This window comes from Lacibacter sp. (assembly GCF_035299325.1).
In the GTDB taxonomy this organism is placed as follows: Bacteria; Bacteroidota; Bacteroidia; order Chitinophagales; family Chitinophagaceae; genus Lacibacter.
The window spans coordinates 1-107,885 of the sequence record NZ_DATGWT010000016.1 but is presented as its reverse complement, the minus strand read 5'-3'; the positions used below and the strand labels follow the sequence as shown (position 1 = coordinate 107,885).

General features: G+C 40.1%; 83 protein-coding genes. 41 read left to right on the top strand and 42 right to left on the bottom strand.

What is annotated here, in order from left to right; translation table 11 throughout:
- Positions 1-284: 284 nt before the first annotated feature.
- The 7 genes from VK159_RS10420 (at position 285) to VK159_RS10390 (ending at position 22,729) form a co-directional block, all read left to right on the top strand.
- Positions 285-7,988, top strand: coding sequence for a SpvB/TcaC N-terminal domain-containing protein (locus tag VK159_RS10420; RefSeq protein WP_324230076.1), 7,704 nt, complete (start codon positions 285-287; stop codon positions 7,986-7,988).
- 37 nt (positions 7,989-8,025) lie between these two features.
- Entirely contained in the window at positions 8,026-17,649 is a 9,624-nt protein-coding gene (locus VK159_RS10415) for a neuraminidase-like domain-containing protein (RefSeq protein ID WP_324230075.1), read from the top strand.
- 412 nt (positions 17,650-18,061) lie between these two features.
- Positions 18,062-19,039, top strand: coding sequence for a YHS domain-containing (seleno)protein (locus tag VK159_RS10410; RefSeq protein WP_324230074.1), 978 nt, complete (start codon positions 18,062-18,064; stop codon positions 19,037-19,039).
- Between the two features lie 23 nt (positions 19,040-19,062).
- Positions 19,063-19,530 carry a heme-binding protein gene (locus tag VK159_RS10405; RefSeq protein WP_324230073.1) on the top strand — a complete coding sequence of 156 codons (468 nt, stop codon included), beginning with the start codon at positions 19,063-19,065 and terminating at the stop codon, positions 19,528-19,530.
- Between the two features lie 10 nt (positions 19,531-19,540).
- Positions 19,541-21,202, top strand: coding sequence for an SMP-30/gluconolactonase/LRE family protein (locus VK159_RS10400; protein WP_324230072.1), 1,662 nt, complete (start codon positions 19,541-19,543; stop codon positions 21,200-21,202).
- 63 nt (positions 21,203-21,265) lie between these two features.
- Positions 21,266-21,955, top strand: coding sequence for an SDR family NAD(P)-dependent oxidoreductase (locus VK159_RS10395; protein WP_324230071.1), 690 nt, complete (start codon positions 21,266-21,268; stop codon positions 21,953-21,955).
- A gap of 93 nt (positions 21,956-22,048) precedes the next feature.
- Entirely contained in the window at positions 22,049-22,729 is a 681-nt protein-coding gene (locus VK159_RS10390) for a phosphopantothenoylcysteine decarboxylase (RefSeq protein WP_324230070.1), read from the top strand.
- A gap of 10 nt (positions 22,730-22,739) precedes the next feature.
- Here VK159_RS10390 and VK159_RS10385 read toward each other — a convergent pair whose 3' ends face one another.
- From VK159_RS10385 to VK159_RS10325, 13 genes are all read right to left on the bottom strand, one after another.
- Positions 22,740-23,579, bottom strand: coding sequence for a hypothetical protein (locus tag VK159_RS10385; protein WP_324230069.1), 840 nt, complete (start codon positions 23,577-23,579; stop codon positions 22,740-22,742).
- A gap of 17 nt (positions 23,580-23,596) precedes the next feature.
- Positions 23,597-24,628 (bottom strand): Rieske 2Fe-2S domain-containing protein, encoded by a 1,032-nt coding sequence (locus VK159_RS10380; protein WP_324230068.1) that lies wholly within the window; start codon positions 24,626-24,628, stop codon positions 23,597-23,599.
- Complete coding sequence (locus VK159_RS10375) at positions 24,625-25,059, bottom strand: hypothetical protein (protein ID WP_324230067.1); 435 nt, start codon at positions 25,057-25,059, stop codon at positions 24,625-24,627. The genes VK159_RS10380 and VK159_RS10375 overlap by 4 nt, the downstream gene beginning before the upstream one ends.
- The gene (locus VK159_RS10370; RefSeq protein ID WP_324230066.1) at positions 25,052-25,270 is read right to left on the bottom strand and encodes a hypothetical protein; all 219 of its coding nucleotides are present in this window, start codon (positions 25,268-25,270) and stop codon (positions 25,052-25,054) included. Before VK159_RS10370 ends, VK159_RS10375 begins: the two co-directional genes overlap by 8 nt.
- Positions 25,271-25,347: 77 nt before the next feature.
- Positions 25,348-26,994 carry a S8 family serine peptidase gene (locus VK159_RS10365; protein WP_324230065.1) on the bottom strand — a complete coding sequence of 549 codons (1,647 nt, stop codon included), beginning with the start codon at positions 26,992-26,994 and terminating at the stop codon, positions 25,348-25,350.
- A 17-nt stretch (positions 26,995-27,011) separates the two neighbouring features.
- The gene (locus VK159_RS10360; protein WP_324230064.1) at positions 27,012-28,025 is read right to left on the bottom strand and encodes a VOC family protein; all 1,014 of its coding nucleotides are present in this window, start codon (positions 28,023-28,025) and stop codon (positions 27,012-27,014) included.
- Positions 28,026-28,043: 18 nt separating this feature from the next.
- Positions 28,044-28,820 (bottom strand): aquaporin, encoded by a 777-nt coding sequence (locus VK159_RS10355; protein WP_324230063.1) that lies wholly within the window; start codon positions 28,818-28,820, stop codon positions 28,044-28,046.
- Positions 28,821-28,871: 51 nt separating this feature from the next.
- On the bottom strand, positions 28,872-29,393 hold the full coding sequence (locus VK159_RS10350) for a hypothetical protein (protein ID WP_324230062.1): 522 nt from the start codon (positions 29,391-29,393) through the stop codon (positions 28,872-28,874).
- The gene (locus VK159_RS10345) at positions 29,380-29,709 is read right to left on the bottom strand and encodes a DUF1622 domain-containing protein (protein ID WP_324230061.1); all 330 of its coding nucleotides are present in this window, start codon (positions 29,707-29,709) and stop codon (positions 29,380-29,382) included. The genes VK159_RS10350 and VK159_RS10345 overlap by 14 nt, the downstream gene beginning before the upstream one ends.
- A 62-nt stretch (positions 29,710-29,771) precedes the next feature.
- Positions 29,772-31,358 carry a GMC family oxidoreductase gene (locus VK159_RS10340; RefSeq protein ID WP_324230060.1) on the bottom strand — a complete coding sequence of 529 codons (1,587 nt, stop codon included), beginning with the start codon at positions 31,356-31,358 and terminating at the stop codon, positions 29,772-29,774.
- Between the two features lie 125 nt (positions 31,359-31,483).
- Positions 31,484-31,927 (bottom strand): DoxX family protein, encoded by a 444-nt coding sequence (locus VK159_RS10335; protein ID WP_324230059.1) that lies wholly within the window; start codon positions 31,925-31,927, stop codon positions 31,484-31,486.
- 14 nt (positions 31,928-31,941) lie between these two features.
- The gene (locus tag VK159_RS10330) at positions 31,942-32,295 is read right to left on the bottom strand and encodes a nuclear transport factor 2 family protein (protein ID WP_324230058.1); all 354 of its coding nucleotides are present in this window, start codon (positions 32,293-32,295) and stop codon (positions 31,942-31,944) included.
- An 82-nt stretch (positions 32,296-32,377) separates the two neighbouring features.
- Positions 32,378-32,962: a Crp/Fnr family transcriptional regulator gene (locus tag VK159_RS10325; protein WP_324230057.1), complete on the bottom strand. Its 585-nt coding sequence runs from the start codon at positions 32,960-32,962 to the stop codon at positions 32,378-32,380.
- A 154-nt stretch (positions 32,963-33,116) separates the two neighbouring features.
- Between VK159_RS10325 and VK159_RS10320 the strand changes: the two genes are divergently transcribed.
- Positions 33,117-34,097: an alpha/beta hydrolase gene (locus VK159_RS10320; protein ID WP_324230056.1), complete on the top strand. Its 981-nt coding sequence runs from the start codon at positions 33,117-33,119 to the stop codon at positions 34,095-34,097.
- Between the two features lies 1 nt (position 34,098).
- Positions 34,099-34,779: a hypothetical protein gene (locus VK159_RS10315; RefSeq protein WP_324230055.1), complete on the top strand. Its 681-nt coding sequence runs from the start codon at positions 34,099-34,101 to the stop codon at positions 34,777-34,779.
- A 35-nt stretch (positions 34,780-34,814) separates the two neighbouring features.
- Here the strand turns inward: VK159_RS10315 and VK159_RS10310 are convergent, their stop codons facing one another.
- The 7 genes from VK159_RS10310 to VK159_RS10280 form a co-directional block, all read right to left on the bottom strand.
- Positions 34,815-36,776, bottom strand: coding sequence for an amylo-alpha-1,6-glucosidase (locus VK159_RS10310; protein WP_324230054.1), 1,962 nt, complete (start codon positions 36,774-36,776; stop codon positions 34,815-34,817).
- Between the two features lie 20 nt (positions 36,777-36,796).
- Positions 36,797-39,451 carry an MGH1-like glycoside hydrolase domain-containing protein gene (locus VK159_RS10305; protein ID WP_324230053.1) on the bottom strand — a complete coding sequence of 885 codons (2,655 nt, stop codon included), beginning with the start codon at positions 39,449-39,451 and terminating at the stop codon, positions 36,797-36,799.
- A 67-nt stretch (positions 39,452-39,518) separates the two neighbouring features.
- Positions 39,519-40,325 (bottom strand): SDR family oxidoreductase, encoded by an 807-nt coding sequence (locus VK159_RS10300; protein WP_324230052.1) that lies wholly within the window; start codon positions 40,323-40,325, stop codon positions 39,519-39,521.
- A gap of 6 nt (positions 40,326-40,331) precedes the next feature.
- Positions 40,332-41,558 (bottom strand): glycoside hydrolase family 57 protein, encoded by a 1,227-nt coding sequence (locus tag VK159_RS10295; RefSeq protein WP_324230051.1) that lies wholly within the window; start codon positions 41,556-41,558, stop codon positions 40,332-40,334.
- 167 nt (positions 41,559-41,725) lie between these two features.
- Positions 41,726-42,409 carry a Crp/Fnr family transcriptional regulator gene (locus VK159_RS10290; protein ID WP_324230050.1) on the bottom strand — a complete coding sequence of 228 codons (684 nt, stop codon included), beginning with the start codon at positions 42,407-42,409 and terminating at the stop codon, positions 41,726-41,728.
- Positions 42,410-42,453: 44 nt separating this feature from the next.
- Entirely contained in the window at positions 42,454-42,675 is a 222-nt protein-coding gene (locus VK159_RS10285) for a hypothetical protein (protein WP_324230049.1), read from the bottom strand.
- Between the two features lie 12 nt (positions 42,676-42,687).
- Entirely contained in the window at positions 42,688-43,032 is a 345-nt protein-coding gene (locus tag VK159_RS10280; protein ID WP_324230048.1) for a thioredoxin family protein, read from the bottom strand.
- A gap of 17 nt (positions 43,033-43,049) precedes the next feature.
- Here VK159_RS10280 and VK159_RS10275 point away from each other — a divergent pair, with 17 nt between their 5' ends.
- Positions 43,050-43,292, top strand: a complete 243-nt coding sequence (locus tag VK159_RS10275) for a hypothetical protein (protein ID WP_324230047.1) — start codon at positions 43,050-43,052, stop codon at positions 43,290-43,292.
- Positions 43,293-43,299: 7 nt separating this feature from the next.
- Here VK159_RS10275 and VK159_RS10270 read toward each other — a convergent pair whose 3' ends face one another.
- On the bottom strand, positions 43,300-46,044 hold the full coding sequence (locus VK159_RS10270) for a sigma 54-interacting transcriptional regulator (protein ID WP_324230046.1): 2,745 nt from the start codon (positions 46,042-46,044) through the stop codon (positions 43,300-43,302).
- Positions 46,045-47,297: 1,253 nt separating this feature from the next.
- Between VK159_RS10270 and VK159_RS10265 the strand changes: the two genes are divergently transcribed.
- Entirely contained in the window at positions 47,298-47,654 is a 357-nt protein-coding gene (locus VK159_RS10265) for a VOC family protein (protein ID WP_324230045.1), read from the top strand.
- A 90-nt stretch (positions 47,655-47,744) separates the two neighbouring features.
- Here the strand turns inward: VK159_RS10265 and VK159_RS10260 are convergent, their stop codons facing one another.
- A complete protein-coding gene (locus VK159_RS10260; protein WP_324230044.1) occupies positions 47,745-48,485 on the bottom strand; it encodes a TonB family protein in 741 nt (246 codons plus the stop codon).
- A gap of 812 nt (positions 48,486-49,297) precedes the next feature.
- Here VK159_RS10260 and VK159_RS10255 point away from each other — a divergent pair.
- The 5 genes from VK159_RS10255 (at position 49,298) to VK159_RS10235 (ending at position 56,609) form a co-directional block, all read left to right on the top strand.
- On the top strand, positions 49,298-49,774 hold the full coding sequence (locus tag VK159_RS10255; RefSeq protein WP_324230043.1) for a lipocalin family protein: 477 nt from the start codon (positions 49,298-49,300) through the stop codon (positions 49,772-49,774).
- Between the two features lie 369 nt (positions 49,775-50,143).
- Positions 50,144-50,611 carry a GNAT family N-acetyltransferase gene (locus VK159_RS10250; RefSeq protein ID WP_324230042.1) on the top strand — a complete coding sequence of 156 codons (468 nt, stop codon included), beginning with the start codon at positions 50,144-50,146 and terminating at the stop codon, positions 50,609-50,611.
- Between the two features lie 537 nt (positions 50,612-51,148).
- A complete protein-coding gene (locus VK159_RS10245) occupies positions 51,149-51,877 on the top strand; it encodes an Error-prone repair protein ImuA (RefSeq protein WP_324230041.1) in 729 nt (242 codons plus the stop codon).
- A 1-nt stretch (position 51,878) separates the two neighbouring features.
- The gene (locus VK159_RS10240; RefSeq protein WP_324230040.1) at positions 51,879-53,378 is read left to right on the top strand and encodes a DNA polymerase Y family protein; all 1,500 of its coding nucleotides are present in this window, start codon (positions 51,879-51,881) and stop codon (positions 53,376-53,378) included.
- A 12-nt stretch (positions 53,379-53,390) separates the two neighbouring features.
- The gene (locus tag VK159_RS10235; protein WP_324230039.1) at positions 53,391-56,609 is read left to right on the top strand and encodes an error-prone DNA polymerase; all 3,219 of its coding nucleotides are present in this window, start codon (positions 53,391-53,393) and stop codon (positions 56,607-56,609) included.
- A 456-nt stretch (positions 56,610-57,065) separates the two neighbouring features.
- Here the strand turns inward: VK159_RS10235 and VK159_RS10230 are convergent, their stop codons facing one another.
- Both VK159_RS10230 and VK159_RS10225 read right to left on the bottom strand, forming a co-directional pair.
- Positions 57,066-57,458 carry a hypothetical protein gene (locus VK159_RS10230; protein WP_324230038.1) on the bottom strand — a complete coding sequence of 131 codons (393 nt, stop codon included), beginning with the start codon at positions 57,456-57,458 and terminating at the stop codon, positions 57,066-57,068.
- Positions 57,459-57,905: 447 nt separating this feature from the next.
- Positions 57,906-58,613, bottom strand: a complete 708-nt coding sequence (locus tag VK159_RS10225) for an NUDIX hydrolase (RefSeq protein WP_324230037.1) — start codon at positions 58,611-58,613, stop codon at positions 57,906-57,908.
- Between the two features lie 220 nt (positions 58,614-58,833).
- On the opposite strand from VK159_RS10225, the gene galK reads away from it, so the two are divergent.
- The 4 genes from galK to VK159_RS10205 all read left to right on the top strand — a co-directional run bounded on the left by galK (position 58,834) and on the right by VK159_RS10205 (position 64,443).
- A complete protein-coding gene (gene galK, locus VK159_RS10220) occupies positions 58,834-59,985 on the top strand; it encodes a galactokinase (protein WP_324230036.1) in 1,152 nt (383 codons plus the stop codon).
- Positions 59,986-59,987: 2 nt separating this feature from the next.
- A complete protein-coding gene (locus VK159_RS10215; protein ID WP_324230035.1) occupies positions 59,988-61,031 on the top strand; it encodes a UDP-glucose--hexose-1-phosphate uridylyltransferase in 1,044 nt (347 codons plus the stop codon).
- 178 nt (positions 61,032-61,209) lie between these two features.
- Complete coding sequence (gene nagB, locus VK159_RS10210) at positions 61,210-63,138, top strand: glucosamine-6-phosphate deaminase (RefSeq protein WP_324230034.1); 1,929 nt, start codon at positions 61,210-61,212, stop codon at positions 63,136-63,138.
- 192 nt (positions 63,139-63,330) lie between these two features.
- Positions 63,331-64,443 (top strand): hypothetical protein, encoded by a 1,113-nt coding sequence (locus VK159_RS10205; protein ID WP_324230033.1) that lies wholly within the window; start codon positions 63,331-63,333, stop codon positions 64,441-64,443.
- Between the two features lie 58 nt (positions 64,444-64,501).
- Here VK159_RS10205 and VK159_RS10200 read toward each other — a convergent pair whose 3' ends face one another.
- On the bottom strand, positions 64,502-65,422 hold the full coding sequence (locus VK159_RS10200) for a hypothetical protein (RefSeq protein ID WP_324230032.1): 921 nt from the start codon (positions 65,420-65,422) through the stop codon (positions 64,502-64,504).
- Positions 65,423-65,787: 365 nt separating this feature from the next.
- Between VK159_RS10200 and VK159_RS10195 the strand changes: the two genes are divergently transcribed.
- Positions 65,788-66,264 (top strand): hypothetical protein, encoded by a 477-nt coding sequence (locus VK159_RS10195; protein ID WP_324230031.1) that lies wholly within the window; start codon positions 65,788-65,790, stop codon positions 66,262-66,264.
- The gene (locus VK159_RS10190) at positions 66,254-66,454 is read left to right on the top strand and encodes a helix-turn-helix transcriptional regulator (protein WP_414672825.1); all 201 of its coding nucleotides are present in this window, start codon (positions 66,254-66,256) and stop codon (positions 66,452-66,454) included. Before VK159_RS10195 ends, VK159_RS10190 begins: the two co-directional genes overlap by 11 nt.
- A gap of 139 nt (positions 66,455-66,593) precedes the next feature.
- On the opposite strand, the gene VK159_RS10185 is transcribed toward VK159_RS10190, so the two are convergent.
- The gene (locus VK159_RS10185) at positions 66,594-68,426 is read right to left on the bottom strand and encodes a UbiD family decarboxylase (protein WP_324230030.1); all 1,833 of its coding nucleotides are present in this window, start codon (positions 68,424-68,426) and stop codon (positions 66,594-66,596) included.
- Between the two features lie 215 nt (positions 68,427-68,641).
- Here VK159_RS10185 and VK159_RS10180 point away from each other — a divergent pair, with 215 nt between their 5' ends.
- Both VK159_RS10180 and VK159_RS10175 read left to right on the top strand, forming a co-directional pair.
- A complete protein-coding gene (locus tag VK159_RS10180) occupies positions 68,642-69,430 on the top strand; it encodes a DUF2452 domain-containing protein (RefSeq protein WP_324230029.1) in 789 nt (262 codons plus the stop codon).
- Between the two features lie 187 nt (positions 69,431-69,617).
- Positions 69,618-70,025, top strand: a complete 408-nt coding sequence (locus tag VK159_RS10175) for an SET domain-containing protein (protein WP_324230028.1) — start codon at positions 69,618-69,620, stop codon at positions 70,023-70,025.
- Positions 70,026-70,097: 72 nt separating this feature from the next.
- Here VK159_RS10175 and VK159_RS23675 read toward each other — a convergent pair whose 3' ends face one another.
- Positions 70,098-70,313, bottom strand: coding sequence for a PLDc N-terminal domain-containing protein (locus VK159_RS23675; protein ID WP_414672824.1), 216 nt, complete (start codon positions 70,311-70,313; stop codon positions 70,098-70,100).
- Between the two features lie 127 nt (positions 70,314-70,440).
- Between VK159_RS23675 and VK159_RS10170 the strand changes: the two genes are divergently transcribed.
- Positions 70,441-71,163 (top strand): pyridoxine 5'-phosphate synthase, encoded by a 723-nt coding sequence (locus VK159_RS10170; RefSeq protein WP_324230027.1) that lies wholly within the window; start codon positions 70,441-70,443, stop codon positions 71,161-71,163.
- Between the two features lie 33 nt (positions 71,164-71,196).
- Here VK159_RS10170 and VK159_RS10165 read toward each other — a convergent pair whose 3' ends face one another.
- The gene (locus tag VK159_RS10165; RefSeq protein WP_324230026.1) at positions 71,197-71,319 is read right to left on the bottom strand and encodes a hypothetical protein; all 123 of its coding nucleotides are present in this window, start codon (positions 71,317-71,319) and stop codon (positions 71,197-71,199) included.
- Here VK159_RS10165 and VK159_RS10160 point away from each other — a divergent pair.
- From VK159_RS10160 to VK159_RS10140, 5 genes are all read left to right on the top strand, one after another.
- Positions 71,318-71,686, top strand: a complete 369-nt coding sequence (locus VK159_RS10160; RefSeq protein WP_324230025.1) for a hypothetical protein — start codon at positions 71,318-71,320, stop codon at positions 71,684-71,686. The genes VK159_RS10165 and VK159_RS10160 overlap by 2 nt on opposite strands.
- 99 nt (positions 71,687-71,785) lie before the next feature.
- Positions 71,786-72,667, top strand: coding sequence for a pirin family protein (locus tag VK159_RS10155; protein WP_324230024.1), 882 nt, complete (start codon positions 71,786-71,788; stop codon positions 72,665-72,667).
- Between the two features lie 160 nt (positions 72,668-72,827).
- Positions 72,828-73,382, top strand: a complete 555-nt coding sequence (locus VK159_RS10150) for a cupin domain-containing protein (protein WP_324230023.1) — start codon at positions 72,828-72,830, stop codon at positions 73,380-73,382.
- Between the two features lie 626 nt (positions 73,383-74,008).
- Positions 74,009-74,641, top strand: a complete 633-nt coding sequence (locus VK159_RS10145; RefSeq protein WP_324230022.1) for a hypothetical protein — start codon at positions 74,009-74,011, stop codon at positions 74,639-74,641.
- Positions 74,642-74,720: 79 nt separating this feature from the next.
- Entirely contained in the window at positions 74,721-75,362 is a 642-nt protein-coding gene (locus VK159_RS10140; protein ID WP_324230021.1) for a DUF2306 domain-containing protein, read from the top strand.
- A gap of 78 nt (positions 75,363-75,440) precedes the next feature.
- Here VK159_RS10140 and VK159_RS10135 read toward each other — a convergent pair whose 3' ends face one another.
- Positions 75,441-76,175: a hypothetical protein gene (locus VK159_RS10135; protein ID WP_324230020.1), complete on the bottom strand. Its 735-nt coding sequence runs from the start codon at positions 76,173-76,175 to the stop codon at positions 75,441-75,443.
- A gap of 38 nt (positions 76,176-76,213) precedes the next feature.
- Between VK159_RS10135 and VK159_RS10130 the strand changes: the two genes are divergently transcribed.
- The 5 genes from VK159_RS10130 to VK159_RS10110 all read left to right on the top strand — a co-directional run bounded on the left by VK159_RS10130 (position 76,214) and on the right by VK159_RS10110 (position 82,500).
- Positions 76,214-78,781, top strand: coding sequence for a VPS10 domain-containing protein (locus VK159_RS10130; protein WP_324230019.1), 2,568 nt, complete (start codon positions 76,214-76,216; stop codon positions 78,779-78,781).
- 82 nt (positions 78,782-78,863) lie between these two features.
- Complete coding sequence (locus VK159_RS10125; protein WP_324230018.1) at positions 78,864-79,370, top strand: DUF2911 domain-containing protein; 507 nt, start codon at positions 78,864-78,866, stop codon at positions 79,368-79,370.
- A 122-nt stretch (positions 79,371-79,492) separates the two neighbouring features.
- Entirely contained in the window at positions 79,493-80,353 is an 861-nt protein-coding gene (locus VK159_RS10120) for a hypothetical protein (RefSeq protein WP_324230017.1), read from the top strand.
- A 109-nt stretch (positions 80,354-80,462) separates the two neighbouring features.
- Positions 80,463-81,605, top strand: coding sequence for a hypothetical protein (locus tag VK159_RS10115; RefSeq protein ID WP_324230016.1), 1,143 nt, complete (start codon positions 80,463-80,465; stop codon positions 81,603-81,605).
- A gap of 202 nt (positions 81,606-81,807) precedes the next feature.
- Complete coding sequence (locus tag VK159_RS10110) at positions 81,808-82,500, top strand: porin family protein (RefSeq protein ID WP_324230015.1); 693 nt, start codon at positions 81,808-81,810, stop codon at positions 82,498-82,500.
- Between the two features lie 172 nt (positions 82,501-82,672).
- Here VK159_RS10110 and VK159_RS10105 read toward each other — a convergent pair whose 3' ends face one another.
- Positions 82,673-84,913 carry a Tex family protein gene (locus VK159_RS10105; protein WP_324230014.1) on the bottom strand — a complete coding sequence of 747 codons (2,241 nt, stop codon included), beginning with the start codon at positions 84,911-84,913 and terminating at the stop codon, positions 82,673-82,675.
- A 346-nt stretch (positions 84,914-85,259) separates the two neighbouring features.
- On the opposite strand from VK159_RS10105, the gene VK159_RS10100 reads away from it, so the two are divergent.
- Both VK159_RS10100 and VK159_RS10095 read left to right on the top strand, forming a co-directional pair.
- Positions 85,260-88,259, top strand: a complete 3,000-nt coding sequence (locus VK159_RS10100) for a TonB-dependent receptor (protein WP_324230013.1) — start codon at positions 85,260-85,262, stop codon at positions 88,257-88,259.
- Positions 88,260-88,278: 19 nt separating this feature from the next.
- Positions 88,279-89,718, top strand: coding sequence for a RagB/SusD family nutrient uptake outer membrane protein (locus tag VK159_RS10095; protein ID WP_324230012.1), 1,440 nt, complete (start codon positions 88,279-88,281; stop codon positions 89,716-89,718).
- Between the two features lie 57 nt (positions 89,719-89,775).
- Here VK159_RS10095 and VK159_RS10090 read toward each other — a convergent pair whose 3' ends face one another.
- The 6 genes from VK159_RS10090 to VK159_RS10065 all read right to left on the bottom strand — a co-directional run bounded on the left by VK159_RS10090 (position 89,776) and on the right by VK159_RS10065 (position 96,033).
- Positions 89,776-90,081 (bottom strand): hypothetical protein, encoded by a 306-nt coding sequence (locus VK159_RS10090; RefSeq protein WP_324230011.1) that lies wholly within the window; start codon positions 90,079-90,081, stop codon positions 89,776-89,778.
- A gap of 296 nt (positions 90,082-90,377) precedes the next feature.
- Positions 90,378-91,016: a peptidylprolyl isomerase gene (locus tag VK159_RS10085; RefSeq protein WP_324230010.1), complete on the bottom strand. Its 639-nt coding sequence runs from the start codon at positions 91,014-91,016 to the stop codon at positions 90,378-90,380.
- Between the two features lie 120 nt (positions 91,017-91,136).
- Positions 91,137-92,873, bottom strand: a complete 1,737-nt coding sequence (locus VK159_RS10080; RefSeq protein WP_324230009.1) for a M14 family metallopeptidase — start codon at positions 92,871-92,873, stop codon at positions 91,137-91,139.
- Positions 92,874-92,896: 23 nt separating this feature from the next.
- On the bottom strand, positions 92,897-94,534 hold the full coding sequence (locus VK159_RS10075) for a M14 family metallopeptidase (RefSeq protein WP_324230008.1): 1,638 nt from the start codon (positions 94,532-94,534) through the stop codon (positions 92,897-92,899).
- Positions 94,535-94,654: 120 nt separating this feature from the next.
- Positions 94,655-95,263 carry a hypothetical protein gene (locus tag VK159_RS10070; RefSeq protein ID WP_324230007.1) on the bottom strand — a complete coding sequence of 203 codons (609 nt, stop codon included), beginning with the start codon at positions 95,261-95,263 and terminating at the stop codon, positions 94,655-94,657.
- Positions 95,260-96,033 carry a hypothetical protein gene (locus tag VK159_RS10065; RefSeq protein ID WP_324230006.1) on the bottom strand — a complete coding sequence of 258 codons (774 nt, stop codon included), beginning with the start codon at positions 96,031-96,033 and terminating at the stop codon, positions 95,260-95,262. The genes VK159_RS10070 and VK159_RS10065 overlap by 4 nt, the downstream gene beginning before the upstream one ends.
- A 364-nt stretch (positions 96,034-96,397) precedes the next feature.
- Here VK159_RS10065 and VK159_RS10060 point away from each other — a divergent pair, with 364 nt between their 5' ends.
- Positions 96,398-97,102, top strand: coding sequence for a twin-arginine translocation signal domain-containing protein (locus tag VK159_RS10060; protein ID WP_324230005.1), 705 nt, complete (start codon positions 96,398-96,400; stop codon positions 97,100-97,102).
- 85 nt (positions 97,103-97,187) lie between these two features.
- Here the strand turns inward: VK159_RS10060 and VK159_RS10055 are convergent, their stop codons facing one another.
- A complete protein-coding gene (locus VK159_RS10055) occupies positions 97,188-97,571 on the bottom strand; it encodes a cupin domain-containing protein (protein ID WP_324230004.1) in 384 nt (127 codons plus the stop codon).
- A gap of 194 nt (positions 97,572-97,765) precedes the next feature.
- Positions 97,766-99,094, bottom strand: coding sequence for an adenosylhomocysteinase (gene ahcY / locus VK159_RS10050; protein WP_324230003.1), 1,329 nt, complete (start codon positions 99,092-99,094; stop codon positions 97,766-97,768).
- Between the two features lie 116 nt (positions 99,095-99,210).
- On the opposite strand from ahcY, the gene VK159_RS10045 reads away from it, so the two are divergent.
- Both VK159_RS10045 and VK159_RS10040 read left to right on the top strand, forming a co-directional pair.
- The gene (locus VK159_RS10045) at positions 99,211-99,708 is read left to right on the top strand and encodes an Lrp/AsnC family transcriptional regulator (RefSeq protein WP_324230002.1); all 498 of its coding nucleotides are present in this window, start codon (positions 99,211-99,213) and stop codon (positions 99,706-99,708) included.
- Between the two features lie 94 nt (positions 99,709-99,802).
- Positions 99,803-100,111, top strand: coding sequence for a hypothetical protein (locus VK159_RS10040; RefSeq protein ID WP_324230001.1), 309 nt, complete (start codon positions 99,803-99,805; stop codon positions 100,109-100,111).
- Between the two features lie 2 nt (positions 100,112-100,113).
- On the opposite strand, the gene VK159_RS10035 is transcribed toward VK159_RS10040, so the two are convergent.
- Both VK159_RS10035 and VK159_RS10030 read right to left on the bottom strand, forming a co-directional pair.
- A complete protein-coding gene (locus VK159_RS10035; protein ID WP_324230000.1) occupies positions 100,114-100,407 on the bottom strand; it encodes a hypothetical protein in 294 nt (97 codons plus the stop codon).
- A 9-nt stretch (positions 100,408-100,416) separates the two neighbouring features.
- Complete coding sequence (locus VK159_RS10030; protein ID WP_324229999.1) at positions 100,417-101,133, bottom strand: PrsW family intramembrane metalloprotease; 717 nt, start codon at positions 101,131-101,133, stop codon at positions 100,417-100,419.
- A gap of 69 nt (positions 101,134-101,202) precedes the next feature.
- Here VK159_RS10030 and VK159_RS10025 point away from each other — a divergent pair, with 69 nt between their 5' ends.
- Positions 101,203-104,028, top strand: coding sequence for a hypothetical protein (locus VK159_RS10025; protein ID WP_324229998.1), 2,826 nt, complete (start codon positions 101,203-101,205; stop codon positions 104,026-104,028).
- Positions 104,029-104,140: 112 nt separating this feature from the next.
- Here the strand turns inward: VK159_RS10025 and VK159_RS10020 are convergent, their stop codons facing one another.
- Together VK159_RS10020 and VK159_RS10015 are read right to left on the bottom strand one after the other, a co-directional pair.
- Entirely contained in the window at positions 104,141-104,611 is a 471-nt protein-coding gene (locus VK159_RS10020) for a hypothetical protein (protein ID WP_324229997.1), read from the bottom strand.
- 18 nt (positions 104,612-104,629) lie between these two features.
- Positions 104,630-107,260: a valine--tRNA ligase gene (locus tag VK159_RS10015; RefSeq protein ID WP_324229996.1), complete on the bottom strand. Its 2,631-nt coding sequence runs from the start codon at positions 107,258-107,260 to the stop codon at positions 104,630-104,632.
- Between the last annotated feature and the right edge of the window lie 625 nt (positions 107,261-107,885).

Below are 107,885 nucleotides of genomic sequence, written 5' to 3'. Positions count from 1 at the left end.
CAGAGTATCTCTCCTCCAGTTTTTGGAAGATTTTTTTAGGGGGTCAATTTAAAATGGCGGATGGGGGTCAGTTTGGGTGGTATTTACACTTAGTTTAATAAACTGGCATAATTCCTCCAAATCCTCGAGGGGGTTCGTTCTGGAATTTACGTTACTCTTTTTACCCCCCCCCACCTAAAAAGGGTATTGCTTTTCCTAGATATTAATAATATTTTTATTTGAGAGCCTCTATATACAGGGATTAAAGTTTTTCCACTTAACTACAGTTTAATTAAAATTATTTTATGAGATCTGATTCTGGCGATAAAGCTTCAAGCTATTCGATGAGTGAATCCAAATTTCTAAAGACGGACGGTGGGAAAACAAAATCGAACACTATTCAAATTCCCTTTATTTCTCTGCCAAAAGGCGGTGGGGCAATCAAATCAATTGATGAAAAGTTTTCTGTGAATGCGGTGAATGGTACTTCTTCCTTTTCAATTCCTCTTCCATTTTCGCAAGCCAGGGGAGGTTCTCCATCTCTAGATCTTTCATATAGTTCAGGTGCAGGCAATGGAATATTTGGTTTGGGCTGGCAATTAAGCTTAGCCTCCATTAAACGAAAAACAGATAAAGGGTTACCCCAATATCAAGATACCATTGACTCAGATACTTTTTTATTTTCTGAGGCGGACGATCTTGTTCCTGAATTTAAAAAGAACGTTGATGGAAGCTTTCAATTAGATGTTGATAACGAATATATCATTAACGAATGGCCCTCAGCAAATGGATTATTTACAATCAGGAATTATAAACCCCGTATAGAGGGGTTATTCGCCCGCATTGAGCGGTGGACGGAAAAGATTTCAGGAAAGATCAAATGGCGTGTCATCAGCAAAGAAAATGTCACAACTCTTTTTGGATGGAGCAATAATTCTTCACTTTCAGATCCTGAAGACCCAACTAAAATTTTTGAGTGGCTCCCGGAATATGTATTTGATGATAAAGGAAAAATCTGTCAATACATTTATAGAAAGGAAGATTCAATTGGTTTTGATGATTCAATTTTACATAATAGAAATCGGTTAAGAAATGGTTTAATTACTTATGCCAACCTTTACATTGATAAAGTTCTTTATGGGAATAAATCAGCTTATAAAAAACTCGGCGATGAATTTCCTGCTGAAGAAGACTATATGTTTCAAACCATCTTTGATTATGGAACCTTATTGTTAGATGATCCTATTGACAAAATAAATACCTGGGACTATAGACCAGATGCCTTTTCCGATTACAAAGCCGGATTCGAAATCAGAACAACCCGGTTGTGCCAGCGGGTTTTGCTCTTTCATGTTTTTGAAGAGTTGGCATTAAGGCCTGATCAATCAGATAAAAAAACGCTGATTCGTTCGGTAAACTTTGAATACGATACTGCGACGGAGCAAGGCTTTAGTTTTCTTAAAAAGATCAGCTCCTACGGCTATATCAAAAAAGAGGGTGGTACTTATTCGTCTAAGCGACTTCCTCCAATGGAATTTGACTACCAAAAACATGAATGGAGCGATATAGTAAAGACTATTTCTCCCGATCAGTTGATCCATGCTCCTTCAGGTTTAGATGAACAGCAATACCAGTTCACGGATCTGTTCAATGAAGGCTTATCTGGTATTCTGACAGAACAGGCAAACGGTTGGTACTATAAACATAATCTCGGCAATGGAAAATTTGAACAAGCAAAATTAGTATCGCGCAAGCCCTCTTTTACCGGATTGGGTGGACAATTACAGTTGGCAGACCTGGATGCGGATGGTGGGAAACAATTAGTAAGTTATAGTACTCAACCAAGAGGATATTTTGAATTGGATGATGACAATGAATGGCATGGTTTACGCTCCTTCAAAGCAATACCCAATATTGATTTTGGAGATGCCAATACCCGATGGTTAGATCTGAATGGTGATGGGAAACCTGAAATAGTCATTTCTGAAGAGAATGTTTTTAAATGGTATCCCTCTGAAGGCAGGGATGGATTTGCACCTGCAAGGAAAGTATTGAAAGCTTTCGATGAGGAAACAGGACCGCATATAATCTTTGCGGATGCGAAAGAAACGATCTACCTCGCAGATATGTCCGGTGATGGCCTGACCGATATTTTACGGATCCGAAATGGTGAAATTTGTTATTGGCCAAACCTTGGGTATGGAAAGTTTGGTGCTAAAGTGACAATGGACAATGCGCCTGTCTTTGATCATGCTGATGCTTTCAACCCCGACTTTCTGCGGTTAGCAGATATTGATGGCTCCGGCACTTCGGATATTATTTATTTAGGTAAAAAGAAATTTAGTTGTTGGAAAAACTTAAGTGGAAATCGCTTTGGTACTACTCCTTTTGAAATAGATCCCTTTCCCGAGATCCATTCTCAATCCAACATAACCGTAACCGATCTGCTGGGCAATGGTGTTGCCTGTATTGTTTGGTCAAGTCCACTAGCAAAAGATGCAACTGTTCCTCTTAAATATATTGATCTGATGAGCAGCAAGAAACCACATATCATGGTTTCTTATAAAAACAATTTGGGAAAGGAAGTATCACTGGAATACAAACCTTCTACTGAATTTTATCTTGAAGATAAACTGGCAGGAAAACCCTGGTTGACGAAGTTGCATTTCCCTGTTCATTGTGTTTTCAAAACTACCACGGAAGATAAAATATCAGGTTACAAGTTTGTAACCGAATATAAATACCATCATGGTTATTATGACCATGCGGAAAGAGAATTCAGGGGTTTTGGAATGGTGGAGCAAATCGATGCAGAAAGCTTTGAACATTGGGAAACAAGTGGCGCAACAAATATTACGGATGCCAGTTTGCACCAGGAACCGGTTATTTCCAAAAGCTGGCATCACACAGGAGCCTTTTTACGGAATGAAAAGATACTTGATCAATTTGCAAATGATTATTGGTACGAGGAAATAAAACGTAAAGGGTTTACGGTAATACATCCTGAGGTAACCTTGCCTGATGCGCTGTTGGTTGTAGCACCCGGAATGGATTCATCCTTAGTAAGTAACCTTTCATCACAGGAATGGCAGGAGGCCTTTAGAGCGTGTAAAGGAATGGCCCTGCGTTCAGAAACTTTCGCGAGGGATGCGATCAAATTTGGAAATACGGTTGAAGCCCGTAAAAGAGAACTAACTCCTTTCTCAGTGGCTACGCATAATTGTGTCATTGAACTGCTGCAGCCGAAGGGCAAAAATAATCATGCGGTATTTGTAGTGAAAGAAAGCGAAGCGATCACTTATAGTTATGAACGCAATACGGAAGACCCCCGCATTGCACATAATCTGAATTTAAAATTAGATGAATACGGGAATGTGCTGGAATCGGCTTCTGTGGTTTATCCAAGAAAAATAGTTGATGCAACACTGCCGTTAGAAACGCAGGATGCTCAAAGTGAAGTTGTCATCCTCTATTCTCAAAATCAATTCACGAATGATGTTACCGGAGAGAATACACATCGTTTGCGTTTGCCTTCTGAAGTAAAAACATTTCAACTAAAGGGCGTTGCAAATTCTAATTTATACTATTCGATCAATGAGTTTACAGACATACTTACTGATGCAATATCCGATACTGCTTTTTACCATGAAATAAATAAAGCCCCGGTTGCAGGAACAGCACAAAAAAGACTCATTGAGCATGTTCGTTCCACTTATTATCAAGACAACTTATCGGGACCCTTACAACTGCATCAACTCGAATCACTAGCCCTGCCTTTTGAAAGTTATCAATTGGCCTATACTCCTGAATTGATAACTGACATATTTGGAACGAAGGTAAATGCAGCCCATTTAATAGAAGGGAAATTCACCCCTATCGATAATAATTGGTGGGTTCGTTCCGGCACTATTCAATTTAAAACTGCAGCAGAAAGCCAGTCTGATGCTCAAGACCGTTTTTATAGTCCTGTATCCTATACCGATCCCTATGGTGCTATTACCAAAGTAAAATATTACAAGGACTATTTTCTATTTGTTCATGAAATGGAAGATGCCTTGGGAAATATATCAAAAGTTGAAAACGTAGAAACAACGAAACCGGGTTTTAATTTTCGGACTCTTACACCTGAATGGATGAAAGACATTAATGGAAATTATTCAGCAGCCATTAGTGATGAGCTGGGTCTTGTAAAAGCAGTAGCTGTAATGGGTAAAGGAAATGAAGCAGACGAACTAACAGGAATTTTAGCAATAACAGATGTTGCAGAATCCGGTTTGATACAAAATTTTTTTCAAGCTCCTGATTCAACCCAACTCACAACTATCGGTAAGAATCTATTGGAGCATGCTTCTGCAAGATTCGTTTATGATCTCGAAGCGTATACCAATTCTGGCAAACCAGTCGTGGTGGCTTCCATCACACGAGAACAACATTTTATACAACTGGCCGATTCACCTGTTCAAATTGCTTTTGCATATTCTAATGGTATTGGGGAGGTAGTCATGAAAAAAGGACAGGCAGAGCCCGGGCTTGCAAAACAGGTTATTGTAAATCCGGATGATACCATAAGTATAAATGAAATAAATACAGGTACAGACCTTCGCTGGATCGGTAACGGAAGAATCATCAAAAACAATAAAGGCAACGCAGTAAAACAATACGAACCTTATTTCTCTGTCAACTGGCATTATGAAGATCATAAAGAACTGGTTGAAACGGGAGTGACACCTATTCTTTATTATGATGCCGCAGGTCGATTAGTAAGAACCGAAATACCCGATGGTACTTTTTCCAGGGTTGAATTTGATTCATGGAAACAACTTAGTTATGATGCCAATGACACAGTTCTAGAACAAGGGAACATTTGGTATTCGGAAAGAATAAATGGCAGCCTGGGTAATAAAGAAAAACTGGCTGCGGAAAAAGCTGCCAAACATGCCAATACTCCAACTGTTTTACACTTCGATACTTTAGGCAGACCCGTTCTATCTGTTGACAACAATAAAAATATTTTAACTGAGGCAGATGAGTTCTTTAAGACGAAAATAAAATTAGACCCCGAAGGCAATCTTCGTTCGGTTATTGATGCCCGTGAACTGCTTGAAAATAGCAACAAGGGAAACACGGTAATGGAACACAAATATGATATGCTGGGCAACCTTGTATATCAAAACAGTATGGATGCCGGGCAGCGGTGGTTACTCGTCAATATTTTAGGAAAACCTCTACGCACCTGGGATGAAAGAGATCATGAATTCCAGTATGAGTATGATGAACTACATCGCCCTACAAGGAGTATTGTCATTAATACAGTGGGAAAACCCGGGGACGAAATATTAAACCATATTTATGAACGGATCATTTATGGTGAAAGCCTTTTAACCGGGATTAGAACTGATACTAACCGGTTTAACGAAGCTTTGCTACAGGATAGAAATGTTCTTGGGCAGGTCATTCAACATTACGATACGGGTGGCCTGGTGGATACGCCTGCTTATGATTTCAAAGGACAGCCACCGGCAGCAACCCGTAAACTATTTAGTAAATACAAAGAAGTTGCTAATTGGACTGATGCAAATCTCTTAACCGATTTAGAAAATGTTGAATTTACATATACAACTGAAACTGATGCACTCGGAAGAATAACCAAACAAACAGCACCTGATGGAAGCATCATTACGCCTTCGTACAACGAGGCAGGTCTGTTGGATGGAGAAAGTGTATTGCATCCGGGAGTGGCTATAGCGACCAACTATATCAAAGACATTGACTATAACGAAAAAGGTCAACGAAATAAGATTATTTACGGCAATGATGTAAGTACCCACTTTGAATATGACTCAAAAACTTTTCGTATCAAAAATCTTGTTTCTACGCGACAGAATAGTGAAGTTTTGCAGGATCTCAACTATACATATGATCCTGTTGGGAACATAATTGCCATCCAGGATAACGCCATTCCAATTAGCTTTTTTGCCAATACACAAATAGAACCAGTAAACGAATACATCTATGATGCCCTATACCGGTTAGTTGAAGCTACCGGAAGAGAAAATAATGTCTCTTTGTTATTTAATAATAAAGACAATTGGAATGATGCACCTTATATACAACAGGTAAATCCTGGCGGCACAATGGCCGTATGGAATTATACTCAACAATACAGTTATGATGAAGTTGGAAATATCAATAAAGTAGTACACAAAAATGAAGGTAGTTCTGCGAATTGGTGGACCAGGATTTACGAGTATGAAAAGACAAACAATCGATTAATAAGTACAAAGATTGGAGCACAACCCAAATATAACTACCCACATCATCCGCAACATGGCTATATAACGATCATGCCACATTTGGATGAAATGAGATGGAATTTTAAAGAAGAGTTGGTTTCTACTATCTCTCAGAAAGTAAACCCAGGCAATGGAATCGCGGAAACGACGTACTACCAATATGACGGACAAGGTCAACGGATCAGGAAAATCACAGAAAACTTTGCCACTGCAGGGAATACTCCTACTAAAAAAGAAGAACGTATCTATATATCTGGATTTGAATTGTATAAAAAACATTCTACCCCACAGCAAGGATTGGAAAGGACTACACTGAGCCTGATGGATGGTGGCCATCGTTTTGTAATGATCGAGACAAGAAACAATATAGATGATGACACGGAGAAACAATTAGTACGGTACCAACTCCACAACCATATAGGTTCTGCTAGTTTAGAATTAGATGATGCCGCACAAATTATCAGTTATGAAGAGTACCACCCTTATGGAACAACAGCCTACCATGCAAAAAACAATACTATAAAATCTGCCGCCAAACGGTATAGATATACGGGAATGGAACGCGATGAAGAAACAGGTTTGGAATATCATAGTGCAAGGTATTATTTGCCATGGTTGGGGAGGTGGTTGAGTAGTGATCCTATTGGGCTTGAAGGTGGTATTAATGATTATGGTTTTTGTGATGAGAATCCAATTAAGTATGTCGATAGTAATGGAAAACAAGCGTATCAAAGATATTTCAATGAAAAGATAGTTGAGCTTATCGTAGAAAGCGGGAACCAGGATGTTATTAAACGCTTACTGGTCAAAGATAATTTAGGAAACTATAAGCTTAACACATCTTATCAAGTAGGGTTTAATGCCGGACACCAGGAGGGTGGCGATCGTAAATCTGATGCACAAAAACTCTCTATTGAAAGAGCAACAACAAATCAATTAGACGGAGCAAAAAAAATTGAAAAAAACAATCGTGGAATGGATAAGCGTGCCTATGAAGTAAAAATTGGTAATGGTATTACAATCCCAATTGAAAGATACACTGCCCATGAATTAGAATTGGAAAAGGTATTACCCGCAGGAACCAGCAATCTTCCTGAAAAAGAGGGCTGGACTAAAAATAAATTAAATTTTCATTTGGCGGCAATGAAAGCCCAACGTGTAACCAAGGCAGTCCTTGGATCGGGAATTATTGGAATTGTTTCAACAGCAGCTTTTCTATTTGGGCCAGGTTCGGTTGAGGAAAAAGCTAAAGTGGGGGCACAAAGCTATGTGGTAGGAAAAGGATTACAAGTCGCGGCTAGCAGAATTGCAGGGGCAAGAGTTGCAGGTGCAGTTATCCCGGGTGCCGGTTTTGCTCTTGGCTTATGTGGTGATTCGGCAGGTGCATGTGAGCAACAAGCGAGTGAAAAGATGATACACGATCGCATAAAGAAAGATTTCCCTGGAGAGTTCAGCAACGAGTACTGTTTGATCGGGTTAGGATGGCCTTGTACAGAAATCACAACAGCTTCAAGCTATGGCCCCAATTACCAGGCTGCCCGCTCAATTGTAATAGAAAAAATTAATAATGAACATTTATGTGAAACATATGCTGATCAAAATTCCCAAGATGACGATGATCTTGACGCAGCATTTGATGAAGGTTCGGAGCTTGCATTGAAAAAACAAAAAGCTGAGCTGAGATCAAGTTTGTATAACTCATGCCTATCCCGATAGGAGGTTTGGTCAGGTTTTAAAATATTAAAATAGCATCATGACAACAGTAATCAAAATTCAACACTCTGTACTCGGTAAAGTAACCGATCCAAACGGTCACCCATTGCCAAACCTCAAAGTAGCCATCTATGATGTGGATATGCGAGAGTGGAATCTTTTGTCAGAGGACGTTACCTCCAAAGAAGGGAAGTATGAATTCACGTGGACACATGATCAATTGAGTGGCAGAGGTAAGAAAACGGCAGACATTGCTGTGAAAGTATTTACAAAAGAGAAAAATATTGAACTCTTTAGCTCCTCTATCAATGAAGTGCGGTTCAATGCATCAGACAGGGAAGAGATCAATATTACTATCCGTGAAGCTATTCCTAAAGAAGGAATTGAATTCGATCTCCTGGTAAAACAAATTTCCTTTTTAGCCGGCAAAGTTGCCATTGCTGATCTGCAGGAAAATAATGAACACGGAGACGTTAGTTTTCTTTCCAAAGAAATGGAAGTGGCTGCTGATAAAATTGAGCATTTGATCGTTGCACATCGTTTAGAAAAAATCTGCAAAATCGATGCTGGTTTCTTTTATGCCTTATTGCGGCAAAATACTTTATTGAACAATGAGTTTTCGAAAAACTTCAATGCACGTCTTGCTATTGGTATTGGCGTAGACCTTCAAACTTTACTTTATGATGCGGCGCTTACCGATGCTAAAATTATAAAAGCTGAAATTAATATAGCAGGGGAAGAAAAAATTATATCAGCAGCGATCGTGAAACAGGTAAACCGCTATGTAGAATTACTAACACAATACAAAAATAAAGCAACGCAATATTACGAAAAAGAACATCCTCAAAAAATCGTTAACCTGCTTGCTGATTTTTTTAAAGAAGATAAGCTGCAGCATATCCACGAATTATTTACAGCAAACAAAAATGATCTGAATTCTTTTTTTGATAAATTAAGTGACCCTGCTTTTTATGCGAGCAAGGAAAAAGGAAAAGCTGCGAAGACCCATATTGAACTCGGAAAACTCTTCGGTTTTGGAAATACCATTATTCCGCAGATCGCCAAAGCTAAAGGCATTAAAAAACCAAAGGACATTCGAAGGCTTGCAAAACTGAACAAGACAGAATGGGTAAAAGAGATCAGCAATACCAAACATGCTATAAAGGACAAAAAGGTAATTGACAGTTTTGCTTCTTCTATTGTAAGAAGAATGGAAACCGAATTTCCAACGCTTGCTTTTAGCGCACAATTAGAAAGAGAAAAGAAGACTGTTCTGAAAAACCAGGATAAGATACTCTCGTTCTTCAACAAGCATGAGGATTTTGACATGATGAACCACAATGTTGATCTGTTCCTCAAAGAGAAAAAAATCGCTACGAAGGAGAAGGAAGCTATTACAGAAGAACTAAAATCATTACAACGAATTTTTAAGTTAGTACCCCATTACAAAAAAACGCTTGCCCTGAGAGAAGAAAAAATTCATTCTTCCTATAGCATCGTCTCCATTGGGGAAACCCGTTTTGTAAAAGAAGTGGCCCCAAAAGCGGGGATAGAAGAAAGGGAGGCAACCGAGATTTACCGCAAAGCTGAATCAAAACATACAGCAGCTATGCTGATGGTCGGTGACCTGCAAGATAGTATGAGTGTCATTGACATCGCTTCTTTTGAAACAACCGCTCTTGCAAAGAAATTAGAAGCCGTTAGTAAAGATTTTCCAAATTTGAAATCACTTTTCAAATTGGTTGATTCCTGTGAATGCGAGCATTGCCGGTCAGTGTATAGCCCGGCTGCCTACCTCGTGGAGCTCCTTCAATTCCTGGGTAAGAGAGCCACGTTCAGCATTCCACATCCATTTAAATTCAGTGGTATTCTGACACATGATGCGACCACAACCGGAATAATATCTAACGATCTATTGGCCGCAATGACCAATGAAGGCTATACCCTTTCTCCAACCGCCCGAATAACCGCTTCGGCAAGCAGCCAGACAAGGTTTGAAATAAGAGATAACGGACAGCTTTTTATTATTGATAAAATAGGAGTAAATAACTACAGCATTTTTGATTATCAATTATCAGATGCCAAGGCTGAACTGTTTTCAAGAAGACCTGAGTTGGGAGAAATTGACCTTGGTTGTGCCAATGCCAATACGCCTGTAAAGTATATCGATCTTGTTTGTGAAATTTTAGAGGAAGCAGTCTCTCCTGCTCCCGGAATCAATTATTCAGGAGCGCTTGCATCCGGTGCTGATCCATTGAAAGGTAAAATTTCCAATGGATTACTTACCACGTTACAAAATGAAAAGTTTAAGGTAACTGCTGATGCGCTGATCTTTGAAACAGAATCGTCGACAACAAAACCCCATTACCTGAGGGATAAAGGTATTGTCTGCAAAATTGAAAATACGGGAGGAAACAACTATAAGGTTTATCGCTTACGACAAACTTTTGGAACTGCAGCAGAATTAGATGCTGCACCTGAATATGTAAATGAATTAGCTTACAAGGAACTCAACAAAAAATCATTTGCTTTTAAACTTCCTTTTGATCTTGCTCATACCGAAGCCAAAGCCTATCTAAACCGATTTGGCATTGACCGGGCTGAATTGATGAGCGCTTTCCAGGATGGAACTAATCCTGCCAATAACAGTATAGCAGCAGAACGATTGGGATTGACTGATGCGGAAAGAAATATCATTGCCAATTCCCCAGTTCCTAATGACAATGCTGCGCAACAAATTTATTGGAATGTACCTGCGCCCGGTAATGTTATTGACCACTTAAGACAGGTTGATCATTTCCTGGACAGAACAGGTTTAACCTATAAAGAATTAGAATTATTATTAAAATTGAAGTTCATTGATACAAATGAAAATTTATTTATAAAGCACAATGACCTGAGTTGCGACACGGTACAGAAAGAAATTGCCAACCTGGATCTGGATGCGCTGGACCGGATACATCGCTTCCTGCGATTGCAAAAGAAAACGGGATGGAAATATGAAATTTTGGATGAAATTATTTCTCAACCAAACTTAGGCGCAGGAAATTTAAATGATGATTGTCTTATCAAAGCTGCCCAGCTAAAAGATATTGCAGAAAAGACGAGTATCAAACTGGAAGAACTTATTGGTTGTTTTGGAGTGATCCCCTATTTGATCTTACAGGAGGATGGACCGAAGCCCTTGTACCAGCAACTATTTCTCAATAAAGCGAGGAATGGTATTATTGATGAAAACCTATTGCCTGAAAAAGTTAACGGATCACAAACAATAACTACTAACATTGGTTACCTCGCCACCTGTCTACAATTAAAAGTAAAGGACCTTGCATTCATCAAGCCGTTACTTCCAGACGATCAACTTAGTTTCTCTAACCTGAGTTTTCTTGTTGCGGCATCAAGACTCCTTAAAAAACTGAAATTAAAAGCGGAAGACTTTGCCATTATTCAAAAGTTAAGCGGCACTCCGATTTCATCAAGCCCCCTTGAAACGTTGGCATTTATTAAACTAGTGGAGGTTCATCAACATTCAACGTTAAAAGCTACCGATCTCAAATTTATATTAAATCACGAAGCAAGTAATTTAATTGACCGGGAAATAAAGGTTGAGAAAATTGAAGAATTATTAAGTAAACTAAAAAGCGAATACTCAAAAATAAAGATAGAACAACAATCAAAATTTGATAGCAAGCTATCAGCAGCAGAACAGAAGGAAACTTTTCTTGCTGTACTCGCCGGTATGGATGGAATAGCAGAAGCTGATGCAAAGGTAATTGTCGAATTCATTGATAGGGATTGGAAAGCTGTAAGCGATGCAACAGGAGCCAAAACATTTATTGATAATAAATTTGACGATGGAATCAATAGAACAACAATCAATACGGCTATTGATGCATTGTTTATAATAGACGACAGTCAGAAGCAACAGGCTATCCAGGATTATGAAGCTGCAGCACTGGTATTAAAGGCCGCCTATGATGAACTGCACCTTGCAAATTTGGCCGAATCAAATGCAATCACGCCGATTGAAATTGCAGCCGCTGCTGCATTGAAGACTACAGCAAAAAATAAAATTACTGCTGCAGAAACTGAATTAGAACTGGTACGGGCTCCTTACAATATCGCTACAGGTAGGGATCTATTAAAAGCCTTTCTTGATTCCATTGCTGATTTTCAACAAGCGGTTAGTAAGCGAGCAAGTTTAGAACAGACACTCGCAACTGCATTCAAAGCAGATCTCGCACTAACAGGAATAGTTATTCGCTATGCCAAACTTAATCCTGGTACGGACCAAATTTCAACTTTGTTATTGGACAATTTTGAAAATCCCATCATCCCCGGAAATTATGCAAAGCAATATGCTGCTATCAGGTTATTGCATAAAATGTTTGTCCTGCTGAATACTTTCAACATTTCTAACACAGATGCTGAATGGTATTTTGTTAATACTTCCAACCCTGTATTGAAATGGTTTGAGTTTGACAGCCTTCCTTATGAACCCGGGCAAACTGCCATTGAACTAAAAAAGTATTTGGCTTTCTGCAAAATTGTTTCCTATACAAAACAATACAGGGCAGTAACCAATCCAATAGACGCAGTAAACCCGATCAGTTTCTTATCCATTGTTGAACTAATTTTACCTGGTGCCGCGGCCGATAGAGATGAATTCCTGAATAAGCTGGCATTACTTACAGGCTATGAGAAAACTGACCTGGATGCCATCGATAGCTATTTATTTGCAGGAGATATAACGAAATACAAAGAAGCTGAAAGCTGGAGAAGGTTGTTGGATTGTGCCGCGCTTGCCCGAAAATTGGGCGCGTCGGTGGAACAAATAAAATTATACATCTCTCCTGTACTTACTATCGCTGAAGCGAGTGATCTGCGTGCTGTATTAAAATCCCGCTATGATGAGAATACCTGGTTAAGCACCCTGAAAGAGATCATGGATGCCATCCGTCCGCAAAAACGAAATGCACTCGTGGCTTACCTGCTCGCTACCAATCCCGGTATGAAAGATGAAAACGATCTGTATGAATATTTCCTCGTAGATGTAGAAATGGAAGCCTGCATGCCGTCTTCAAGGATCGTCCTTGCGCATAACGGCATACAGCTATTTGTGCAACGTTGTTTGATGGGATTGGAACCGAATGCCATTGCGGATGTTGATAAAGATCCCAACTGGAACCAATGGAAATGGATGAAGAATTACAGGACATGGGAAGTGAATTGCAAGATATTTCTCTACCCTGAGAACTGGTATGATGTCAGTCTTACGGATAACAAAACCTATTTACTCTCGGAATTCATTAGTGAGATCCAGCAGAATGAATTAACAAACGACACAGCTGAAGAAGCTGTAAAGAAATATCTTCAAAAACTGGATGATATCGCATTTCTTGAAGTAATGGCCACCTGGTATGATGTGCCCACAAGAGATATGCATGTTTTTGGACGGACCAAGGGAGGTGATCCATCCGTATATTATTACAGGCGTTTTGAAAACGAAAGGTATTGGACACCCTGGGAAAAAGTGGACCTGGATATCACAGGCGATCACTTGCTGGCATTTAAAAGAAACGGCCGATTGAATTTGGCCTGGCCGTTGTTCAGTGAAGTGGCCGAGGAATTATCTACTATTCCAATACCCAGTAGTGCTCCGGGTACCCAGGTTGAGGCAAACCCCAAGAAGAAATTAAAGATCCAATTAGCTATTAGTGAATACAGCAATAAAAAATGGCAGGCAAAAAAGGTTTCCCGGGAAGGAATACACACACCAGGTAATTATATAACAGCTACCAGCTTGCCGAAAAAAGAAGAGTATAGCCTGAGATATTCACAAACTACAGATCAAGTATTTCTCTTTCGTGATCTAAAAGAAAATTATTACATACAGGTCAATGGAATTTTTGATATCGCTGGTTGTAAAGGCTATCCTGAATTGGTATTTGAAGGGAATGCAGCATTTCCTGATTTTTATCCAGATTTTAAAGATGCATCCCTCAGATCCCAACGATATTTTGAAAAGCCACTTGATCTAAAAGATCCTATCAGAATTAGCCCGGATGACCTGGCTGTAAAAAATGGCAGGTCTCCTTTTGCCTTCTATGAAGTTTTAAATAAGACCCAGGGTAAATTCAGAATTTCCTATCCTCATCAATTCACCCCAATTGATGGAGTGGCTTTGATCTATCAATACTTTCTATCGATCATCAATAAAGACAGGAACCAACTCAAACTTCCGTTAGGTACACTGTTGCCCTACTTTAAAGAAGATAGCAAACATGCTTATGTAATTATTCCCGGCTTTTATAAAAGAGAATTTGACAGGGGTGAATTTGTAACAACCTATACATTGACCGATGCAGAAAAAAGAACGGCCTCCAATGCTTTTCAATTAATAGAAGATGTTGTCAAATGGTATAAGAAGATAAAGTTTGAATTTCAGCTAACCCCTCCGACAGATCTTAATGCAGCACTTAAGTATATTTTAACGGATACTGATTTCCAGGATATACTGAAAGAACTAAGCAAGTATGCTGACTTGGATGTATTCTTAAACCTATTGGTTGGACGAAGTGGCGATCCCAGTGTTGATAATTTTTTGAGGGAACTAATACAGGATGTACCGTTAAAATATGGGGAGCAATTTAAAAATATGTACCATCCGTTGGTTTGCGCTTTACGAAGCATACTGTACAAAGATGGTATTCCTGCGTTAATGAAAAGGGAGACCCAACTCCAAGTAACAAATTTTGATTTCAAAACACATTATGTTCCCCATCCACTGATCGTTCCTCAAACCCGAATCAAAAATCCTGACGGAACACAAACATTAAGTTACCCCATAGAGGATGTTGATTTTGAAAGTGACGGAAGTTATAGTGTCTATAACTGGGACCTATTTTTCAGGTTGCCTCTTCATATTGCCGGCAGCCTTACCCGAAACCAGCGTTTTGAAGAAGCATTGACCTGGTTTCATTATATGTTCAATCCAACAGGTGCACTACCCGGGAATGGCGTGCAAAAGTATTGGGTGACCAAACCCTTCTATTTAAACCAGGAAACAGATTATATCAATCAGCGAATTGATTCTTTGTTATACGCCACCGCCAACTTGTCGAATCCCACTATTAAAGAATTGGAATTTGCTATTGAAGAATGGAGGAACAAACCTTACCGGCCTGATGTCGTTGCACGTTTCCGTCCTGTTGCTTATCAAAAAGCTTTGCTGATGAAGTACATTGATAATCTTACTGAATGGGGAGATCATTTATTCAGGCAGGATACCATGGAATCTATCGCACAAGCCACACAGCTATATATTCTTGCTGATAAATTACTCGGGCCAAAGCCACGAATAATTCCTGCTGCCATTAAGCAACCTTATGAAACCTATAATCAATTAGAAGCTAAGATCGACAGTTTTGGAAATGCATTAGTGGAATTGGAAAATATTCTCCCCGATCTTTCGGTATTACCTGAAGGTGGCAATGAACTGCCTGCATCCCCTGCATCTCTGTCCATGCTTTATTTCTGTATTCCCGCCAACGATAAAATGTTTGAATACTGGAACCGGGTGGCAGATCGTTTATTTAAGATCAGGCATTGCCAGAATATTGATGGTGTTGAAAGAAGTCTTGCCTTATTCGCACCACCATTGGATCCGGATATGTTGATACGTGCTGCTGCTTCGGGTTTGGATCTGTCAGCAGTACTGGCAGGAATGAATGCACCTACTCCGTATTATCGTTTTAACGTCTTATCACAGAAAGCGACCGAACTTACCCAGGAGGTAAGAGGATTAGGAAGCTCGTTGCTGTCTGCGTTAGAGAAAAAAGATGCAGAGGCATTGTCGTTACTAAAAAATGAACTGGAATTAAAAGTGCTTACTGCTGTCAAGGATATCAAGATACTTCAGCTCAATGAATCGAAAGAGCAAATTGAAGTGTTGAATCGAACCAAGAAAGTAACTGAAGAAAAACAAAGATATTATTCAAGCATTGAAAAAATCAGTTCCAAAGAGCAGCTGAATTTAGATAAGCTTGAATTAGCGCATGATCTTCAACTCGCCGCACAATTAAGTCAGACGCTTGCTGGTGTATTTGCACTGATCCCCTCGGCTGCGATCGGAGCTGCAGGGTTTGGTGGCAGCCCTCATGCCACTATGAAATGGGGTGGTTTTAATTTATCCAGTGCAGCAAAATCAACAGCTGATACCATCAATATTTTTAGTTCTATTGCATCCTACCAAGCAAGCCGGGCTGCTACACTCGGAGGTTATAACCGGCGATTTGAAGATTGGAAACTCCAGGAGCGACTTGCCACTAAAGAACTGGCTTCTATTGATAAACAAATTGCTGCAGCAGAGATCAAGAAAGAAATAGCGGAGAACGAATTAAAAAATCATGAACTGCAAATTGACAATTCAAAGAAGACCGATGAATTCATGCGGACAAAATTCAGCAACATTGAATTATATGACTGGATGATCGGACAGATCAGTGCAGTGTATTTTAAATCCTACCAGCTTGCGCATGATATTGCCAAGAAAGCGGAACGTTGCTATCGTTTTGAACTGGGCAATGATGATTCCTTTATCAACTATGGTTATTGGGATAGTATGAAAAAAGGGTTGCAATCTGCCGACCACCTGCTCCATGATATCAAACGGATGGAAACGGGTTACATGGATAAAAATAAACGGGAATATGAAATCACCAAACATGTATCGCTTGCGTTGCTAGACCCATTGGCTTTGGTCAGACTTCGTCAAACGGGTATTTGCGATTTTGAAATACCGGAAGTCTTATATGATATGGATCATCCCGGGCAATATTTCAGAAGACTCCGATCAGTAAGTGTGAGCCTGCCCTGTATTGCCGGACCATATACTTCGGTAAGTGCTAAACTTTCATTGGTAAGTAACAAGTATAGGAAAAATATGAACCCGGATAATGCGGCGGCAACCGGTTATGCGGAAGACATTGGGAATGATGAACGTTTTGTTTATAATGTTGGAGCGATTCAATCCATCGCCACCAGCAATGCACAAAACGATAGTGGTGTATTTGAATTAAACTTCAGGGATGAACGCTATTTACCATTTGAGAACACAGGTGCTATTAGTACCTGGCGATTAGAACTTCCAACCGAAGTGAAACAATTTGACTATGATACTATTTCGGATGTTGTTCTCCATGTAAAATATACAGCAAGAGAAGGTGGTTCAGGATTAAAAACAATTGCCAATGCAGTCCTAAGAGACCAGTTGCAGTTGATTAACCAACGGTTGGGTGAAACCGGTTTGCACGCGTTACTACATTTGAAACATGATCTGCCAAACGAATGGCTATTGTTCAAGAAAAATGCTACCGTAAACTTGACCCTTAACAAATCAAGACTGCCTTACCTGGTTCAATCCATTGAGACAACAGAAATCGATAGTGTAATGTTCCTTGCAAAGTTAAATGATGGTTCTGCTTCAGCATTTACCATCACCGTTGATACCGTTGATACAAATCTTGCAAAGCTGGATGAGTTGAACCTCTATAAAGGAATTAATTCTGCTATTTCAATGGATACTTCATTCAATCTTTTAGTTACAGCTGCCGACGCATTGAAATTGGAGGAATTATTATTGGTGGTGAAGTATAAATTTTGAATTTAAATAATATTAGTCTCGTCTTTGGACTCTAAGTTTTTTGCTGGAGAAAGTGCATATTGGAAAGTATTATTTGAAGGTTTTTATACAAAGTTAAATATCCCGAAACAGATCGATGATGTTTCACTGTGAGGATGGTTTTTAAAAATTAGCATAAATTATATGCTTGATTGTAAAAGGGTTTGAACTAGAAGTTTGAATCCTGACTCGGTTGCAACCCTAGCTTTCTGTAAAACCGCATTCCAAGTTGCGTGACGTTTTTTTTTCATAACCCTAACCTTCGACTGAATTCCATTTCTGTCATTCATTTGACAGTGCTTCAGTTTAATTTCAAAACTAGCTCTATTCTGTAATTCAACCGACAGCATCTTCGCATACACAAGTATTTCTTTGTACTTCAAAAAAGCGAAGTATGCGAAAAACTAAAAAGCCTGTAGCCGTTGAACAGGCCATCAAAGAAAAACGTAATGAAGAGCGATTGATCAGCATTGTATTTACATTGACAATGCTGCTGATCGGTTTGTTTGTTAGTGTTAGCAGTCATGCACAAAAGCAAAACGGTAAATACTTTAATAATATAGATGCAAGTGGCGTGATCCTCGATGGTTATGATGCTGTGGCGTTCTTTACAGATAATAAGCCGGTAAAGGGAAATGCAGCCTTTCAGTTTAACTACCAGGATGCAGTTTATTATTTTGCCTCGCAGGAACACCTCGATCTGTTTAAAGCTGATCCTGAAAAATACAAACCGCAATTTGGCGGCTGGTGTGCTTATGCCGTTTCATTAGGCCGTATTGCACCAATTGATGTGAATACATTCTCGATTGTAAATGGCCGATTATTTATTCAGCACAACCAGCGTGCAGTAAATGGTTGGAACAAAGATGTGCCTATGAATATTATCCTCGCTGATAAATACTGGCCAAATGTAGCAGCCCATCACGGTAAACAAATTACCACCGATGAAGAAAAACAGTATTACAACAATACAGACAAAGATGGTGTGATCATGGATGGATATGATCCCGTTGCATACTTCACCGAAAAAAAAGCGGTGAAAGGTTCATCTGAATTTTCTGCCCGTTACAACGGCGCTACTTTCTATTTCACATCACAGCAACATGCAGATATGTTTAAAGAGCATCCGGATATGTTTGCGCCTTTATATGGTTCGTTCTGCGGTTATGCAATGGCTTTTGCAAGAAGAAGACCTGTTAATCCTGAGTATTGGAATATTGTAGATGGTCATTTGATATTGCAACATTCAAAAGGAGCATGGGAATTGTTTAGTAAAGACATCCCAAAGTTCAAAGCGGAAGCTGATGTAAAATGGCCGCCAATAAAAGAACAAAATGCAGGTAAGAAAGTTAAATATGACAAACCTGTTTAATCTCATCTTCAAAAAATTTCAATATGCAAAAGATCATAGTATTCCTGTTCGCAGTATGCACAGTAACAATCACAAATGCACAAGTAACGCAACACAATATTTCACTGGAATCAGCAAAGCTGATTGTAACAGAAGCAGTCAAGTTTGCAAAATCGGTGAATGCGCCGGGTGGTGCAATTGCGGTTGTTGATAATGGCGGTAATCTCGTTTATCTCGAACGGTTGGATGGAACGTTTGCAGCAGCAAGTGAAGTGGCAACAAAAAAAGCAAATACCTCAGCATTATTCAAAGCGCCTTCTTCACGACTTGAAAATTCAATCAATGGTGGAAGAGGCGCATTGATCACTGTCGGGCATACATTTCTGCAAGGTGGTATTCCTATTTTGTTTGAAGGGCAGGTGATCGGTGCCATTGGTGTAAGCGGAAGTGCCAGTGCTCAACAGGATGAAGATATTGCCAACGCTGGAGCAAAAGTCAAGCTTAGTAAATAAGAATTGAATCATGAGCAAGATCTATAAAGTCATCAAAATACAGCTTATCCTGTTTTTATTATTACTCATCGGCATTGCTGTTTTTTCACAGGAAACAAGACAGCTTGCTCTAGATAAGCCATTTGCCGTTGCTGATCTTAAAACAACTGATGGTGCTGCATTACTGAATACGAAATGGTTTGTACAGCCTGTACATATTATCAACACAACCTTTAAACAACCTGGCCCCGGTACAAATGGCGATCCATTAAAGTTATATCCGACCGGTGCAGGCGTTCAAACAAATCACCTGCATCCACAGATAGGCTCTGTTGATTTTGAAAACGGATTTAAACCGATTGCTGCAACTGAACTGGAAAACAGGAAAGGCACAGGATTGTTTTCTTTTGTTTGGTATAAAACTGAACTTACTATTCCTGCAACTATTGGTACAGCATCAACAAAAGACATGACAGCTGTTTTTGAAATTACGGTTGATGATTACAGCGAAATATGGGTGAATGGTAAACAACATCAAAGCTTTGGTCAGTCTGGTAATGGAGTGATCGCAGGTTACAATACACGTAACCGTGTACTGTTAACTGAACATATAAAAGCAGGAGAAAAGTTTGTCATTTATATTCTTGGTATCAATGGAACAATAGGAAAGCTTCCAGACAATTACATTTGGGTGCGTAGTGCGTTTGTTGATTTTTATAAAAACGGATTACCTGTTAAAAAAGAGTGGGCTGATGTAGGAAAAATTTATACCATCAATCCCAAATTTAATACGATTATTACTGCAGGAACAAAAGTAGAAAAAGTAGCAGATGGTTTTTCGTTCACGGAAGGGCCGGTATGGCATCCCGATGGTTATTTATTATTCAGTGATCCTAATACAAATACAATTTACCGTTACGATCCTTCAACACATAATGTAACAGTTTATATAAGTCATAGTGGTTATAGTGGTGCAGATATTGGAGAGTATGGTCAGCCCGGTAGTAATGGGTTGGCAATTGATAAAGAAGGAAGATTGATTGTTGCACAACATGGTAACCGTCGTATCATTCGTCATGAAAAGAAAGGACCTATGACAATATTGGCCGATAAGATTGATGGGAAGCGATTCAATAGCCCGAACGATGTTGTATTGAAAAGCGATGGTACTGTTTATTTTACTGATCCCCCTTATGGGTTACCATCTTTCTATACTGATAAACGAAAGGAAACAGAATGGCAGGGAATTTATATGATCCAAAATGGGAAGGTACAATTGGTATCAACTGATCTCGGCGGGCCGAATGGTCTTGCTTTTTCGCCCGATGAAAAATATTTTTATGCAACCAACTGGGATATCCGTGATATTCATACAACAAAAACCATTTGGCGATACGAGGTGCAGCCCGATGGCACATTAAAAAATGGTAAAGTGTTTTTTGATTTTAATTTTACAGAAGATGAAGAAGCGCTTGATGGGTTAAAGATCGATAAGGAAGGAAATCTGTTTGTATCAGCACCGGGTGGTTTGTGGATACTGTCTCCCGATGCAAAGATCTTAGGCAAGGTTGTTACGCCTGAGCGGCCGGCAAACATGGCCTGGGGCGATGATGGGAAAACATTGTACATGACGGCGCACAGCAGTATCTACAAAATGCGGGTAAACACCGGTGGTAAGTTCAGTTGGGAATAAACAAATAGTATAAATTGTGCCGGGTAATATTGCCCGGCTCATTTATTATTAAAACGAATAATTATGAAAACAGCAATAGTTACAGGTGCTACCGGAAACCTTGGCCAGGCCGTTGTAAGTAAGTTTATTGAGGAAGATTATTATGTGGTTGGCACTGTTATCCCGAACGATCCTGTGCAATTAGATTATCCTGCTCACCAATATAAAGCTATAACAGTTGATCTTTTAGATGAAAGTGCGGCTTCGGCTTTTGTATCATCAGTTATTGAAGAGCATGGAGCAATTGATGCCGCTGTATTAACAGTGGGTGGTTTTGCAATGGGTTCTGTTGCTGATACATCATCAGCTGATATGTTGAAACAATACAAACTCAATTTCGAAACAGTTTATCATGTTGCCCGCCCTGTGTTTGTACAAATGATGAAACAAAAAGCAGGACGAATATTTATGATTGGGTCAAAACCCGGTTTGTCTGCAGCAAACAGTAAAGGCATGACGGCCTATGGTCTTGCAAAATCATTAGTCATTCGTCTGGCTGAACTGATGAATGTTGAAGCGAAAGGGACGAATGTTGTGGCAAGCCTGGTTGTGCCCAGCACTATTGATACACCACAAAACCGAAAATCAATGCCCGATGCGGATGTGAGCAAATGGGTGAAGGCTGAAGATATTGCCAATATCATTTACTATCATAGCAGCGATGAAGGCGCCATACTTCGTGAAACAGTTATAAAAGTTTATGGTAACGGTTGAGTCGGCTATTCAATAAATCCTGTTCCCTAATGTATTTCATGCGACAGTTTTAATCCAAGGGATCATGAAACTTCGTTTATAATTCTACAATTTATGCTACAAGGGAAAAATATACTTATTACTGCCGGCCCAACCAGGGAAGCAATTGATCCGGTGCGTTATATCAGCAATCATTCTTCAGGCAAAATGGGATATGCTATTTCTGATGTTTGTTTACAGCAGGGTGCAAACGTTACACTTGTATCAGGCCCGGTATGCATTTCGTTATCGCATGAAAATTTAACTTTGGTGCAGGTGCAATCAGCCAATGAAATGTACCTGGCTTGTTGTCGTTATTTTGAAGAAGCAGATATTGTTGTGTTTGCAGCGGCCGTTGCAGATTACCGCCCCGCAATCATTGCACAACAAAAGATCAAAAAATCAGACGAGGAGTTTTTTATCCGCATGGTAAAGAACATTGATATTGCTTATGAGTTTGGACAGATCAAACAACCACATCAACTTTCAGTTGGGTTTGCATTGGAAACAAATAATGAACTGCAGCATGCTGTCGGTAAACTGGAAAAAAAGAATTTCGATATGGTTGTTCTCAATTCGATGAATGATGCACAGGCAGGATTTGGCTTTGATACGAATAAGATCAGTATCATCCGTAAAGATCAAACAAGAGTTGAGTTCGATCTGAAGCCTAAGAGTGAAGTGGCCATTGATATTGTAAACGAATCCGCCAGGCTTTACCAAGCCAAAGCGAATTTTGTACGGTCACTTGTTTAATGAAATAAATTTATTCAGGCTTACAATAGATCAGTTCATCATTTTCTTTGAACCAACTCAGTCCCCCGGTTCTTTGCAAACCTTTCTTTGTATCAACATATAAAACGTTCCAGTCATCAAATTGCACGGCCCTTGCAGTTAGTCTTACAGGATCAGCAACATAGTCTTTCACAAAATCGTTTAGTTTATTTCCTTTTTCATCGAGTAGCAGGTAATATACCGGCCCGGCGTTTTGCTGGCGCACATAAAAAACAGGACTGATGCCTCCTGCAATACAACGAATAGCACAATCACGATGTGGCTTTCCTCTGCCCGGTTTCATTACACCGAAATAACATTTGGGATCCAATACTTCACCAATCAGTTCTACAGTGCCAAGTTCTTTTGTTATTGTTTGATGAGAAGTAGTTGTTGTTGCAATGCTAAGCAAGGGTTTATCGTGTTCATCAATTTGCAAAAATGATTTCCCATCATGGTAGATCAATGTTCCCTTGAGTGTGATTTGTTTTTGATCAAGGCTTACAGCACGCTCTTCTTCAAGTGAACGAACAATACCTTCAGCTCCATGTTTTCCATAACCAACCAAAGGCATAGTAATAAAGCTGCTGCTGTTATTTTGTTGACTGTACACTTTAATGGATGGCACAGGAAACTTCTGATAGATACCCGTTACCTCGGTAAGCTGTCCATATTCAAAAACAGCGTTCGAGAATTTTTTCTGTTGCAACGACAGCAATGAAGCAAGCGCAAGAACCAATACTGCAACGGCAACTATGGCTATTGTTACCTGTCTCGTATAACCTTTTGGTGCTGCAGGCATCCATCCTATATAAAATTCATTATTATTCATGTCAATTTGCTTTCGGTTTATAACGATACTCCTTCACGTTCAGTTCCTTCAGCATACGCAGTTGGGTTCAACCATACTTTGTTATTATTCACCCGCACATCGTAAGTGTTTACTTTTTCTTTAAAGGGTGGTGGCGATTGCCCGTTCTGTGGCAGGTATTGATAACCATGCCAGGGGCAGGTAATACAACCATCAACGATCTTTCCTTCACCCAATGGCCCGCCCTGGTGTTTGCATACATTGTGAATTGCGTATAATTTATGTTCATGTCTGTACACAGCGATGCGTTCCTGGTCAATACAAAAGATCTTTGCACGGCTGTCTTCAATTTCATCTGCTTCACACACATATACAAAGCCATCTTCTTTCAGTTTAAACTTCATCTTATCGATTTTTCTTTCTTTTAGTCCTGCAAGCAGGTGAAGAATGATCAACGAGGCAGAGCCGGTAAACAGGATAAGTACAAACGCCGGATTTTTTTCATATTGAATGACTCCAAGCATTACATGCATTGCCACGAGTATATAAGCTGCATACACAAACATGTGCAGTGTTTTCCAGACAATTGGGGAAAGATTGTGTAGCCAGAAATCATGACTGGTAATAGCCATTAAAAAGAAGATGATCAAAGCAAAAAATCCTAAGGCCTGGAATGGGAATGCCGGAACTGACCCATAGTTTGTATTAGAAAGAAATAATGAGAGGAATGGATTGGTATTGCTCAGCGAATGAAACTGGATGATGCTGAAAACGCCATGCACTGCTGCAAAGCAAAACATGGTAACACCAAGATGTCTTCTGTTGTAGAGTAATGGCATGAACTTTTTGTTCAATCTTGTTAATGGGCCAATGGAAAGAATGATGTGTAATAACAACACCGCAAGGGTAGAAGTACTCCTGATCAGTATTGTTTCGAATGTTGCTTCGACGTTAAAGAGTAGTGTGAGTGAAATGAATAAAATAAGATAGGTGATGCAAAAAGCAGCGATCCATCCATCATAAATTTTCTTTTGCCGGTTCCAGCCGACAGCACTATAAGCGGTACTCATAATTGAAAGTTGAGTGTGTCGATGATCTGTTGATGAATAAAATCGTACAGCTGAAAACGATAGGTGTTAGTCGAAAAACTATCTGTTTGAATAGAGAATCGATAAATTCCTCTTGTTTCAATCCGGCCAATCAATTTTTTGTTATTTCCTTCTTTTAGCTGGTAGATAACAGCAGTAGGCACTTTTAATGGCAATTCATTTCTCCATTCTAATTGTAACTCACCTGCATTGTTTTTTCTTAGTTGAACTGTGTATGCCGGGCGTTCAATTTTTTTAATGCTTGTTGGAAATGCTTCGGGCAGATCGATGCTGATAGCTTTTACTGGTTCTAATTGTGGAATAAGTAGCGAGGAAATAAGCAGCAGCACCGGTAGAAAAAGCCCGATCAACACCCAACTGATGCGATGACGCTTTCGCAGTTGCTTATTCATATGCCTGTTCTTTTAATGCTTTTCTCCACTTGCGGAGTAATACAGGCCAGAACACAATAACACCGGGGCTGATGATGATATAAAAACCAATACTGCTTCCTTTAGCTGTTTCATCTATGTGTCGGATGCCTTTGGCATAAAAGAACGGAACAAACAATACCCCGATCAACAGGTATATGAGTGCTATGATGAGTATGACAGATATGATCATAAAGATCCTTTATGCAAAGAGAGAACATTCACAGGAGTTTTGCTGTCGTTCAATTGACGCAGAAGAAAAAAAACTGTTTATATATTAAGCACACTGTTCCACCCATTAAAACCATCAGGCTCACGCACAGGATTCTCCACATCTTCCACCCACATCTTATCATCAATTAAAAATTTGTAAGTGTAAGTGCCTTGTGGTGGCATTGGTATTTCAATTTTCCAAAATCCGTTGGCAGAAGGCTCCATCAGCAAAACATCCTGCGCCCAATAATTAAAACTGCCTGCAAGCGATATCTGGTGGGCACAACTATTCTGAATATGAAATTCGATCATTTTTTTTGGCCTGTTAATAAAAGGCGATGCATGTTGTTTCATTACAACCTCCCGGTTTAAAATGTTAAGCAATGCTCTACGGGGACGGATATAACCATAACCTTGCTTTACAACGGGTACATCAGGAAGACGTTTTGCAGTGCTGAATAGCAGTCTGCGGATATTCAACGGATCAAGTTCCGGTTTGGCCTGCAATAACTGTGCAATTACTCCTGTTACCAACGGTGCTGCAAACGAAGTGCCATCAACATGCATGTAGTGCCTGGAAAAAAACTTTGTCTGCAGTACACGTTTTGCCAGCAACTGCCTGCAATAAGTTACGCTCATTTTTTCATTTCCGTTTTCGGGGAGCGAAGTATTTTTTTGCACATCGGGCCATTGCTGCATTAACTCTTCATCAGAAAGCTGAAGGGCATGATGTAAGGCAGCTGCCTCCTCAGCTTCAATAGTGCAGGGTAAGATAGGTGCTGCGATCCAGATGGCATTTGCAACCAATTCGGGTTTATATAAACCATCGATTGTTGTGCCGAACGAAGAATGATAACTCAATGGAACAGTAGTAAGATCATTTGCATCATCTACACCGCCAATACTGATCACATTCGGTGCATTTGCAGGTGGTTTGATCATGACGTCTGTGTCGTTCCCTGCTGCAGCAACAATATTGACGCCCGCATTGATGAGTTGTTCTGCAAGCTGATCAATTCGCGAATCATGATAACTCATGTTCTCATCAGTACTCACGCTCAGGTTCACAATCTTTATGTTGTAGGTTAGATGATTTACAGCAACCCATTCTAATGCTTTCATGATATTGGCCGTTGGTATTCTGCCGTTATCATCCTGCACTTTGATCAATACAAGTTCAGCATCAGGCGCAATGCCTTTGTATAAACCATTGCTGCAATAACCATCACCTGCACACACAACACTTGTCATAGTGCCATGCCAGGCAGATGAATGTGGTTTGCTGAAAAAATCTTGAGTACGGTCGGGATCAGTAATGTCAATGATCTTCTTAATGCGATTGCGTGTTCTAACCAAATCATCATGCAGATAAAAACCACTGTCAATAAAACAAATGGTAACGCCTTTGCCGGTGAACCGTATATCTGTATCTATGCGAAGTGCTGAAGGAAGAATGATAAAATCATCTGGACTTTTTACCGGGAAGTGAGGACCAATTTCAGGAAGCATGCGTTGCTGCATCAACAATTCAGTATGATAATAATCAATACAACGACTGCAGATGCCATCATCTCTTGTCCAATCAGGAAACTGTTCTTTGATCTTATCAATGATCAACCGCTCACTTTCAAGATGAAAACGGTAAATGAGTTTATGCACTTCATCGCCACAAAGCGGACAGGTAACAGCAGTTGTTTCGTTCATTGCAAGTGTTGATTGAATTATTTTTCGATTATATATTCAGTGATCTGCACAGCATGTCCATCAGGATCTTTCACAATAAATGATTTTGTGTACACACCGTTTTGTTGCTGATGTATGAGTTTGTTTGAAACAAATTTGTAATTCGCTGCCTTTAGTTGCTTGTATAATTTTTCTGCATCACTGGTTATCATATTTGTTTGCCAGAACCAGAGATCATCAGCTCTTGTATCAGATGGATATGAACGGCCTGGCCCTGGTTTCAGGTATTCAAGAAATTCAACACCAGGTCCTGCAGCAGATCTGTAACCGGTAATATGTAATGAAGCGTCTTGTATATTGTTGAGGTGTTCCTGCTCAATACCTTTATTAAAACTTTCGCCTTTTCGCTCAATACCTAATAAAGTTGAGTAGAAACGATGACTGGTACTTGTATTGCTGATGCCAATGGCTGTGTGATCAATTCCAAGAAATAGCTTTCCGTTTTGCTCTTGCCATTTTGTTTGTCCTTTCCCTTTCGGAAAAAAGATCAGTTCAAGATTATGTCCATCAGGATCATGAAAGTAAAATGCTTTGATTCCTTCGGCTCCCGGAATTGATTTGGGCAAAGTTTGTGGTGAAGTTGACACATGCTCTACGTTGTGTTTTCGGAGTTGTTGATAGGCCTGTTCCATATCGCTTACAACAATCGCAATATGTTGGAATGAAAGATCATTACTCTTCTGATTTTCAGGAATACTGCGACCGCCTGTTGTGAGATAATCTGTGAGCTCAATAAATTCATCACCCAGTTTTAAACGAACAATCCTGATGTTGATGCCGAACAAAGCTTTTAGTTGTTCAACTGATGTGCCCTGCATTTCTTCATCACTCACTTTTTCGAAACCTAATACATCAGTATAGAAAGGGAGAGAACGATTCATGTCTTTTACTGTAATGCCAATTGCATCTACTCTTGTTACCTGTGCTGCTAATACATAATTGAGCAACACAGCCAATGCAAAAAGCAGGAAATATTTTAATAGCTGTTTCATATGTAGTTGAAATGAAGTTTAGTTGGTGGCGATCCTTGTTTTTCTAAAGCGGATATATACCTCTGTTGCACTTAGCATTCCTGCAAGGGGTGCAATTAGATAGATCGGAAAAGATGTCCATGTATTTGCAGGTAATGCACTTGCAAAAGAACGGGCTGGGTTCATACCAAAACCTGAAAGGGGGCCTGCTATAATTACCCAGCAACAAACAAGACAGGCAGCAAATATTCTTGTGTATTTTTTAAGAACAGGATGATCGGATGTAAATAATACCATGCTCATGGTTATAAATGCAATGATAAATTCTGTAATAGCAGCCGGAACAACACCTGCTTTTCCGGGAACAGTCACCACAGAATTTACCGGAAGATCAATAAGCCAACTGCCGATGAGTTGTTGCATAATATAAACAGCTAATGTTCCTCCTGTTATTTGAAACAGCATAAAGAATAGTGCATCATATTTACACATTTGTCTGGTACGTAAAAAACTAAGTGTAACTGCAGGGTTGATCTGTGCGCCACTTGCTGCAGTGAGCGGTGAATAGAAAATGAATAATGCGGTTGCTCCCATAAGCACACCCATGATCACTACACGTAAAAAACTGTTTTGTAACAATTGATGTACAGGTGATGCAGGTGCTTCAAGTAAGGCACCAAAGAAACAGGCAGAGATCATAAATATTGCAAGACCCAATGCTTCTTGCAGATAGTGTTTGTAATTTTTTTGAAAGGAAGCTTTGAGTTGCGTAGTGCCGTTATGGCCTGTAATGATGCGTATGGGCATTGCTCTCATACTGCAAAATGAAACAAGTTCTAAGAGTTTTGCTGTCGGATGATTGACGAATCAACGAAAATCCCTCCATTCAAATTCGTAACTGATGCCAACGAGAAGATAGTGTTCGGTTTTGCGATTTGTAGCCAGCACGTATTCCATATGTGGCCTCACTCTTTTTGTGTTCAGCAAAATTCCGGCGCCTGCATTAAAATAGAAACGACCAGTGCGGACAAGTTCAGCATTTTGTTGGTTTTGTTCTTTTTCAAAGCTGTAGCTGATACCTGTTAATGGATAAATTGTCCAGAGTTTTCCAATGCTGTTGTTAAAATGAATATTCCAGTCGTAGTCCCATGCAGAAATGCGGTAGTTGCCGTTATGTTTTAAACGTAGTGCCGGGAAGAAACGGTTTATTTCAAGCCCTGTTGAAAGTTTGTTGTTTAGAAAATAGAAGGCACTGAAGTTGATGCCATTCTGTTTTGTCGTATGGTTGCGGATAGCTGCCACATCGATACCTATTTTTCGCTGCGCTGTAAGTAACAAACAACAGATCGTCAACAGTAACAGAAAGAATGTGTGCTTAAGACGTTTCATTGCTTATTTCTTTTAATTCTTTCGATAAAAAATAATTCAATGCTGTTCGAAGAATAGCGATCGCCGTCAGTTGCCCAATATCGTTCCAGCTTGGTGCAACTGCAGTAGCTAACACATCTGCGCCTAACAATAATTCAAGTGCAATAGCTACGGCACTTCCAAACTGCACACGCACCTGTTCGGCTGTGTATCTTTTTTTTAACGGTATAAAATAGGCGATGAATGTTTTCACTACTGTCCAACCAATGATAACAGCGGCAAGTATCTCCACTGTATGACTTATATTAATAGTAATAAATTTTGCTGTTTTTTCCATAGCAGAATAATATGAATGCCTCCCGAAGAATCGGGACGCCTTTATTGAACCACATCAAAGCATTAGACAATATGAATACTTTCTACTGGTCTTTTTTCAGTTTTCAGCGGGAACCATTGATGAAGAATATGATCACCTACACGTAATGCATTGGCTGCAATGGTAAGTGCAGGATTAAACGCACCACAACTTGGAAAAAAGCTGGCATCAACCACATACACATTTTCAAGATCATGTGTTTTGCAGTTAAGATCGAGTACTGAAGTTGAAGGATCTGTTCCAAAGCGAAGTGTGCCATTCTGGTGACTCATGCCACTGATGTCGAGATCATAACCAGCCCATTGTACATCTTTATAGTCAGGATCAATTTCTCCCAATTCTTGAAAGATCTGTTTGAGTTTGTCTTTCAGTTTTTCATAGGCTGTATAATTAGTGCGTGTATAATGCACCTTTATGTTGCCGTCTTCACGAAGTGTAACACGATTATCAGGTGATGGAAGATCTTCAGCAGTAAGCCAGAAATCGATCGTCATTTCTTTTAGTTCATTGTACGATTTACCCGGTGCAATTTTTTCTGCCATCCATAAAATACTGTCGGGATCATTACGGCCCATCAGTTGAATTTCTCCCAACGGGTATTCGCTGTCATCAGCACCATGATAAAAATCTGCAAGACCAAGGCTTTTTTGGAAAACGCTATCGTTCTTCTTTCTCGTAAATGCTACCAGGCACCCATTGTGGTGCAACATTAAATTGCGGCCTACCTGGTTGCTGCTGTTCGCTAATCCTGCGGGATGTAATTCATTTGCACTGCGAAGAAACAATGCTGCACTGTTTACAGCACCACATGCAACGATCACCAATTCTGCTGTGAAATGTATCTCGTCATCATTTACAATTGCATCAACACCTGTTACACGTTTTCCTGTTTCATTTGTAACCAATCGTTTTGCGTACGCATTGGTTATGAGCGTAACATTTTGTTTTGCCAATGCCGGTCGTAACACAACGGTATGTGCATCGGCTTTCGATTCGGTAGGATCGGGGAAACCATCAAAGTTTTCCAATAGCACAGGAGATTCGTTAGGATTAATATCCTGCGGTCTTTTCATACCCATTGGTAATGGAAAAGGATGGAGCCCCAACTGTTTCATTTTATCTGACAGGTCTGCAATCACCGGCTCGTATGGTAGGGGAGAAAACGGATAGCTGTGAATTGTTTTTGGTTCTGTAGGGTCTGTATGGCGCTCGCCATGTACATGATACAAAAATTCAGCTTGTGTATAATATGACTCCAGTGTGTTGTATTGAAAAGGCCATGCAGGTGAAGTGCCACCATAATGTTTCACTTCCATAAAATCACTTTCACGAAAACGAAAAAGAGCAGCGCCATACATTTTGCTGTTGCCTCCTACGTTGTAATGAATGAAAGGTTTAAATGGTTTGTTATCCTTGTCGTACCAATTTTCATTGGGACGATAGCGACCGTTGGTCACAACTTCTTTTGCATCCCAATTCTCTTTTTCACGGGGAATAAAGCCGCCACGTTCAAGAATAAGAATTCGTTTTCCGCTTTGCGCAAGCTTGTAGGCGATGGTGCTTCCACCGCTACCAGTGCCAATGATGATGATATCGTAATGATTGTTCATATTATTTTTTCAGGTACAAAATGAATGATTTAACAGGTAAGACGTTGTCAATTATCTGACCCATTGAAGCAGATTTTTGGAAACGCAAAAGAGTTTTCTGAGATTTTGTTTATCCGGTTAAATCATTATTTGGATGTTCTAATGATGCGCTCTACTGCATATTGCCCGCCACCGATCATGAGTAATGCCAATGCCATACCCATCCATAAAAGAAAGTATTCATAACCTTCGCCTTTTTGGTTGCCAAACCAGTTACTGAAAAATCCATATTGAACATGAGATGTAAATGCAATGCCAGCTGCAAGAATAATGTAGGCAGCTGCAATTGCTCTTGTGCCAAGTCCTGCAATTAATGCAATAGCGCCAATAGATTCAAGCATGATCACAAGAAATCCGATGAGCCATGGTAACCCAACTGTTCCTGTGAAATATTGCATAGTGCCGGTAAAACCATAGCCACCGAACCAGCCAAATAATTTTTGTGCGCCATGCGGGAATACAACAAGCCCTAATAAAATTCTTAATGTTATTGCCGCAAGTGAAAGCGGTTGAAATGATGAGTTTTTCATTTGTGTATGATTGTTTAATTGCCGTAGAAAAATTGTTCTTTGATGATTTTGCCATCTTTCCATTCCTGCACAGAAACCTGTGTGTAATTGCGCACACCCCAATCTTTGTGTGTATAATCATAATGCCATTGCACCATCGATGTGTTATCGCCTGTAATTATTTTAAGCGGTGTGGCAGAGCGGAATTCAGTGATTGCTGCAAAGAATGCTTCTTCACGAAGCCTGTTAGCTTCTTTTCCGGTTGTGGGTGTTGTTTCATTTTCCTGCATCACCACATCATCATGATAGTAGTGATCAAAAGCTTCCAATGCTTTACCATTTAACACCAATTCATTGAGGTGTTGAATTTTTTCGAGAATAACTGACATATACTTTGTGTTTTAGAACCACAAAGATCTTACAGCAGGAAGGCTGAAAAAATAAACCAGGTTAATAAATCACGGGCAGTAATTATTTTTCATTCAGTAACTGTCTGCGGATCTTACTGAGAAATTCTTTGGTAATACCGAGATAGGAGGCTACCATGTATTGCGGCACCCGGTGTTCAATGGAGGCATATTGTTCCCTGAATTTCAGGTAACGTTTTTTTGCAGGCTCGCTGTAATTAACTACAATTCTATTCTGTGATGCAACAAATGCCTGTTGAATGATGAGTCTGAAAAAACGTTCAAGCTTAGGAACCTGTTGATAGAGCTCTTGTAAGTCATCATAATGGATCTGAGCCAATTCTGTTTTCTCCACACACTGAACATTCAGCTTTGCAGGTTCTCTTGAGATAAAACTACCGAGGTCGGCCGTCCACCAGTTTTCGATGGCAAGCATCACAATAATTTCCTGTGCATCCTGATCAATAAAATAAGTTTTTACACAGCCGGATAAAACAAAACTTTCAAAGTTGCAAACATCACCATTCTTTACAATGAAATCGGATTTCCCGAATTTTCGCACGGTAACTTTTGAGAGCAAAAGTGATTCCTCTTCTTTTGTAAGTGTGACATATCTATTAATGTAGTCAAGTAGTGGTTGCAATTTCATGCATTACTTTTTGTAATATGAAGCTACATGGTTTTAATGATATCCTTGCTTCTTCCATATTTATTGGCAATACTGTTTCTGCTGCTCCCGGTCTCATATACGACAATCTATTTCTTCAATCTTTCTCAATTTCATAAACAAAAAATAACGTTTAATGAAAAGTGCTGCTGTTATTATTTTATTGTTCATTGTCTCATCCTGCACAAAGGGAAAATTTATACAGCAGGAAGGAAATCTTGTGCCGAATACGGTTGAGCAGGATCCTACGCTACCGGCTCTTGCTGTAAATGGTACAGTTTTTCATGCAGAAACATTCGGCAACCCACAAAACAGCATATTGGTCATTTTGCATGGAGGGCCGGGAAGCGATTATCGTTATCTGTTAAACTGTAAGGAGTTTGCAAGCAGAGGTTACTTTGTTGTTTTTTTTGATCAGCGTGGATCGGGGTTGTCTAAACGTCATAATAAAGAAGATTTTTCCATACAACTCATGATCGATGATCTGAATGCTGTTATCCATTACTATCGAAAATCTCCAACACAAAAACTTTTTTTGCTCGGACATTCCTGGGGCGCTATCCTGGCAACGGCGTATATCAATCAATTTCCTTCCAATATAAATGGTGCAATTTTTTGTGAGCCAGGTGGATTTAAATGGACGGATATTGAAGCGTATGTTAAAAGAGCAAGAGACATAAGATTTACAAGTGAGATTTTAAACGATGCATTTTATCTCGATCAGTTTATTACAGGAAAAAAGGATCAACATGCAATCCTGGATTATAAACTCGGATTGTTGGCAGCAGCTGAAAGTTCTGCCGATAACCCCACAGGCAACGAGGCTTTATTGCCATTCTGGAGAGCTGGTGCAGTTGTGAATAAAGCACTATTTGAACTCGGCGAAAAGCAACAGCCAGACTGGACGGGCAATTTAAAACAGTTTACTCCTCCCGTTTTGTTTGTGTACAGTGAAAGGAACAGAGCCTACGGTTTAGATCATGCCAGGCTTGTATCATCTGCATACAAGCAAGTTCAACTGCAACGGGTAGACAATGCCGGGCATGATTTTTTAAGTTTCCCATCGGGATGGATGCAATTTTTCCCAGTGGCTTTACAGTATTTAAATTCTTTGTGAAATGAAAAGCATCGTTTTTGTTGCGGTTTTATTCAGCAGTTTTGCTGTAAAAGCTCAAACTGTAAATTGGGCTTCAGATCATCAGAGCGCAAGGCATCTTGCGTCGGGGCAATTAGCGATTGATAATGCGTTAACCTATTCAATTCAGTATGGCTATCGTGTAAAATCAAAACGGCAAACAATTATAAATCTTGAGTATGCCGCTCCTTTCGGTAAAACAATTGCTGATGATTTTAATATTAAGACAGGTGCGCAGTTCATGTGGGTGAAAAAAGGAAATCTTTATTTTGCTTCTGAGTTTCGAACTGTACTGCGACGATTTGAAAACAACTACACCCGTTTGGTAAATGTTGGTGCAGACATTTCAACTACAATCGGCTATTACAGGAAGCACTGGTTTGTTGCAGCAGAATTAGGTTTTGATAAAGCTATACTCACACATTTCAAACATTCAAAAGAGTATAAAGAAGTTTTTCCTGCAGTGAAAGACGGCTGGTATGAACCAGCAACTGGAGGCATTTTATATTTGGGGCTTCGACTTGGCTATTCAGCCCGTAACATTACAGTTTACCTGAAGGCAGGTAGAAAAATTGAGCAGGATCTTCAAACACAACCGTTATTACCGTTCTATGCTCAGATTGGTTTTGTGTTGCAGTTTAAAACGATCGGGAGCAAAAAATAATATTGATTTAAGAATAAAAGAAATTTGTGTGAAGATCAGTTGTGCATCTCTTTAACAATGCGTAGCCACTCTGCCACGCCCCACGCCTGTGCCACACAACCTCTTGGCGAATGCGGAGCATCTGCATCAAATATTTCGGAAACAGAACCAATACATCCTTCATTGAGATGACAAGCAAATGAGTCGATGATCTTTTTTATTTGATCTTTTGAATTCTTGTTATCTGTTTTTTTGATTGCATCAACGTATGGCCCAAGCAACCAACTCCACACAGTGCCCTGGTGATAAGAACCGTCACGTTTTAATGGGGAACCACCATATATTCCAACATAACGTTCATCTCCCAGAGGTAAACTTCGTAAACCAACAGGCGTGTACAATTCACTTGTAACAATATCTAATACAGCTTTTGCTTTCTCTCCTTCAAGTAAAGCGAATGGCAGACTGATAGCAAATAATTGATTGGGACGAAGCGATGGGTCAGGATTTCCGTCTTCATCGATAACATCATATAAATAGCCTGCTTCTTTGTTCCAGAAGGTTGTTTCAAAACTCTGTTTTGCTTTTTCGGCACTTAGTTCCACTAATGCTGCATCTTTTTCTTGCTTGTTCTTTCTCAACAGATCAGCAAAAATGCGAAGTGCATTATACCACAAGGCCTGTACTTCAACCGGCTTGCCCATACGTGGTGTAACAACCCAGTCGCCAATGCGTGCATCCATCCACGTTAGTTGCTGTCCTTTTTCACCGGCGTATAATAAACCATCTTCTGTTACATGAATATTGTAACGTGTTCCTTTAAAATGCCAATCAATAATTTCTTTTAGTACCGGCAACAATTCTGATAAAACAAACTCTTCATCAGCAGTTGCCGCCAGGTATTTATGTATTGCAATGAAATACCAGAGAGTGCCATCTACATTGTTATACTCAGGCGGTTCGTTATTATCCTGGAAACGATTAGGCAGCATGCCCATACTTACTGATTGTGCAAAGGATGATAATATTTTCTTTGCATCACTATACCTGCCTGTGCTCAGGCAAAGTCCGGGCAAGGCGATCATTGTATCTCTTCCCCAATCGGTAAACCAATGGTAGCCAGCAATAATTGTTTTAAGATCATCACCACGTTTTACAATGAACTGATCGGCTGCTAAGAGTAATTGTTTTGTTACATCATCTGTGTTATTATTCAGTAAAGAAAGTTTTCGTTTTTCTTCTTCCTTGAATAGCATAGTTGCATCCTTGTCTGAGGGATCAACAGTTGAAATGATAATACCCAGAACATCTCCTTTCTGAAGTTGAACAGAGAAAACGCCATGGCTCAGCAGATCTTCCTCAAAATCTAATCCACGGTATTGTTCAACACTGTATTGAAAACAATTGAACCAGGCGGGCGCATGCTGATAAGTTGCTTCGGGAATTTTTATGAACAGATCGGTTTCGCCATCAGGTATTGTATGAAAAACATCATTTGCAAATTCAGCATTCCATTGTAATTGAGGACCTTGGTGCTGTAAGGAATGATATCCTCTTGCTGCAACAAATGGTCTTAATTCGAGTGTGAAAGGCGTTGTAGCTTCTTCAACTTTATAAAGTACAAGCGTTGTGTTTTCATTCTGCACCATTGCGATCGTTTTTGTCAGTTGCACATGGTTCGCACGATAGTTCCATTGCGGGAACAACTCTTTACTGAATAGCTGCAGATAGTTATTCCCGTTGGGGCGTATCGTATTCTCCGGATAAAGATTCGTACCAAGCTCATAACGCACCGGCCCAACAGATGAATTGGTAACAATCGTTTCATCAAGTTTCGAAAGCAAGTTCATCCTTTCTGCTGGTGGTTTGGTGGCAGCAACCAGCAAACCATGATACCTGCGTGTGTTGCAGCCAAGGATCGACGAAGATGACCATCCACCTAAACCATTTGTTTCGATCCATTCATGACGGATGGCTTCGGGAAAATCAGCCAGTATTGTTTTGTCTTTTTGTAACATGATGATGTTATTTCAATTGCTTAGTCAGCAACTTTTAATGTACCGTTCTGTTGTTTCGCAGTTGCATGGGTTTTGTTGATACGTTGAATCAGTTCTGCCACAACCCCGGTCCATCCCGTTTGGTGTGATGCGCCAACACCTCTTGCCGTATCGCCATGGAAATATTCGTAGAACAATATAAGATCTTTAAAATGCGGATCATCTCTGTAGATATCATATTGATCATTTGCAGGACGATGTCCATCTTCGCCCATTTCAAAAATGGAAACAAGTCGCTTTGAAATTTCTTCTGATACTTCACTCAACATCATCTTATTCCCTGAACCTGTTGGAAATTCAACTTTGCAGTCAGATCCGTAGTAGTCACAATACTGTTTCAATGCTTTTACCAATAAATAGTTCATCGGCATCCACACAGGTCCACGCCAATTACTGTTTCCACCAAACAGGGAAGAAGTTCCTTCAGCAGGTTGATAATCGAGCCCAAAATCTTCTCCATTGATATTTACAGAGTAACCATGTTCATGAATTTTCGAAATAGAACGGATGCCCCCTTTACTCAAAAATTCTTTTTCATCAAGTAATGCCTTTAGCAAACGTTGTAAACGATCTTTTGGCACAAGCGATAACAAAATATCATCGTGTTGTTTCAGGTTTTCAATAACAAGGTATTGACCATTGTCTTTGCGGTATTTCTGAAACCATTTTAAACGTCGGTAGAAATCAGGTACTTTTTCAAGCTGTTCCTTTTTTAATACCAAAACGGCAAACATTGTAGAGAGTCCAACAAGGCTTCTTACTTTCAATGGAATATATCTGCCGTCGGGCATTGCCAACACATCATAAAAGAAACCTTCTTCTTCATCCCAGCTTCCGGTCCAGTTTTCACCAATACGATTTAAACTTTCAGCGATGTAAACAAAGTGTTCAAAAAACTTCGTGGTTACATCTTCATAGTTCTTGTTGTATTGTGCAATTTCCAATGCCATCTCCAGCATATTTAAACTGTACATCGCCATCCAGCTTGTACCATCGGCCTGTTCCAACACACCGCCACCTGGAATCATATTGCTGCGATCGAACACGCCAATATTATCAAGACCAAGAAACCCACCTTCAAATACATTGTTGCCTTTATGATCTTTCCGGTTTACCCACCAGGTGAAGTTGATCAATAATTTTTGAAACACACGTTCAAGAAAATCAATATCGCCTTTCCCGGTTTTTTCTTTTTCCATTTTGTACACCTGCAAACAACTCCATGCATGCACAGGTGGATTCACATCGCCAAAACTCCACTCATACGCAGGTAACTGACCGTTTGGATGCATATACCATTCACGTAAAAACAAAATGAGTTGTTCTTTTGCGAACTGCGGATCAACCATTGAAAGCGGCACACAATGAAATGCAAGATCCCATGCAGCATACCAGGGATATTCCCATTTATCGGGCATGGAAATAATATCTTCATTGTTGAGCGAGTGCCAGTGATGATTACGGCCCGTCTTTCTTGCTTCCGGTGGAGCTATCTGGCCCTTATCGCCATTGAGCCAACGTGGAATATCAATGTTGAAGTATTGCTTACTCCACAACATACCGGCAAATGCCTGTCGTTGAATAGAGCGTTGTTCCTTGTTTTCCTTTACAAGAATTGTGTCGTAAAAATCATCAGCTTCTGCAATGCGGGTGTTAAATACTTCTTCAACCATATCTGCAGATAACGGTTCAACGGGTAATTCTCTACCCAGGCGCAGGTAAATGATAGTTGATTCTTTTGCTGCAAGATTTACTTCATACATGGGTGCAAGTTTTGTTCCTTGCTTTTTCTCTTGCAGCAAATCGTATTGTTGATCAATAACAGCGGTATGAAATGCATCTTTCACAAAGGGAGTTGCATTTGGTTGATCGTATAGCCGCTGTGTATTTGTTTCATTCTCTGTAAAAAGGGTACGAAGAGGTTTGTCATAGGAAAAATAATATGTGCCCAATTCAGGATGCTGTAATTGTACACTGAAATCATTCAACTGTGTTATGGATGGTTTTTCATTTAATAAGCCAAAGCTCCAGAGGTTACGAAACCATAGGGTAGGGAGCAATGCAAGAAATGCAGTTTCATCGGCACGGTTACGAATGCTGATACGGATATAGATGTCTTCAGCATTCTGTTTGGCATATTCTGTTACAACATCAAAATATTTTCCATGGTTGAATAAGCCTGTATCGAGTAGTTCATATTCTTTTTCAAACTTGTTACGGTTGCGGTTTGTATTTACAAGATCAGCATAAGGATATTCCGCTTGCGGATACTTATACAAATGCTTCATGTAAGAATGTGTGGGTGTACTATCGAGATAATAATACAACTCTTTAACATCTTCACCATGATTGCCTTCGTTGCCGGTTAAACCAAATAGCCGTTCTTTCAGGATAGGGTCTTTGCCGTTCCATAATGCAACTGCAAAACAAATTCGCTGCATCTCATCGCTGATGCCTGCAATACCATCTTCACCCCAACGATAAACACGACTTCGTGCATGATCATACGGAAAATAATCCCATGCATTACCATGTTCACTATAATCTTCACGCACAGTTCCCCACTGCCGTTCACTCAGGTAAGGCCCCCATTTTTTCCAGTTGTTACCTGTCAATCGTTTTTGTTCTGCGTTCATGTTGTTTTATTTTGATGTCGGGTTCTCTTTTTTAATTACTCCTGCATTGCATGTAGATTCTTTCTGCTTAACCATTGTCTTCAAAGCCGGGATACAAGGTCATGCCGCCATCTACAAACAACGTAGTTCCGTTTACATAATCTGAATCATCACTTGCCAGCCATACAGCAGCTTTACCAATATCTTCTACTTGTCCAACACGTTTTTGCGGAATAAGTTTTAATAATTGTTGTAAATGTTCGCTTGTGTCCCACGCATCATGATTGATTGGAGTTGCAATGGCGCCGGGTGCAATGGAATTGATACGGATGTTTTTTGGCGCATATTCCTGTGCAATAGTTTTCATCATCAGGTTTACGCCTCCCTTACTCGCCGCATAGTTTGCGTGACCAGCCCAGGGAATTACTTCGTGTACACTGCTCATGCAAATTATCTTGCCAGCACTTTTCGATTTGCCATTAACACCCCTGCGCAAAAATTCTTTAATAGCTTCTCTTGCACAAAGAAACTGGCCGGTAAGGTTTACGCCAATCACAAAGTTCCATTGATCCAATGTCATTTCTGTAAAAGGTGCATCTTTTTGCAAGCCTGCATTGTTAATGAGAATATCAACTGTTCCAAATTGGTTGATGACATCTGAAAACATTTGCTGTACCTGGTCTTCTTTACTTACATCGCATTGATAGCTGATAGCTTTGCCACCGTTGGCAACAATTTCTGCTACAACTTTCTCCGCCATTTCTTTTCCGTTTACTACGGGATAGTTTACCACAACTGTTGCGCCTTCCTTTGCAAGTTCTTTCGATACACCTGCGCCAATACCACTGCTGGCGCCTGTTACAATAGCTATCTGTTCTTTTAATTTTTGGTTCATGTTGTTTTAATAAAGCGTTGAATAATGCTGTGATTGTTTATGTTCTTTGTAATCGGCTAATCCCTGTTTGATCAGTTGCAGTTCAAAATCGGTAACAATGTTCAGGTAGTTTTGATAGGCTTCTTCTGCTGAGCTGTATGGATTAAGAGGGTCTGGAGTTGTATAATTTTCAGGGGACATATAACTGAAGTAATCAGAAGCCTGTAATAATTTCCATGTTTTGCTAAGTGCCGGATGATTGCATCGGTTCACAGCTTTTTCAAGGCTGAAAATTTTATGCAGCATTTTATTCTGCATTGCATTTTCGCAACGGCTGCTGCTGTTTCCCCCGTTTGTTGCCCACGAAATAGTTTCACTCACATCGTACACATCGTTTGACGGATTTGTGGCAAGTATTGTTGAAGGTGTTGCAAACAACCAATCAGGGTTTTGCAAAATGTGGCCGGGTAAGGCTTCAAGAAAATCAAAAATGCCTGTTTCTTTTGTTTTATAGATGCCAAAGGTTTGATAGTCGAGCATCAGGTTGATGCATTCTGTATCTGCCGGATGTGCATGTATCCATGATGCAAATTTTTCGGCTGTCAACGGACGTTCGGGCCATTCGTCATCAGCAAAACGAAACGCAATATCATCACTCATCCTGAAGTTACGGAGCAATAATGGAATTTTATTGCCAGGGCTTGTATAGGTTTTGTTTCGTGAACGAAGATGCAATAACTGATCAACAGATTCACAAAACATTCCTTCAAAACCAAGTGAATGAATAAAAGCTGCAAGATTATTGTCATGGATAAGTTCTGTATTCCGAAATACATTTGGCGTTATTTTGAGCAATTCCTCAACGACTGCTTTATGTTTTTCTACCTGCCGTTTAAATTCGTTGCATGAATACAGCCAGCTGGCAGAATTGTTACATGGCTCTCCAAGTATTTCAACGCAACCTGTTTGTACAAGTCGTTTAAATTGTTGCAGCACATCGGGACGGTAAATCTCAAGTAATTCAAACATGATTCCACTTATAGAAAATGCTGCTTTGAAATTTCCTTCGTGCTCTTTAATGAGTTTTAATAAAAGACGATTAGCAGGCAACAGGCAATCGTCTGCTGTACGGTTTAGTTGGGCAATGGTAGCATCTTTATCAAAATAGTTATGGACTAACCCTACATCACTCGATGTATAGTTTGCTAATGCATAAGGTTGATGCACCCTGAATATGAATGATACAAATGGCATGTTTAGATCCGGTTGTTAAGAATTTCAGAAGAATGGCTCTGTGGAAACAGAACCATTATTTTCCTAACCCTAAATCAACCTTGTGAGAAAGGTTTAATGAATGCAAAGCTAATTGACAGGGTACGGTTATGCTGTCTTGTTATTTACAGTTATAGTAAATTAATTGCTTAATTCCAGATGAACTGATCGTTCAGTTCAATGTGTTTACGGTTGTAAAATAAAAGCCCCTCATCTCTCAGTTCATTAAAAAGCACATTTACACTTTGTCTGCTGGTTGCAATTACATTCGCAATGTCAGTATGTGTTAAATAATTGTTGAGGATAATCTTATCGCCAACACGGTTGCCATCCGTCATAGCCCAGTTTTTGATAAAACGGATCAGGCGGCTCTTTGCATCACGAAATACCAGGTCGGAATGCTTTGATTCAAGTTTGCGTAATTTTTTATTGACGAGGTTTGCATACGCTATTGCAATTGCAGGATTGTGATGCATTATTTGCTTCAGATCACCTATAGTGAAGATGCACACCACTGTATTTGCCGTAAGGGCTTCGGCATATTCATCAACAGCAATATTGCCTTCCATACTGAGGTCACCGAAAATATCAGGTGCAGTTAAAATGTCTTTGATAAGTTCACTGCTGTCGTCGTTGTTGATCTCGGCAATTTTTATTTTACCCTGGATGAGCAGGAAGATCTTGCTGAAGCTTGCATCTCCATAGCCAAAGCTTTCATTGCGGTAGATGGTTTTTACTTTCATCAACTCAGAAGCCTGCTGAATGCTCTGCTCAGTTGCATTTGCAAAGAGCGGGTGACTTTTTAAATAAGCATACTTAATTTCCGGTGACATGGTTTACTGTTTTAAAGGTTTAATGTTTATGATTAATGGTCTATTCAGTTTGTAATACGGCTGATAACTGTTTGCAGAATTGTTTTTAATTCTCTGTGACTCTCTGCAAAAACTAATGTTGCCGCTGGTTGGTTGTTTTTGTAATCGACATCAGGCAGCTGTATCAAGCTCAATTCGTATTCACTCATTTCTTCAATTTCAAACAGCTGCAAGGATGTAAAACTTCCGAAGTGCTGTTGATACCAGGCTTTTAGATCGTTACGCATAACAAATGATTTTTAGTTGATTTGTTCATCAGTATTTTCTGAAAGAGCCTGTTCTATTTTTTCGATCAATAACTGTTTTGATGTTAACCCCGTTGTGTGATCAACTACAGTTCCGTTTTTAAACAGCAGGATCGTAGGCAATTCGATTATGCCGAAGCGTTCGGCAAGACTGTTATCATGTTCTGTATCTACAATAAAAAAGTTAGCAACACCACGGTAGGTGAGAGATAGTTCTTTGTAAAACGGTTCAACTATCTGGCAGGCTCCACTCCATTGTGTTTTAAACTTCACGAGGGACAGCAATTTGCTTTCTGTTACTTTCGTTTTGAATTCTTCTGTTGTGATTTTGTTTGGCATAGTGTGAAAATTTCGGCATGGTATTTAAGGCCAACGCTATGCCGCATTTATATCAGCACTCAAAAAATGCCCTGAAACCCTTTGAAGCAAAGGGTTTTGTAATTTTTAACTTACAGGCTAGTGAATTGGTGAGTGTCTTTTTCTCCCAACCTGTTGGGAAAATCCCAACAGGTTGGGATTTTTTTATTGGGAAAATTCAGCCTTGTTTAATAAGGATAAAAAAACCATCCGTGTGGATGGTTAGATATTTTATGAAATAACATAAGATCATTTTGGCCGTGAGATGCCAAGTTTTTTCATACGTGCTTCAAGGGTTGTGGCATTGAGACCTAAAATTTTCGCAGCTCCTTTTTCACCACTTACTTTCCAGTTGGTTCTTTCTAAGGTTTGAATGATGTGTTCCTTTTCAACATCTTCTAATGTTTGTTTTGATGAAGAACTGTGATTGGCTGCTGATATTCCGGAAGCAGCAGGTATCCAATCGCCATATTCAAGCACTGAACCTTTTGAAATGATCAGAGCACGTTCAATTAAATTCTCCAGTTCACGAACATTACCCGGCAAGTTGTATTGGTGAAGAGCAGTTAAAACATCAGGGGCAACTTCAGTTATCTTTCTGCCCATTTTTGTTTCATGCTTGCGGATAAAATGTTTTACAAGCAGTGGAATATCTTCTTTACGGTCACGCAATGGGGGAGTGATGATCGGGAAAACATTCAAACGATAATAAAGATCTTCACGAAATTCTTTTTTCTCGATGGCTGTTTGCAGATTTCGATTGGTAGCAGCAATTATTCGAACGTTTACTTTCATTGTTTTAGGATTCCCCAAACGTTCAAATTCTCCTTCCTGTAATACACGCAGGAGTTTTGCCTGTAATTCAACAGGCAGCTCGCCGATTTCATCTAAGAAAATTGTCCCTGTGTCTGCCAACTCAAAGCGACCGATCTTTTTTTCCATTGCACCTGTAAATGCACCCCGCTCATGACCAAACAATTCACTTTCGATGAGATTGGCTGGAAGTGTAGCACAGTTTACTTTCACCAAAGGACGTTTATTTCGATTGCTGATATTATGTATGGCTCTTGCAATTAACTCTTTACCGGTTCCGGATTCCCCAAGAATTAATACCGTTGCATCAGTAGAAGCTACCTGTTCAATTTGTTGCAGTACTTTATGAAATTTTTTACTGGTACTTACAATGTCTTCAAAGTTGTGATTGTACTTTATCTCTTCCTGCAGGTATTGGTTCTGTGCTTTTAAACGAGCCTGTTCCTGTTCCATCAATACACGTTCTGTAATATCAATGAACATCGTTCTTGTAAATTGGCCACCAACATCGGGGTTCGACCACCACTGTATCCAAATCGGAGCACCGGTATCTTTGCGCCGCAATTCAAGCACAATTCCACTTGTGTCTGTACCTCTGCCAATTGAAGCAAACGCTTCTTTCAGTCGTTTTTGTGCGTCAGGTGTATCGGGCACAAGTGAACTTCCATAAGTATAAGGCACTTCTTCTGGTTTAACCCCCAGAATTTTCAACGCTGCCCTGTTTGCTTTTATAAATTTCGAATCCAGACCTTCGTGCACATAAGCAATGGGTGCCTGCTCAAACAGATCTTTGTAACGTTGATCGCTTTCTTTTAAACTTAAATCTAATGCTTTGTTGAGTTCTTCCAGTTTTTTAAGTGCGGAAAGCCTATCCATTTCAGCACCTGCTCTTGCAGCAAAAATGCGGAGTATGTTTGCTTGATTCTGATCGCTCGTCATGGGAATACTATCTAAGGCAGCAATATGTCCCAACACTTCACCTGTTTCGGGACTATCAATTGGAACAGCGATATACGATTGAATTCCTTTCTCTCCCGGGAAACTTTTTTCTAATTCATCTGCACAGAAATAATCCTTTCCGTTCATTACGTATTGACAGGGGGTTCCCTCCAGATCGTATTCAATATTTTCCAGTACTTGTTTACGGTCAACATAGGAGATGGTGCGTACTCTCGTTTTCTCTTCATTGGCACATTCCGACACAAGCGCATAACGTACACCTAAGACTTCCGTTACAATTTTGGTTAGACCTTGCAAATAGTCCATACCGGTGAGAGCAGCAGTACCTTCTGAAATGATGCGAAGTATATCTTCTTCTTTTTTTAATTTTCGAATATCCCTTACGATACTGCACGAAAATTCCTGTCCATTGTATTCAATATAATTTCCCGTTATTTCAACTTCATAGAGATACCCTTCTTTATGACGATGTTTTGCTTCAAACGTAATTTTCTTTGCTTTCTTTAGTTTTTTCCAGAAGTCCGGAAAATCCTGCACAATATCCGATGGATTAAGTTCAGGCACTTTCATCGCCAACAGCTCATCACGGCTCCTTCCGGTCATATAAGTAGCCATGTCATTTACTTCAATGATACTGCCATTTGCATTTACCCAAAATACAGCTTCGTGAAGATTGCGTAAGGTTTGCCGGTACAGTTCGATATCATATTTTTTCTGTTCCAGTTCTTTTTCAGATTGTATTCGCTCCAACTCACTTGCCAATTGAGCTGCGAAAATCTTCAACACAGCGATGCGGTCTGTTTGATCAGTGATTGGGTTGGGATCTGATGCTGCGATATGACCAAGCATTTCACCTGTAAGTTTACTGATGATGGGCACAGCAACATAAGCTTCAATTCCTTTTGCTCCTGAGTGGAATTTTTGTGCCGCTTTCGGCAAATAATAGGGATCACCTTTTATAACCATACTGCAGGCTGATTCGGCTGTGCTGTATTCAATATTATCCAGCACTTTGTCGCCCTCAACAAACGCAACAGTACGTAAACGTGTTTTCTCTTTGTTGGAACACTCTACAACAAAGCAGTAGCGCATACCAATAATTGTAGGTATTTTTCTTGTGAGTTCAAGTATGTAATCGTAACCAATGCGATCCAGTGTCGCTTCTGCTATTTGGGCGAGTAGATTATCTGCCAACTGTTTATGATCATCTGTATGGATCACTGGCTATTGAAGTTGATGGTTTATTAAAGTTACAAATTCAAATGTGAAAATTACGGGAAGCTGGTCGGGATAATGTCGGAGGGGTGACATTAGAACAGAAATTGTACTCTACTTAGTAATTTAGGTACTGTAGTTAAGGATTAACTCATACGTGTTGTTAACTTTTACATCGACAGATGATTTCCTGCTCATTCATTGTATTACGGAAGATTTAAGAGAAGATGATGTTTAGTGATTTTGAGAAAAGAATTATATAATCGAAAAAAGGAGGGCCTGGTAAGTTTTGTATCAATAAAAAGAGGCTGTATCATAATAAAATAAAGCTCCTGAGATTCGTTTAAACGGCTTCTGTTCTCTATTAGAGATCCAAAGAAATCCTAAAAAAGTTGTTTATGAGACAATCTATTTTTGTTTTCGTGCCAGTATTGGATTCGAACCAATGCCCAAATTGTTCTAAGAATTTTCTCCCACGTTAATTTATTTCACTACAGCTTTTGTAGATTTGAAGTGCAAGTGAAATCAAGCGAAACAAATTAACGATGTTTCACTGAAGAGCGGGTTTGAAAAAATTGTTATAAGATATTTAGTTGATTGTGAGCGGTTCCTGCATTAAAGTTTGAATCCTGACGCGGTCACACAGAATGCAAAAAGGGTTTCATTTATGAAACCCTTTTTTGTTGCGCTACTTTTCACGGGTTTGTTGCTGCTGGTGGCAATGCATTTTTTTCGCTGCTTTCAATGCCTGATTAATGCGAGTTGATAACAATCATCACCGTGACGCCACTATTTACACGAAATATCCAGGAAGATGACTCTTTTGGTACTGCTGCCTTACCGCTGGCATGGATGCCAACCATGTACAGAATTGGACACGAAAGAAGAAAGCTAACCGGCTAAACGAGTACAGGAGTGGATAGGCATGCGGTGTGCATTCCGGAGTGGGGTGTGGGGGTTGAAAGCGGTCGCATTTATACGTGGTGAGCGCTTTTAATAGGGATTATATAGGCTTTATCCAGGGAGTATAGTGGGAGTATCCTGCTATTATAAGCGAAGGATGGAGACGGTAGGCATTGAGCAATATGCAAAGGGCAATAGGCAATTGGCAAAGGGATTAGGGATTGGGAATTAGGGATAGGGAATTTCCGTCGGCCGGGGACTGGTTCGACCCAGTTAGTCAGGATATATAAATCCCGGCATCCACTGCGTGAGCCCCCGGGCAGAGAGAAACAGCCATCTTTGTAAAAAAAAACAGTATGCTTACAACCATTGTTCCCAAACTTCCGATGCGTGATAAATCAATCACACGAGAATTCTATTTAACTGAATTAGGTTTTACGGACATAGGTAGTGAAGACTATGATGGTTACCTGCTGGTGAAAAAAGATAACGCTGAAATTCACTTTTTTGAATTCAACGGACTTGACCCGAAAGAAAATTACGGGCAAGTTTATATTCGTACAAACGATATTGAAGCGCTTTACCAGTCGATGTTGGACAACAACAGCACAATACATCCGGCAGGGCATTTGCAAATCAAACCCTGGGGACAAAAAGAATTTGCCATGCTTGACCCGGACAACAATTTGCTTACGTTTGGACAACGTATTTAGCCGTTACTTTTCCTGGCAGTTGTTTTGCATGAACTATTGCGTTGAGAACAGTTAAACCGGGGACGCAGCGTAAGGTGCGGAAATGTATTGCTATTCGCTCAACCTGAATACGACGGGCAGAATAAAAACCATGTTTGCTTTGTCGCCATCCTGTAAAGCCGGTATCCATTTCGGCATCCGGTTAACGATACGCAGGGCTTCACTGTCCAGAAAAGGGTTGACTTTATTTACGACTTCTATATCTTCTAAACTGCCGTTTGTTGAGACTGTAAACTTAACCCGTACAGTACCCTCTATTCCTTCTTTTCTTGCATCGGGTGGGTAACGAAAATTTCTTGTCATGAATAACCGTAAACTGTCGTTTCCTCCCGGGAAACTGGCTGGTACATGATGTACAAACCAGGCGGTATCTGCTCCATTGCGGCCATAACATTTACCCTCGACAAATGTGCCATCATTGTATGTGTCTATTCGCCTCAATTGACCGCTTGGCCAGTACGTTTTATGCGATCCTGTTAACCGGTTATTATGGTATAATCGTTCATCCACTAACTGTCCGTTATTATATCGCTTGAAAACCCCTTGAAGAACCGGAGTGGGTCTGTAAGGGAAAAAATTCAATTCCTCCTGTAAAGTGCCATCCTTTAAGTAGCGCAACAATCTTACTTGTTGCGTATCGGTTTTGTTTTTGAAAACGACATTGAAACGGGCAGCCGAGTCATTATGGGAAACAGTAGTTCCTGTTTTTGAAAGCCAGATAGTGTCCTGAGAAAATGAATGAACTACTAATACCAGTGTAAATGCAGTTGAGAGAAATTTTCGTTTAAACATGAACGGTTTGAATTGGTTAATGCTTTTGAGCGTCAAACAAGGGTTTAGGATTTAAAGATAAAAAATGATTGCAATGTTAAGTAAAATACCAGGCATGAAAACATTCTTCCGTTTGCCCGGGGGATGGTGTAACCGACCCTGGGATTTATATGTTACCACGAAATCATTTAAACGCAATGTGCTTTTGAGATGATATTGTTGAGAAGCAATAAAGCAAATGAATGAATCACGGCGAGAGTTTTCCGGGAAATTGGCTTAGAAACAATGTTCAGAAGTTCCGTTACAGCAGATACTACGTAATCATTTTATTCATCGTTAAAGAACTTAATTTATTATAGTTTATTGCAGCACTCTGAAATAAGATCAACTTTTTTGTGTTTCAAAAAAAAAAGATTAGTGATGCAACGATATTACTTTCATTGGTATCACTATAAAAAACAAACGGTGGGTTTCATGTTGGCTTTGAACAATTTGTTTACCCGAAAAAAAACTATTGCAGATCGTTAGTGGAAAATGAATCAGTTAACCTGACATTATTCTTGTGTCCGTTAATTGATGGAGAGAAGTTTTTTCATCCTGTTAAAAAAATATACCAAACAAAGTTGGTATCAGACTGTCGGTATAATATGTACTCTGTGTTTTGTTTTAGTTTTTTTTAGTGTTTGCGGGAAGTTCGATCATCTCAATTCCTTTAATGAAAAGTAAATTCCAATGCCTGAGAGATACTTATTCTGAATATGACTATTTATAGTAGCAACTTTTTATACAGCCGGCCATTGTTCATTAAATCTTATCACCAAAAATTTTTTTTCATGAAACAAACAATCAAACAAACAGTATTTTTTTTCTTTTTTTTCCTTTTCGCACTAACCGTTTTTGTTGCCTGTAAGAAAGAGAATAAGTCACTGACAACTGTGGAAAAGCAATTATCAGCAAGAGAGTGGCAAATTACAAGTATTACACGGCCTAAAATTTCCAACCCGGCTGAAGACAGCAGTATCGCTAAAAATTGTTCTACAGACGACAGATTGACTTTTGGAATAAATGGGAATTCCCGTTCCTTCCAGTTCAAGGATAACTCAGCGAAATGTGACACGACAATTTTTCAATATGATAATGGTGCATGGCTTTTAAATTCAAGTCAGAATAACCTCCAGCTCAATGGAGCAATCCGGCTTCAGAATTGGAAAATTTTACTTCTTAATGATTCAATTCTTAAAGTGCAATGGCTTGACAGCATTTCCACATCAAACAAAGTTTTGAAAACAATTACATTAAAAAATAAATAATTCAACTAGTATCGGGTAATTTATAGTTTGTAAATTCTCAATTTATATAGGAATTACAAACACTCGAGCTTTGGTCAGGAAGTATAATCAGCACGATAGAGCATCCCGGGCGATGCTCTATTGTGCTGCTGTGTTTATGATTTTGCTGAGGCGCTATCAATAAGAAAACCGGACATCCTGGTCACAAAGCAAATCGTTTTTTAAGATGTGTAAGGTTTAAAACGAAGCCTTTTTTCAGCCTCGTCACCTAACAAACAAAGATGAAGTGACTGCATGAGGATGATAGGTTGTTATGTGAAAGATTTTAGTACGAAATTATTTAAACGCAATGTGCATTCCGGAGGCATTGTTGAGAAGTAAATTTAATTTATGACACACTTCAATTACCAACTAGTTAAACCCGATGATGATGATATTATTACGGTTATTGCAAACTGGTATTTAAATGAATGGAATATACCTGTTGCCGCAACCGTCGAAAAAATAAAAAAACTTTCGGCTGACAAGCATGAGTTTCAATTCTTAATGACACTTGATCATCAACCAATCGCAACCGGCGGGCTTTACAACCACGTTGGGCTGCTGGATAAAGAGCCACGACTCAACGTGTACGAAAACTGGTTGGCTTTAGTTTATACATTACCGGGTATGAGAGGAAAAGGTTTTGGAGCATTCATCTGCAATCATATTCAAGATCACGCAAAAACGCTTGGACTCAAGGATATTTACTTATTTACACACACTGCGGAAAATTTATACAAGCGATTAGGTTGGCAACAATTGGAGCGACTTGCTTTGGGAGGGAAGGATATAGTGGTGATGAGAAAGCAATTGTAAGTTGAGCATTCGAATCGAAGTAACAAAACAACTACCTGGGTTCTTATGTCTTTTTTCCCGGCAACGTTGCCAATTGATAAAGCTGAAATACCTGCAGCAGAATGACGAGGACGTTGTGCGATAGATGTTAGTACGAAATTATTTAATTGCAATGTTCCTTCCAGGAGACATCGCTGAGAAACAATATTCTTAACCGTTACCTTGTTCCTATATCAATCACTTGTTGTTTCAGAGCACCTGACTTATTATGACAGATTTGAAGAGGCGATTGTTAAAAATCCGAAAGTCGGGTACGAAGGTTTTAAAACGATTATAGCGGGGTTTAACAGGAAAGGATAATTCTGATTTTCTTCATTCGTTGTACTACCACAGGCAACTGAGAATAATTGTCCTTAGTTTACAAAGCCGATATGCTTTCCGGAACATTCCGGAATGTTATACCGGGCATTTCTCATTGAATGAATTTAGGTTTCGATCATTGATGAGAACTCAATATAATACTAAAATATTTAGTATTATTCTGTATCTTTGATTCCGATGTTGCCTGAAAAAGCCCATATTATTGAACAACTGCAAAAGGATTTGCTGAAGCTTGCAGGCATCAGACCGGTTGCCTATGATTCGAATTTGCCACCCGGCCTGGGATTTTTAAAAGAACATTTTCCGCAAGCCAGTTTTCCCATTGGAGCTATGCATGAATTTGTATGCAGCGGAAAGGAACGTATTGCTGCAACCGAAGGTTTTGTTTCGGCATTGTTGAGCACTTTGATGAATACACATGCGATCACCGTATGGATAACATCCTGCAACACATTGTTTCCACCTGCATTCAAATTGTTTGGGATCGATCCCGACCGAATCATCTTTATTCAATTAATAAAAGAAAAAGATTTGCTGTGGGCCATGGAAGAAGCTTTAAAATGCGAGGGACTTACTGCAGTTGTTTGTGAATTGCAAGAGCTCAGTTTTACATCTTCACGTAGGTTTCAGTTAGCAGTTGAGCAAAGTGCGGTTACAGGTTTTATTCTTCGTGTGAATCCACGCAAAGTAGTACCAACTGCTTGTGTGTGCCGCTGGCAAATTTCTTCTATAGCAAGTGAAATAACAGATATTCCCGGTGTTGGTTTTCCAAAGTGGAATGTAGAATTATTAAAAGTGCGTAATGGAAAGCCTGGCTCATGGCAGGTTGAATGGGCTGCAGGTAAATTTCATTTGCTTAACGAAGTGGCAGCAATTGAATTTGAACAACGAAAGAAAACAGGATGAGATGACGAAGCGATTTGTGGCGATATGGTTTCGTTTTTTAAAAACGGATTGGTTTGTTCGTCGGCATCCAACACTGCTTACAATTCCATTTGTGTTAGCAAGTCCGGATCATGGTCGGATGGTGATTACTGCTACAAATCCATTGACAGAACAGGAAGGTATTTACAGTGGAATGGTAGTGGCCGATGCAAGAGTCATTATTCCAACATTAAACGTGTTGGATGATCAACCCGGCTTGCCTGCAAAATTATTGAACGGTTTAGGTGAATGGTGCATTCGTTTTACGCCAGTTGTGGCAATTGATTTACCGGATGGTCTTTTATTGGATGTGTCCGGTTGCGCTCACCTATGGGGAGGAGAAGACTTATACCTGAAACAGATTGTAAGCAGATTAAAAAACATAGGCTATCATGTACGTGCAGCAATGGCTGATACCATTGGTGCAGCATGGGCCTTTGCACGATTTGGAAGTGGGTTTGAGATCATAGAAACAACTAAACAGGCAACAGCATTACTTGCATTGCCACCGGAGTCGCTTCGGTTGGAAGCAGAAACAGTGGAGCGTTTGCATGTATTAGGTTTACGAAAAATTCAAAACTTCATCAATCTGCCACGTTCAACACTTCGCAGGAGATTTGGTGAACAATTTATCAAACGGTTGAACCAGGCATTGGGGCATGAAGAAGAGATCATTATTCCATTACACCCAGTTGAACTGTATTGTGAGCGTTTAACTTGTCTTGATCCCATCGTTACACGAACAGGAATTGAAATTGCTTTGCAACAATTACTGGAAGCATTGTGTAAGCGTCTTCAACAGGAACAAAAAGGATTGCGTACTGCATGTTTTAAATGTTATCGTGTAGATGGGATAACCATACCGGTTGAAATTGGTACCAATCGGGCTACGTTCAACATAACTCATCTGTTTAAATTATTTGAATTAAAACTATCGGGAATTGAACCTGCATTAGGAATAGAATTGTTTACACTCGATGCAACAAAAGTAGAAGACGTATCAACAATGCAAGGGCAGCTATGGCAAAAAACGGGGGGCTTGAATGATACAGGTTTAGCAGAGTTACTTGATCGCTTTACAGGAAAATTTGGTGCAAAACATATTCAACGCTATTTACCCGATGAACATTATTGGCCCGAACGATCCTTTAAATCAGCACAAAATTTATTTGAAGAAAATACAGCAGGGTGGAAAGTAGAACGACCGAGACCCTTGCAACTATTATCCTCACCTGCACCAATTGAAGTAACAGCACCGATTCCTGATTATCCACCGATGTTGTTTCGATATAAAGGAACATTACACAAAGTGATAAAAGCAGATGGTCCCGAACGGATTGAACAGGAGTGGTGGTTACAGCAAGGACAGCATCGTGATTATTATTATGTAGAAGATGAACATGGTTGCCGTTACTGGATCTTCCGTTTAGGACATTACACCGACGAATCGTATCAATGGTTCTTACATGGATTCTTTGCTTAAAAATTGTGAAGTATGCGTTATGTGGAATTACAGGTGACAAGTAATTTTAGTTTCTTACGTGGTGCTTCTCATCCGGAAGAGTTGGTGGAGCAGGCTGCGATTTATGGCTATAAGGAAATCGCTATTACCGATCGAAACAGTTTGGCAGGTATTGTGCGGGCACATGCTGCAGCAAGAAAATCAGGCATTAGAATTATTACCGGCTGTAGGATTGATTTAATTGATGGGCCAAGCTTACTTGCTTATCCAACAAACATAGCAGCATATTCCCGGTTGTGTAATCTTCTTTCAACAGGTAATCTTCGTGCAGAAAAAGGTGAATGTCATTTGTGCAAAGCAGATGTATATCAGCGTGCAAAAGACATGCTCTTTATTGTTGTGCCACCAACAACATTGGATCATAAATTTAGTATTGAAGAATCATTCCAGCAAAATTTACAGGAGTACAAACAAGTACTGGGCGATCAACTATACATCGCTGCCTGCAGATATTACAATGGTGATGATACAAAATATTTATATCGAATGGCACAACTGTCTAATCAGTTGAATATTCCGATAGTTGCAACGAACGATGTGCATTATCATCATGTAACAAGAAGAGAGTTGCATGATATTGTTACATGCATCAGAGAAAAATGCACCATCTACAATGCAGGATTTCGGTTACATCCCAATGCTGAACGTTATTTAAAACCGGAGGAAGAAATGTTTCGCTTGTTCCGGCATTATCCGGAAGCGATCAGGTATGCTGAAGAAATTGCAGAAGCTTGTAAATTCTCTTTAGATGAATTGAAGTATGAATATCCGGAAGAAATTATTACAGAAGGACGTACACCACAAGAAGAACTGACCTACTTAGCATGGAAAGGTGCGAAGCAAGTTTTTGGTGAAGTAGTTCCTGCAAAAACAATTGCAGCCATCAATCATGAACTGGCATTCATTGAACAAATGAATTACGCTTCTTACTTTCTTACAGTGTATGATATTGTTCGCTTCGCAAGAAGCAAACATATTTTATGTCAAGGGCGTGGTTCTGCAGCTAACTCAACGGTTTGTTTTTGTTTGGGAATTACTTCGGTGAATCCGGAGAAATTTGACTTGTTGTTTGAACGTTTCCTTTCAGCAGCACGTAACGAACCTCCGGATATTGATGTGGATTTTGAACATGAACGAAGAGAAGAAGTGATTCAATACATCTATCAGAAATACGGCAGAGAAAGAGCTGCGATTGTAGCAACTGTTACACAACAACATCAGAAAGGCGCCATCAGAGATGTTGCTAAAGCAATGGGACTTTCGGTTGATATGATCAATCGTTTGTCAAAAGCCGTTGGTGCAATGGGCGAATTTCCGGAAGAGTCGTTTACACAGAATCGGTTTACTGAACAAGGCTTTGATTTTAATGATCAACATCTGCGAAAAGTATTGTCGCTCACCAAACAGTTTATCGGTTTCCCAAGACAACTCGGTCAACATACCGGAGGCTTTGTGATCACAAGAGGAAAATTGACTGACCTATGTCCCGTATTGAATGCACGGATGGAAAACCGTACTTGCATTGAATGGAACAAAGATGATATTGATGCACTCGGCTTTATGAAAATTGATGTGTTGGCATTGGGTATGCTTACCTGCATCCGCAAAGCATTTGACCTGGTGAAACAGCACTACGGTCCTGCATTAACGCTTGCAACTATTCCGCAGGATGATCCGGCTGTATACGAAATGATTTGTCATGCTGATACCATTGGTGTGTTTCAAATTGAAAGCCGTGCACAACAATCCATGCTGCCACGATTAAAGCCCCGCACATTTTATGATTTAGTAATTGAAGTAGCAATTGTACGACCGGGGCCGATACAAGGTGATATGGTGCATCCTTATTTACGACGGCGCAATGGTGAGGAACCGGTTGAATATCCATCGAAAGAATTAGAAGATATATTGGGCCGCACATTAGGTGTTCCTTTATTCCAGGAGCAGGCCATGAAGATCGCCATTGTGGCTGCAGGATTTACTCCTTCAGAAGCAGATGGACTTCGACGAAGTATGGCAACCTTTAAAGCAAAAGGGTTAGTATCTCAATATGAAACCAAGTTGATCAAAGGAATGTTGCAGAAAGGATACAAGCTGGAATATGCACAGCGAGTATTTAAGCAGTTGGAAGGATTTGGCAGTTATGGTTTTCCTGAAAGTCATGCCGCCAGTTTTGCATTGCTTGTTTACGTTTCCTGTTGGTTGAAGTATTATTATCCCGATGTGTTTGCCTGTGCATTGCTGAACAGTATGCCGATGGGATTTTATCAACCTGCACAAATTGTGATTGATGCACAAAAGCATGGAGTGGAAGTGCGACCCGTTGATATTAATTACTCCACATGGAATAATTCGTTGGAAGAACGTTCAGAAAATTATTTTGCTTTACGTTTAGGTTTCCGACAAGTAAAGGGAATGCGGGAGGATGATGTGAATGTATTATTGAATGCAAGAACAGATCGTTATCAAACCGTTGATGAGCTGCGGAATATAGGTTTATCTGATAGTACATTAAAGCAATTGGCAGATGCTGATGCTTTTCGCTCAATCGGGCTTGATCGACGACAGGCATTGTGGGAAATTTCAAAAAAAGATACAGCAGTTGGTGTATTCAAGGGGCAGTTAGATGATGATCCGGATGAACAGCATATCTCATTACCTGTCATGAAAGAATCGGAGCATGTGGTACATGATTATGCTACAACTTCACTATCATTAAAAGCACATCCGGTTAGTTTTGTAAGAGAGAAGTTGGAGCAGCTTCATGTAATAAAGATCAATACATTACCGAAACACAAAGATGGTCAAGCCGTAAAAGTAGCCGGATTGGTTTTGGTACGTCAACGACCCGGTACTGCAAAAGGTGTTTGTTTTATGACGATTGAAGATGAAACAGGATTTGCCAACGTTGTATTCTTTGAACAACTGTTTGATAAGTTCCGGAAAGAAATTCTGCAATCACGGTTAATTATGATTGAAGGGAAATTGCAAATTGAAGGCGAGGTGATCCATGTAATTGTAAGCAAGTGTTACAATATGACGAAGTATTTAAGTCAGCTTATTCAACCTCAAGAGGAAGAAATGGATAAACCGACACTGTTTAAAGCCGAAGTTGTGAAGAAGGAAGAAAACATACATACTAACGACTTAAAAGAAAAGAATGTGTTTTCTGAAGGGAGGAATTTCAGGTGAATAGAAACAGTTAGTTTGATTTTACTTGTCTTATCTCAATCTTGAGCCTGAGACTGGATTCGAACCAATACTAAAATTGTTCTAGTAATTTTCTCCTATGTTAATTTATTATACTAAGGTTTTTGTAGATATGAAACGCTAGAGAAATCATACGAAACAACTTGACGATGTTTCACTGAGGAGCGGGTTTGGAAAAATGATTACATGTCATTTATTTGATTATCAGTGCTTCTTATATAAGAGTTTGAATCCTGACTCGGTATCTGAAAATAATTGCCTTGAGCTTACAAAACCGATCTGACTTTCGGATTCCTGAATATTAAATAGGCTTTCTCATTGAATGATTTTTTGTTTCGATTGTTGATCGTTATCGATGCCAAGGGAGATCAGTTGTTACTGTTGTTGGGCTTTGTATTTTTTTTGTGATTTACTGTGGAGCGAATTGTAATGTCTGAGTTATTTATGATAGCTTGTATCACTTAATATTAAGTTGTCGTCCGGAGTTCTCAGGAGAATGCCTTTTTCATCAAGAAGACGTTTAAGCTTTTGATCCGTCATTTCATCAAGCAATTGGTTTTTTAACTGGAATACCCGGATGTCATTATCATTCTTGTGCCATTCCACAATTTTGCATTTGCAGCTTGCATTTTCTAAGGTGTTCAACACTTCTTCAACCGTGCCACCCCGGCCTTGTTTGACATACACTTCCCTGATCCCAATAATATTATTTTTTTCAGCCACGTCAAAACTCCACGATGCTGATATCACATTTTTATATTGACCTGAACCAGCGGGGCAAGAAATTATATGAATATTCTCGAAGAAGTTAATCTGGCCACGGATATACACTGATGAACATTGATGAGAAAAGGCGCCCGGTTTTGAGGGCTATAGTGTTGGACTGGCAAAGACAATTCATTTTGGTGTGTATTGATGGGAACAAATGCTTCCGGATTTATACACATGATACGCTTACGGAAAAAAACTTGCAGAAGTTTTTCAGGTGTCAAGAAAATACGTGGATGTTATTGCGTTGAACTATTGCCTTGAATGGTCACCTTTGCAGGGAGATGTGGTGAATTGGGAAAATTGGATTAGCAAGCCCTTCACGATCACTTAATGGTAAACAAAATGTGAAGAGAGCGGTATGCCCAACTATTCCGGTGCAGACTGGATCGTTCTCACACAAAAAACCGTGGACTGTTTTAGCAGAATTTTGCCTTGGCTTTACTGGTATCAAAAAACTGTGTAGGTTTTCATTGGTTCAAATACCAGGATAATAACCCTTCCAATTTATCAGGAATAATAAATATCAGGATTGGGGATAATCGTTGCAACAGCATGAAAGTTTGCTTTGTATTTCTTGCTGTTCATTTTATAGTACCAGGCACCTCTCTTGGAGTTTTCTTTGTCTTTCTCATTCAGCTTTTCCAGCAAATTCATCGATAAGATTTTCCGGCTGAAGTTGCGGTTGTCCATTTCAATATTATATACTTCTTCATACAAACTTTTCAATTGAGGTAAGGTGAATTTTGAAGGAAGTAATTCAAACAGGATGGGGTGGAAGGCAGATTTGTAGCGTAACCTTGCTTTGGCTTTTTCCACCATTTGTTTATGGTCGAAAATGAGTTTTGGATGCTTATTGATATCAAACCATTCTGCATGGAAATCGTCGGTAATTTGTTTTTTATACTTATTGATATCGATCAACGCAAAGAAGGCTACTGAAACTGTTCGTTCAACAGGGTCACGGTCTGGCTCGCTGAAAGTTGATAATTCTTCCAGATAAACATTCGATAACCCGGTGCGGGTATGTAGCACACGTGCTGCAGCCTGCTCAACATTTTCGTTGGCAAAGACAAACCCGCCCATCAAACTCCAACTGCCTACTTCCGGTTCCAGTGCCCGTTGTACAAGTAGGATTTTTAATTGCTTTCCATCGAACCCGAAGACGATACAGTCGACAGCTAAGAAAACCCTGGCTTGGTCAGGATAACGGCTCATAGTATTAACAGTTATTAGTAAGATAAAAATAACTGTAATTTTGACAGTTAAAAAAATTTATTTTACTTTGTTACACCCGAAAGGGTCATAATCAATAGTCGGCGGGTAGTTTCCACTCTCCGCCCTTTTTAAATCTTTATTAATAACAACAGGTTATTTCGTTTGAGTTTCACACTGCTTGTTCATCAAACAAATAATTCTGAACGAAACTGAGTGCTATATGAAAGAAAAATTGAAAGATGAATTTGTACAGCGGTATGAAAGCGAACCTGCTGTTATTGTACGTTCTCCCGGACGTGTAAACATTATTGGTGAACACACCGATTATAACGAAGGCTTTGTACTGCCTGCAGCAATTGATAAAGCAGCTTACATTGCTTTATCGCTTCGTACTGATGATGAAATTCATTTAACTGCTTTGGATCTGAATGAAACATTCTCTACAACTGTAACTAAGTTAAAACCGGTTGGTGATATTAGTTGGCCCAACTACATACTTGGTTCTGCTGCACAATTCATAAAACGTGGAGTCAAGTTGCCGGGATTCAATGCTATTCTTTCAAGTGATGTGCCCATTGGTGCAGGTTTATCTTCATCAGCAGCAGTTGAATGTGCAACGGTATATGCATTGAACGAATTACTGCAAACAAATATCGATCGTGTTGCAATGGTGGAGATGGCACAAAAAGCCGAGCATGAATATGCAGGTGTAATGTGTGGTATCATGGATCAGTTTGCATCAATGATGGGCAAAAAAGATCATGTGATCAAACTTGATTGCCGTTCACTGGCTTACGAATATGTTCCGTTTAAACTCGAAGGAATAAAAATACTGTTACTCAATACCAACGTAAAACATTCACTTGCTTCATCTGAATATAATACCAGACGTAATGAATGTAACCAGGCAGTTGATTGGATAAAAGTGCATCATCCTGAAGTAACATCGCTCAGGCATGCAACCATTGCAATGTTGAATGATCATGTGTTACCGAAAGATAAAACGATTGATGACCGCAGCCGTTTTGTTGTAGAAGAGATAGATCGACTGCTTACCGGTTGTGCAGATCTTCAGAAAGGTGATATTGCTGCTCTTGGGAAAAAGATGTTTGCTACACATGACGGCCTCAGCAAAATGTATGAAGTGAGCTGTAAAGAACTCGATTTTCTTGTTGATTTTGTTCGTAACCGTCCTGAAGTAATTGGTGCACGTATGATGGGTGGTGGTTTTGGTGGTTGCACCATTAACCTGGTAAAAGAATCTGCGATTGACGAATTGATCAAAGCAATTAAGCCGGCTTACGAATCTGAAATGGGTTTACAACTCGATTATTACATCGCTTCCATTGAAAATGGAACAGAAATTATATAACCATGTTTGACAGTAAAGAACATTCGCACACACGTTTAAACATTCTTACAGGCGATTGGATACTTGTTTCACCACATCGCATGAAACGTCCGTGGCAAGGTAAAGTTGAAACAGTGCCTGCAGATAACAGACCTTCTTACGATCCCACCTGTTATCTATGTCCCGGTAATAAACGTTCTGACGGAAGTATGAATCCTGCTTATGCAGATGCATATGTTTTCACCAACGATTTTTCTGCATTATTACCTGAAACACCGGATGGTGGTGAGAACGATCAAGGATTACTCATCAGCAAAAGTGAAACCGGTATCTGTAAAGTCATTTGTTTTTCACCTGATCACAGTCTCACTCTTCCTGTTATGCAGGAAGAAGCAATTGTAAAAGTGATCCATTTGTGGAAGAAGGAGTTTAAAGAACTTTCTGAAAATAAGCACATCAGGTATATCCAGATATTTGAGAACAAGGGTGAGATCATGGGTTGCAGCAATCCGCATCCACATGGACAAATATGGGCTTCTTCTTCGTTGCCATTAGAATTAACAAAGGAAACCACGCAACAGAAAAAGTATTTCGCACAACATGGAAAAAGTTTGTTGAGTGCCTATCTCGATCTTGAGTTAGAAAAGAAGGAACGAATTGTTGTGGAAAATGAACATTTCGTAGCGCTGGTTCCATATTGGGCAGTGTGGCCTTACGAAACAATGATCATAAGCAAGCGTCAGGTGCAAACCATTTTACAATTCACTCCTGAAGAAGAAAAGGCATTTGCTTCCATTTTAAAGCAGCTTACAACTAAGTATGATAATCTGTTCAATATTTCTTTTCCCTACAGCGGAGGTATGCACCAGGCTCCGGTGAATGATGGAGAAGATCATGCTGAATGGCATTGGCATATGCATTTTTATCCGCCTTTGTTACGTAGCGCTACCGTTAAGAAATTCATGGTTGGTTATGAAATGCTGGCCAATCCGCAACGGGATATTACACCCGAGGCTGCGGCTGCTACTTTGCAACAGCTACCAAACGTTCATTATACCTTGAAATAAGTATCCGGCTTTCTTCATTACGGCTTTGCCCGATAACAGACACTGTCTTGTTTTCGGGCTTTGTCGTTTATTGAGCAGATGTTTTTTAGCTTACAATAGAATTTATGCAATCGTTTTTTCAACCTATTTCAAAACGGATTGAATATATTTGGGCTCTTAATTAAAAAATTTAGAAAGTATGGCCAGAAAGACTGCTTCCATGGATCTGCTCGACAGTTTTGAGAAAATTCCCACGAGGATTTTTACAAATGCAAAAGAAGGATCTGCATTTGCGGCTTCTCAAATCGCTGATTTAATTCGTGAAAAGCAATCGAAGAACGAAAAGTGTGTATTAGGGCTAGCTACAGGTTCAACGCCAAAATCGCTGTATGCAGAACTGGTGCGGATGCACAAAGAAGAAGGACTCAGCTTTAAAAATGTTATTGCGTTTAACCTCGATGAATATTATCCCATAGAACGGGATGCCATCCAGAGCTATCATCGTTTTATGAAACAGCAGTTGTTTGATAAGGTTGATATTGATCAAAACAACTGTCATATACCTGATGGCACCACTGCAAAAGAAAACATCAAACAACATTGCTCAGCCTACGAGCAAAAAATTGCCGATGCAGGCGGTATTGATCTGCAGGTTTTAGGAATTGGCGTGAACGGTCACATTGGTTTTAACGAACCGGGTTCAAGTGTTTACACTAAAACAAGATTGATCACACTCACCAATTCAACACGTTTAGCAAACAGTTACGAATTCGCAAACATCAGCGAAGTGCCAAGGCTTGCGATAACAATGGGTATTGGTACAATCCTGAAAGCAAAGAAAATTATTCTGATGGCTTGGGGACCGACAAAAGCTCCGGTTATTCAGCAGTCTGTTGAAGGCGATGATACAGAACATGTGCCTGCATCGTTATTGCAGAATCATGATGATGTAACATTTGTCATTGATGAGATGGCTGCGGCTGAGCTTACCCGTTATAAAAGTCCATGGCTCACAGGTGAATGTGAGTGGACGGATAAGATGATCAAACGTGCTGTTGTGAACATGGCACTAAAACTTGGCAAACCTGTATTGAGCTTAACCAATACTGATTATAACGAATATGGTTTAAGTGATCTGCTGGTAGAGAAAGGTGATGCATATGAAATTAACCTGCAGGTTTATTATATGTTGCGAGACAGTATTACGGGATGGCCCGGCGGTAAACCGAATGCAGTAATACCCAACCATCCTGAACGCAGCAATCCTTACCCCAAAAAAGTGATCTTGTTTTCGCCACATCCTGATGATGATATTATTTCCATGGGTGGAACCTTTCAGCGTTTACATGATCAGGGGCATGAAGTGCATGTTGCTTATCAAACAAGTGGCAACATTGCCGTAACCGATGAGTTTGTTACACGTTTCCTCGATTTTGCAGTGGGTTTTGAACAGATGTTTGGTATTGATGCTGATAAATCGAAGAAGATATTAAGTGAAGCAAGAGGCTATCTCGAAAAGAAAAAATCAAATGAAGTTGATACAAAAGCCATACGTGAGATAAAAGGTTTGATCCGTCGTTGCGAAGCAGCTGCAACCTGTCGCTATGTTGGTTTGAAAGAAGGACAATGGCATTTTCAAAACCTACCTTTCTATGAAACAGGTACGGTTGAGAAAAATCCAATGGGCGAAGAAGATGTAAGATTAACAATGGAGCTCTTCCGTAAAATAAAACCGCAACAGGTGTATTGTGCCGGCGACTTTGCTGATCCGCATGGTACTCATCTTGTTTGTTTCAACGTGGTGCTTGAATCGTTGAGGAGAATTAAAGCCGATGGTGATGAGTGGATCAACGATTGCTGGTTGTGGTTATACAAAGGTGCATGGCAGGAGTGGAACATGGAAGAAATTGAAATGGCCATACCAATGAGTCCTGAGCAGGTGATGAAGAAGCGCTTCGGCATTTTTATTCATCAATCGCAAAAAGATATGGTGCCCTTCCAGGGTAGCGATAGCCGTGAGTTCTGGCAACGTGCTGAAGAACGTAATGCAGCCACTGCCGATCTGTATGGTAAGCTTGGTTTAACACAGTATGCAGCCATGGAAGCATTTGTGCGTTGGCATTATTAACAGGCAATTAAATTATATTACCGCAGCTGATCAATATTTTGATCAGCTGTTTTTTTTACTGCAATAATTTATATTTCCGTTTGTCAGTTTTATTTTCCGTTTATGCTGGTAAAACAACTTGCGGGAGAGAATACATAAATATGTCAACACATAGAAAATAGTTTTGCGAACCAAATCAAAACCTTATTATCTATGCGTTTTTCATCTATTGCAACGGCAGCTTTACTTCTGCAATTGTTCATTATTTCGGGTTGTAAAAAAAATAATCAACCGCAACCACAACAGCCGGCTGATATTTCAAAAATTACAATCAATGACTTTCGATTTTCAGAGGTGAATTATTCTTCAATTGACATCGATCATCCTACAGTTGTGAATGGGATTGAAACAGAGCCGGGGCAGATTACCATCCGAATACCACGAGGTAACACAGGACTACAATTAACTCCACTCGTTTCCAATTTCCAAAAACAAGGATACAGCATTGCCCCACAGTTGGGGGTAAAGACAGATTTTCTTTACAAAGAACAGTTGTACACGATTACTTCTGCAAGCGATCCGCAGAAAAAAATAAACTATCGTGTAACTGTGCAGGAAGAACCTGTTGCCGGTACATTGGCAATCACAAATTTTCGTTTTTTGAAATCAATGAACGCTCAGCTTTCAGAAGATATCTCGGCGGTTCAGATAATTCATGGAAATGGTTCCATTGGTAAAATACATGTAATTGTGCCGGCAGATACTCACTTTGGAGCACTAACCCCGGTTATCGAGCACAATGGAACACAAGTTGTTTACACACAAAATGCTTTTGATGTTCCGGCGAACAGTACAAGCGTTTATCCGTACACGGGTCTGTCGATTGATTTCGCTTATCCCAAAGGTTTTTATATTGCGGTGAAGCGAGGAGGAGAAGTGATGACCTACAGTGTGATTGTAGACGTTGAAAAACCGATCGTATTTGTAAGCGATTATGTAATCATGTCTGGTTTGCAAAGTGGAATTACCCAAACTGTAAAAGTGGGCGAGTTGTATAATCGTGGTAACAGACCCATAACAATAACGCAGATAGCTCATAGCGATCATGTGCCATATGGATCAGACCTGCGCACTTTTGTAACAATGCCCTCCGGTGGACTTTTACCGGGCGAAAAGGCAGATGTGAGAACAACTTTACTCGAAGGGTTCTTTGATCCGGGCACTTATGAAGTGAAAGCAAGTTTACGACCAGGCTTTTTTCAGGAACCTGAAATGCAGAATTATTTACAGCCCTCTTTTTTTAATCTGAAGGTTCAATTGCAATAAAAAGAAAGAGGAACTGCAATAAGCAGTTCCTCTTTCTTTAAAATCATATCAAGCTGCTTTAATCTTTTATTTCAATTACACGCTCTTCAATATTTAATATTTCCCCCGCAGAAACTGTTTTTGTAGAGATGCTGTAAATAACCCATCCATAATCGTGAATACGTGATCCTATGAGGGTTGTATTCACAAGGGGATTAAGAACAAGATCTTTTGGGACAGGTTTGCCCGCTTTTTTTGCAAGATTGGTAAGGTATTCTTTTACTGCCTGCTGCAGTTGTTTTTCATCAACTGATAACTCATACCGCAAAATATAGTTCTCTTCTTTTTCATTGATTTCATCAAGATAAATGAATACATCGGCATCGAATGGTTTGCCTCCCGTTACGTTAGGCACTTGAATACTTGCTTCTACAGGTTCACCTTTTACATATTTACCGCCATGAAAGGTGTAGAACTGTTGAATATCATTTATGGCAATGGCTTCAATGTTGGCTTTGCTGTTATAAATTTTTGTAACCTCTTCCATGATCTCCCTTGCTTTCGGATCATGTTTAAATTCTTCTTGTAGAAGAGTTGATGATTTCTTCATATGGTCTCTTACATCCTCCCAGTTGAGTAATTCTTCGAAGGCTCCCATGTCATCTGTTTTAATTCGGATCTTCAGGTTTTGAAAACCAGCGTCAATTTTTTGCCTGATGAGTTCGCCGCCGGTAACTCTGTAATTACTGTACTTCCATTCGATCACATATGAATTTGCTGTTGAATCAACTATGGTAATATCCACATCGTAGGTCAGTTGCGATTTTGAAATGGTATCGCCTTCTCTTATTTTAAATTTATCGGTGGTAATGGTATAACTCTGCTTTTCATTTTTATCCCAATAGCCGATGGCCTGCACGGTTGAATCTTTGAGATTGATTTGGGCAAATGTTGTTGTATTGAAAAGTATGAAAAATAGAATTGTAAGAAATTGTTTCATATTGATGGTATAGATAATAAATATTATTAAATGAGCAGGACAAATTACCGAAAAAAATAATGCCGGCGCAGGTTTCCCGACCTGTCCATTTGTGTTGCTACGGTAATTGTTTATGAAGCAAAGTAACGGATGATACTAGTGCAAAAACCTGCGCCGGAAGGGGAACTATTGCTCGGCAGAATTATGTCCGTAGAATTTAAAGCTTGCATATGCATTGCCAATGATTATTTCAATGCACCGCCTGATTGTACAAAACCTGTTGTTGCCTGCAGTATTTATTAAGTAAGGATGGTATTTTTTACAAAATGTAAAAAATACTTGTCATAAAGTAAAATATGCATTACATTTGTAAAAACTAAAAAAATATGTCAAACGAATTCTTATTACCAAATAAGTATAAACTTATTGGTTGGTGTCTTTTGATACCTTCTGCAATTTTGGGTCTTATTCTCACTTTTACAGGCATGGAGACTTTCCGTGTCAAGTCAAAAGTATTTGCAATCATTAATGAGCCTCTAATGGAACCTACTGAATTCTTTAAAGTAATTGATTCTAATATTACGCCAACATTTGTTGGGGCTTTATTTATTGTTGGAGCAATGATGGTGGGCTTTTCAAAAGAGAAAAGAGAAGATGAATTTATAGCAAAAGTCAGGTTGTCTTCTTTACTATGGGCAGTTTGGATAAATTATGTTTTATTGTTTTTAAGTTTTGCGTTTGTACATGGTTTCTCTTTCTTAAATGTTATGATGTATAATATGTTCACAGTGTTAATTATTTTCATTGTGAGGTTTAATTACATTTTGTATAAAAACTCCAAATCTGTGTCTGATGAAAAATAATATTAAAGTTGAAAGAGCAATCAAAAACATGACACAAGAGGAGCTGGCAAATAAAGTGTCAGTCAGCAGGCAGACGATTAATGCGATGGAGGCAAACAAATACGTGCCCTCTACGGTGTTGGCTTTGAAAATTGCAAAAGTTTTTGCCAAGTCTGTTGAAGAGATATTTTTCCTTGAGAAAGGTGATTAGAATTCTGGAAAATATTTCGGTCGAAGCTTTATCAGAAGAAGTTACCAATTCAGGTAAAATATTTAATAAGTCAGTTTTTATCGCTATCGAAATTTGCTTAAATCCAGCTGCCGAAAGGCAGGTGGATTTCATTTAATCATTATCCAATCCCTTCCAAACTTCCACCTTTCGCAAACAAACGATCGATCTGTTTTTCTATCGCTGCATCTTTCTCTACCGGAGGTGCATGATGTGGCTTCAATCTTGCATCAAACACAACCGGCCCTTTACAGCCCCAATGCTTGTATTCAGTAAACGAAGCAATACCATATAAATCATGACTTGGATTGCAACGTGTATAACTCACCCATAAATAATTGCGGAGATTGGCAGCAACAAAACTGCTGTCGTCGCAGATGATGAGTTGAGCAACGCCGCTTAGTTCATGGTTCATGGTTGATAGTTGATGGTTTAATACATCCATCTCTTTTTGCGCTTCTTCGTAGGTTGTAAATTTCTTTGTTTGCAAAGCAACTACACCCGGCATACAGAGTTGTGGGTTTTCGAACTGTTGTAATTCTTTTAAAACAGTTGGTATTTCTCTGCACAATTCTCTTTTCTTATCACCATAAGCTGCCAACACTAATTTGCTTCCACTGTTTAAACCGGTACCGGAGTAATCCAATGTATCAATGGTGGTGTTGGTATGGAAATGGAGATCTCGTGTAAGATCAATGCGTTCAAAAATATATTCTAAATATGGCTGTACATTATGTGTGTGCAGCTGATTGGTATCATCAGCCGTAATAAATAAAAATTTCGCCAGACTCAATTGCCCCGTACCCAACACATGGTTAGCGATGGTCAACAACTCAGCCGGTTGTTTTGTGGGAGTGTAAGGCGTGTAGCGTTCGCTGCCGATTGCCAGTAACAACGGATGTACACCAGCAGCATCAACCGCATGTACCTCTTTTAATCCCGGTACTTCCTGTGGAATAGCGTTGCCCGTTAGTTCGTGGATCAGTTCACCAAAGCTGGTGTCTTCCTGTGGTGGACGACCAACAACTGTAAACGCCCATATGGCATTTTTCTTTGCATACACATTGTTCACCTTCATTAACGGGAAGGGATGTGTTAAACTGTAATAACCTAAGTGATCACCAAACGGTCCCTCAGGTTTATTCTGCAATGGATCAACTTCGCCTGTAATGACAAAATCAGCATCGGTACTGATGGCATTTCCCAGTGTATCGTATGCATAACGAAAACGTCTGCCTCCCAATACACCGGCGAATGTCATTTCACTGATACCTTCCGGCAAAGGCATCACTGCACTCAACGTATGCGATGGCGGTCCGCCAACAAAGCAACTCACTTTCAATGGTTGTCCTTTGGCGTTTGCTTTTGTTTGATGAATGCCAATACCCCGATGCAACTGATAATGCAAACCAATTTCTTTATTCAACTCATATTCGTTTCCGCTAAGTTGAATACGGTACATGCCAAGGTTCGATTTCATGATGCCGGGCTTATCAACATCTTCTGTATACACCTGCGGTAATGTTACGAAGGCACCGCCATCCATCGGCCAATGTTTAATAAGGGGAATATCATTGACCTGTATTTTATCAAACGAAAACGAAGATTGTTTTTTAGGTAATGCTTTCAGTGCTGCTAACCCTGTACTTAGATTTTGAATGGGGCTCTTCAACGCTTTCATCGGATCGCCTTTCAGTTCAATGAGCTTTTGCACCAATTGCAACGTATCACGAAAGATGAATTTGCTGCGATCGAGTGTGCCGAAAATATTGGAAGCGGCCCGGTATTTCGATCCTTTCACGTTTTCAAACAAGAGGGCAGGGCCTTTGGCTTCGTACACACGCAGATGGATAGCCGCCATTTCGAGGTGCGGATCAACTTCTTCTTTTATGCGTACCAAGTGACCGTTCTTTTCAAGGTCGAGTAAACATTCTTCGAGTGAGCTGTATGCCATAATACGTCAAAGGTAGGTGGAGAACTGTTTCGAGTTACAAGTTGAGGTCCGGGTTGAGGTTAAAGGTTAAGGGTTACGAGTGGTTCTCCGCAGGTTTAATTTGCTCAACAAATTGCAGAATGGTATAAGTTATAAGTACCCATAACCTGTAACTTCTTCTTCTCTAAACAAAATCCTCTTATAAGTGTTTAAACAACTTCACACATCTTTGCAGTATGGTACAGGCGTATAATTTTTTAGCATCGTGGCAGTTGTTCCCGGAAAAGTGCAGTTACGAATTTGGGGAAACACCCAAGAGCGGTAACTGTAAAATTGAATCGGTGAAGAACGGAACGGAATTGATGATGAGTACTAATTGGGTAACGCATCTCAACGAAGCATTTTATACATCGTACAACTTTGTGCCCGATGCAGCTGTTCATCCGTTTGACAAAACAGAAGTGGCGCAGCAGATCCGCTCCGAAATTCCAAACTCATCTACCCTGCTGGTGGAATTTATCACGAACGGACAACTGAAGTTCAGTGCTACCCATGAAATAATGCCCAATGGTTTTTTACGCATCACACAAAAGGGTTTCACACCGGAGTATAAACGTTACACCAATGTAGAAATATATCACAAACAAATGAGTGTGTTGCCGTATGCGTCGAGTGTAAGCGGTGTGGTTATTCGTCCAACAAAAGAAGGTGTTATCCGTCACCAGGCATTAACCGCTATGGAAGAGCAAACCAATATGCAGCTCGACCAGATCAAACAACAAATTGAATTATTGGCAAGACAGGCACAAGAAATTGTAAAGCGCAAAGAATTATCATTGATGATCTATGATGCAAAGCTCAACTTTCGTCCGGTGATCGGGCAGGTGTACCATCTGTATCAGAAAAATGATGACAGTTATTTGTTGTCGATGGTGAGTCCGAAGGAGTGGGGAGGTACAGGGCCGTTTAAACAATTTGTTGCATCGGCGAAGTTGCTGGCCGATCATACGTGGATGGAAGTGTAGGAGAAGCCGGTAGTGGATAGTTTGTAGTTCATAGTTGATAGTTAATTGTTCATGGTAAAACAAGCCGGACTGCGGTTTGAAACAGGAATTGGGAATTTGTTTTTTGGAATTTGGGGTTCGCTCTTTGGACTTTATTTCTTAAACATTGGATTTTGTTTTTTGGATTTTGGTTCTTAACATTTGCGTAATGAATTTCCCCATTGAAGTAAAGAAAAGTAAGGTAGCAGGCAAAGGTGCCTTTGCATTAAAGGCTATTCCAGCTAAACGAAAACTCGGCAACATGGCCGGCGAAATTATCAGCTACAAAGAAGCACAACGCAGAGTAAAGAAACAACATGCCGGTGAATTGCTGATGGTGGAGTTTGATAACGAACCTGTGGCCTTGGATGCCAGCATCAACCGCAATGCATTATCGTACATTAATCATTCCTGCGATCCCAATACATATATGCGGCGTGCATACAGACAAGTAGAATTCTACAGCAAACGTGCCATCAAAAAAGGAGAGGAGCTTACCTGCGATTATGGTGAAACACATCATGATGGAAAGTTGCCTTGTAAATGCGGGGTGAAGAATTGCAGGGGATTTATTTGATGGTGAGTGTGTCTCTGGGTAAAGCCAATTACTCTCGTTCTCTGAGGTGAAAAAATCTGCATCATAAAAAGATCATCTTCTTTCGCTGCGTTTATAGCCAAACAACAGGTAGCAGAATATACTGAATACGGGAGCGAAGACAAAAAACAACATCCACATGATTTTAGATGTCTGGCTAAGGTCATTGCGTTTCCATACAGCCACGACAAATGTTAGTGGGATAACAATCAGCAAAAAAATAAAGACCGAGAGTATAATGTTGCCCGATAAAAGTTCAAGTTTTTCCATTGGTAGCATTTTGTCAAATATACATAACAGTTTCAGTGGTTGCAAATGGAGGAGTCGCCCGTAACCAATAACCTGCAAACCTCCAACTTGCTACTCACCATTCACCACTTGCTCTTACCTTTGCATTATGACCAAGCTCTCCGTTAACATCAACAAATTTGCCACACTCCGCAACAGTCGTGGGGGTAACAGACCAAACGTATTGCAGGCTGCTATCGATGCACAAAGATTTGGTGCCGATGGTGTAACTGTTCATCCACGCCCCGATGAACGACATATCCGTTACGATGATGTGCGACAGATCAAACAAATCATCACTACTGAATTTAATATTGAAGGCAATTGCCGTGAGCAATCATTTGTTGATTTAGTGCTGGAGGTAAAACCGCAGCAGGTAACATTGGTACCCGATACGTTGGGACAACTCACCAGTGATCATGGATGGGATACTATTCAGAATAAAAAGTATCTCATTGATATGATCGCCGTGTTTAAAAATGCCGGCATCCGTACGTCCATTTTTGTTGATCCCGAAATAAGGATGATCGAAGGTGCAGTGGAAACAGGAACCGATCGAATTGAACTTTATACCGAAAGTTATGCCAAGCAATACAGCGCTGATCCACGTGAAGCAGTGCATCAATATCTTGTTGCGGCTACACGTGCCCGTTCAATGGGCTTAGGCATCAACGCCGGGCATGATCTTGATCTGCAGAATCTGCACTACCTCATCCAAACCATTCCCTGGATCGATGAAGTAAGTATTGGGCATGCACTTATTTGTGATGCATTGTATCTTGGTTACGAAAATGCCATTCAGTTGTATAAGCGGCAGTTGAATGTTGAATAAAAACGATCACTTGAAAAAACCTGTTAAGCGTTTTTATTCTTCCTTCGATATATTAATGTCGTTGTTTTGGCGGGCCTTATGCCTGTTTGTAATTATATATTCTTTGCCATCTTTCTCAGAGAATCCACCTGTTATAACAGCGGTATGTTTGATCATGCTTTTTTTTATTGCATTGTTTGGCACAGAAGAAGTTGATCTGTATCACGACAGACTGGTACAGAAAGATTTTTCATTACTCTCGTTAATTTTAGGCTCACAAAGAAGAAGTGTTTTGTACGATGAGGTAGATTCTTTCTCTATGCAGTCATACATAAACGAAGCTTCTGAGGGTGTTGCTTATATTATACTTCGGGCTTTAACAAAAAAGAGGAGAGCCGGGAGAGATGACCGGGATATTTTAATCACCTGGAAAGATGGACGGGTAGAGCATTTTACTACAGCCTTGGGTGAAGATACCGCAATCGAAATTGTTGAATGTGCCAATGAGTTATTGAAGCAGTATAAGCGGGGAAAGCGGAAATAGTAAGCAGGCGTTTTTGAATGAGGTTTTGTAGCTGGTTTTTGTTCATTACACTTCTTATTTTTGAATACTGTTTATTTCAGATAATTCAATCTCATTTTCATGTCAAACATTCAACTCATTATTGAAGAACGTGCTGTTAACATCGGAAAGTTTATGGTGGGCAGGTTGTTGCCGTTCCGTCAAAAAAGAATGGTAGGCCCGTTTATTTATATTGATCATATGGGGCCCGTGCAAATGAATGAACGAGAGAATATGGACATATTTGCACATCCGCACATTGGGCTGAGCACACTTACGTTTTTATTTGAAGGAAGTATCATGCACCGTGATACATTGGGCACCGAAGTAGAAATAAAATCCGGCGCCGTTAATTGGATGACTGCCGGCAAAGGAATTGTTCACTCCGAACGTACACCTGAATACCTGCGTCATTCAAGCAAAACCATGCACGGTTTGCAGATATGGGTGGCCTTGCCAAAAGAACTGGAACAAATGGACCCGGAGTTTTTTCACATCGAAAAAGAACAGATACCTGCATGGGACGAAAATGGATTACAGTATAAATTAATTGCAGGTGAAGCATGCGGAAGAAAGTCGCCGGTGCCCGTTTACAGTAAATTATATTTGATCGAGATCAAAAGCTCTACAACACAAACCGTGAAGTTAGGAAGCGAGTTGTATGGCGAATCGGGTTTGTATATACTGGAAGGAAGTATCGAGAGTGAAGGCAATGTGTATGAACCCAAACAATTACTCGTAGCAAAAGACAGTAAGCTCTGCGAGTTTACCATTACAGCCGGCAGCAGCATTTATATTTTTGGTGGAGAACCTTTTCCCGAAGAACGTTTTATCGATTGGAATTTTGTTTCATCAGACAAAGCACTCATTGAAGCAGCAAAACAAAAATGGATCGCACAGGAATTTGATAAAATAAAAGGAGAGGAAAATGATTTCGTTCCTTATCCGGCAGCGACGAGATAATTGTTAATGGATAATGGTTAATTGTTAAGTGTATTCATCACTCATCTTTCATCATTCATCACTCATTCCCCTCATTTGATTCTCCATTATTACCGTTACATACATACTGTTATTTTACTGCAGATGAAAGCAAACTAGTTTTGATGAAAACTAAAACATCATGAACTACATTTTACCCTATACTATTGAAAATGTGCTCGGCGAAAAATTGGTATTCGTTTCAACAGAAAAAGGAGAGGAAGGCGATAAACTGATTGTAGAAAATTTTGTTGATCCTGGTTTTGGCCCCATTATGCATACACACTGGCTGCAGGATGAATGTCTCACAGTTGTAAAAGGACGTATTGGTTATATCGTGAAAGGCGGCACTGAACAATTTGCAGGCGAAGGTGAAACGGTGTTGTTTAAACGTGGTGTATCGCATCGTTTCTGGAATGCAGGTGAAGAGGAATTGCAGTGCAAAGGATGGGTCTATCCCGCCAATAACATTGTGTTTTTTCTTTCTTCCATCTTTGAAGCCCAAAACAAATCGGGTAAAGCCCAACCCGAAGCATTCGATGGTGCTTATCTCATCACCCGTTATAAATCTGAATTTGACATAGATGGTATTCCTGCGTTTGTAAAAAAAGTTATTCTGCCTGTTACTTACTTTATTGGCAAACTGTTGGGTAAGTATAAGCACTTTGAACATGCGCCTGCACCGGTAAGAAATTGAGTTTCGATATGTTACGGGTTACAGTTTATGAGTAAAGGGTACTCGTAAGCTGTAACTTTTAACTCGTTACTCTTTTTAAGATCGTTGGCCCGGGTGTACAAGCAATATGTTTTCTTGATGCCGCTTAAAGCGGCATGATTATTCCATTGAGTATAAAAACCGGATTTTGTTAACTTATAACTCATGACAGGTCATAGGGATATATTAATTCCTTTACCGGTAGGAATACTGTACTTCTTTTTTCCCCGGCATCTAAATTAAAAGCAAAGATGTCTATTTAGAGCGCAGGATAAGGTCACTCAAAATAATTGGCATCGCTCTCACCGTTATATCAATTGTTTATTTTCTTACTAAGTTGTTCGCAGTTCGTTAAACTAGTCAGTATCATCGACGAAAGTGTTATAGGTTATAAGTTGGTCGTAAATTCTGCTTCCAGGCTTCGATTTTCCGCCTTTATGCAAAACTCCAAAATGTTTTTCTTTGCCTTGGTTCATGTCCCCACAAAGTATTCTCCAATACATAACAATAGCGAAAATTCGCTACAACTTTTTTCAGCTCATTTCCTATATTAGCTTACTGTTGTTTTAGTGCGAACGGCAAATATTCACACATAACCAACCTGCTTCATGAGGAAAAACTTTTTTTTCTGGACCAGCCTGTTTCTGCTGTTCCTTTCAGTGTTTGCATTTTCAGATAATCTGTTTTACGATGTTGGTCAGAAGAGTAACAGCGATCCCAAATTCATTATTCATGGGTTGTTTTTCCTGGCGTGGTTTATTATCCTGGTACTACAAACAGGATATATACGGAAAGGGAATTACAAAGCACATCGAACACTCGGTATCACAGGAATGTTGGTCGGACTGGGTGTAATTATCAGTACGTTTTATGTGTTTGTAGTTATTTACGAAGGATGGTCGGTTATGCCTTTTCAGGTGAAAGCAAACCGCATTTTCACCACAAGTTTTGCCATTTTGATTTGGCTGGCATTTCTCAACCGCAAGAACGGAGTTAAGCACAAACGATATATTTTTATAGGAACGCTTTATGTTTTGGGGCCGGTGCTCGACAGGGTTGTTGGCAAGCTGATGTCTATTGAATCATTAACAGGACCTGTGATATTTGAAGCAATTATTTGGAACGTTTTATTTATTTCTTTGTTTGTTTATGATTGGAGCACTCTCAAAAAAATCCATCCCATCAGCTGGATTGGTTGTATCTGGTTTTACGTAGTGTGGATACTTTCTGTAATGCTTTAGGAAATAGAGGTTTGCTGTATTGCAGCACCTGATCGTTTAATGTGTTGTGTATATTTATGTAAGCGACAATTTTCTTTGTATGACAATTTCAAAAAAGATCTACAGTAAAGTCTTTTGGAGTGCGATCATTTTATTAAGTGCTTATTATTTATACCGAGCCATCCTTTTCCGTTTTTATAAAGAAGGGCTGGGTGAATCATTTTGGGATAAGCAATTTTGGTTTGTGTCGCATATTGTTACTGCAGTTTTTCCATTGGTTTTGGGTCCGTTTCAATTTTGGAAATGGTTTCGCAACCGCCATATTAAATTACACAGGTTGCTTGGAAAGTTATATATCAGTGGCTGCCTGTTGGGCGGACTTACAGCGCTTTATTTGGCATCCACTCAGCCATACCAGGGTTCAATTGTTCCTGTGATCATGTTGGCATTGCTGTGGTTATTTATGACAACGGCGGCGTGGTTGGCTGTTATTAATAAAAATATACAGGCGCATCGTTTGTTCATGATCCGCAGTTATACATTAACATTGGTGTTTGTGTTCTTACGTTTGTCAGGCGACCTCATCGAGCAATTTCATTTGCTTTCTTTTATCGACAGTTCTGATGTGAGAGATACAACACAGGAATGGTTAAGTTGGGTAATTCCTGTGTTAGTTGTGGAGATGTTTATATCATGGTTGCCTTCTGTTAAGAAGTTGAAAACAAATAAAGCAAAGAGATGAGGGATCAATCGAAACAACTTATGAATAACTATTGCTAGTCATCTGCCCGGCAACTCATCACTCATCATTCATCACTCATCATCCTCCCGTTTGCCCTGTTCTCACTTTGATCTTTTTCTTACCGGCATTTTTCTTTTCGTAATCGAGTATCTCTTTGGGTTTCACTTTTTCTTTGGGTGTTTCTTTTTTGGTTGTATTGGCATCAGCAGGATCGTTGGGGTCTTTTTTAATGATCCCGTTTGCAGAACCGGTGCCATCATCAAGCTTGCCAAGAATAAAATTCTCTTTACGTAACACTTTACCTGAGCCCGGTTCATAAATGGTCCAGAAGCCATGTGCAACAGAAGATGCTTCAAGTTTTACTTCCACGAGGTAAACTTTCTTGGGATCGTTCACATCATACACTTCAATTGTTTCAGTAGGCTTCTCAGGGTTTTGTGCAAGCCAGCTTTCTTCACGTATCATATCGCCCATGGCGTTAAAGTATTGCTGCTTGCCATGTTTGTTTCCCCAGCGGTAATATTCAATGGCTAATACATCGCCCATCAATGTGTACACACGCCATGGGCCTTCTTTCTTTCCATTACGGAATTCGCCTTCTTCTTCATAACCCGGTTCGCCACGCACTTCTTCGTAACGAACTACCCATTTGCCTTGCTTCAGGTCCTTCATGTCGGTACAATTCAATGTATCGCCCTTAACACTAATGGTATAGTCTTTACATTGTGCTGAACCGTTCATCCAAAAAAGTAAGATGGCCACAACAGTTAAGGCGGGTATTCGTAAGTTTGAAAGGTTGAATAGTTGATTCATAGTATCGTAATAACATGAGATTAAAAAACCAAAGCTGTATGCTCCATTACAAAACGATGGCAATGTTTAAAAATTGCCTGCTCAAAGTTACCCTCGTTCTCCCGTTTCTGCTCCTTGTTCTTATCAGTAATGCACAAATTAAGCCAACTCCTGCTGAGGAAAGACTGAAAGGCATGGAGTTGCGCAAGGAAATGGAGAAGAAATCTTTGTTAAAAGATGCGAAATTCCGCAATATCGGTCCATCAGTGATGAGTGGAAGGGTAAATGATGTGGAAGTGAACCCTGAAGATCCTACTGAATTTTATGTGGCGTATGCCAGCGGTGGTTTGTGGCATACCAAAAACAACGGACAATCTTTTACACCCATTTTCGATAACGAGGATGTAATGACCATTGGCGACATTGCTGTAAAATGGTATGGCAGTCGTGTGATTTGGGTGGGCACAGGTGAAGTAAACAGCAGCCGTTCATCTTACGCCGGTAATGGAGTTTATAAAAGCAGCGATAATGGTAAAACATGGGAATACCTTGGTTTGCCTGAAAGTCATCATATAGGTAAAGTACAATTGCACCCAACTGATCCTAACACGGCATGGGTGGCTGCATTGGGTCATTTATATTCTGCCAACAAAGAACGTGGTGTATATAAAACAGTTGATGGTGGTAAAACATGGAAACTCACCTTAGCTGTTGATGATAATACAGGTGCGGTTGAAATGGAAATGAATCCCAACAACCCGAATGAATTGTATGCAGCGATGTGGCATCGTACACGCCGTGGCTGGACGTTTACAGAAAGCGGACCAACAAGTGGTATTTATAAAAGCACGGATGGTGGTAACACCTGGAGCAATATTACTGCACCCGGCAGCGGTTTTGCAGAAGGGAAGAAGCTTGGTCGTATTGGGTTGAGTGTGTATGCAAAAAATCCAAACATTGTTTATGCAGTCATTGATAATTATAATCCATTGCCTGATACAGGAAAGAAAAGACCAACAGGCGATACAACGATTCAGCTGAAAGATTTTAAAACAATGACGGCTGATCAGTTTAAAAACCTCGACGATAAAAAACTGGATACGTTTATGCGCAAGCAACGTTTCCCTGCTAAGTACACAGCGGCATCAGTAAAAGAAATGGTGAGTACAGGGAAGATTCAACCAATTGCTTTGTGGGATTATTTTGATGTGGGTGATGATGGTTTCAGCAATGCAGGTATTAAAGGATGCGAAGTGTACCGCAGTGATGATGCCGGTAAAACATGGAAACTGGTGAATAACAAATTGCCACAGGTGTTCAGTACCTATGGTTATTACTTCGCAAAAATTTATGTGTCGCCAACAAACGCAGATAAGGTGGTAGTGCTCGGTGTAAATGCATGGATGAGTACTGATGCAGGAAAGACATTTAAAAATATTGAAGGAAGAAATGTGCATTCCGATCATCATGCTTTGTGGATCAATCCGAAAAAAGATTCACACATGATCAATGGAAATGATGGTGGTATCAATATTACGTATGACGATGGTGCCAACTGGTTTAAAGCCAACTCAGCTTCACTTGGTCAGTTTTATGCGATTACTGTTGATGATGCAAAACCTTATAATGTGTACGGTGGTTTGCAGGATAACGGTACATGGTTTGGTCCTAGCAACAACCGTGAAACAGTTGACTGGCACGATAACGGAAGCTATGCGTTTAAGTCAATTGGTGGTGGCGATGGTATGCAGGTACAAGTTGATACAAGAGATAATACAACCGTTTATGTAGGTTCACAATTTGGTGCTTACAGTCGAGCTAATAAAAACACACCGTTTGCTGGTCGTGTAAGTGTGCGTCCGCAACATGAGTTAGGCGATAAGCCATTACGTTTTAACTGGCAATCACCAATCCTGTTATCAAAACATAACCAGGATGTATTTTATTTCGGCAGCAACCGCTTTCACCGCAGCTTTAATAAAGGCGAAGGCGCTGTTAACCTCAGCAGCGATCTTACCGGTGGTAAAAAAGAAGGCAATGTTCCCTTTGGCACTTTGGTAACCATGAGCGAATCGCCTTTGCGTTTTGGTTTGATCTATACAGGTAGCGATGATGGTTTTATTCATGTAACAAAAGATGGCGGCTATAGCTGGAGTGCTGTTCATACCAAATTGCCAAAGAATGTGCAGGGGCTTTATGTGAGCCGTGTGATTGCATCGAAATACAAAGAGAGCAGGGTATATGTTACGTTGAATGGTTACCGTAACGATCATTTTACAGCATGGGTATTTGTGAGTGAAGATTACGGCACTACCTGGAAACAATTGTTTACTGATCTGCCTGCAGAACCGGTGAATGTAATTCGTGAAGATCCAAAGCAGGAAAACCTCTTGTACGTGGGAACTGATCATGGATTATATGTATCGTTCGATGGAGGAGCAAGCAGCTCGGCATGGATGAGTGAGCTGCCACGTGTGGCCATTCATGACATTGCGATCCAGGAAAGAGAAAATGAAATTGTTTTGGGTACCCATGGCCGCAGTATTTATATTGCCCCGTTGGGTGAGGCACAAAAACTGGCTGCCGACAAAGCCTATCACGACAAGAAAAAAGCAGATTTAAAGTAACATTAATCGCCATTTGTCATTCAGGCAACAATATTGCTGGTAATTTGTTTTATCTTGAAACTCTAATAAAAAACAGAAGAACATGAAACGTATTTTCAGTTTAATGACCGTATTCGGTTTGTTGCTTTCCATTACAGCTTGTGCACAAAATCAAACAAAACCTAGTCCGCCAGCTACAACAGAATTTAAAGCGGGTGGCGCAAACATCAAGATCAGTTACAGTGCTCCTTCCGTAAAAGGTAGAGAGATCTGGGGCAAACTGGTTCCTTATGGCGAAGTGTGGCGCACAGGTGCTAACGAAGCAACCGTTTTTGAAACCGATAAGGATATTAAAGTAGAAGGTAAAACATTGCCTGCCGGTAAGTACGGACTGTTTACAGTACCGGGTAAAGATGAGTGGGTGATCGTTTTCAACAAAACATGGAAGCAGTGGGGCGCTTACCAATACAAAGCAACAGATGATGCGTTGCGTGTAACGGTTAAGCCAACCGCAGGTGACTTGACTGAAACACTTAAGATCGATGGCACCGCCGACGGTGTTACCATCAAATGGGAAAAGTTAAGTGTACCATTTAAGATTTCACAATAAGTATAAACCATCAATGTGTGATCGATCCCCTGAGCAATCGGGGGATTTTTCATTTCACAGCTTATCCACAACCAGCTAGGGTTTCAACGCTGCACTGTAATTAATGAGTAGTTTGCACGGGAATGAAGGATACAAGAAACATACTGCTGGTGATCGTTTCCTTGTGTTTGATCGGCACATGGGTTTATCATCTTTACGATAAAAATAAATATGCCAATACGGATGTGTTGCTGCCCGTGAAAGATTCGCTGGCTGAGCAAACAAAAGTGAATGATTCGTTGCGGGTTGCTTATAATAGTTTGTTGCAGCAGATCGATTCATCACGTTCCGCAGCAGTTGTTGATACTGCAGTTGTTCCGCTTGATTCAACCAGTAATGCCATTGACAGTTTACGAAATGAAATTGCGGCGATCCTCGCCATTAATAATATCACCAAAGAAGATCTGCGCAGGGCAGAGGAAAAGATAAAACAATTGCAGCAGCGGTTATCTTCTTCAGCTTCAGCGGCTGTAACTACTTCAACTGAAATAAAAAATACAACTGCTCCGGTAACAAGTCGTGTGGAAACGATCAGTAAACCAATAGCAGAAGAACCGGTGTTTACAGCATCAGCAATCAGTTTTCGTGCGATGCAAACTGGTAAGGAGCAGGTAACCGCCAATGCAGAAGCAACAGGTTATTTCAGCATTGCATGCACAGTGCAAAACCCCACAGCTTCATTTAGTGATACTGAAGTGTATATGGCATTGACCGATCCCTCGGGTGATGTGGTGCAGGATGATCCCTGGCAATCGGGGATGCTCACCACTTCTAACAACGATCGTATTCCTTATACCCGTAAGACAAAACTTTCTTATGCAAAAGGAGATGCAAGCCGCATTGCGATGAACCTGAAGCTACCTGCTTATGATAAGGGTATGTACAGTGTTCAGTTCTATCACAATGGGGTAAGAATTGGTCGTACAAACCTTCGCTTGAATTAATGCAGCTTTTCACTTAATCACATTTTTTTCACAGTTGCTCACATATGCATCATTAGTGGGTTCAACAGAGTTCCTTTGTGTTACTTTTACCCAAAGTACAACTTACATTATGTTGAAGAAGCAAGTTTTGTTACTGATGTCCCTCGTTACAACGTTGGGTTATCAGTCATCTGCTCAAACCAGCACCCAAACCAAATACACAAGTGTTCCTGATCTTTATGCAGGCATTGAAGTGGGATCGAAAGGCGTGAAGCTGAGTGTGATTGAAATGAAAAAGAATAAAGAGACGGGCAATAGTTTTTCCATTGTAAAAGATACATCCTTCAATACCGATTTTATTTCCTTTACACAACCAACCTTTGATGCAACGGCAACAAGTTTTGCCGGTATGTTTCAAACTGCTGTTACAAAATTCAATATTCCATCAAAAAGAGTGTTTACTGTTATCAGCAGCGGTGTAAAGATCCAGGCGGAAAAAGAAAACAAAAAGGATTGGGTGGAGAAATTAATCAAAGAGTTTCGTTCCAAAGTAAATGAACCGCAACGTAAAGTTGAAGTGGTGGATGTGCAGCAGGAAGCAAAATTATCGCACCAGGGAATTGTGCCGCTTAACCGCAGATACAATACTTTTTTAATTGATATCGGAAGTGGTAATTCAAAAGGTGGTTTCTTCCCTTATGGCAACGACAGTTACTTTTATCTCTTTCAATTATCATGGGGTACAAAAAGCACAGCCAATGCAGCAGAGAAAATGTGTGGTGATGATAAGTCGCATGAAAATTACACCCGCCAGTTATTTCGTGTGGCAGCAGGAGCAGAGAATTCTGAGATCGCCTATACGGTTAATACAAGTGGCAGCTATCCTGTGAGTGATCATATTGCATTCAGTGGTGGTATTGCCTGGGCAACTGCAACATTGTTATACCCTGAATTAAATAATAATCCTGTTTTACCTGTAACGTACGAAGATGTGGAGCGTTTTCATAAACGTGTTACTGAGAATTATTCTTCTTTCTCAGAAAGCTATTTAATGAGCAAGCTCACGAATGGTAAATGGGATAAGAAGCTCATCTCATCTGAAGTGAAACGTGTACATGCTGTCTTCGATCAACGTTCACTCATGGCCGGTAGTGCGTTGCTACTGCGTATCATGCGCCAGTTTAAATCGGTGAACGAAGCCAAGCAATTTTATTTGATCAAGAACGGGCAAGTAGGCTGGGTATCAGCGTATGTTGATGCAGCTGTTGAATAACGTGTACGACTAATCCATTATATAAAGCTTCGGCATATGCCGGAGCTTTTCTTATTTGGGATTAAACCGCATTGTTTTTTTGTGGTCTATGCATCCGGCTTTTGTATTATTTCGTAAAATACAGAGGTATTTAATCCGTCACCATTGCAAGCGTACCAATAGTTTGGCATGGTGTTTGGCAATCATCAAAAAAATTACGTTTATGAAAATCAAACCCTTTTGCCTTGCCTTACTTACTGCTGTAGTCAGTACAGTATCAGCTCAGAACTCTTCTGTATTTATTAAAGCCGGTTATAACATGGCAAATATTTCAGTTACTGAAAGTGGAAATATTGATGAAGCAAGAATGCTTTCCAGTTTCCATGTTGGTCTGCAAGGTGATATTCCGGTAATAAAAAATATTCTTTCTATTCAGCCGGGTATTCTCTTTACAGGAAAAGGTGCAAAATTTCAACAAGGCAGCACCAGTGATGCAAGCTATTATCGGGAATCTACAAACCCGATGTACTTGGAAGTTCCTGTAAATGTCGTTGTGAAAGCTCCATTAGGTGATGGCGCAAAGTTTTTTGCAGGTGCTGGTCCATATGTAGCTATGGGAATTGGAGGACGTAACAAAGTAGAAGGCAAGCTATTTGGAGTTGCGTTCGATAACAACGAGAAAATTAATTTCTCAAACGACGATCCAACTACATCTGGAGAAGAAGGTGCAGGTTATGGAATTCTACGTCGTTTTGATTATGGCTTGAATGGTACAATTGGTTTTGAAGGGGATAAAGCAATGTTCTCTGTAAACTATGGTTTGGGATTAGCCAAAATTCAATCGGGCACTAACAGTAATGCGGATGATAAAAATAAACATAGAGTCCTGAGTTTTACAGTCGGTTTCCGTTTGTAACAACCTGCCGGACTGAGAAGGGCGCATTGCTTAGCAATGCGCCCTTTTATTAACCACTGATGAAATGAGTTTTATTGATGCGAATAAATTAGCCACAGATGGACTCAAACGAACACAGATAAAAAAGTTAATGAATTTGCCAGCAGCTAATAGCTGACAGCTTGCAGCTTTCTTACTTCTTAAATTTGTTCTTCAACGCTGCCAATGCATCATTTACACTCAGGCTGGTTAAGTCTTCTTCTTTCTTGAACCTTGTTGCCTGGCCTTGTATCTTGGGCCTTGCACTTCGGGCAGGTGCTTCTTCTGTTTGTTTGATGGATAATGCAATACGCTTGCGTGCAATATCAACTTCCACTACTTTCACCATCACCTTATCATTCAGTTTTAATTTTTCTGCGGGATCAGTAATGTAATCATGTGAAATTTCAGAAACATGAACTAATCCATCCTGCTTCACACCAATATCAACAAATGCACCGAAGCGAGTGAGGTTGGTAACCATACCTGGTATCACCATGCCTGGAGTAACATCTTCAATTTTAAAAATGTTGGCGTATTCAAATGCCTGTGCTTCACTACGTGGATCAAGTCCCGGCTTCACCAATTCTTTCAGGATATCTGATATGGTTAATTCACCAATTGTTTCACTCACATATTTTTTTGCATTGATCTGCTTAATGGTTGCTTCGTTGCCGATGAGTTCTTCCACTTTCAATTGCAGATCATTCGCCATTTGCTCAACAACAGAATAAGCTTCGGGATGCACAGCACTTTTATCCAATGCATTCTCGCCATCATTAATGCGTAAGAATCCAGCGCATTGTTCAAATGCCTTATCGCCTAGGCGTGGTACTTTTAATAATTGTTTGCGTGAAGTAAATCGACCGATCTCATTTCTGTACTTCACAATATTTTCTGCAATGCTGCTGTTGATACCACTTACATAACTCAGCAAATGTTTACTGGCTGTATTTAAGTTTACACCCACCTGGTTTACACAACTTACTACTGTTTGATCAAGACGTTCTTTTAAACGCATTTGATTTACATCGTGCTGGTACTGTCCAACACCAATACTTTTCGGATCGATCTTTACCAATTCAGCCAATGGATCCATTAACCTGCGGCCAATACTTACAGCACCACGAACTGTTACATCTTTATCAGGAAATTCTTCACGTGCAACTTCACTTGCACTGTAAACAGATGCGCCGTCTTCATTCACTAAAAAGATCGGCAGGCCTAGGTTGAGTTTCTTTATGAATTGTTCTGTTTCACGTCCTGCTGTTCCATCACCAATAGCAAATACCTGTGTCTGGAATGCTTTCACCAAATGACGGATCGTCATTTCAGAGGTGTAAAGCTTACCAGGCTCATGTATAAAAATGAGATCAGTTGTTTGCAATTCGCCTTTTTCATCGAGACAAACAACTTTACAACCTGTACGGTAGCCAGGATCAAGTGCAAGAATACGTTTGCTGCCGAGCGGACTGCTTAACAACAATTGACGTAAATTTTCTGCAAACACAGTAATCGCTTCTTCATCACCTTTTTGTTTTAACTGCGAACGGAATTCTGTTTCAAGACTTGGTTGCAGTAAACGTTTATACGCATCTTTGATCGCTTTCTTTACTTGCGTGGTTGATTCGTTCATTCCTTTTACATATAAACCATCAATTAACTCAATTGCCAGCTCTTCTTCAGGTTCAATGCTCATCTTTAAAATGCCTTCAGTGAATCCACGTAAAACCGCAAGAATACGATGTGAAGGAATTTTGTGCACCGGTTCACTGAAATCAAAATAGTCTTTGAATTTTACACCATCTGTTTCTTTATCCTTCATCACGGTGCTCTTCACCAATGCTTCATCTTCAAAAAACTTACGCAGCCTGGCACGAACAGTTGCATCTTCATTCACCATTTCGGAAATAATATCTCTTGCACCCTGCAAAGCATCATCAGCCGTTGCCACTTTTTCATTTATGAAGGTTGCAGCATGTTCGTTAACAACAATATCTTTTTGTTCGAGTAATAGCAACGCCAATGGCTCCAATCCGTTTTCTCTGGCAGTTTGTGCTTTTGTTTTGCGCTTCGGTTTGTAGGGGAGATAAATATCTTCCAGTTCATTGATCGTGGTTGCTTTATCAAGCTTTGCCTGCAAAGCATCCGTCATCTTACCCTGTTCAGTTATTGTTTTTTCAATGAAGGCTTTTCGCTCGGTAAATTCTTTGAGGAATTTTGCCTGGTCCTGTATCTGTTGAATAGCCACCTCATCGAGGTTGCCGGTCTTGTCTTTCCGGTAACGGGCAATAAAAGGAATAGTGGCGCCTTCGTTTAATAATTCAATTACGGCTTCAACCTGCTGCACACGCAGGCTCAGTAAGCCTGCAATCTTTGATGAAAATTCTGTCATTCTTCTTCAGTTAAACTTGTTAAAAGGGGATGCAATATAGCTGTGCTTCGGTAGAAAAAAAATTTGTTCATTTCAAACAACAGAATAGAAAAATGAGTAAAGATTGATGACGTTATTGTGACAAAACACATGAAAAATAAAGATGTTATGTAAAAAACGTACAAATGGCCTTTCGTTCATCGTAACTTTTTTGCCGCTCTTCAAAACAAACAAGTTAAAACGCAGCATCACATAAATATGTGTTGTCAGTTAATTCATAGTGTACGTTATTCGCACACTTTTAGTTGATCTTAACAAGAGAGGATCAGTTAATTTATTTATTCATCACATCAAAACCTTATCATTCATGACAAGAGAAAACCTCCGGGGTCTCTTTGCATTTGTGATTGGTCTGTTCTCCGTTGCTTTTGTGCAGGCACAAACTGTAACGGGGAAGATCACTTCACAAACAGGAGAGCCGCAACCTTTTGCTACTGTACAGGTAAAAGGTACACAAACCATCACCACTGCTGACGCACAAGGAAATTTTTCAATCAAAGCAAAACAAGGCGATGTACTTATTTTCACAAGTACTTTTTTTGAGCGTAGAGAAGTACCTGTTGATGCCGCAGTGATGAACGTAACTGTGACAGCTACAGTGAATGCATTAAAAGAAGTGGTGGTAACCGGTTACAGCACACGTTCAAAACGGTCCAACATTGGTTCGGCATCAACAGTTGTAATTGATGACATCCGCACACAACCCATTGCATCTTTCGATCAGATATTGCAAGGGCAGGCACCGGGCTTAAATGTAAAATCAGGTTCAGGTCAGCCTGGTCGCAATGCAGATGTGATCATTCGTGGACGTACATCGGTAAATGGTTCTGTTGATCCGTTGTACATTGTTGATGGGGTAGAAGTGAGAGCAGGTGATTTCAGTACGATGAACCAAGGCGATTTTGAAAGCGTATCTGTTTTAAAAGATGCCGCATCAACAGCTATTTATGGTTCACGTGGTGCGAATGGTGTTATTGTTGTTACAACGAAAAAGGGAAAGAGCGGTAAAGTTCGTTTTGCCTATGATGGACAAATCGGCGTTTCAACTTTGCCTGAAAACAAGTTGAAACTCATGAACACGCAGGAGAAACTTGATTTTGAAATGAACATTGCCGGTAATCCATGGGGATGGTCGGCGGCAGAAGTGGCAGCATTCCGCAATGTAAATACCAACTGGAATGATGTTATTTTCCGTGACGGAATAATGCAATCGCATCAGCTTAGCGCAAGCGGTGGTTCAGAGAAAACTACATTCTATACATCGTTTAGTTATTTCGATCAGGAAGGTGTTACGATCAATACCGGATTGGAACGTTATAACGGCCGTTTGAATATTGGTCATACAGAGCGTACTATCAAATTCGGAGTAAATCTTGCAGGTGGCTGGTCGAAGTTTCGTGGTACGTTCGAAGGCGATCAGAGTGTAGGCTCTCCTTTAAATACAGTATTGTGGGCTTTGCCTTACGAGACTGCATATGAAGCTAATGGAAGCTATTCAAATTCAGTTCAATTTCCGTTCTGGTTAAATCCGGCAGAAGAGTTGATAGAAAATGGTGATCATAGCTGGCAATTGAAATCAACAGGTAATGTATTTGTTGAATTCAAAGTTCCAGGAATAAAAAATCTTACGTATCGTTTAAATGCAGGTGGCGACTATTCGCAAGTGGAAACATTTGGTATTACCAAGAACGGTACACAGGCTGCAGCGCAAAATGCTGCAATCGGTAGTGGTCGTTTAAGTGAAGGTGGTATTGGGAGAGGCTTTGATCGTCGTTTCAGATCAACCATCACGAACAGCTTAACCTACAAGACATCGTTTGGCGCAAACGATGAACATGAGTTAAGCACAGCATTATATACTGAGTTTTTAAGACGAAGAGGAAGAAGCTTTAATTTCACAGGCTTCGGTTTATTACTTCCGTTTGATAATGAAGCAGGTCTTGTAGCTGGTACTGCAGATAATGGATATATTCCAACTGTTGGCGGTGGTTTTCCGGAAAACAGTTCATTGCTTTCTTATTTCGGAACAGTCGATTATTCGTTTCGCAACAAATACTTTCTTTCTGTTTCGGGAAGAACAGATGGCTCATCCCGTTTAAGCCCTGCTAACCGCTGGACCCAATATGGATCAGTAGGTGCTGGTTGGATTGTATCAGACGAAAATTTCTTTAAAGTAAAAGCAATTAATTATCTCAAACTGAAAGCAAGTTTTGGTGCCGTAGGAAATCAGAGCGGTATTGGCGAATTCCCCTATCTCCAGCAATATGGACGGGCAACTTACGGTGGACAAGGAACATTAAATATTACACGACTTGCAAACCCAGATCTTACATGGGAAAAAAGAAGAACAGCCAACGTAGGTTTAGAGTTTGAGTTATTGAAAAGCCGTATCAGAGGTGGAGTGGAGCTTTATCAAAGTTTAACAACCGGGTTGTACTTCGAACCAAAAGTACCTGCAACGAGTGGTGGTAACGGAGTCATTCTCTCCAATTCGGGAGATATGGAAAATAAAGGTGTCGAAGTGAATCTGTCGTTCAAAATTGTTGATAAGAAAAGTTTCACCTGGACTTTAGATGCAAACTATGCATTTAATAAAAATACCATCAAAGCACTGCCCGATAATCAAACCTTCCAGCTGTTTAAAAGTTTCCAGGCTTTGCAGGTTGGCAAACCACTTAACAGTTTTTACCTGGTACAATACGCCGGCGTAAACCCTGCTAACGGTAATTCACAATACATCAAGGCAGATGGTAAAACTATAACAGAAGAGTATGATGCGAATGACCTTACAGTATTGGGTACAAGTGATGCACCACATAATGGTGGTATTACGAATACATTCAATTTTAAAGGGCTTGAACTCTCCGCATTCTTTGTGTATTCAGCGGGTAATTATGTATTTAATACAGCGAGGTTTAACGTGGAATTTTATCAATATACAACGTCTGGTTTTTCTCGCAATGCGTTAAATGCATGGACAACTCCGGGCCAGGTAACAAACTTTCCACGTATTGATGAAGCAACGCAAAGCCAAACAACACGTTTTCTTGAAAAAGGTGATTTCCTGCGTTTACGGAATGTAATGCTCTCTTATGCTTTGCCAAAAAGTGTAACAGAAAAGCTGAAGATACAAGGTCTGCGTTTGTTTGTACAGGGGCAAAATCTTTACACCTGGCATAAGTTCCAGGGATGGGATCCGGAAGTTTCATCGATCAATGATGGTGACCCTAACTCAAATGCTTCGGTAACAGGCGCACAGTATCCTGCTTTACGCAGTGTAAACTTTGGGTTGAACTTAAATTTTTAATGAACGAAATTTTATAGATATGAAGATGAAATTAAAACCGGTTTATTTCATGTTGATGTTGTTGCTGACGGCATTTATGGCATGCAAAAAACCGTTAGACACAATGCCCGACACGTCGCTTACTGAACTCAAAACATTTGACGATGTACGCAACGCTTTACGTGGTGCTTATTCAGGCTTCCAGACTAATAACTATTATGGCAGTCCTGCCGCTTCCGGCTCTGCAAGTGGCTGGAGCAGTTTGCCTGAGTTGATGGGCGATGATTTTGTAGAAGCACTGGAAAGTTTGGGTAACTGGAATGTAATGAGCGAAATGATTTATGCATCTGATAACGCCCAGGCAGCAGGTATTTTTGTGCAACCTTATGAAATTATTTCAAGGGTAAACAACCTGCTGATTTATTTACCTGCATACGAAACAGGAGCAACAGCAACTGAAGCAAAACGCATAAGAGCAGAAGCATTGGCCATTCGTGCACATGCTCATTTCGATTTGATGCGTTATTTCGCTCCTGAGTTTGGACGTAACTCAAATGCGTTAGGTGTGCCTTACGTAACAAGCTTTGATCCGGTAAAGCCATTTGCCTATTTGCCCGCACGTAATACAGTGAAAGAAAACTATGATGCCATCCTGAAAGACCTTGGTGATGCATTGGTTGCTTTTCGTGTTGCTGATAACACAGCCGATAATACCTCACGTAATTATATTGATAGCGTAGTGGTATACGCTATGCGTGCACGTGTGAATTATTATGCTTCACAATGGGACGCTGTTATAGCAGATGCAAATGTGGCGCTTGGTTTGCGACCTGTTGGTAATTCAGCTGCCTATGTTTCTACATTTGCCATTGCAGGCGAAGAAGCACCAACTTCGGAAGTATATTGGGCCATCCCGTCTGATAATGTATTACGTCCCGGAGGATCAATCAGTGGCAGCAGCCCCAACTATCGTGTAACGGCAGCTATGAGTGCTGTGCTGCAGGCACAGGGAGGAGCTTATGTCAATTCCGGAATTAATAGGTTTAACCAAGCCGGTACTGGTGGTATTCAACGCACCCTATGTTGGAAATACCCCGGTTTGCGCAGTTTTAAAGTTTTCCGTGCAGGCGAATTGTTGTTAATGCGTGCTGAAGCAAAACAACGCACAAACGATCCTACAGCGCTGACCGATTTGAATACATTGCGTACAAACCGTGGTGTAGCCATTGGTGCAGAAGTTGGCGCAGCATTGCTCGATGCAATCTTACTGCAACGCAGGGTAGAGTTGTTGGGCGAAGGGCATCGTTGGTTTGATCTCAGAAGAACAACCAAAACAATTGTGCGTGCCGAGTGTGGCGTAGCAGGGGGCTCACGTGCAGCCAATTGTAATATCGGGCCAACATCCAGGTCATGGACTTTCCCGATTCCTTTCAATGAAATAAAAGTGAATCCGAACCTGGTACAAAACCAAGGTTATTAATTACAATACGATTTCATAAGAAAAAGCTGTTCAGGTAATACTGAACAGCTTTTTTCTTTACGATTGTTGCTCGTGCTCTTCCTGGTGTGGAAGATGCGCATTCATCACTTCTTCGATCTTCTCGTGCAACATCGTGGTTGAGGAGGTCACCCAGTCGGGCAGATCGTGGCTTTCCAATATTTTCCACTTGTTATCTTCTTTATGCATTTTAAACAGTAGCCTGTTTCCACGTTCGTCGGCTACATCTAAACTGAAGGAGCCTTCCTGTAAGCCACCAAGCTTTCTGAAATTAAATTCACGTAAGCGTCCATCTGCTTTGATCAAACGGGTGAATTGAATGTTTTTTGCTACTTGTAGTTTCATCTGTTGAAGTTTTTTGCGGTTGCCGGATGTTATTCGCCTTGGAGATTATTTTCGCATTCAGGATAAGTTGCTCAATAATATTTAGGGCTCATGTCATCAGTAAGTTTTTAAAAGTTGTGTGTTCAGTGTGGTTTACTGATGCGGATATGGGAATATTTTCTAAAGCAAAACTCATGCACAAATGATTTTTTGTGGAAAACTTGCCCTTTACAGCTGTTAAAAAAGCAGATTGTAATTAACCTGCTTTCAATGTTGATAGCTTATTGAATATTCCGGTTCAGTAATTAAACAAACGATCAGTCTTTAATGACCCTTGCTTCTTTGATGATATCGATCTGCGGAAATTTGTTAATGAACCATTTATTGCCTTTGAAGTAAATGGTATCGGCAGGTTTCATAGCATCGTTGCCATATCCGGAAAAGAATTGCCGCACCACATCCATACCGGTTATCACTTTTGCGAAAGGTACGAATCCTTTCACGCCTCCTGCATTTAATGTATCATACGTGAGATTGTTGCGCAGGTTGATGAAGATGGATGTTTTACGGGTATTAGGGGCGCCTCGTGAAAAGCAAATGGTACTGTCGGTATTTGATCCAACAACGGGTTCATCTTTCAGATTCTTTCCCTGCCAGAAGATATTCTTCTGTTTGTCTTCGCTTACGCCAAATTGCACCAAAAAATCTTTCACCACTCGAAAAATAACCGTGTTATTATAATAACCGCTGCGTATGAGTTGATAAAAACGATCGGCACCCAACGGCGACCAGCTACGATATACTTCAACGGTGAAGTTGCCTTTGCTGGTAACAAATTCGGCTTTGAAAGTTTCAGGTGCTTTAAGTTTTAACAGGTTGGCATCGGTTTTTAATACCTGCGCATCGGCTTGTGCAAACAGGAAAGAGGTGACTATTAAAAGAAGGAATGATTTCATGTTGAAAGGTTGATGCCGAAAATTACAAAGCTTTCATCAACAAAAGCACATAAAAAAGTCCCGACTTATAAGCCGAGACTTTGTTCTTGTATACCTATTTACTTATCTACTAATTCCCAATTACCTTTTCGCCACTCCACCTTTCTTACTATCAACACTGATCGTATACTTTCCACCACCTTGCACCACCCAACGAACCGTAACAGTTGACAGGCCGGGAATATTGGCGACTTCAATTGTTTCAGGATTGTTTGTTTGCTCAGTTGTGATGTTGAGATCAGCATTTTCAACGATCATTCCTGCAATTGCTTTTACACCGCTGATCGAAATATGATCAGGACGTTCAATTTTATATTTCAGATCATGACTGCTATGCGTTGGCATAATACGACTGTTTGAAATAACTGCCGTTACTTCTTTCAATCCATTGCCAAGATCTTTTTCTGTAACCGTATCAACTTTCAGCAATGGTGTATGGTATGCATGATAGATGGTGAATGCCATGTTGCGATGTGCATCACTCTCTAATAAAAAGCCGGGATGTGCACGTCCAAAATTTTTCTTGAAACCACCAATTTCAATTTTGCCGTACTGCGGATGATCGTATTCATGCCAGTCAACAAACGCATCTTTGAACAGGAGATAAGTATCAAAGTTGAAATTGGTATTATCCTGCGGATTGCGTGTTGCGTCCTTGTTGAACATTAAATACGGCGTCCATAATTCATTTGAATACGTGTAGATACCACGACCGCCATAGAACCAATCCAATTCACCACCATAAGCAGGGTAGAGATCTTTATGTACAACGAGATATCGGTAACCGGGAATCAACTCTTCACCTTTCTTTGCAATAATATCATACACCTGAATGTCCTGTGGATTGTAGGTAACCTGGTCTGTTGGGTCGCCAGGACCACGTAAGATCATTCCGCCTGCATTGTGATACGATTGTGCACCTGCAATATTCGGATGCTTCATCACAAAATCCATTACGGCTCTTGTTTCAGGTAACGAGAAAGGATATTTATACGCTCCATTCTGGATATAGTTTGGTTGCCATCCCCAGCCCCAGTCACGGTTAGGATCGTATTGAAACGTGTAACCATCTTCATTCACTACTCCATCACCATCATTATCTTTTCCTTCAAGCCCCAGCATTTCATATTCACCTTTTTCATCAGGGCCAACCTGTATCATTCTTCGTGGGTCAGATGGATCAACACGCAAACGTCCATTCGGATTTTTGCGACGCATGATCAACACTTCATTATCACCATCCAGATCATCATAACCATCTTCATCAACTAAACCATCACGATCATTATCAACCGGCAATACACCAGAGCGAGGTGAGCTTCCTGTATTTGGTTCGTGAAAATAACTGTCACGACCGTCTGGGTTGATGGTTGGAACGATGTAAAAAACTTTATCGGCCAATAGCTCTTTGATGAAGCGTGTGTCTTTGAACGATTCGGTTAAGTACCATGCTGTGTACATCGAAAACTCGGCACCTTGCACTTCGTTGGAGTGAATGTTGCCATCGATATACATGCCGGGTTTTTGATCAGCATTACCTGTTTTGAAATCGGTGATGGTAAGGCACCAGATATCACGGCCTTTAAATGATTTACCGATCGATTGAAGTTTTGCTAACTCCGGGTGTGCTGCTGCGATTTTTTTCAGGATATCTGTAATACCTGCATGATCGTAATAACGGTTCCAGCTAACCGCAACTTTCGGATTGGCTGGCGAGCCTGCTGCTTTAAATATCTGATCAGCAGTTTGTGCTGTTGCAAATAGTGCCGTAATGCTGAGTGCAGTTGCTGCGATGAATTGTTTTATGTGAAGTTTCATACTTAAAAATTTTGGAGTGAACATTAAAGTGTAACCTCAATTGTTTTTGTTCCGGTAGTAGGACTGCCGGCTTCAATTGTGATCTTGCCGCTTCCTTTGATCAGCCAGCTCAATTGTTTGGAGCTGTAACCTTCCAGTGCATTCAGCAGTTGGATCTTTTTACCGCTGATGATCGATTGGCTGCTGCTGTTGTTCACTTTTACATTGATGCGTTTTACCCAATAACTGCGTTCGCCCAATTTTGAATGCGATGGCAACGCAGACTTATTGATCACCTCAAGTGTAACTCTTGTTAATCCATTTACCAGTTTTTCTGTTTGCACGTTGATAATATCGATCTCCGGTTGTGTTGCAGCAAGTTTGACTAAAAATGTACTATGCTTTTTTACAAGATCAGCAACGAGCGAGTAGGGAGGTGTGTTCAATGCAAACGGATCAACACCGCCCACTTCTACTTTTTGATTGGGAAAATCAGGATGCTGAATTGTTTTCCATTCTGTATAAACATTGTTGATGTTTTGTTGCGATGCCCAACGCAGGTAATTCGCTGAAGGATCTTCTACGGTGAATGCTTTTTCATTCTTTGCAGTATCAGGTTTTGTTTTCGGAACCCACCAACCCGGCGTACTGAAACTGAAGCGGCCATAATGATAATAACCCCACGATAACAGATCGCCACCGCTTACTGACGAAGCAGGAGCATCTTTCAATCCAACCGTTTTGTTATAGAGTTCGCTTACCATGCTGTTCACTTTTGTATCGGGCATTAACCAGCCTGCAAGAATAGGAGCTGTTGCAGCTTGTGCATTAAAAGAATAAGGCGTAGTCAAATTATTATTGCTGCTGAAACTGATCACTGCATATACATTGAAACGATCGAACAATTCATCAAGCAATGCTCTTGTTTCCTTTTCGCTTGCAGGAAATTCACCTGAGCCTTGTGAAAAAGAGGGATGCTTAAAAGTTAAATTCTTATTGAACCAAACACCGCCTTCTCCATCTTCATTAAAACTGCCATCTTTGTCATTATCTTTTCCTTCAGTAAATACAAGGTAGTTTCCTTTTTCTCCTTTGCTTACATCGGCTTTGATCAATACTCTTGGATCGTTTGGATGAACTCGATGTGTACCAACCGGTGATTCAACACGCATCCACGTGATCTTGCCATTGCCATCAAGATCGTCATATCCATCTTCATTGCTGTTGCCGTCACGATCATCATCCGTTGATGTAGCATTGCCCTGGCGTTCGTAACGTAGTGATGCAAAGGATTGTTCCATTGCATCAGGACTCATATTGGGAAAAATGTAGAACGTTGTTTTGTTCAACAGATTTTTAATGCTGTCGGTTGCAATACCCTGCATCAATTGCTCCGCAAAGCCAATAGCAAGTTCAGTACTCAATGGCGCATTTCCTTCCACACCACCAATCACCGCAATAGCGGGTTTTGTTTCTGTGTTGCCGGAGCCGATAATGATCTGCCAAATGTCTTTGCCACCATTTGTCTTCGTGATTGATTTTATTTTCACCCATTGCGGATTTGCTTTTGCCAATGCATTGATGCGGTTGGTTTGCTGGGCAAAATTGCTGTAACCGGTTTGTGCAGTTATGCTGTTGCAACATAACAGGCACAACAGATAAATACCTATACTTTTCATCATAAAGAAATTGTTTTGGAAACCGAATATACTGAAAACAAAACCCCGCCACACTGCTTTTGATGAATGGTGGAATAGGGGGATAGGAAGATGTTGGAATCAGGAATTGGGGTTCGCTTTGCGTTATCTGAATTTTGCAGAGATGGTATAGCAAACCTTCTCGTTAATGCGGTAGAATATCTCGTTGTTTACTTTTCTTGCCCGTCGAAGGTTGCGTCTGTCGAGTAAGATTCCGTTTTCATCGTAGTATTGAGGTTGACTATAAAATGTCAGAATAAAATATTTTTCAGGAGCAAAAGGTGCACGAAGTGATTTGTTGCGAATAGACATGAAAGTGAGTAAACGTTTTTGTCCTGCAACATAATAATCGAGCTTGTTCACCCAGGTGCAGTTCGCTTTTTTCATATACTGCAATAAATAGGCAGTAGCTGTAGTATCGTATCCATATTTGAATAAACTGTCGTAGAGTGAAGGGTCGTTGAAATTGAATTCATACACATAACGGATGCTGTCGGTTTTCATTTCAATCAACACATGCCTGAAATCTCGATCAGTAAAGCCGAGCGACAGAAGTTTTGGTTGTGCAATATGACTATAAACTGCTTCTATTCCCACAATATCTTTTTCGTGCTCCTTGTAATAATTTACCGGGAACTGTCGTGAAACAGAACAGGATGTAGCGGTTACAATGAGTAATATCCAGTAGATAATATGTTGCAGGCGATTGTTCATTTCCTGTTTCTTACACTCCAGCTAACGCCATAGAGCAAACGTTTAAATGTAGTGAGTTCAATTTGTCGTTGTGTTGTAAAGCCTGCGTCCCAATAGGTCATGGTAACAATGCCGTTTTCTTCGGTAAGTTTTTTCAACAGCACAAAGTGAGTTGGAATATGTTTTTTTACTTTTCCATGATTCTTGCGTCGAAGAATACGATTGTTGAGGTAAAGAAATACGTCGCCGGTCTCTATTTTCTCCTGCATGAATTGCACAGGATTCTTCAGTTTTAATCTTATAAGATCGTAACCAACACATTGTATCTCTGCCTTCATGGTTGCACGCAACATGTCATTAAACTTCGAAAGATTTGTTGCAGCCCAAAGACCGAGTTCTCTCCCTTCTTTATAGCGAAGATGAAAAAGATTGATATAGCCTTTAAAATGATCGGCCAATGTAAAGAAGAGCATTTGATCCGCATCGTTACGATCCAATTCGCCTTCATACAACACCAATCCCACCTGTCTTCGTATCGCCTCTGAAGGTTTGTACATCACACCGGCATATTCTGCTTTTCCGTTTTTGTAAAGACTGATCATAAATTGCACATACCCCAATGGGTCTTGTCTCGACATTACATAACCAACTACAGCAAATGCACAAAAATTGGTGTTACGGCCTGCATAAAGAAAAACAGGTTGTTCGATGTTTCGTTCCAGGTTCTGTAAAAATAATTGCTGATTAACCGACGCCCAATAGTTACTGTTGGTAAGAGTAGTTTGTTTCAAAAAGGCCAAAGCCTGTTTTTGTTTGTTTACAACAGGGCTTCCATTTATTTGTGAATAAATACAAATGGGTACAATGAATATGAAGCATAAACAAATAAAAACCTTTGATAATCTCATGCTTAAGCGCTGTTGCCGGGTAAAAATAGCGAGAAACTTGTTACGGTGGCTTTCTATAAAACAACATTTCCGGGCCGGAATTTTTAGCGTCAGTACTTGCATTTCGTAAACGAAATGTTTAATTTGGAATACTTACTTCCCTTCGTCCGCCTCTATTAAATCTGACAGCTGCTTTCTAGCTCAATATTCTTAAAGCAGCATCTGTGCTTACTCCTTCTTATTAGTTAAAACCTTAAAACAAAAAGCAATGAAAGAGAAAACGAAAGAACATGTACCGGCACGCAGACAGTTTTTAACTGCCGTTGCTGCAGGTGCTGCTGCATTAGGTTTGGCTTCTTTGCCAAAAGCAGTTCAATCAGCACCATTATTAAACGAAGACGTTGTAACCGATGAAGGCAATCCTGACGAGTGGTTTAAACAGATCAAAGGTAAACACCGGATGGTGTTTGATGCTACACAACCACACGAGCTGTATCCGTTTGCATGGCCAAAAGTTTTTTTGATGACGAACGAAGCCACCGGCACTACGCCAAAAGATTGTAGTGTTGTGGTAGTTCTTAGGCACACTGCTATTGGTTATGCCATGGAAGATAAGCTTTGGGAAAAGTATAAGCTTGGGGAATTATTTAAGGCCAACGATCCAAAAACAGGGAAGGCAGCCACACGTAATCCTTTTTGGCAACCAAAGCCTGATGATTTTGTGATTCCGGGTATTGGACCAGTGCCACTTGGCATCAACGATCTGCAGAAAGATGGTGTAATGTTCTGTTACTGCCAGGCGGCGTTTACCGTTTATTCTGCTGCTACAGCCGGTATGATGAATATGGATGTGGAAGCCGTTCGTAAAGATTGGTTAGCAGGGATATTGCCCAATATTCAACCAGTGCCTTCAGGTGTATGGGCATTAGGCAGGGCACAGGAGCATGGATGTGGTTATATTTTCGCTGGATGATCTTGCAAGCAAAGTTCATTCATCACAAAAGAAAATCCCCGGTTGAACATAGTGTCAGCCGGGGATTAATATTGAACAGAGAATGTTATAGTGAATAGCTTGGCGTAATGTCTTCGTAACCGCTTTTAATAACAGTCGAAATCATTTTGAATTTTTCAAACGCATTAATGTAATGTAATTTATGAGCGGGAATCACAATGCCTGTTCCTAAGTGCAGCTCATGCTTATTGTTTTCGATGGTGATCTCCGCTTTTCCGTCGATGATCTGAACAAACGTATCGAAGGGTGTAATTTTCTCACCTTGCTCTTCGCCCTGATCGAACGATAGTGCTGTTACATTGCCTGTTGTTTTACGGATGATCGTTTTGCTGACAACAGCATTTGGAACGTAATCGATTATTTCAACCACTATGTGTGGCTTTCCTTTTTCCAGTTCTCCGTTGTCTCCTGCCATATTAATACTTTGCATATTTTTTTTCTGTTTGTCAGATTTAATCCATGCAATTTGTCATTATGCTGGGCAATCTATGTAAGTAAATATAACTCATTTTAACCGGCTTAGAGCATTAATTTAAAATTGAACAGAAAGCGAATATTCTGATGAGTGCAAAATAAAAACCCGTTTCAAAACGAAACGGGTTTTACAAGCAGCTTTAAGCTGTATTAATAACGATACAATTCAGATTTGAAAGGACCACTCTGCGGAATACCTAAGTACTCAGCTTGTGCAGGAGTTAATTCATCTAATGTAGCACCAACTTTTGCAAGGTGTAAACGTGCAACTTTCTCATCCAGATGTTTTGGAAGAACGTACACTTTGTTTTCGTACTTGCGGTGGTTCTGCCACAATTCGATCTGCGCCAATGTTTGGTTGCTGAAAGAGTTACTCATCACAAATGACGGGTGACCTGTTGCACAACCTAAGTTTACCAAACGACCTTCAGCTAACAGGATGATATCTTTACCATCGATGTTATACAAATCAACCTGTGGTTTGATGGTATCTTTTGTGTTGCCGTAGTTTGCATTTAACCATGCAACATCAATTTCAATATCGAAGTGGCCAATGTTACAAACAATAGCTTTGTCTTTCATTGCTTTGAAATGTTCTGCAGTGATCAAATCACGGCAACCTGATGCTGTAACAATAATGTCAGCTTCTTTCACGGCATCGATCATACGCTTTACTTCAAAACCATCCATTGCAGCTTGCAATGCACAAATAGGATCGATCTCCGTAACAATTACACGACAACCTGCACCACGTAAGCTCATAGCACTTCCTTTACCCACATCACCATAGCCGCCAACAACAGCTACTTTACCAGCCATCATTACATCTGTTGCACGACGGATCGCATCAACTAAACTTTCCTGGCAACCGTATTTGTTATCAAACTTCGATTTTGTAACGCTGTCGTTTACATTGATCGCAGGCATTGGTAATGTACCTTTCGCCATACGCTCATACAAACGGTGTACACCAGTTGTAGTTTCTTCACTCAAACCTTTGATACCGGCAACGAGTTCAGAGTAGTTATCCAATACGATGTTGGTTAAATCACCACCATCATCAAGGATCATGTTTAATGGACGATCAGGTGAACCAAAGAACAATGTTTGTTCAATACACCAATCAGCTTCTTCTTGTGATTGACCTTTCCATGCATATACACCAATACCTGCAGCGGCAATAGCAGCAGCAGCCTGATCTTGTGTAGAGAAGATGTTGCAAGAGCTCCATTTTACTTCAGCACCTAATGCGATCAATGTTTCAATCAACACAGCAGTCTGGATGGTCATGTGCAAACAACCGGCAATGCGTGCACCTTTCAATGGTTGTGACGCACCATATTCTTCACGAAGACTCATTAAGCCTGGCATCTCTGCTTCAGCCAAACGAATTTCTTTGCGGCCCCATTCAGCCAATGTGATATCTTTTACTTTGTACTTCAGATCGAAGTCAATTGTGTTTCTTGTGAGCGTTGACATATATAATGTTTTAGATGGCAAAGGTAGTTTTTCAGGATAAAATAATACGAATGTGAATAAATTCAGGAAATCATTCTAATTTGGAGGTAGATAAAAGGACAAAAACCTGTTTACCCATGGCAAAAGCAACGAAAACAGAACAAACGACTAAAGAACCGGTTACGCTGGATAAAACCGACCTCAGCATTCTGCGTCTCCTGCAACAAAATGCAAGGATGACGGTGAAAGAAATTGCTGATAAAGTTCACCTGAGCACGACACCGGTGCATGAACGTATTAAATGGCTCGAACGGAGCGGGGTCATCAAACAATACGCAGCTTTGATCGATCATGCAAAAGTAAAAAAAGGGTTGATGGTGATCTGCTATGTGTCGCTGAAAGAACACAGCAAAAATGCAGGCACGAAATTTATTAAACATATAAATGAACTGCCTGAAGTGATCGAGTGCTATAATATTTCCGGTGAGTTTGATTTTATGTTGAAAGTGGTGGCGGAAAACATGGATGATTATTATAACTTTCATGTAAACAAACTGAGCCAGAGCGAAAACATGGGTAATGTACAAAGTGTGTTTGTGATGGGCGTGTTGAAGCAGACACATGTGATGGTGTAGACAAGTTCGATGTATGCCACGTCAGGTGCCTTCGTAGGACGTTTAACCGCAAACAATTATCATTTTCAAATTATCAACTATAAATTAAACATCTATGTACAACTACGACACTGTAACCGAAGCAATCAACGACTTAAAAGCAAGAGGATTTACGCTTGATTTCAATTTGCAGACAAATGCTTTGCAATGTTTCAATCCTGATCTCAATCTTGAACCCGAAGAATTTGAGATCAAAGAGATCTATCGTTTTGAAGGGGATACCAATCCATCAGACGAAGAAATTGTGTATGCCATTGAATCGAAAGACGGACACAAAGGTGTGTTTGTAAACGGCTATGGTACTTCAGCTGATGTGGTGGGAGCTGAAATGATGAAGAAATTGGTTGATCATCATAACCAATAATCTTATTCCATTTTTGGCAGCAGGTAAATAATGAAGCCGAAGAAGATAATGAGTGCTGATACATGAATAGCAACAAATGGTTTTGCTTCAGGTTCCCCTTTTGTTAATTTGATAAAATATTTGGCAGCAAAGTACAGGCTTATGATAGGGAAAGCCCAGAAGGCGTAAACCAGAATGACGTTACGATAAGGAAAGCCGGGTGTCATGTAAACGTTGAACAAATTAACGATGTAGAGCAGGTATGATACGATTGCAATGCTGATGTTTAGAAAACGATCGGAGAAATTGAATTTCATTTGCCTGGTTTACTTAAATGTCGGGTGAAACATATTCTTTGATAGATTATGATGCTCCTTAATAGCTTTCTTTGAAAGCCATACTGCAAAGATGAAGGAACCAACGGCACCAACAAATAATAAACCATCGCTTAAATATTTGTTTACAGTGGGATTTCCCTGCAGGAACAAAAAGAAATCATAGGTTCCATGAAAGAATGCAGCCCAGAAAATACCTGTGAATAAATAGAACTTCCTTCGCTCCGGTTTAAACTTTGCTTTGCCCGCAAAATAGCCCATCAATACAGCAAATGTTGCATGGGCAGGAACGCTTAAAAACATGCGAATGATGGCAGTGCCTAAGCCGTGTTCTCTAACATAAAGAATATTCTCAACTGTTGCAAATCCCATCCCGATCATTACACTGTAAACAATGCCATCAAACGGTTCATCAAAACTTTTCTTTGGAAAAGCATAAGAGCGAAGCATAATATATTTACTCCATTCTTCGCTCAGCCCAACAATAACGTATGCAAATACAGCAGTGTATAAAATTCCACCACCCATCAACCTTTCAACAGGTTTTACCGTTAATAGTTGAATGAGAATAGCAGGTAAAACACTCAGGCAGCCCAGCAGAAAACAGATCAGCAGGTTAAGATGTGGCTCACGGTTAAACCGGTCTTTCAGAAAAATGTAAAGACTGATGGCAATACCGGGTGCAATAGAAAGGGCGAGCAGGAGCATAGCGGTGAAATTGATTAAAGATACTTGCAGAAGATGATTTTATTTGCTCAGTTCAATTTATTTTTAAGTATGAATCAGAAATCTTTTATTGCAACGATTGTATTTTCTGTTTTGTTGATGTGCCAGTTAAAAGCGCAACGCTTTGGTGGCAATCCAACTTCCATGAAGTTTTACCAGTTGAATACTGATACGGTGCGTATCATCTTTCCAAAAGGATTGGAAAAGCAGGCAAGGGAAGCAGCATGGTTATCGCATCAGTTGGTGCGTGATACAGCCGCTTCATCGCTGGGTTATAAATTAAGAAAGTTCAATGTGGTGCTGCAAAATCAAACCACTACATCAAACGCATATGTTGGTCCGGCCCCATGGCGCAGTGAATTTTATATGATGCCCGATCTTACAAACCTTGGCAGCGGTGCGGTGCCCTGGCATCAATATCTCGCATTGCATGAGTTCAGACACATCGAACAGTTTTCCAACTTCAATCGAACCATTCCGAAAATTGCAGGTTTCTTTTTTGGTCAGGAAGGGCAGGCGGTTGCCATGAATCTTGCTGTGCCCGATTGGTTTTGGGAAGGTGATGCTGTATGGCAGGAAACAGTGAACGGCAAACAGGGGCGTGGACGTTTACCTTTTTTCTTTAACTCTTACCGTTCGCTTTGGCTTGCAGATAAAAATTATTCTTACCAGAAATTGCGTAATGGATCTTATCGTCATTTTGTTCCGAATCATTATGATCTGGGTTATTTGTTGGTGAGTTATGGTCGTGAAAAATATGGGAATGATCTATGGACAAAAGTGAACAATGATGCGCTTGATTTTAAAGGATTGTTTTACCCTTATCAAAAAGCAGTGAAGCGTCACACAGGTGTTGCCTACAAACAGTTTGTAAATGATGCATTCAAGTGGTATAAAGAAGAGATGAAAATAAAAGAAACATCTGTGTTTCAATCATTGCAATCTGTCAATAAGCCGATAAAGAATAGTGTGGTGAATTATGAATATCCGTTTATTACAGATGACGGGAGCGTATTGGTGTTGAAATCGGGTTACAGGCAAATACCAAGATGGGTACGTATTCATACAGATGGAAAGGAAGAAAAATTGAGAGTGAAAGATATTGCTGATGATAATTATTATTCTTACAGAGATGGGAGAGTAGTGTACACTGCTTTTAGTACTGATCCTCGCTGGGGATGGAAAACATATTCCGTACTCAAAGTATGGGACACACGAGTAAATGAAGTGAAAAAGATCAGCAGCAAAACAAGATTGTTCCAACCCGATATTTCGCCTGATGCAACAGCTGTTGTTGCGGTGAATGCAGGAACTGATCAGCAAACAAACTTAAGAGTATTGCAGTTGAATGATAGTGGAGTTGTTGATCTGCCGAATTCCAATCAATACGTTTACACTTATCCACGTTTTTCGGCTGATGCTTCTTCAGTGATCAGTGCGGTGAGAAATGCAAAAGGTGAAATGACATTGTTGCAAACAAATCTTTCAACGAAGCAGGAACAAATATTATTTCCATTCAGCAATGCAGTATTGGCCTATGTACAGGTGGCGGGAGATACGATATTGTTTACTTCCTCACAAAATGGAACAGATGTATTGTTTCTGTATGATGTAAAGAGTAAGAAAATGTTTCGTGCAGCTGACTTGCCTAATGGAAATTATCAGGCAAGTCTTGATACAAAATCGCAAACAATTATCTGGAATACATTTACTGCTGATGGTAATATGTTACTGAAGCAAAAGTTGAGTGAAGCAAAACTGGTGGAAGAAAAAACAGCTGCTACATTAACTGATCTGTATTTCTCCACTAAAACGTTCGCTGCACCTGATCTGTTGAAGAATATACAGCCTTTATCCGGAGAAGTAACACGTTATCGTTCAGGTAAAGGGTTATTAAACATTCATAGCTGGCGCCCTTTTGCACAAGATCCTGATTATGGATTAACATTTTACAGCGAGAATATTCTGAACACATTCGTTGGTGAATATGGATATACTTACAACCGCAACGAAGGTTATAACCAGGTATCGGCAGATATTATTTATGGAGGATTGTATCCGCAATTGTCAGTTGGTGCATCGCAAACATGGAACAGGAATTTTGCATTGAACGAGGATACAACGATCACCTTCAATCAAACAAACCTGAATGCCGGGTTCAGTATTCCGCTCAACTTTTCCGGAGGTATGACGTATAAGAATCTTACACTCTCTGCTTCCTACAATACAGAGCGATTTAATTTTACGGGTATTGCAAAGAATATTTTAAAGGATCAGCAATTTAATTATATCAGCACTGGACTTAGTTGGGTAACACAAAGTCAGCAAGCGAGGCAACAGATATTTCCCAAGTGGGCAAATATTATATCATTGCGGTACAGACGAACCACAGATGGCCGATTAGGTAATCAGTTGCAAGGCAATATTGGATTCTATGTTCCCGGTTTATTCAGGAATCACAGCATTGCTTTTTTTGCCACAGGATTTGCACGTGATACGCTTCGGGGTTCCGCTTTCAGTAACAATTTTCCGTTTGCAAGAGGATACCAGGCTTTTAATTACCCACGTATGTGGCGTTTCAGCACCAACTATCATTTTCCGATTGCTTATCCTGAATTTGGACTTGGACAGATGATCTATTTCATGCGTGTAAGAGCAAATTTGTTTTATGATTATACCGCAGTAAAAAGTTTGCGCACTGGTAATGTGTTTCCGTTTGAATCGGTTGGGGGAGAATTGTTTTTTGATACACGTTTGTGGAATGTGCAGCTGTTCTCGTTTGGTGTGCGGTACAGCTATTTGCTGAGTGTGGATGACCTTGGATTAAACCGGAACCCGCATCAGTTTGAGTTGGTGTTGCCGTTGGATTTGTTCTGATGATAGATACACTGATGACACAGATGCGGAGGATTTGAACGGATTTTTAATCAAGGAAATAAATTTCAGAGCTGTATTGCCGGCAGCTGGTTGCTATAAGCTTGCAGCTTTCTTACATCACCTTTATTTTGATTTCAGGTGCAGTGTAATAATATCCAAACCTGTCTTTCACAATTATATCAGTGATAAGTATTTCGTCTTCCTTTTTAATGATCTCGTACAGATTTTTTTGCCAGAGTTTCGATAAGTAGCCGGAATTTCTAACGTTGGTTGCAGTAGAGTTATACTTGCTTTTTATTTCACCCGTTTTTTCATCTTCATATTTGTCCTTGCTGCGGTGTACCACAATAAAACGGGATACATGATAACGGTTTTTTTTATCGTCGATCACCCACACAGCCGAGTCAATAGTTGTTAATACCATTTCAAGCGGCAGATCACCACCCTTTGTTTTGCCCCAAAATGTTTGAAGTGGCGGTGGTTTTAAGGTGTTAGGCTTCGGTTTGTCCTGCGCCTTTGTTTGTAAACTTAAAAGCAACACCAAAAGAGGCAAGAGTAAACGGAATGGTCTTTTCAGCAACATGAATCTAATTGATTTGTGTTATAATGATGCAAGGCTTTCTTCTATTGCTTTGATCTTGGCTTCGGCATCTGCTTTCTTTTTCTTTTCAATATCTACCACTTCGGGTCTGGCATTCTGCACAAAACGTTCGTTTCCGAGTTTCTTTTCAACAGAAAGAAGAAATCCTTTCAGGTACTCAAGGTCTTTGAGCATCTGTTCTTTTTGGGAAGACGTGTCAATTGCTTGTTTAGTTGCAATGTAGAATTTATCCTTTTGTATCACAGCTGAAATAGTACCTGCTACTGAAGCTGAAACATAAGAGATGCTTTCAGCATTCAACTGTTTTGCAAGTATTGATTCAATTGCCCGGTACGACTGTTGTTGATCTGTTTCTATTGAAAGTTTGATGGCTTCTTTTGGTTTAATCTGGTTCTTTACCCGAATATCACGCAAAGCAGTGATCACTTCTTTTAATTGGATTGCCAGTTGTAATACTTGTTTATCTGCTTTCGAAGCGGATGAAAGTTGTTTGATGGTGATATCGTCGCCTGCTGCCCGTTCTTTCAATGCATGATAGATCTCTTCTGAAATAAACGGCATAAACGGATGAAGCAACTGCATCAGCTCCTCAAAGAATTCAACTGTTTTGTTATAGACTGCAGCGTCGATCGGTTGTTCAAAACCAGGCTTCACCCATTCCAGGTACCAACTGCAGAAATCATCCCATATCAGTGAATAGATCGTTTTCAATGCTTCACTCAAACGAAATTCTTTGAACAATTGATCGATCTCTGCTTTCGCTTCATTTAACCGGTTATCAAACCATTCAACTTCAAAGCTGTTTTCACCCGAGGTCTGTGGTCCATGGTCTATGGTCCGTCCCTCCCACATCTTCACCAGCTTCAACGCATTCCATAATTTGTTGTTGAAGTTGCGGCCTTGTTCGTTGCTGCTTTCTTCCCACAACAGATCGTTACCGGCAGGAGAGGCTATAAGGATGCCGAAGCGACAGGCATCTGCACCGTATTTATCGATCAATTCAAGTAAATCAGGAGAATTGCCAAGGCTCTTGCTCATTTTACGTCCCTGCTTATCACGCACAATACCGGTAAAATAAACTTCTTTAAATGGAATTTCTTTTTGGTATTCCATGCCGGCCATGATCATACGGGCCACCCAGAAAAAGATAATTTCGGGAGCTGTTACCAATGTATTGGTTGGATAATAGTACTGCACATCTGCATTGCCGGGATTGCTGTAACCTTTAAACACTTCAAAAGGCCAAAGCCAGGAAGAGAACCAGGTATCGAGGCAGTCTTCATCTTGCGAGAGCGTATTGTCAGCAGGAGCTTTGCCGAATTTTGTTTGATATTGTTGCAGGGCATCTTCATGTGTTGCAGCAACAACATAATTTCCATCAGCATCATACCATGCAGGAATGCGATGACCCCACCACAATTGACGACTGATGCACCAGTCTTTGATGTTCTCCATCCAATGGCGGTAGAGATTTTTGAATTTAGCCGGGTAGAATTTAACATCATCGTTCATCACCACATTCAAAGCCGGGCCGGATATCTTTTTCATATCTACCCACCATTGCAAACTCAAACGTGGCTCAACCACTGCGTCTGTGCGTTCGCTATAGCCTACTTCACTGGTATAATCTTCTGTTTTAATGAGGTGACCTTTTTCTTCCAGTTCAATCACAATCTTCTTTCTTGCTTCAAAACGTTCCTCGCCAATTAAGATCTGTGCATCTTCATTCAGCGTTCCATCTTCATTGAAAATATCAACTACTTCCAGGTTGTGTTTTTGACCCAACTGGTAATCGTTCATATCATGCGCAGGTGTAACCTTCAACGCACCTGTTCCAAACTCCATTGTTACATATTCGTCAGTAATGATGGGTATACGGCGATTGATCAACGGAACAAACGCAAACTTGCCATGCAGGTGTTTGTAGCGTTCGTCTTTTGGGTGCACACAAATCGCTGTGTCTCCCATGATGGTTTCAGGACGAACGGTGGCAATGATGATATGTTCATCCAGTCCATCGATCTTGTAACGTAAATGATAAAGTTTTTGCTGGGTTTCTTTACGGATCACTTCTTCATCACTCAAAGCAGTTTTCGCTTTCACATCCCAGTTGATCATGCGCTTGCCACGGTAGAGAAAGCCTTTGTTGTAGAGGTCAACAAACACACTGATCACCGATTGATAGTAATCAGGATCCATTGTAAAACTGGTACGTTCCCAATCTAAACTGCAACCCATTTTCTTTAATTGCTGCAAAATGATCCCACCGTATTTCTCTTTCCACTCCCAGGCATAGCCGAGAAATTCATCCCTACTGATGGAAGCTTTCTGAATCCCTTTTTCACGGAGCATCTGCACCACTTTTGCTTCGGTTGCAATCGAAGCATGGTCGGTACCCGGCACCCAGCAGGCATTTTTGCCCTGCATACGGGCACGACGAACAAGCACATCCTGAATGGTATTGTTGAGGCAATGCCCCATGTGCAATACACCTGTTACATTGGGCGGAGGAATTACGATCGTAAAAGGTTCCCGATCGTCAGGAGTGCTGTTGAAATACTTCTGTTCGTTCCAGTAGCTATACCATTTTTCTTCAGATGCTTTGTGCTCAAAATTCTTGCTCAGTTCCATGCAGGATGTATCTTTTTTGGTGGGCAAAGTTAAGGAAAGCGAGGCTGATTGGCCGAAGGAATCCTCTGGTTGAGAAGGGGATAGAAATGAAAAAGCTCCATTACTGGAGCTTTAAAAAAAGGTGAAAAAGGTACTGAGCTGTTCTTACGAACAGCAATTGAGTAAATTTCTTATCATAGGCAATTGATTAACCGAACATTAATAAGGTAATCAATGCAATCGCTGCGAAAAATACAATTACAAAAATTGTAGTTTTCACTGTGTCACTCATTTGTGATGAATTTGATGCCATAACTTTTAAGTTTAAAAGGTTACAAATTACTTCACAGGAAATACGGAATTCTAATCGTACTGTTGAGTTCTTACAGGAGTGGTAGAGGTAAATCTTATACGAATTTACTTTAGTTTGAGCAGTCGGCAAAAAATCTGCCCTTTTTATTTTAATTTGCCAAAACGTGTTTTTACGTGGTTATGCTATACGCTATTACAGATATTGAGACAACAGGTGGGTACGCAGCTTCAAACGGTATTACTGAAATAGCAGTTTATATCCATGATGGTCAGCAGGTTGTGGATAGTTTTGAAACGCTGGTGAACCCTCATCAACCCATTCCCCGTTTTGTTC

Excerpts from the sequence above, each read along its gene's own strand:
- VK159_RS10420 (WP_324230076.1), top strand. The coding sequence starts at position 285 with ATGAGATCTGATTCTGGCGATAAAGCTTCAAGCTATTCGATGAGTGAA.
- VK159_RS10415 (WP_324230075.1), top strand. The coding sequence starts at position 8,026 with ATGACAACAGTAATCAAAATTCAACACTCTGTACTCGGTAAAGTAACC.
- VK159_RS10410 (WP_324230074.1), top strand. The coding sequence starts at position 18,062 with ATGCGAAAAACTAAAAAGCCTGTAGCCGTTGAACAGGCCATCAAAGAA.
- VK159_RS10405 (WP_324230073.1), top strand. The coding sequence starts at position 19,063 with ATGCAAAAGATCATAGTATTCCTGTTCGCAGTATGCACAGTAACAATC.
- VK159_RS10400 (WP_324230072.1), top strand. The coding sequence starts at position 19,541 with ATGAGCAAGATCTATAAAGTCATCAAAATACAGCTTATCCTGTTTTTA.
- VK159_RS10395 (WP_324230071.1), top strand. The coding sequence starts at position 21,266 with ATGAAAACAGCAATAGTTACAGGTGCTACCGGAAACCTTGGCCAGGCC.
- VK159_RS10390 (WP_324230070.1), top strand. The coding sequence starts at position 22,049 with ATGCTACAAGGGAAAAATATACTTATTACTGCCGGCCCAACCAGGGAA.
- VK159_RS10385 (WP_324230069.1), bottom strand. The coding sequence starts at position 23,579 with ATGAATAATAATGAATTTTATATAGGATGGATGCCTGCAGCACCAAAA.
- VK159_RS10380 (WP_324230068.1), bottom strand. The coding sequence starts at position 24,628 with ATGAGTACCGCTTATAGTGCTGTCGGCTGGAACCGGCAAAAGAAAATT.
- VK159_RS10375 (WP_324230067.1), bottom strand. The coding sequence starts at position 25,059 with ATGAATAAGCAACTGCGAAAGCGTCATCGCATCAGTTGGGTGTTGATC.
- VK159_RS10370 (WP_324230066.1), bottom strand. The coding sequence starts at position 25,270 with ATGATCATATCTGTCATACTCATCATAGCACTCATATACCTGTTGATC.
- VK159_RS10365 (WP_324230065.1), bottom strand. The coding sequence starts at position 26,994 with ATGAACGAAACAACTGCTGTTACCTGTCCGCTTTGTGGCGATGAAGTG.
- VK159_RS10360 (WP_324230064.1), bottom strand. The coding sequence starts at position 28,025 with ATGAAACAGCTATTAAAATATTTCCTGCTTTTTGCATTGGCTGTGTTG.
- VK159_RS10355 (WP_324230063.1), bottom strand. The coding sequence starts at position 28,820 with ATGAGAGCAATGCCCATACGCATCATTACAGGCCATAACGGCACTACG.
- VK159_RS10350 (WP_324230062.1), bottom strand. The coding sequence starts at position 29,393 with ATGAAACGTCTTAAGCACACATTCTTTCTGTTACTGTTGACGATCTGT.
- VK159_RS10345 (WP_324230061.1), bottom strand. The coding sequence starts at position 29,709 with ATGGAAAAAACAGCAAAATTTATTACTATTAATATAAGTCATACAGTG.
- VK159_RS10340 (WP_324230060.1), bottom strand. The coding sequence starts at position 31,358 with ATGAACAATCATTACGATATCATCATCATTGGCACTGGTAGCGGTGGA.
- VK159_RS10335 (WP_324230059.1), bottom strand. The coding sequence starts at position 31,927 with ATGAAAAACTCATCATTTCAACCGCTTTCACTTGCGGCAATAACATTA.
- VK159_RS10330 (WP_324230058.1), bottom strand. The coding sequence starts at position 32,295 with ATGTCAGTTATTCTCGAAAAAATTCAACACCTCAATGAATTGGTGTTA.
- VK159_RS10325 (WP_324230057.1), bottom strand. The coding sequence starts at position 32,962 with ATGAAATTGCAACCACTACTTGACTACATTAATAGATATGTCACACTT.
- VK159_RS10320 (WP_324230056.1), top strand. The coding sequence starts at position 33,117 with ATGAAAAGTGCTGCTGTTATTATTTTATTGTTCATTGTCTCATCCTGC.
- VK159_RS10315 (WP_324230055.1), top strand. The coding sequence starts at position 34,099 with ATGAAAAGCATCGTTTTTGTTGCGGTTTTATTCAGCAGTTTTGCTGTA.
- VK159_RS10310 (WP_324230054.1), bottom strand. The coding sequence starts at position 36,776 with ATGTTACAAAAAGACAAAACAATACTGGCTGATTTTCCCGAAGCCATC.
- VK159_RS10305 (WP_324230053.1), bottom strand. The coding sequence starts at position 39,451 with ATGAACGCAGAACAAAAACGATTGACAGGTAACAACTGGAAAAAATGG.
- VK159_RS10300 (WP_324230052.1), bottom strand. The coding sequence starts at position 40,325 with ATGAACCAAAAATTAAAAGAACAGATAGCTATTGTAACAGGCGCCAGC.
- VK159_RS10295 (WP_324230051.1), bottom strand. The coding sequence starts at position 41,558 with ATGCCATTTGTATCATTCATATTCAGGGTGCATCAACCTTATGCATTA.
- VK159_RS10290 (WP_324230050.1), bottom strand. The coding sequence starts at position 42,409 with ATGTCACCGGAAATTAAGTATGCTTATTTAAAAAGTCACCCGCTCTTT.
- VK159_RS10285 (WP_324230049.1), bottom strand. The coding sequence starts at position 42,675 with ATGCGTAACGATCTAAAAGCCTGGTATCAACAGCACTTCGGAAGTTTT.
- VK159_RS10280 (WP_324230048.1), bottom strand. The coding sequence starts at position 43,032 with ATGCCAAACAAAATCACAACAGAAGAATTCAAAACGAAAGTAACAGAA.
- VK159_RS10275 (WP_324230047.1), top strand. The coding sequence starts at position 43,050 with ATGGTATTTAAGGCCAACGCTATGCCGCATTTATATCAGCACTCAAAA.
- VK159_RS10265 (WP_324230045.1), top strand. The coding sequence starts at position 47,298 with ATGCTTACAACCATTGTTCCCAAACTTCCGATGCGTGATAAATCAATC.
- VK159_RS10260 (WP_324230044.1), bottom strand. The coding sequence starts at position 48,485 with ATGTTTAAACGAAAATTTCTCTCAACTGCATTTACACTGGTATTAGTA.
- VK159_RS10255 (WP_324230043.1), top strand. The coding sequence starts at position 49,298 with ATGAAACAAACAATCAAACAAACAGTATTTTTTTTCTTTTTTTTCCTT.
- VK159_RS10250 (WP_324230042.1), top strand. The coding sequence starts at position 50,144 with ATGACACACTTCAATTACCAACTAGTTAAACCCGATGATGATGATATT.
- VK159_RS10245 (WP_324230041.1), top strand. The coding sequence starts at position 51,149 with ATGTTGCCTGAAAAAGCCCATATTATTGAACAACTGCAAAAGGATTTG.
- VK159_RS10240 (WP_324230040.1), top strand. The coding sequence starts at position 51,879 with ATGACGAAGCGATTTGTGGCGATATGGTTTCGTTTTTTAAAAACGGAT.
- VK159_RS10235 (WP_324230039.1), top strand. The coding sequence starts at position 53,391 with ATGCGTTATGTGGAATTACAGGTGACAAGTAATTTTAGTTTCTTACGT.
- VK159_RS10225 (WP_324230037.1), bottom strand. The coding sequence starts at position 58,613 with ATGAGCCGTTATCCTGACCAAGCCAGGGTTTTCTTAGCTGTCGACTGT.
- galK (WP_324230036.1), top strand. The coding sequence starts at position 58,834 with ATGAAAGAAAAATTGAAAGATGAATTTGTACAGCGGTATGAAAGCGAA.
- VK159_RS10215 (WP_324230035.1), top strand. The coding sequence starts at position 59,988 with ATGTTTGACAGTAAAGAACATTCGCACACACGTTTAAACATTCTTACA.
- nagB (WP_324230034.1), top strand. The coding sequence starts at position 61,210 with ATGGCCAGAAAGACTGCTTCCATGGATCTGCTCGACAGTTTTGAGAAA.
- VK159_RS10205 (WP_324230033.1), top strand. The coding sequence starts at position 63,331 with ATGCGTTTTTCATCTATTGCAACGGCAGCTTTACTTCTGCAATTGTTC.
- VK159_RS10200 (WP_324230032.1), bottom strand. The coding sequence starts at position 65,422 with ATGAAACAATTTCTTACAATTCTATTTTTCATACTTTTCAATACAACA.
- VK159_RS10195 (WP_324230031.1), top strand. The coding sequence starts at position 65,788 with ATGTCAAACGAATTCTTATTACCAAATAAGTATAAACTTATTGGTTGG.
- VK159_RS10190 (WP_414672825.1), top strand. The coding sequence starts at position 66,254 with ATGAAAAATAATATTAAAGTTGAAAGAGCAATCAAAAACATGACACAA.
- VK159_RS10185 (WP_324230030.1), bottom strand. The coding sequence starts at position 68,426 with ATGGCATACAGCTCACTCGAAGAATGTTTACTCGACCTTGAAAAGAAC.
- VK159_RS10180 (WP_324230029.1), top strand. The coding sequence starts at position 68,642 with ATGGTACAGGCGTATAATTTTTTAGCATCGTGGCAGTTGTTCCCGGAA.
- VK159_RS10175 (WP_324230028.1), top strand. The coding sequence starts at position 69,618 with ATGAATTTCCCCATTGAAGTAAAGAAAAGTAAGGTAGCAGGCAAAGGT.
- VK159_RS23675 (WP_414672824.1), bottom strand. The coding sequence starts at position 70,313 with ATGGAAAAACTTGAACTTTTATCGGGCAACATTATACTCTCGGTCTTT.
- VK159_RS10170 (WP_324230027.1), top strand. The coding sequence starts at position 70,441 with ATGACCAAGCTCTCCGTTAACATCAACAAATTTGCCACACTCCGCAAC.
- VK159_RS10160 (WP_324230025.1), top strand. The coding sequence starts at position 71,318 with ATGCTTTTTTTTATTGCATTGTTTGGCACAGAAGAAGTTGATCTGTAT.
- VK159_RS10165 (WP_324230026.1), bottom strand. The coding sequence starts at position 71,319 with ATGATCAAACATACCGCTGTTATAACAGGTGGATTCTCTGAGAAAGAT.
- VK159_RS10155 (WP_324230024.1), top strand. The coding sequence starts at position 71,786 with ATGTCAAACATTCAACTCATTATTGAAGAACGTGCTGTTAACATCGGA.
- VK159_RS10150 (WP_324230023.1), top strand. The coding sequence starts at position 72,828 with ATGAACTACATTTTACCCTATACTATTGAAAATGTGCTCGGCGAAAAA.
- VK159_RS10145 (WP_324230022.1), top strand. The coding sequence starts at position 74,009 with ATGAGGAAAAACTTTTTTTTCTGGACCAGCCTGTTTCTGCTGTTCCTT.
- VK159_RS10140 (WP_324230021.1), top strand. The coding sequence starts at position 74,721 with ATGACAATTTCAAAAAAGATCTACAGTAAAGTCTTTTGGAGTGCGATC.
- VK159_RS10135 (WP_324230020.1), bottom strand. The coding sequence starts at position 76,175 with ATGAATCAACTATTCAACCTTTCAAACTTACGAATACCCGCCTTAACT.
- VK159_RS10130 (WP_324230019.1), top strand. The coding sequence starts at position 76,214 with ATGCTCCATTACAAAACGATGGCAATGTTTAAAAATTGCCTGCTCAAA.
- VK159_RS10125 (WP_324230018.1), top strand. The coding sequence starts at position 78,864 with ATGAAACGTATTTTCAGTTTAATGACCGTATTCGGTTTGTTGCTTTCC.
- VK159_RS10120 (WP_324230017.1), top strand. The coding sequence starts at position 79,493 with ATGAAGGATACAAGAAACATACTGCTGGTGATCGTTTCCTTGTGTTTG.
- VK159_RS10115 (WP_324230016.1), top strand. The coding sequence starts at position 80,463 with ATGTTGAAGAAGCAAGTTTTGTTACTGATGTCCCTCGTTACAACGTTG.
- VK159_RS10110 (WP_324230015.1), top strand. The coding sequence starts at position 81,808 with ATGAAAATCAAACCCTTTTGCCTTGCCTTACTTACTGCTGTAGTCAGT.
- VK159_RS10105 (WP_324230014.1), bottom strand. The coding sequence starts at position 84,913 with ATGACAGAATTTTCATCAAAGATTGCAGGCTTACTGAGCCTGCGTGTG.
- VK159_RS10100 (WP_324230013.1), top strand. The coding sequence starts at position 85,260 with ATGACAAGAGAAAACCTCCGGGGTCTCTTTGCATTTGTGATTGGTCTG.
- VK159_RS10095 (WP_324230012.1), top strand. The coding sequence starts at position 88,279 with ATGAAGATGAAATTAAAACCGGTTTATTTCATGTTGATGTTGTTGCTG.
- VK159_RS10090 (WP_324230011.1), bottom strand. The coding sequence starts at position 90,081 with ATGAAACTACAAGTAGCAAAAAACATTCAATTCACCCGTTTGATCAAA.
- VK159_RS10085 (WP_324230010.1), bottom strand. The coding sequence starts at position 91,016 with ATGAAATCATTCCTTCTTTTAATAGTCACCTCTTTCCTGTTTGCACAA.
- VK159_RS10080 (WP_324230009.1), bottom strand. The coding sequence starts at position 92,873 with ATGAAACTTCACATAAAACAATTCATCGCAGCAACTGCACTCAGCATT.
- VK159_RS10075 (WP_324230008.1), bottom strand. The coding sequence starts at position 94,534 with ATGATGAAAAGTATAGGTATTTATCTGTTGTGCCTGTTATGTTGCAAC.
- VK159_RS10070 (WP_324230007.1), bottom strand. The coding sequence starts at position 95,263 with ATGAACAATCGCCTGCAACATATTATCTACTGGATATTACTCATTGTA.
- VK159_RS10060 (WP_324230005.1), top strand. The coding sequence starts at position 96,398 with ATGAAAGAGAAAACGAAAGAACATGTACCGGCACGCAGACAGTTTTTA.
- VK159_RS10055 (WP_324230004.1), bottom strand. The coding sequence starts at position 97,571 with ATGCAAAGTATTAATATGGCAGGAGACAACGGAGAACTGGAAAAAGGA.
- ahcY (WP_324230003.1), bottom strand. The coding sequence starts at position 99,094 with ATGTCAACGCTCACAAGAAACACAATTGACTTCGATCTGAAGTACAAA.
- VK159_RS10045 (WP_324230002.1), top strand. The coding sequence starts at position 99,211 with ATGGCAAAAGCAACGAAAACAGAACAAACGACTAAAGAACCGGTTACG.
- VK159_RS10040 (WP_324230001.1), top strand. The coding sequence starts at position 99,803 with ATGTACAACTACGACACTGTAACCGAAGCAATCAACGACTTAAAAGCA.
- VK159_RS10035 (WP_324230000.1), bottom strand. The coding sequence starts at position 100,407 with ATGAAATTCAATTTCTCCGATCGTTTTCTAAACATCAGCATTGCAATC.
- VK159_RS10030 (WP_324229999.1), bottom strand. The coding sequence starts at position 101,133 with ATGCTCCTGCTCGCCCTTTCTATTGCACCCGGTATTGCCATCAGTCTT.
- VK159_RS10025 (WP_324229998.1), top strand. The coding sequence starts at position 101,203 with ATGAATCAGAAATCTTTTATTGCAACGATTGTATTTTCTGTTTTGTTG.
- VK159_RS10020 (WP_324229997.1), bottom strand. The coding sequence starts at position 104,611 with ATGTTGCTGAAAAGACCATTCCGTTTACTCTTGCCTCTTTTGGTGTTG.
- VK159_RS10015 (WP_324229996.1), bottom strand. The coding sequence starts at position 107,260 with ATGGAACTGAGCAAGAATTTTGAGCACAAAGCATCTGAAGAAAAATGG.